General features: G+C 41.4%; 91 protein-coding genes and 3 tRNA genes (1 of these 94 running past the window's edge). 51 read left to right on the plus strand and 43 right to left on the minus strand.

The genetic code is table 11. From position 1 onward, the window contains the following. The 7 genes from HHA41_RS01075 to HHA41_RS01105 form a co-directional block, all read left to right on the plus strand. Positions 1–829, plus strand: partial view of a sulfate ABC transporter substrate-binding protein gene (locus tag HHA41_RS01075; protein WP_168460105.1) — the 3' portion only. 182 nt of this gene lie to the left of the window's left edge; the window shows 829 of its 1,011 coding nt (coding positions 183–1,011); the start codon falls outside the window, past its left edge; the stop codon is at positions 827–829. A gap of 265 nt (positions 830–1,094) precedes the next feature. Further along, complete coding sequence (locus tag HHA41_RS01080; RefSeq protein WP_168460106.1) at positions 1,095–1,700, plus strand: alpha/beta hydrolase; 606 nt, start codon at positions 1,095–1,097, stop codon at positions 1,698–1,700. 84 nt (positions 1,701–1,784) lie between these two features. Continuing rightward, complete coding sequence (gene cysT / locus HHA41_RS01085; protein WP_168460108.1) at positions 1,785–2,618, plus strand: sulfate ABC transporter permease subunit CysT; 834 nt, start codon at positions 1,785–1,787, stop codon at positions 2,616–2,618. Beyond that, entirely contained in the window at positions 2,615–3,508 is an 894-nt protein-coding gene (gene cysW / locus HHA41_RS01090) for a sulfate ABC transporter permease subunit CysW (protein ID WP_168460110.1), read from the plus strand. Before cysT ends, cysW begins: the two co-directional genes overlap by 4 nt. Positions 3,509–3,519: 11 nt before the next feature. Then, positions 3,520–4,581: a sulfate ABC transporter ATP-binding protein gene (locus HHA41_RS01095; RefSeq protein WP_168460112.1), complete on the plus strand. Its 1,062-nt coding sequence runs from the start codon at positions 3,520–3,522 to the stop codon at positions 4,579–4,581. Positions 4,582–4,633: 52 nt separating this feature from the next. Beyond that, positions 4,634–5,557: a CysB family HTH-type transcriptional regulator gene (locus HHA41_RS01100; protein ID WP_168460114.1), complete on the plus strand. Its 924-nt coding sequence runs from the start codon at positions 4,634–4,636 to the stop codon at positions 5,555–5,557. Between the two features lie 201 nt (positions 5,558–5,758). Beyond that, positions 5,759–6,931: an outer membrane protein transport protein gene (locus HHA41_RS01105; protein ID WP_168460116.1), complete on the plus strand. Its 1,173-nt coding sequence runs from the start codon at positions 5,759–5,761 to the stop codon at positions 6,929–6,931. 56 nt (positions 6,932–6,987) lie between these two features. Here the strand turns inward: HHA41_RS01105 and carO are convergent, their stop codons facing one another. Continuing rightward, positions 6,988–7,704 carry an ornithine uptake porin CarO gene (gene carO / locus HHA41_RS01110; RefSeq protein WP_168460118.1) on the minus strand — a complete coding sequence of 239 codons (717 nt, stop codon included), beginning with the start codon at positions 7,702–7,704 and terminating at the stop codon, positions 6,988–6,990. A gap of 303 nt (positions 7,705–8,007) precedes the next feature. Between carO and dapD the strand changes: the two genes are divergently transcribed. The 5 genes from dapD to HHA41_RS01135 all read left to right on the plus strand — a co-directional run bounded on the left by dapD (position 8,008) and on the right by HHA41_RS01135 (position 11,313). Further along, positions 8,008–8,829, plus strand: a complete 822-nt coding sequence (gene dapD, locus HHA41_RS01115; RefSeq protein WP_168460120.1) for a 2,3,4,5-tetrahydropyridine-2,6-dicarboxylate N-succinyltransferase — start codon at positions 8,008–8,010, stop codon at positions 8,827–8,829. A 79-nt stretch (positions 8,830–8,908) separates the two neighbouring features. Continuing rightward, on the plus strand, positions 8,909–9,619 hold the full coding sequence (queE, locus tag HHA41_RS01120) for a 7-carboxy-7-deazaguanine synthase QueE (protein ID WP_168460122.1): 711 nt from the start codon (positions 8,909–8,911) through the stop codon (positions 9,617–9,619). Positions 9,620–9,693: 74 nt separating this feature from the next. After that, positions 9,694–10,365 (plus strand): 7-cyano-7-deazaguanine synthase QueC, encoded by a 672-nt coding sequence (queC, locus tag HHA41_RS01125; RefSeq protein WP_168460124.1) that lies wholly within the window; start codon positions 9,694–9,696, stop codon positions 10,363–10,365. A gap of 13 nt (positions 10,366–10,378) precedes the next feature. Then, a complete protein-coding gene (locus HHA41_RS01130; RefSeq protein ID WP_168460126.1) occupies positions 10,379–10,783 on the plus strand; it encodes a hypothetical protein in 405 nt (134 codons plus the stop codon). 71 nt (positions 10,784–10,854) lie between these two features. Next, complete coding sequence (locus tag HHA41_RS01135) at positions 10,855–11,313, plus strand: peroxiredoxin (protein WP_168460128.1); 459 nt, start codon at positions 10,855–10,857, stop codon at positions 11,311–11,313. Positions 11,314–11,378: 65 nt separating this feature from the next. On the opposite strand, the gene HHA41_RS01140 is transcribed toward HHA41_RS01135, so the two are convergent. Then, complete coding sequence (locus HHA41_RS01140) at positions 11,379–11,954, minus strand: nicotinate-nicotinamide nucleotide adenylyltransferase (protein ID WP_168460129.1); 576 nt, start codon at positions 11,952–11,954, stop codon at positions 11,379–11,381. A gap of 100 nt (positions 11,955–12,054) precedes the next feature. Here HHA41_RS01140 and HHA41_RS01145 point away from each other — a divergent pair, with 100 nt between their 5' ends. Then, complete coding sequence (locus HHA41_RS01145) at positions 12,055–12,855, plus strand: enoyl-CoA hydratase-related protein (protein ID WP_168460130.1); 801 nt, start codon at positions 12,055–12,057, stop codon at positions 12,853–12,855. Between the two features lie 150 nt (positions 12,856–13,005). Next, on the plus strand, positions 13,006–13,782 hold the full coding sequence (locus HHA41_RS01150) for a nitroreductase family protein (RefSeq protein ID WP_168460132.1): 777 nt from the start codon (positions 13,006–13,008) through the stop codon (positions 13,780–13,782). Here HHA41_RS01150 and HHA41_RS01155 read toward each other — a convergent pair. Both HHA41_RS01155 and purL read right to left on the minus strand, forming a co-directional pair. Further along, positions 13,779–14,096, minus strand: coding sequence for an NGG1p interacting factor NIF3 (locus tag HHA41_RS01155; protein WP_168417786.1), 318 nt, complete (start codon positions 14,094–14,096; stop codon positions 13,779–13,781). The genes HHA41_RS01150 and HHA41_RS01155 overlap by 4 nt on opposite strands. A 178-nt stretch (positions 14,097–14,274) precedes the next feature. Next, positions 14,275–18,111 carry a phosphoribosylformylglycinamidine synthase gene (purL, locus tag HHA41_RS01160; RefSeq protein WP_168460133.1) on the minus strand — a complete coding sequence of 1,279 codons (3,837 nt, stop codon included), beginning with the start codon at positions 18,109–18,111 and terminating at the stop codon, positions 14,275–14,277. 308 nt (positions 18,112–18,419) lie between these two features. Here purL and HHA41_RS01165 point away from each other — a divergent pair, with 308 nt between their 5' ends. The 3 genes from HHA41_RS01165 to ruvB all read left to right on the plus strand — a co-directional run bounded on the left by HHA41_RS01165 (position 18,420) and on the right by ruvB (position 21,772). Further along, the gene (locus HHA41_RS01165) at positions 18,420–19,763 is read left to right on the plus strand and encodes a deoxyguanosinetriphosphate triphosphohydrolase (RefSeq protein WP_168460134.1); all 1,344 of its coding nucleotides are present in this window, start codon (positions 18,420–18,422) and stop codon (positions 19,761–19,763) included. A 112-nt stretch (positions 19,764–19,875) separates the two neighbouring features. Next, positions 19,876–20,478: a Holliday junction branch migration protein RuvA gene (gene ruvA, locus HHA41_RS01170; RefSeq protein WP_168460136.1), complete on the plus strand. Its 603-nt coding sequence runs from the start codon at positions 19,876–19,878 to the stop codon at positions 20,476–20,478. A 286-nt stretch (positions 20,479–20,764) separates the two neighbouring features. Beyond that, positions 20,765–21,772, plus strand: coding sequence for a Holliday junction branch migration DNA helicase RuvB (ruvB, locus tag HHA41_RS01175; RefSeq protein WP_168460137.1), 1,008 nt, complete (start codon positions 20,765–20,767; stop codon positions 21,770–21,772). Between the two features lie 66 nt (positions 21,773–21,838). On the opposite strand, the gene HHA41_RS01180 is transcribed toward ruvB, so the two are convergent. Further along, the gene (locus HHA41_RS01180; protein ID WP_168460138.1) at positions 21,839–22,417 is read right to left on the minus strand and encodes a hypothetical protein; all 579 of its coding nucleotides are present in this window, start codon (positions 22,415–22,417) and stop codon (positions 21,839–21,841) included. 227 nt (positions 22,418–22,644) lie between these two features. Between HHA41_RS01180 and ybgC the strand changes: the two genes are divergently transcribed. The 6 genes from ybgC (at position 22,645) to pal (ending at position 27,591) form a co-directional block, all read left to right on the plus strand. Next, complete coding sequence (gene ybgC / locus HHA41_RS01185) at positions 22,645–23,052, plus strand: tol-pal system-associated acyl-CoA thioesterase (RefSeq protein WP_004971791.1); 408 nt, start codon at positions 22,645–22,647, stop codon at positions 23,050–23,052. Between the two features lie 27 nt (positions 23,053–23,079). Then, a complete protein-coding gene (gene tolQ / locus HHA41_RS01190) occupies positions 23,080–23,778 on the plus strand; it encodes a protein TolQ (protein WP_168460140.1) in 699 nt (232 codons plus the stop codon). Continuing rightward, positions 23,778–24,227 (plus strand): protein TolR, encoded by a 450-nt coding sequence (gene tolR / locus HHA41_RS01195; RefSeq protein ID WP_168460141.1) that lies wholly within the window; start codon positions 23,778–23,780, stop codon positions 24,225–24,227. Before tolQ ends, tolR begins: the two co-directional genes overlap by 1 nt. Positions 24,228–24,230: 3 nt before the next feature. Further along, on the plus strand, positions 24,231–25,472 hold the full coding sequence (gene tolA / locus HHA41_RS01200) for a cell envelope integrity protein TolA (RefSeq protein ID WP_168460142.1): 1,242 nt from the start codon (positions 24,231–24,233) through the stop codon (positions 25,470–25,472). Positions 25,473–25,667: 195 nt separating this feature from the next. Continuing rightward, positions 25,668–26,951 carry a Tol-Pal system beta propeller repeat protein TolB gene (gene tolB, locus HHA41_RS01205; RefSeq protein ID WP_168460212.1) on the plus strand — a complete coding sequence of 428 codons (1,284 nt, stop codon included), beginning with the start codon at positions 25,668–25,670 and terminating at the stop codon, positions 26,949–26,951. A 70-nt stretch (positions 26,952–27,021) separates the two neighbouring features. Continuing rightward, positions 27,022–27,591 (plus strand): peptidoglycan-associated lipoprotein Pal, encoded by a 570-nt coding sequence (gene pal / locus HHA41_RS01210; protein ID WP_168460144.1) that lies wholly within the window; start codon positions 27,022–27,024, stop codon positions 27,589–27,591. Between the two features lie 207 nt (positions 27,592–27,798). Here the strand turns inward: pal and HHA41_RS01215 are convergent, their stop codons facing one another. Then, a complete protein-coding gene (locus tag HHA41_RS01215; protein ID WP_168417776.1) occupies positions 27,799–27,984 on the minus strand; it encodes an NF038105 family protein in 186 nt (61 codons plus the stop codon). 177 nt (positions 27,985–28,161) lie between these two features. Here HHA41_RS01215 and HHA41_RS01220 point away from each other — a divergent pair, with 177 nt between their 5' ends. The 5 genes from HHA41_RS01220 (at position 28,162) to HHA41_RS01240 (ending at position 31,443) form a co-directional block, all read left to right on the plus strand. Further along, positions 28,162–29,133, plus strand: a complete 972-nt coding sequence (locus HHA41_RS01220) for a class 1 fructose-bisphosphatase (protein ID WP_168417775.1) — start codon at positions 28,162–28,164, stop codon at positions 29,131–29,133. 54 nt (positions 29,134–29,187) lie between these two features. Continuing rightward, positions 29,188–29,964 (plus strand): RNA methyltransferase, encoded by a 777-nt coding sequence (locus tag HHA41_RS01225; RefSeq protein ID WP_168460145.1) that lies wholly within the window; start codon positions 29,188–29,190, stop codon positions 29,962–29,964. A 156-nt stretch (positions 29,965–30,120) separates the two neighbouring features. Beyond that, positions 30,121–30,735 carry an RNA polymerase sigma factor gene (locus HHA41_RS01230; RefSeq protein WP_168460214.1) on the plus strand — a complete coding sequence of 205 codons (615 nt, stop codon included), beginning with the start codon at positions 30,121–30,123 and terminating at the stop codon, positions 30,733–30,735. Then, positions 30,732–31,052, plus strand: a complete 321-nt coding sequence (locus HHA41_RS01235; RefSeq protein ID WP_168417773.1) for a hypothetical protein — start codon at positions 30,732–30,734, stop codon at positions 31,050–31,052. Before HHA41_RS01230 ends, HHA41_RS01235 begins: the two co-directional genes overlap by 4 nt. Then, positions 31,042–31,443: a DUF3106 domain-containing protein gene (locus tag HHA41_RS01240; protein ID WP_168460147.1), complete on the plus strand. Its 402-nt coding sequence runs from the start codon at positions 31,042–31,044 to the stop codon at positions 31,441–31,443. The genes HHA41_RS01235 and HHA41_RS01240 overlap by 11 nt, the downstream gene beginning before the upstream one ends. A 126-nt stretch (positions 31,444–31,569) precedes the next feature. On the opposite strand, the gene HHA41_RS01245 is transcribed toward HHA41_RS01240, so the two are convergent. From HHA41_RS01245 to cxpE, 4 genes are all read right to left on the minus strand, one after another. After that, positions 31,570–33,984 carry a CSLREA domain-containing protein gene (locus HHA41_RS01245; RefSeq protein WP_252726706.1) on the minus strand — a complete coding sequence of 805 codons (2,415 nt, stop codon included), beginning with the start codon at positions 33,982–33,984 and terminating at the stop codon, positions 31,570–31,572. 57 nt (positions 33,985–34,041) lie between these two features. Continuing rightward, positions 34,042–35,862, minus strand: coding sequence for a rhombotarget A (rbtA, locus tag HHA41_RS01250; RefSeq protein WP_168460151.1), 1,821 nt, complete (start codon positions 35,860–35,862; stop codon positions 34,042–34,044). Between the two features lie 122 nt (positions 35,863–35,984). Then, complete coding sequence (gene hda, locus HHA41_RS01255; protein WP_168460152.1) at positions 35,985–36,689, minus strand: DnaA regulatory inactivator Hda; 705 nt, start codon at positions 36,687–36,689, stop codon at positions 35,985–35,987. 14 nt (positions 36,690–36,703) lie between these two features. After that, a complete protein-coding gene (gene cxpE, locus HHA41_RS01260; RefSeq protein ID WP_168460154.1) occupies positions 36,704–37,924 on the minus strand; it encodes a chloramphenicol efflux transporter CxpE in 1,221 nt (406 codons plus the stop codon). Between the two features lie 135 nt (positions 37,925–38,059). Between cxpE and purM the strand changes: the two genes are divergently transcribed. Then, complete coding sequence (gene purM, locus HHA41_RS01265) at positions 38,060–39,130, plus strand: phosphoribosylformylglycinamidine cyclo-ligase (protein ID WP_168460155.1); 1,071 nt, start codon at positions 38,060–38,062, stop codon at positions 39,128–39,130. Positions 39,131–39,140: 10 nt separating this feature from the next. After that, the gene (gene purN / locus HHA41_RS01270) at positions 39,141–39,770 is read left to right on the plus strand and encodes a phosphoribosylglycinamide formyltransferase (protein ID WP_168460156.1); all 630 of its coding nucleotides are present in this window, start codon (positions 39,141–39,143) and stop codon (positions 39,768–39,770) included. Positions 39,771–39,848: 78 nt separating this feature from the next. Here the strand turns inward: purN and HHA41_RS01275 are convergent, their stop codons facing one another. Both HHA41_RS01275 and sppA read right to left on the minus strand, forming a co-directional pair. Next, entirely contained in the window at positions 39,849–40,667 is an 819-nt protein-coding gene (locus HHA41_RS01275) for an alpha/beta hydrolase (RefSeq protein WP_168460157.1), read from the minus strand. Next, positions 40,664–41,686: a signal peptide peptidase SppA gene (sppA, locus tag HHA41_RS01280; RefSeq protein ID WP_168460159.1), complete on the minus strand. Its 1,023-nt coding sequence runs from the start codon at positions 41,684–41,686 to the stop codon at positions 40,664–40,666. The genes HHA41_RS01275 and sppA overlap by 4 nt, the downstream gene beginning before the upstream one ends. Before the next feature lie 127 nt (positions 41,687–41,813). Here sppA and HHA41_RS01285 point away from each other — a divergent pair, with 127 nt between their 5' ends. Next, on the plus strand, positions 41,814–42,803 hold the full coding sequence (locus HHA41_RS01285; protein WP_168460161.1) for a lysophospholipid acyltransferase family protein: 990 nt from the start codon (positions 41,814–41,816) through the stop codon (positions 42,801–42,803). Here the strand turns inward: HHA41_RS01285 and HHA41_RS01290 are convergent. The 3 genes from HHA41_RS01290 to HHA41_RS01300 form a co-directional block, all read right to left on the minus strand. Further along, entirely contained in the window at positions 42,760–45,192 is a 2,433-nt protein-coding gene (locus tag HHA41_RS01290; protein ID WP_168460162.1) for a DNA internalization-related competence protein ComEC/Rec2, read from the minus strand. The two genes, HHA41_RS01285 and HHA41_RS01290, sit on opposite strands and share 44 nt — an antisense overlap. A gap of 154 nt (positions 45,193–45,346) precedes the next feature. After that, positions 45,347–46,030 carry a lipoprotein-releasing ABC transporter ATP-binding protein LolD gene (gene lolD, locus HHA41_RS01295; protein WP_168460164.1) on the minus strand — a complete coding sequence of 228 codons (684 nt, stop codon included), beginning with the start codon at positions 46,028–46,030 and terminating at the stop codon, positions 45,347–45,349. Then, on the minus strand, positions 46,023–47,258 hold the full coding sequence (locus HHA41_RS01300; RefSeq protein WP_168417760.1) for a lipoprotein-releasing ABC transporter permease subunit: 1,236 nt from the start codon (positions 47,256–47,258) through the stop codon (positions 46,023–46,025). The genes lolD and HHA41_RS01300 overlap by 8 nt, the downstream gene beginning before the upstream one ends. A gap of 25 nt (positions 47,259–47,283) precedes the next feature. Between HHA41_RS01300 and HHA41_RS01305 the strand changes: the two genes are divergently transcribed. Continuing rightward, a complete protein-coding gene (locus HHA41_RS01305; RefSeq protein WP_168460165.1) occupies positions 47,284–47,856 on the plus strand; it encodes a PilZ domain-containing protein in 573 nt (190 codons plus the stop codon). Positions 47,857–47,923: 67 nt separating this feature from the next. Here HHA41_RS01305 and HHA41_RS01310 read toward each other — a convergent pair whose 3' ends face one another. Together HHA41_RS01310 and HHA41_RS01315 are read right to left on the minus strand one after the other, a co-directional pair. Next, positions 47,924–48,841, minus strand: coding sequence for an EamA family transporter (locus HHA41_RS01310; RefSeq protein ID WP_168460166.1), 918 nt, complete (start codon positions 48,839–48,841; stop codon positions 47,924–47,926). 12 nt (positions 48,842–48,853) lie between these two features. Beyond that, complete coding sequence (locus tag HHA41_RS01315; protein ID WP_168417757.1) at positions 48,854–49,333, minus strand: YaiI/YqxD family protein; 480 nt, start codon at positions 49,331–49,333, stop codon at positions 48,854–48,856. 240 nt (positions 49,334–49,573) lie between these two features. Between HHA41_RS01315 and HHA41_RS01320 the strand changes: the two genes are divergently transcribed. Both HHA41_RS01320 and HHA41_RS01325 read left to right on the plus strand, forming a co-directional pair. Beyond that, positions 49,574–50,506, plus strand: coding sequence for a hypothetical protein (locus tag HHA41_RS01320; protein WP_168417756.1), 933 nt, complete (start codon positions 49,574–49,576; stop codon positions 50,504–50,506). A gap of 420 nt (positions 50,507–50,926) precedes the next feature. After that, on the plus strand, positions 50,927–51,067 hold the full coding sequence (locus tag HHA41_RS01325; RefSeq protein ID WP_168417755.1) for a hypothetical protein: 141 nt from the start codon (positions 50,927–50,929) through the stop codon (positions 51,065–51,067). Positions 51,068–51,170: 103 nt separating this feature from the next. Here HHA41_RS01325 and serC read toward each other — a convergent pair whose 3' ends face one another. From serC to HHA41_RS01385, 12 genes are all read right to left on the minus strand, one after another. Continuing rightward, the gene (gene serC / locus HHA41_RS01330) at positions 51,171–52,250 is read right to left on the minus strand and encodes a 3-phosphoserine/phosphohydroxythreonine transaminase (RefSeq protein ID WP_168460168.1); all 1,080 of its coding nucleotides are present in this window, start codon (positions 52,248–52,250) and stop codon (positions 51,171–51,173) included. Positions 52,251–52,424: 174 nt separating this feature from the next. Continuing rightward, entirely contained in the window at positions 52,425–52,868 is a 444-nt protein-coding gene (locus HHA41_RS01335; protein WP_168460169.1) for a DUF3887 domain-containing protein, read from the minus strand. Positions 52,869–52,952: 84 nt separating this feature from the next. After that, positions 52,953–55,934 carry a DNA gyrase subunit A gene (gene gyrA, locus HHA41_RS01340; protein WP_168460171.1) on the minus strand — a complete coding sequence of 994 codons (2,982 nt, stop codon included), beginning with the start codon at positions 55,932–55,934 and terminating at the stop codon, positions 52,953–52,955. Positions 55,935–56,235: 301 nt separating this feature from the next. Then, positions 56,236–56,841 (minus strand): hypothetical protein, encoded by a 606-nt coding sequence (locus HHA41_RS01345; RefSeq protein ID WP_168460173.1) that lies wholly within the window; start codon positions 56,839–56,841, stop codon positions 56,236–56,238. Between the two features lie 261 nt (positions 56,842–57,102). Further along, positions 57,103–58,035, minus strand: a complete 933-nt coding sequence (locus HHA41_RS01350; RefSeq protein ID WP_168460175.1) for an FAD-binding protein — start codon at positions 58,033–58,035, stop codon at positions 57,103–57,105. Positions 58,036–58,053: 18 nt separating this feature from the next. Further along, the gene (locus HHA41_RS01355; RefSeq protein WP_168417750.1) at positions 58,054–58,803 is read right to left on the minus strand and encodes an electron transfer flavoprotein subunit beta/FixA family protein; all 750 of its coding nucleotides are present in this window, start codon (positions 58,801–58,803) and stop codon (positions 58,054–58,056) included. Between the two features lie 546 nt (positions 58,804–59,349). Continuing rightward, entirely contained in the window at positions 59,350–59,721 is a 372-nt protein-coding gene (locus HHA41_RS01360; protein ID WP_168460177.1) for a hypothetical protein, read from the minus strand. Positions 59,722–59,987: 266 nt separating this feature from the next. Next, positions 59,988–60,902, minus strand: coding sequence for a site-specific tyrosine recombinase/integron integrase (gene xerA, locus HHA41_RS01365; protein WP_168460179.1), 915 nt, complete (start codon positions 60,900–60,902; stop codon positions 59,988–59,990). Continuing rightward, the gene (locus HHA41_RS01370) at positions 60,902–61,528 is read right to left on the minus strand and encodes an alpha/beta fold hydrolase (RefSeq protein WP_168460181.1); all 627 of its coding nucleotides are present in this window, start codon (positions 61,526–61,528) and stop codon (positions 60,902–60,904) included. Before HHA41_RS01370 ends, xerA begins: the two co-directional genes overlap by 1 nt. 131 nt (positions 61,529–61,659) lie before the next feature. Continuing rightward, positions 61,660–62,505, minus strand: coding sequence for a diaminopimelate epimerase (gene dapF / locus HHA41_RS01375; protein WP_168460183.1), 846 nt, complete (start codon positions 62,503–62,505; stop codon positions 61,660–61,662). A 12-nt stretch (positions 62,506–62,517) separates the two neighbouring features. Further along, on the minus strand, positions 62,518–63,762 hold the full coding sequence (gene lysA, locus HHA41_RS01380; protein ID WP_168460185.1) for a diaminopimelate decarboxylase: 1,245 nt from the start codon (positions 63,760–63,762) through the stop codon (positions 62,518–62,520). Positions 63,763–63,786: 24 nt separating this feature from the next. Further along, entirely contained in the window at positions 63,787–64,026 is a 240-nt protein-coding gene (locus HHA41_RS01385; protein WP_168417744.1) for a lipoprotein, read from the minus strand. 363 nt (positions 64,027–64,389) lie between these two features. Here HHA41_RS01385 and HHA41_RS01390 point away from each other — a divergent pair, with 363 nt between their 5' ends. The 3 genes from HHA41_RS01390 to HHA41_RS01400 all read left to right on the plus strand — a co-directional run bounded on the left by HHA41_RS01390 (position 64,390) and on the right by HHA41_RS01400 (position 68,398). Beyond that, positions 64,390–65,745, plus strand: a complete 1,356-nt coding sequence (locus HHA41_RS01390; protein WP_154320921.1) for a sodium:alanine symporter family protein — start codon at positions 64,390–64,392, stop codon at positions 65,743–65,745. Between the two features lie 152 nt (positions 65,746–65,897). After that, positions 65,898–67,286: a DNA repair protein RadA gene (radA, locus tag HHA41_RS01395; RefSeq protein WP_070154081.1), complete on the plus strand. Its 1,389-nt coding sequence runs from the start codon at positions 65,898–65,900 to the stop codon at positions 67,284–67,286. Positions 67,287–67,420: 134 nt separating this feature from the next. Next, on the plus strand, positions 67,421–68,398 hold the full coding sequence (locus HHA41_RS01400) for a TIM44-like domain-containing protein (RefSeq protein ID WP_154320922.1): 978 nt from the start codon (positions 67,421–67,423) through the stop codon (positions 68,396–68,398). 389 nt (positions 68,399–68,787) lie between these two features. On the opposite strand, the gene HHA41_RS01405 is transcribed toward HHA41_RS01400, so the two are convergent. After that, on the minus strand, positions 68,788–69,966 hold the full coding sequence (locus tag HHA41_RS01405; protein ID WP_168460187.1) for a trypsin-like peptidase domain-containing protein: 1,179 nt from the start codon (positions 69,964–69,966) through the stop codon (positions 68,788–68,790). A 165-nt stretch (positions 69,967–70,131) separates the two neighbouring features. Here HHA41_RS01405 and HHA41_RS01410 point away from each other — a divergent pair, with 165 nt between their 5' ends. From HHA41_RS01410 to HHA41_RS01440, 7 genes are all read left to right on the plus strand, one after another. Continuing rightward, positions 70,132–70,890, plus strand: coding sequence for a Nif3-like dinuclear metal center hexameric protein (locus HHA41_RS01410; protein ID WP_168460189.1), 759 nt, complete (start codon positions 70,132–70,134; stop codon positions 70,888–70,890). A gap of 180 nt (positions 70,891–71,070) precedes the next feature. Continuing rightward, complete coding sequence (locus HHA41_RS01415) at positions 71,071–71,697, plus strand: superoxide dismutase (RefSeq protein ID WP_154320925.1); 627 nt, start codon at positions 71,071–71,073, stop codon at positions 71,695–71,697. A gap of 146 nt (positions 71,698–71,843) precedes the next feature. Next, positions 71,844–71,919: transfer RNA gene (locus HHA41_RS01420), tRNA-Asn, on the plus strand. Between the two features lie 6 nt (positions 71,920–71,925). Next, positions 71,926–72,001 (plus strand) — tRNA-Asn (locus tag HHA41_RS01425). A 214-nt stretch (positions 72,002–72,215) separates the two neighbouring features. Next, entirely contained in the window at positions 72,216–72,518 is a 303-nt protein-coding gene (locus HHA41_RS01430; protein WP_168460192.1) for a hypothetical protein, read from the plus strand. 116 nt (positions 72,519–72,634) lie between these two features. Beyond that, positions 72,635–72,710 (plus strand) — tRNA-Asn (locus HHA41_RS01435). A gap of 55 nt (positions 72,711–72,765) precedes the next feature. Further along, a complete protein-coding gene (locus tag HHA41_RS01440; RefSeq protein WP_168417741.1) occupies positions 72,766–73,209 on the plus strand; it encodes a DUF2726 domain-containing protein in 444 nt (147 codons plus the stop codon). Positions 73,210–73,222: 13 nt separating this feature from the next. Here the strand turns inward: HHA41_RS01440 and HHA41_RS01445 are convergent, their stop codons facing one another. The 4 genes from HHA41_RS01445 to glnA all read right to left on the minus strand — a co-directional run bounded on the left by HHA41_RS01445 (position 73,223) and on the right by glnA (position 76,701). Further along, positions 73,223–73,480 carry a hypothetical protein gene (locus tag HHA41_RS01445; RefSeq protein ID WP_168460193.1) on the minus strand — a complete coding sequence of 86 codons (258 nt, stop codon included), beginning with the start codon at positions 73,478–73,480 and terminating at the stop codon, positions 73,223–73,225. 215 nt (positions 73,481–73,695) lie between these two features. Continuing rightward, positions 73,696–74,574: a 4-hydroxybenzoate octaprenyltransferase gene (gene ubiA, locus HHA41_RS01450; RefSeq protein ID WP_168417739.1), complete on the minus strand. Its 879-nt coding sequence runs from the start codon at positions 74,572–74,574 to the stop codon at positions 73,696–73,698. A gap of 14 nt (positions 74,575–74,588) precedes the next feature. Then, positions 74,589–75,077 (minus strand): chorismate lyase, encoded by a 489-nt coding sequence (locus tag HHA41_RS01455; protein WP_154320927.1) that lies wholly within the window; start codon positions 75,075–75,077, stop codon positions 74,589–74,591. Positions 75,078–75,285: 208 nt separating this feature from the next. Continuing rightward, positions 75,286–76,701: a type I glutamate--ammonia ligase gene (gene glnA, locus HHA41_RS01460; protein ID WP_171525199.1), complete on the minus strand. Its 1,416-nt coding sequence runs from the start codon at positions 76,699–76,701 to the stop codon at positions 75,286–75,288. Positions 76,702–77,596: 895 nt separating this feature from the next. Between glnA and HHA41_RS01465 the strand changes: the two genes are divergently transcribed. The 5 genes from HHA41_RS01465 (at position 77,597) to folE (ending at position 81,420) form a co-directional block, all read left to right on the plus strand. Continuing rightward, positions 77,597–78,181, plus strand: coding sequence for an aminodeoxychorismate/anthranilate synthase component II (locus tag HHA41_RS01465; RefSeq protein WP_168417738.1), 585 nt, complete (start codon positions 77,597–77,599; stop codon positions 78,179–78,181). Between the two features lie 17 nt (positions 78,182–78,198). Further along, positions 78,199–79,245 (plus strand): anthranilate phosphoribosyltransferase, encoded by a 1,047-nt coding sequence (trpD, locus tag HHA41_RS01470; RefSeq protein ID WP_168417737.1) that lies wholly within the window; start codon positions 78,199–78,201, stop codon positions 79,243–79,245. Positions 79,246–79,266: 21 nt separating this feature from the next. Beyond that, a complete protein-coding gene (trpC, locus tag HHA41_RS01475) occupies positions 79,267–80,073 on the plus strand; it encodes an indole-3-glycerol phosphate synthase TrpC (protein WP_168460197.1) in 807 nt (268 codons plus the stop codon). Between the two features lie 15 nt (positions 80,074–80,088). Then, entirely contained in the window at positions 80,089–80,778 is a 690-nt protein-coding gene (locus HHA41_RS01480) for a Smr/MutS family protein (RefSeq protein ID WP_168417735.1), read from the plus strand. 93 nt (positions 80,779–80,871) lie between these two features. Beyond that, positions 80,872–81,420 carry a GTP cyclohydrolase I FolE gene (folE, locus tag HHA41_RS01485; protein ID WP_171525204.1) on the plus strand — a complete coding sequence of 183 codons (549 nt, stop codon included), beginning with the start codon at positions 80,872–80,874 and terminating at the stop codon, positions 81,418–81,420. 89 nt (positions 81,421–81,509) lie between these two features. Here folE and HHA41_RS01490 read toward each other — a convergent pair whose 3' ends face one another. From HHA41_RS01490 to HHA41_RS01515, 6 genes are all read right to left on the minus strand, one after another. Further along, positions 81,510–82,865 carry a diguanylate cyclase gene (locus HHA41_RS01490; protein WP_168460215.1) on the minus strand — a complete coding sequence of 452 codons (1,356 nt, stop codon included), beginning with the start codon at positions 82,863–82,865 and terminating at the stop codon, positions 81,510–81,512. Between the two features lie 102 nt (positions 82,866–82,967). Then, the gene (locus tag HHA41_RS01495; protein WP_168460201.1) at positions 82,968–84,917 is read right to left on the minus strand and encodes a DUF4105 domain-containing protein; all 1,950 of its coding nucleotides are present in this window, start codon (positions 84,915–84,917) and stop codon (positions 82,968–82,970) included. Positions 84,918–85,012: 95 nt separating this feature from the next. Continuing rightward, positions 85,013–85,483, minus strand: a complete 471-nt coding sequence (locus tag HHA41_RS01500) for a DUF3015 family protein (RefSeq protein ID WP_168417733.1) — start codon at positions 85,481–85,483, stop codon at positions 85,013–85,015. A 155-nt stretch (positions 85,484–85,638) separates the two neighbouring features. Beyond that, positions 85,639–86,472 (minus strand): DUF817 family protein, encoded by an 834-nt coding sequence (locus tag HHA41_RS01505; RefSeq protein ID WP_168460216.1) that lies wholly within the window; start codon positions 86,470–86,472, stop codon positions 85,639–85,641. 76 nt (positions 86,473–86,548) lie between these two features. After that, the gene (hemE, locus tag HHA41_RS01510; protein ID WP_168417732.1) at positions 86,549–87,619 is read right to left on the minus strand and encodes a uroporphyrinogen decarboxylase; all 1,071 of its coding nucleotides are present in this window, start codon (positions 87,617–87,619) and stop codon (positions 86,549–86,551) included. Positions 87,620–87,658: 39 nt separating this feature from the next. Further along, complete coding sequence (locus HHA41_RS01515; protein ID WP_168460203.1) at positions 87,659–87,811, minus strand: hypothetical protein; 153 nt, start codon at positions 87,809–87,811, stop codon at positions 87,659–87,661. Between the two features lie 80 nt (positions 87,812–87,891). Between HHA41_RS01515 and HHA41_RS01520 the strand changes: the two genes are divergently transcribed. Both HHA41_RS01520 and HHA41_RS01525 read left to right on the plus strand, forming a co-directional pair. Further along, positions 87,892–89,139 carry a L,D-transpeptidase family protein gene (locus HHA41_RS01520; protein ID WP_026438156.1) on the plus strand — a complete coding sequence of 416 codons (1,248 nt, stop codon included), beginning with the start codon at positions 87,892–87,894 and terminating at the stop codon, positions 89,137–89,139. Positions 89,140–89,343: 204 nt separating this feature from the next. Then, the gene (locus HHA41_RS01525; RefSeq protein WP_168460205.1) at positions 89,344–90,036 is read left to right on the plus strand and encodes a pirin-like bicupin family protein; all 693 of its coding nucleotides are present in this window, start codon (positions 89,344–89,346) and stop codon (positions 90,034–90,036) included. A 130-nt stretch (positions 90,037–90,166) separates the two neighbouring features. On the opposite strand, the gene HHA41_RS01530 is transcribed toward HHA41_RS01525, so the two are convergent. The 3 genes from HHA41_RS01530 to HHA41_RS01540 all read right to left on the minus strand — a co-directional run. After that, complete coding sequence (locus HHA41_RS01530; RefSeq protein ID WP_168460206.1) at positions 90,167–91,234, minus strand: ArsO family NAD(P)H-dependent flavin-containing monooxygenase; 1,068 nt, start codon at positions 91,232–91,234, stop codon at positions 90,167–90,169. 254 nt (positions 91,235–91,488) lie between these two features. Next, positions 91,489–91,851, minus strand: a complete 363-nt coding sequence (locus HHA41_RS01535; RefSeq protein ID WP_354667266.1) for a transporter — start codon at positions 91,849–91,851, stop codon at positions 91,489–91,491. A 21-nt stretch (positions 91,852–91,872) separates the two neighbouring features. Beyond that, positions 91,873–92,017 (minus strand): integrase core domain-containing protein (locus HHA41_RS01540; protein ID WP_168460208.1); only part of this gene is annotated, 145 nt, incomplete at its 5' end.

Genomic DNA, 92,017 nt, shown 5'->3' on the forward strand with positions numbered 1-92,017 from the left:
GCAATCACACGGTGGCTCAGGTAAACAGGCACGTGCGGTTATTGATGGCTTAAATGCCGATGTTGTGACCCTAGCTTTAGCAGCGGATATAGATGTTATTGCAGAAAAAGCCAAACTATTACCCGCTGACTGGCAAAAAAAGTTACCGAATAACTCAACTCCATACACATCAACCATCGTATTTTTAGTCCGCCAAGGTAACCCTAAAAATATTAAGGACTGGGGCGATTTAGTTAAACCAAATGTTGCAATCATCACACCAAATCCGAAAACCTCAGGGGGCGCACGCTGGAATTACTTAGCAGCCTGGGCATGGGCTAAACATCAACCTGCTGGGAATGATACCAAAGCCCAAGAGTTTGTACGTCAAATCTATAAACAAACCAAAGTTCTTGATTCAGGGGCACGCGGTTCAACCACCACTTTTGCAGAGCGTGGTATTGGAGATGTCTTACTGGCTTGGGAAAATGAAGCTCATTTAGCGATTCGTGAACAGCCGGGTAAATTTGAAATTATTACCCCAAGCCTTTCTGTATTGGCAGAACCACCTGTGGCTATTGTCAATAAAAATGCCGAGAAAAAAGGCAATCAGCATCTTGCTCAAGGCTATTTAAACTTCTTGTACTCTCCTTTAGGGCAGGACTTAGCAGGTAAGCATTTTTACCGCCCACGCAGCGCAACCGCATTGACCAAGTATCAGCACGTATTCAAACCTTTAAAATTGGTCAGCATTGATCAAGAATTCGGTGGCTGGGAAAAAGTGCAGAAAGTCCATTTTGAAAATGGTGGTATTTTCGATCAAATTGTAAAAGCCAACGCTGCAAAATAAGCATGTGAAGGACTTGGGCAAGCACCCTCATTGAAAAATAGGGGTGCTTTTTTACCCTATTTTCTTATATATCTCTTTTATTCATATAAAATTCATTTTTAATTATTTTTTTTGCATAGAAACTCTCGCTATTCTTCGTGCAGGTTTCAAAAATGACTTTTAAACAATGGTCTAGTGATTTGAATTGCAAACCTAACCAGACCTTCCACTCAAAAAGTGGAACAGCAACGTCATTAATGTACATATATTTTTCAGGAGCATCGACATGATTCATACCGTAATTGTTCCAGGCGTGGGTGGCAGCGAACATGCTCACTGGCAGTCTTGGTTACAACGACAACTCATGTCTTGCTCACGTGTGCAACAACAAGACTGGAATTTACCAATTTTAAGTCATTGGGTGGCTGAGTTTGTGAAAACTGTTGCGCCTATTCAGGACGATATCCAAATCGTGGCACATAGCTTTGGCTGTCTGACCACAATTGCAGCCTTGGCACAATATCCTGAACTACAAGAAAAAATTAAAAATGTAGTTTTGGTTGCGCCTGCTAACCCTGCACGTTTTGGTGAATCAGGTTTTGCACAGCAAAGCCAAAACAACTATTTGGCTTATTTTAAGCAGCTCAAATGGTCTGTACCGACTCAATTATTAATTAGCGAAAATGACCCATGGCTAAGCTTTGAAGATGCGCAAGCCTTAGCGCAAACATGGCAATTAAAGCCTATTAATTTAGGTCAAGTTGGACATATTAATGTCGCTTCTGGCTTTGGTGCTTTCCCTGAGATTCATCATTATCTCATCTCACAAAATACGATGTCGCATATCAGCAATACTGATAACAGCAAGTATTTATTTAAATTTGCAATTTAACCCTTGCAAACTATGCTTGTGCCGAATTTACATTTTCTTTGCTCTGTTTGTTTTCAAACACAATTCTCTCTTTGAGGAGTCATCATGTCGCAGCGATCCCGAGTGCTGCCAGGATTTGGTCTTTCTCTAGGCTTTACCCTAGCGTATTTATCCTTAATTGTTCTTATTCCCTTATCGGCAGTATTTATTAAATCGCTTGGTATTGGTTGGGATGGTTTATGGGAAATTTTAAGTTCAGAACGTATTCTAAAATCTTTGCAACTCAGTTTTAGTGCTGCGCTCATCGCTGCCTTTATTAACGTGGTCTTTGGCCTGTTATTGGCATGGTGTCTAGTTCGCTACAGTTTCCCAGGCAAACGTATTATAGATGCGTTGGTCGATTTACCATTTGCTCTACCGACCGCAGTAGCAGGTATTGCGCTGACTTCTTTATATGCACCCACGGGTTGGATTGGTCAATATTTAGAGCCAATTGGCATTAAAGTCGCTTATACCCCAATCGGGATTACTTTGGCCTTGATTTTTATTGGTATTCCATTTGTGGTACGTACCGTACAACCTGTATTAAGTGATTTAGAAACCGAACTGGAAGAAGCTGCATCGGCACTAGGGGCAAACCGTTTTCAAATTGTCAGTAAAGTGATTTTTCCTATTTTACTGCCTGCCTTAATCACCGGCTTTGCTTTGGCATTTGCTCGTGGTGTAGGCGAATATGGTTCTGTTATTTTCATTGCAGGTAATCAGCCTTTTGAAACTGAAATTGCACCGTTAATGATTATTTCTCGCTTGGAAGAATACGACTACGCAGGTGCAACCACCATTGCTGTGGTGATGTTACTGATTTCTTTTGTGATGCTATTCCTTATTAATTTATTACAAGCATGGGCAAGCCGTCGCACAGGGAGAACTGCACGATGAGTTTAAATACCAACAGCAATGCTTTGGCTGAAAAACTACAGTCACGCGATGCCACCCGTGAACCGACTTGGGTGCGTTATACCCTAATTGCGATTGCCTTAATCTTCTTTTTAAGCTGCTTAATTTTGCCGCTGATTCTGGTCTTTGTAGAAGCCTTTAAACAAGGTGTAGGGGTTTATGCACAAGCACTGGTACATCCAGACACGCTATCGGCAGTGAAATTAACCTTACTGACCGCAGCCATTGCAGTCCCTTTAAACGTGGTTTTTGGTGTGGCAGCCGCATGGGCAGTCGCCAAATTCAACTTCCGAGGCAAATCTATCCTCACCACGCTAATTGATATGCCATTTTCAGTTTCTCCAGTCATTGCTGGTTTAATGCTGGTATTGATTTTTGGTACACAAGGCTGGATGGGTGGCTGGCTGATGGAACATGACATCAAAATTTTATATGCCGTTCCTGCAATTGTTATCGCAACCATTTTTATTACTGTACCTTTTGTAGCCCGTGAATTAATTCCATTAATGGAAGCACAAGGCACAGAAGAAGAAGAAGCAGCAATTGTATTGGGTGCTTCTGGCTGGCAAACCTTTTGGAAAGTCACTCTACCCAATATTAAATGGGGTTTAATTTACGGCGTGATTCTGTGTAATGCACGTGCGATGGGTGAGTTTGGTGCAGTATCGGTCGTGTCTGGGCATATTCGTGGTGAAACCAACACCCTGCCACTTCACGTCGAAATTCTCTATAACGAATATACCTTTAGTGCTGCGTTTGCAGTGTCATCACTCTTGGCACTCTTGGCTATTGTGACCCTAATTTTAAAAACCTGGGTAGAAATTCGCCAAGAAAAACAAAACCAACGTAATGAAGATTCAACCGTTTCTTAAGGAATGACCACATGAGTATTCAAGTTAAAAATATTGAAAAAAATTTTGGTGCATTCCATGCACTCAAAGACATCTCTCTCGATTTTCCAGATGGTCAATTGGTGGCACTGCTTGGGCCATCAGGCTGTGGTAAAACCACCCTGCTCCGTATTATTGCAGGTTTAGAATCTGCAGATCGTGGCCAAGTAATTTTAGAAGGTCAAGATGCGACCGAGGTGCATGTCCGTGAACGTCAGGTTGGTTTTGTATTCCAGCACTATGCCTTGTTCCGCCACATGACTGTATTTGACAACGTGGCTTTTGGTTTACGTGTACGTCCTCGCTCAACCCGACCTTCAGAAGCTGAAATTAAAAAACGTGTTACCCGTTTATTAGATTTGGTTCAACTTGGCTTTTTAGCTGACCGCTACCCTGCTCAGCTATCTGGCGGTCAACGTCAGCGTATTGCTTTAGCACGTGCCCTAGCGGTTGAACCACGTGTATTACTACTCGATGAACCTTTTGGCGCACTGGATGCCAAAGTACGTAAAGAATTACGTCGCTGGTTAAGAACCCTGCATGATGAGCTACACATCACGTCTATTTTCGTGACCCATGATCAAGAAGAAGCGCTCGAAGTTGCCGATCAAATTATTGTGATGAACAAAGGTAATGTCGAACAAATTGGTTCACCACGTGAAGTGTATGAAAAACCTGCCACACCGTTTGTATTTGACTTCTTAGGTCAAGCCAACCGTTTTGAAGGCCAACACCACAATGGCTTTGTTCAGATTGGTGAAGATCGGGTACAACTGCTGAACCAACCCAATGCACCGCAGGGTGACGTGATTGCATTTGCACGTCCAGATGAGTTGCATATTCATGCCCAACCACAAGAAAATACCATTCAAGCGACCTTCTTACGTGAAGTTTGGATTGCTGGTAAAGTAGTTGCAGAATTGCAAGATCGCCAAGGGAATTTAATTGAAATTGCACTAACTGCAGATGAAGCTAAGCTGCACCAATTCCGTCCAAATCAAACGGTTTGGTTAAGTGTAACCACTTTACATTTATTTGAAAATCAAGTCGCATAAGGACATTAATATGGAGCCTAACCCGCTCCATCCTTTTTAGGGTTGCACCACTATGAATTTCCAACAACTTAGAATTATTAGAGAAACCGTTCGGCAAAACTTTAATTTAACTGAAGCCTCAGCTGCACTGTACACCTCTCAATCTGGGGTCAGTAAGCACATTAAAGACCTTGAAGATGAATTAGGGGTACAACTCTTTGTGCGTAAAGGCAAACGCTTACTGGGGCTCACCGAACCCGGACAAGCCTTGCTGAGTATTGTAGAGCGCATGTTGGTCGATGCTGACAACATTAAACGCCTTGCCGATGACTTTAATAAAGTTGATGAAGGCACGCTCACCATTGCGACTACACATACCCAAGCGCGTTATGTGCTACCGCCTATTGTGAATTTGTTTAAAAAAGAATTTCCCAAAGTACATTTGATTTTGCAACAGGCCAGCCCTGTCGAAATTTCAGAAATGCTGCTTCAGGGTGAAGCCGATATTGGTATTGCAACAGAGTCTTTAACCACAGAAGACAACTTGGCTAGCGTACCTTACTATAACTGGCAGCACAGCATTATCACCCCGCAAGATCATCCTTTAGCGAGTAAAACTGACATTCAGCTGACCGATTTAGCAGACTACCCAATTATTACGTATCACGGTGGTTTTACGGGTCGCTCTAAAATTGATAAGGCTTTTACCGATGCAGGAATCGATGCCAATATTGTAATGTCAGCACTGGATGCCGATGTCATTAAGACCTATGTGGAATTAGGCATGGGCGTTGGTGTGGTCAACAATGTGGCATACGATGCTGAACGTGATTATCGTCTCAAACAAATTCAGACCGATATTTTTGGCATTAATACCACGTGGATTGCGGTGTGCAAAGGTCATTTACTGCGTGGCTACGGCTATGAGTTTATTTCATTATGTGCGCCAGATGCAGATATTAAAGCCTTGAAACGCATTGCCTATCCTGAAGAATAAGCCAAACTAGATCAACATAAGTACGTAAATTGACGTGCTTATGTTTCATCACTTTGCCATGAAATTGGTTTATCTTTTTGTGCAGCAAATAATTGAAATAATGATTTATATTTTATAAAAACCATGAATAATATAGAATCTAAAATAAAAAATACGATTCGATTTTAAATACGATTTTATAATTTCGACCAAGGGCGTAACATGAAATATCACATTTATACTGCGTTATTCTACGTGCTGCCCGTCGGTCATGTTTGTGCTGCAGGCTTAGAACGCAGCAATCAATCCATTCAAGCTTTCTTTGAAAAAGGCAATTATGCAGAAGTGTCTGTGCTGCAAGTCAACCCGAATGTTTCAGGAAAAGTGCAACCTGTTTCATCTCTAGGGAATCCTGAGTTTTCTACAGGCGATATGGTGAATAAGCAACACTACTTTCAAGCCGCCTTAAAACTACAACCGCATCCACAAATTTCGGTCGCATTATTATTTGACCAACCTTTTTTTACGGATGTGGGTTATCAGTTCAAAACGACTCACCCCTCTTCAGAAATTGCAGACGTTGAATTCGATTCAAACAACATGACTGCACTGGTTGGCTTCCAACCAAATGCAAACTGGAATCTGTTTACGGGTGTGAGCTACCAATCCTTTTCAGGGAATCTCAGAATTGGTACACACGTCGACAATATTTATTTTGATTATGATGTGCACTTCCCTAAAGATCACGCATGGGGCTGGCTGGCAGGTATCAGCTATCAACTTCCTGAATATGCTTTCACTACAGCTATTACCTACCGCTCTAAAATTAAGCACCATACCAATGCTAGCGAAAGTTTTTTGGGGTTTCCTCTAGAGATTGCACCACAGCATGCGACTACTATTCAAACACCAGAATCAATTAATTTCGATTTTCATACAGGTTTACCTGCACAAAATTTTCTCTATGCATCCTTAAGATGGGTGAATTGGCAAGATTTTGAAATTCAGCCCTCACAATATGCTGCAATGCTACAGCAAGTACCTAATATGAATTTAAATCTGATTGATTACCAAAAAAATCAGTGGTCGGCACGTTTGGGTGTAGCGCATCAATGGTCACCAAAATGGATCACTGCTGTTGAAGGATTGTGGGACTCAGGTGCAGGAAATCCTGCTTCCAGCTTCAACCCTGTAGATGGTTATTTAGGTTTAGGTACTGGCCTTATTTATAATTTCACCCCTAAAACTTTTGTGATTAGCGGTATTCATTATCTGTACTTTAATCAACCAAAGAATGCACAAGGGTCTTCTTTGCTTTCACAAAGCTCACACTTTTCACAACTCGAAGAACGGGATGCTTGGATTTATCATCTCAAACTTGCACACCGTTTTTAGTCCATCAAAAAAACGAGCCGAAGCTCGTTTTTTGTTCATTCAAACACTGACTTGAATTACCAATGGTAGCTCACACCCAGTTTCGCCACTGGCATCCATTCATATTTGTCATCGTTACGAACTTCATTCAGGTGATCTACTACTAGCTGGTTATCCTGCCAAGTGCCACCCTCAACTTTTACATTCGTTACTGTAGGGTTACCTGTATAGTAAGCACCAACTTCACCAAATACGCCCCAGTTTTTATTAAGTTTTGGTGCAAAACCTAGACCTAAATATGGTGCAATATCATTACTATAGTCAAGATCATAGCCAAGTTTGCTTAAACCAGTATTTTCACCCTTAACTTTAATAGTTCCACCATCATTACGAGCTTGTAAGCCGTATTGTTGATCGATGTAGCCTACACCCGCTGCAACATAAACACCTTGTGCCCATTTATTTGGACTTGCGCCCCAAGGACGTAATTCAGCATTTAAATAGGTCAAGTTATTATCCATATCAACGTCATAATTGACATCATCAACTTCAACATCATCCGACCAAGAAATATCACCACCGTTATAACCTAAAGCTAAGCCAACGTATGGGTTTGCAGTCCAAAGTAAGGCACCACCATAACCAGTTGTACCGACTTCAGCACGAACACCTGTTGGAATGAGTTGGTTACGGTCAAATGCATAACCATCCTGCACAACAGCTGTATCTGCCATTGCAGAACCTGCAACTGCTGCCAATACCGATGCGGCTAAAATTGTGTGTAAAGATTTCATTATGTTCTCCTCAAATTAAAACTTTTGAATTTTTCATTCGTTTTGTCATGGAAAAACTATAGGGCATGTTGCGCTCATCTTTTATGCAAGATTTGCTAGGTTTATGTTATTTTTTGATACAAATTCTTTTTTCTTGTTGATTATTAAACAATTTAATTTCAAAACAGTAACAATTAAGCTGTATATAATCTGTTTAGCTTTCGACCTTTCATTATAATTTCTTTATTTAAAGCTTAATTTTCAATCTATTCTTGACACAATATAGTGTAAAATCTTGGGAAAATTTTTCAGGTAATTACATCGATGTCGCAGCTTTCAACAATTATTGAACAAGCATTTGAAGACCGTGCTAATTTTACAGCGGCAGATTGCCCTGCTGAAATTCGCCAAGCAGTTGAACAAGTAATTGTGGGTTTAGACAATGGCACATTACGTGTAGCTGAAAAAATTAATGGTGAATGGATTGTTCACCAATGGTTGAAAAAAGCAGTTTTGCTGTCGTTTAAATTGAATGACAACAAGCCAATAGAATCTTGTGACCTTCGTTTTTACGACAAAGTCGATACTAAATTTACAGATTGGACTGACGAGCAATTTAAAGCAGCAGGAGTACGTGTTGTACCGCCTGCCGTAGCACGTAAAGGTTCATTCCAAGCCAAGAATGTCGTATTAATGCCTTCTTATGTAAACATTGGTGCCTATGTAGATGAAGGCACTATGGTAGATACATGGGCAACAGTGGGCTCTTGTGCACAAATTGGTAAAAATGTTCACTTATCAGGTGGTGTCGGCATTGGTGGTGTACTTGAACCTTTGCAAGCTAATCCCACTATTATTGAAGACAACTGCTTCATTGGTGCACGTTCTGAAATTGTAGAAGGCGTGATCGTAGAAGAAGGCTCAGTCATTTCTATGGGCGTGTATATTGGTCAATCTACCAAAATTTATGACCGAGAAACGGGCGAAATCCACTACGGCCGTGTACCTGCTGGCTCTGTTGTCGTATCAGGCAACTTGCCATCTAAGTGTGGCACATACAGCCTATATGCGGCTATCATCGTGAAAAAGGTGGATGCCAAAACACGTGCAAAAACCAGCTTGAACGATTTATTACGCGAAGACTAATTTCCTTTCAGTCTTCAGCATCTCTACGATCAGCAATGATCGTAGGGATTTTTGTTTTTTATATACTGTGATGAATATTATGAGTACGCTCCGATCTTCCGCTATTCCTGTTTCTGATCCGTCTGCGGGGTTACGCATTACGGAGATTTTTTATTCATTACAGGGCGAAGCCAATACGTCTGGTTTACCGACAGTCTTTATTCGTCTTACGGGTTGCCCTTTGCGCTGCCATTATTGTGATACTACATATTCTTTTGAAGGTGGTGAACGCAAGTCTTTAGACGACATTATTCAAACCACGCTCGATTTTAAAACCCCCTACGTATGTGTCACGGGTGGCGAGCCACTAGCTCAACCCAATGCACTGCCACTTATGCAGCGTCTGGCAGATTTAGGCTGTGAAGTGTCTTTAGAAACTAGCGGTGCTCTAGATGTATCTAAAGTGGATCATCGTGTGTCTAAAGTACTAGATTTAAAAACCCCTGCATCGGGTGAAATGTCACGTAATTTATTATCAAATTTAGATTTTTTAACTCCGCATGATCAAATTAAGTTTGTGATTTGCAATCATGACGATTATCTTTGGGCTAAACAGCAGCTTGAACAATATCAACTGCATAAAAAAGTAGATACAGTGTGGTTCTCCCCCGCATTTGCAGTCGAAAAAGGTGCAGTAAGCCTACCTCAGCTTGCACGTGATTTAGCGCAGTGGATTTTAGCCGACCATCTCCCTGTTCGTTTCCAGTTACAATTGCATAAATTGCTTTGGAACGATGAAACAGGTCGCTAATGCTGACTGCCGAAATTGCTCAGTATTTTGCTCAGATCTTAAATCTTAATTTTTAAAGTTTTGGAGATTCAACTATGCGCCCTCGTGCCATTGTATTGTTATCTGGTGGATTAGACTCAACCACGTGTTTGGCATGGGCACAAGCGCGTTATGAATGTATTGCGCTTAGTTTTATGTATGGTCAGCGTTCTACCACAGAATTGGATGCTGCACGCACCTTGACCCAAAAAGCAGGCGTTGAGCACCGTGTGATTAATATTGATTTGGGTAATTTAGGTGGTTCTGCGTTAACCGATCACAGCATTGAAGTACCTGACCATGAGCAAGAAGGTATTCCTGTTACCTATGTGCCTGCTCGTAATACCATCTTCCTGTCTTATGCCTTAGCTGCAGCAGAAGTATTTGATGCAGAAGCGATTGTGATCGGTATCAATGCGGTAGATTATTCAGGTTATCCTGACTGCCGCCCTGAATTTATTGATGCTTTTGCCAATATGGCACGTCTGGCCACCAAAGTGGGTGTAGAAGGCAAACCGCTAAAATTTGAAACACCATTGTTACATTTATCCAAAGCAAATATTATTCGCTTAGGTATTGAACATGGCGTAGACTATAGTCAAACGGTTTCTTGCTACCAAGCAGATGACCAAGGACGTGCTTGTGGTAAATGTGACAGCTGTCGCTTACGCAAACAAGGTTTTGCCGATGCAGGTGTTGCAGACCCAACGCGTTATATACCGTCATAACAAGGTAAAGTGTATGAAAAATTTAAAATCAAACATTATGGTTTCTGCGATTATGTCTGTTGCTGCATTATTCGCAACAACGACACACGCAAATAATGACAAGTTGCAACAAGCATATAAAAGCACCAATGTAAAAGCAGCTTTAATTAATGTTTGTAAAGAAGAAACTGCAAAAGGCAAAAAACTGACTACAGCTGAAGTAAGCAAATATTGTACTTGTGCAGTAGAAGCAGATGGTAAATTAACCAACGCTCAAAAATGGGAAATTCAAAGCGCAATTAACCAGAAAAAGAGCCCTGCGACTTTAGCTTTTGTACAAAAGCAAAATAAAGATTTGCAAGCTTGTTTTGGTCCTCAGCTCACAGGTAAATTAAAAACCTTAACTGAAGAAGCAATGAAAGCTGCTGAGAAAAAATAATTTTTTCTTAACAATTTCAACTAGCCACTTTATGTGGCTAGTTTTTTATGTGCATGATTTTGGAGAAAAATATGAGCACGACAATTCAATTACCAAATCAAGCTTTTCCTGCCACTACAGGTGAAGTAAATTTAACCGAACTTGGTACAGATTGGTTAGTGGTGTATTTTTACCCGAAAGATTCTACCCCTGGCTGCACCACACAAGCTGTCGATTTTACAGCGCTAAAGCCACAATTTGAGGCACTCAATACCACCATCATTGGTATTTCGCGCGACTCGGTCAAAGCCCATCAAAACTTTACCGAAAAGCAATCTTTAGGTATTAATTTAATTAGTGACAAAGAAGAAGTGCTGTGCCAATTGTTTGATGTAATCAAAGAAAAAAATATGTATGGAAAAAAAGTAATGGGCATTGAACGCTCGACTTTTATTTTCCATCAAGGTCAACTGGTAAAAGAATATCGTAAAGTCAAAGCTGCAGGGCATGCAGAACAAGTCTTGGCTGACTTAACTGCTTTACAGGCTTAATTTTTCTGCTTTAAAAAATTATGGATGATTGATGCATTTTCAATCATCCATTTCTCTCTAAAAATTTATTCTTCAAGCAAATTGCTGCTGTCCTGTTGTTGATATTTTTCTTGTAACTGTTGATAAATAGCTGTGCTTTGAAATGCCTTTAAGAAATCAATTGTGCCTTTCGGGAAAAAATTAGGCTGGATTTCCCCACGATAATACGCTTCACGCGCAGGTGTAGCAGACATCGCACCTTGCAAACTGTCTAGCTCGACCATTTCCCATTCAGGAAAAAACTTTAAATAATAAGATGAATCATCTTTAAAATGCCCAATCAATCCAACTCGGTTTTGTGGCTGAATCAGTTCATTCACTAAAGATTTCACCAGTTTTTGCCATTTTTCATCATTATACACATCTACTACGTGCACAAATTTGATCCGCTCTTGCATATCTGGCGTAAAGTTAGACAAAATCATTTGTTCACGTTCTTTGGCTAAAAACGGATTTTTCAAATTACGCTCAGCTTGAGCCGAACCCAAGGCCAAAATCACATAATGACTGCGCTGCAAAGCAATTTGAATAGTTTGCAAGTGTGCTAAATGAAATGGCTGAAAACGGCCAATGAAAACCAAATAATCAAAGGTATATTGCATAATAAATCTAACTTTTTATGAACTCATGAGTTGTGCCAGCGCTGCGAATTTGCGACATAATGAGCCATAAATTCAACCCAATTAAAGCAAGGATAGTACGATGACACTGAGCTGTATTCAACAACCCCATCCACATTTGAATGCGAATTTAGAGCATGGCGTACTGACTTTAGCCATCAATCGCCCAGAAGCAAAAAATGCGCTGTATGGTGAATTATATTTATGGATTGCACAAGCCTTAGATGAGGCAGATCAAGCCAATGAAGTGCGTTGTGTCATTTTACGTGGTGCAGATGCCGACTTTAGTGCAGGCAATGACATGCAAGACTTTATGAAGTCTGCTGCACTTAAAGGGCAATTGCCTGCTGCGGAAGGCCCTCCATTCATCTTGCTAAAATCTGCAGCTAAGTTTTCAAAACCTCTAATTGCTGCAGTTCGTGGGGTAGCAATTGGCATTGGTGTCACAATTCTGTTACATGCAGATTTAGTTTATAGCGATGACACTGCGCTATTCCAGATTCCATTTGTGAGTTTAGGTTTATCGCCAGAAGGGGCTTCGAGCAAGCTTTTAGTGGAGCAAGCAGGCTATCATAAAGCTGCTGAACTTTTACTGACTGCACAAAAATTTAATAGTGAAACTGCCTTGGCTGCAAATTTAGTCAATAGCATTGAAAGTGATGTCTATGCAACTGCACAGCAAAAAGCAGCGCAATTGGCCGCTTTACCATTGGCTTCACTCAAACAATCTAAAGCGTTAATGAAACACAATGTAGATGAAATTGTGGCATGGATTGACCATGAAGCAGAAATATTCATGCAACGTGTCGGCTCACCTGAAATGATGGAAGCTGTGCAGGCCTTTATGCAAAAGCGTAAGCCTGACTTTAGCCAGTTTAATTAAGCTGCTGTTTCGCTAAAAATGCATTCAATACTCCACCTGAATTAAAAAGAACGACAAACCACATTCGGCTTAAGCGAATGTGGTTTTTTCTTTATTCGCCCCCATATTTTGCTAAGTGCCGTATATCATTAAAATTGAGGATTATCTGAAATGTCTACTAAGCTTACTCAAGACACCAAACTAGAGAAAAAAGAACGCTATTTTGAAGCTGCCCCACAAGATATTGATGTCGAAAACTTTAAAAAAGTCATTCAAAGCCGTCGTTCAGTACGTAAATTTACCGACAAAGCCATACCTGCTGAGGTTTTAGATGATTGCTTAGACATGGCCTTACTTGCACCAAACTCATCTAACTTGCAGCCGTGGACATTTGTTGTGGTGCAAAACCCTGCTAAGAAAAAGCAACTGGTCAAAGCCTGTTTAGGACAGCTTGCGGCACGCACTGCCGCAGAGCTCATTGTGTGTATTGCACGCACAGACCGGGTGGATGAAATGGCCAAAAAGAACATCAGTGAATTTCCTTTTCCTGAAGCCCCTGCTGCAGTGAAAAAGTATTACAAATTTATTCCTTATAACTACATGACTGGTTACCTAAACACAGTAGGTAACTTTAAGAAAGTTGCATTTAAAATTGCTCGTAGTTTAGATAAACAATTACCTGTCACTGCCTTCACCCCTGCCGATGCAAAACTTTGGGCCAGTAAAACCACCGCACTCGCTTGTGAAAATATGGTATTAGCACTTCGTGCACATGGCTTTGACAGCTGTATGATGGAAGGTTTTGATGAACCAATGGTACGCAAATTATTAAAGCTGAACGATCAACAGCACCCAGTTATGGTTATTGCTGCGGGTGAACGTGCAGAAGATGGTGTATTTTTCCCGCAATATCGTTTTGACCGTGGGTTATTTATTCAAAAGGTTTAATCCTTTATTTCAATTATTTGTAAAAACTCAAAGGCAGGTTCTTCATAAGGATGACTTGCCTTGAGTGCCTTTGCCACTGCCTTGGCGTATTGCTCAGGCACAATGGTTTCCACTCTCCACTCGGCTACCTGTTCTAAAGTATCCAACTCACCAATAAATGGTTGTGCGCCCTGTACTGGTTTAAATTGACCTGTGCCTAAAACCTGCCATGCACAATGCTCATAATTGCCAATACCGCCCGCACCCGCTGTAAAAATAGCATTCTTGGTTGCTTCAAGATGTGATTCAGGTACATAGTAGATGAGTTTCAGCATATATTTTCCTTAATAAGCATTTAAATAAAATCGTTCGTTAAAATCTATTTAAAATAGTCTAAACAGAATTTATTCGATAAGCCTTGTTGTTCTATACAAAACACTTAATCATTTAAATCAGATAAAACAAATAAGCCACCCGAAGGTGGCTTAGTCTAATTATCAATTTAGCTCAAGCTTAACCAATAAACTTACGTGCATTGCGGAACATACGTAACCATGCACCATCTTCAGTCCATTCTTCAGGCTTCCAAGAATGTTGAAGTGCACGGAAATTACGTTCAGGGTGCGGCATCATAATCGTTGCACGACCATCGGTTGAAGTCACCCCAGAAATAGCATCTGGTGAGCCATTCGGGTTCATTGGATAATGCTGCGTTGCATTTCCATGACTGTCCACATAACGTAAAATCACTTGGTTGCCTGCATTCAATGCAGCCAAATTCGCTTCTGGTGCAACGACACGACCTTCACCATGTGCAACGGCAATTGGTAAAATTGAACCTTGCATATCTTGTAATAAGACAGAGTTCGATTTTTCCACACGTACGTTAACGCTACGTGCCTCAAATACTTCTGAAGTATTGCGATGGAAACGTGGCCACGCTTCTGCACCTGGAATTAATGGCGCTAATTGTGACAGCATTTGACATCCGTTACAGATACCCAATGAGAAAGTTTCTTGACGGTTAAAAAATTTCTCAAACTGATCACGCAGTTTCGGGTTAAACAACACAGATTTAGCCCAACCACCTCCAGCGCCCAATACGTCACCATAAGAGAAGCCACCACACGCCACTAAACCTTCAAAGTCGTCTAAATCGACACGACCTGCAAGTAAGTCACTCATGTGTACATCAACAGTGTTAAAGCCAACTTTGTCAAACGCTGCCGCCATTTCTACATGACCATTCACACCCTGCTCACGTAAAATCACCATATTAGGACGACGTGTGTTGATATACGGTGCTTCTACAGGCTCATTTAAATCAAAGCTTGGTTGTGCAATTAAGCCTTTGTGTGCTTTATCGGTAATTAATGCAAACTCTTGATCAGCAGTTTCTGAGTTATCACGTAAACGTTGGATTTGGTGGGATACTTCAGTCCATGCCACTTGCAAGTCTGCACGTTCAAGTACCAAACCATTTACAGTAAGTTGGTCTGTGTTATTGACGGTACCCACGACTGTAATTGCATCTTTCAAAGTAGATGCAGCAACTTCAGCAGCTAAGTCAGCCCAATCTGCTTTAGAGATTTGTAGTACTGCACCAATTTCTTCAGCAAACAATGCTGCAACAGATTGATCTTCAAGTGCCACACCTAAACGTGAAGCAAACATCATTTCTGCAACAGTCGCCAATAAACCACCATCACCAATGTCGTGATAGGCTTGGATCAGACCACGTGCATTCCAATCTTGCACCAACGCAAAGAAAGCTTTGAACTCATCAAAATTGTCTACATCTGGTGTGATTGAACCAATGGCTTTATACACCTGTGCCAAAATTGAACCGCCTAAACGGAACTGACCTTTAGACAAGTCAATGCGTACTAACACTGAATCGGTATTTTTTAATTCAGGAGTTAATGTTTTGCGTACATCGGTTACAGGTGCAAAGGCTGTGATGACACCTGACATTGGTGAAGTTACAGATTTTTCTTCGCCTTCGTCATTCCAAGTGGTACGCATAGACAATGAGTCTTTACCTACTGGAATTGCAATACCGAGTGCAGGACACATTTCCATACCAATGGCTTTAACACCTTCAAACAAGGCTTGGTCTTCACCTTTTTGCCCTGCTGCCGCCATCCAGTTTGCAGATAATTTAATATCGCTAATCTGATCAATTTTGGCCGACATGATGTTAGAAATTGATTCTGCCACTGCCAAACGTGCAGATGCTGCTGGGTTTAACAATGCTACAGGCGGACGTTCACCCATTGCCATTGCTTCACCTGTGAAGCCTTGCAAGCTAGTTGTGGTCACCGCTGCATCCGCAACAGGGACTTGCCATGGGCCAACCATCTGATCACGTGCAACCATACCGGTAATTGAACGGTCACCAATGGTGATTAGGAATGATTTAGAAGCAACTGTTGGATTTTTCAAGACGCGGTAAATCGCATCTTTCAGATCGGTGACTTGTGCCGCAGCAAAGTCATCCCCTTTACGCTCAATGCTTTCATACGAACGGCTCATGCGAGGTGTACCACCTAACATAACCTGCATTGGCATATCTACAGCTTTGTTTTCAAATAGCGGGTCTTCAACCGTTAAATGACGCGCTTCAGTCGCTTCACCCAATACTGCAAACGGGCAACGCTCACGCGCACAGATCGACTCAAATAATTCTAAAGAACTTGGACGGATAGCCAATACGTAACGTTCTTGCGCTTCGTTTGACCAAATTTCCATAGGCGACATGCCAGGTTCTAAAGATGGAATCTTACGCAAATCAAGTACTGCGCCCAATTCGTGATCATTCACCAATTCAGGCATTGCGTTAGAAATACCACCTGCACCAACGTCATGCACCGATACGATTGGGTTGGCATCTTCCAAACGCCAGCAAGTATCAATCACTTCTTGGCAACGGCGTTCCATTTCTGGGTTTTCACGTTGTACTGAAGCGAAGTCAAGGTTTTCACCCATTGTACCGCTATCTACAGAAGATGCAGCACCACCGCCCAAACCAATTAACATGGCTGGACCGCCTAAAACGATGAGCAAGTCACCTGGCTGAATTGGATCTTTTTCAACATGATCTGGACGAATGTTACCGTAACCACCTGCAATCATGATTGGTTTATGGAAGCCTTTGACTTCACCATTCACGTTTTGCTCAAAAGTACGGAAGTAACCATTTAACGCAGGACGACCAAATTCGTTGTTGAATGCTGCACCACCCAACGGACCTTCAATCATAATTTGTAATGGCGATGCCATACGTGAAGGTTTACCGTAATTTTCTTCCCAAGGCTGTTCAAAACCAGGAATGTTCAAGTTAGATACAGTAAAACCTGTCAAACCAGCTTTTGGTTTACCACCACGGCCTGTTGCACCTTCATCACGGATTTCACCGCCCGAACCTGTTGCAGCACCTGCAAATGGAGCAATTGCCGTTGGGTGGTTGTGAGTTTCCACTTTCATTAGAATGTGGGCAGCTTGGCTCTTGTACTTATAAACGTAGTGACCTGTCGCTGCGTCTTTTTTCGGATAAAAACGCTGAGTATCAAAACCCACAATGACCGAAGCGTTGTCTTTATAGGCAGATAAAACATCTGTAGGTGATTCTTTATAGGTGTTCTTAATCATTTGGAACAATGACAATGGCTGTACTTCGCCATCAATTGTCCATTCAGAACCAAAGATTTTGTGACGGCAATGCTCAGAGTTAGCTTGCGCAAACATCATCAATTCGATGTCATGCGGATTACGACCTAACTTGATAAATGCATCAGTTAAATAATCAATTTCTTCATCAGACAATGCAAAACCAAATTCGCTGTTGGCTTTTACCAGCGCAGACTTACCTTCGCCCAAAATATCAATGCTGTTGAGCGGTTTTGGCTCAGTTTCAGTAAATAACGCTGCCGCATCATCTATATGATTGAACACACTTTCAGTCATGCGGTCATGCAATACTTGTTTAACTTCATTCGATACCGCTGAAATACCTTTCAGGGTGAACAAAACACCACGCTCTAAGCGGTGCACAGGTGTATTACAGTTAGCAAAAATATCTGTTGCTTTTGATGACCACGGTGAAATTGTACCCACACGTGGAGTGACTAAAATTTGAACTTCATCACTTGCAGCTTGGCGTAATTCAAAAGACGCACCATCGTTTAAAAGCTGTAAAGCAGATTGCTGTTGTTGCTCGTCGAGCGCTTGGTCAAATAAATAAACCCATTGGCTATCGAAAGATTGAACAGAACTCATTGACGCTAAACGGTTTAAGAGTTGAGTTTTCTTAAAAGAAGAATGTGCAGGTGCACCGGCAACGATAAACATGCTGATTTTGGCTCCACGGGCTGATCTTTTGGACCATGCCACAATGTGACTTGAAGAGAGCGCATATTCTACTGTGAAATGCCCAAATCAGCTAGATGGCAAAACAGTTTTATTGCTGCGTTTCAGCAGCAAAACTTCTGAATATTGAGATAAAGCATAGATTTCCGATGGTTTTGCATCTTAGATGATTCTGCCATTTTAGAAACACGTTAAAGCTGTATTTTAAAAGACAACTCATGTCGCACTCCCCTAGAGCTTTTGCATTTTTTTTGGCATGATGCAAACAAGCACATAGTGAATAATGATAAATGACTCAAATGCGTTGGTTAGAACTGCTTTCTACAGTTCGGATTGGTAGTAAAAAACAAAGTACAGAACAGGCGCGCAGCCCTTTTCATAAAGATTATGACCGTATTATTTTTTCGCAAAGTTTTAGACAGTTAAACCGTAAAACCCAAGTTCACCCGCTGACACAGCATGACGGTATCCATACTCGTCTAACCCATTCTTTAGAAGTCTCTTGTATTGGACGCTCTTTAGGTATGTTGGCCGCAGAAAAAATTAAAGACCACTTACCCATGTGGATTTCCCCTGCCGATGTCGGTGCCATTATTCAAGCGGCTTGTTTAGCGCATGATATTGGCAACCCACCTTTTGGACATGCTGGTGAATATGCCATTCGCGAATGGTTTGATGATGCCTCACACGGCAACTTTCTTGCCAAACTCAGCGATGAAGAAGAAGCCGATGTACGTCAGTTTGAGGGCAATGCGCAAGGCTTACGTCTACTCACCAAAATTGATTATCACCCCAATGATGGCGGCATGCGCTTAACCTATGCCACCTTAGGTGCATATTTGAAATACCCTTGGCTCTCCAAAACCATTGCAGAACAAGGCAATCGCCCTGCCAACCAACGTGCAAAGTTTGGCTGTTATCAATCAGAAAAAGAGATACTCCAACAAATTGCAGAACAGCTTGGACTGATTCAATTGGGGGATTATCACTATTGTCGTCATCCACTCACCTATTTGTTAGAAGCAGCCGATGATATTTGCTATGCCCTGATTGATCTAGAAGATGGCATTATTCTAAATATGCTCAGCTATGAAGAAGTTGAACCAATTTTTCTAAACCTGATTGGTGAGTATGGCATCCCTGAAGAATTGGCGATGCCGCGTACCACATGGCAACAGAAAATTGCAGCTTTACGTGGTCGAGTGATGAAGCGTTTGGTCGATGAAGTTACCACAGCTTTTGCTAAACATCATTTAGAAATTTTAATGGGCCAACTACAAGGCAGCCTATTACAGTATTGCTCGGCAGATATTGAAGTTGGTATTAATCGCGCCAAAGATTTAGCCCGTGAGAAAATTTTTGAGCATCCACAAAAAGCGGGGCTTGAAATTATTGCACATCAAAGTTTACAAAATATCTTGGATGCGTTTATTCCATTGACCACACCACATAAAACCCTCAGCTTTAAAGAGCAGCGTTTAATGTCTATTTTGCAGCGTGCAGGGGCAGATTTTGCGCATAATCATTATGAAAATATTATGCAGGTCTTAGATATTATTTCTAAGTTTTCTGATCACCAAGCCTATAATTTGTCACAGGAGTTACAGGGCAATAAGGTCGGACTACTTGGATGAATACGTTGCATACAAACAACATCATCACGCAAATACAGATTTTGCCTTTTAGGGCAAGGCACTCTAGTATGCAAACCTTAATTCATTTAAAACCAATGTGTGAAGCATAAATATGATCGGATGTCTTATTGGCGAAGTGTTAGCTTTGGAAGCACCAACCGTGTTGCTGAATGTCAACGGTGTGGGTTATGAAATTGACACCCCACTCACCACATTTTGCCAACTTCAAAAAGGGCAAAAAATCACCTTGTGGACACATTTAGCAGTACGTGAAGATGCACAATTATTGTATGGTTTTTTAGATGCACAGGAAAAAACCATTTTCCGCACCTTATTAAAAGTAAATGGTGTCGGCCCAAAAATGGCTTTAGGGATTTTATCGACCTTAAGTGTGGAGTTGCTGATTCACACTGTAGAGCATGAAGATATTAACACTTTAATCAAAGTGCCGGGCGTGGGTAAAAAAACTGCTGAACGCTTGATGATTGAATTGCGTGACCGCTTTAAAGCCATGTCTAGTGAAGCAACCAGTCACAATTCTACAACCACCCAAATTCAGTTCACAGGTAACTCTGCTGTTGCTGAAGCCGAAGCCGCACTGCAGTCTTTGGGTTACAAACCTGCCGAAGCGCAAAAATTAATTAATGCAGTCAAGGCCGATTTTACCGAAGCCAGCGACATTATTCGGGCGGCATTAAAGTCGATGAATCGCTAAGCACACATTAATATTACCTGATTCACTTAATCTGATACGCGACGAAGTCATTCGCAACTGTTTGAGGCAGGAGGCATTTGCACAAAAATGTTTCTGCGATATTATCGATACGAATCAAAATTCGACGAGTTTTGCGAATGACAATGGTTTTGCTTACTTTTGCCTAAACAAAAGTAAGGCAAACCGCAGGTTATTCCTCATATTAAAGTTCTATTGGAAAGACTCCGTCAAAAATGTTTTGCGAGACTTCTAATTAAAATCAGTTTACATAAAGTTTAGATCGCCTATGCAAGACCGTCTCATCAGTGGTTCTGAAAAACCCGAAGATCAAATTGATCGTGCCATCCGCCCAACTTCCCTCGATGACTACATTGGGCAACCTGTAGTGCGCGAACAAATGGAAATTTTCATTGGTGCAGCACGTGGCCGTGGTGAAGCGCTTGACCATACCCTCATTTTCGGACCACCCGGTTTAGGTAAAACCACACTGGCCAATATTATTGCCCGTGAAATGGGCGGCAATCTTAAATCCACTTCAGGGCCAGTTTTGGAACGTGCAGGCGACTTAGCCGCCATGCTGACCAATCTTGAAGAAGGCGATGTGTTATTTATTGATGAAATCCATCGCCTTTCGCCTGTGATTGAAGAAATTTTGTACCCTGCAATGGAAGACTACCAGCTTGACATCATGATTGGTGAAGGACCGGCAGCACGTTCCATTAAACTTGATTTACCCCCTTTCACACTTGTGGCAGCCACCACCCGAGCAGGTTTGCTGACCTCTCCATTGCGGGATCGTTTTGGCATTGTGCAGCGTTTAGAATTTTACTCGGTTGAAGATTTGACCCATATTGTTAAACGCTCGGCCAACCTGATGGATGTACCAATGACCGATGCAGGCGCCAAAGAAGTTGCTCGTCGCTCACGTGGTACACCGCGTATTGCGAACCGCTTGTTGCGTCGTGTACGTGACTATGCCCAAGTCAAAGGCACGGGTGAAGTCACGCAAGACATGGCACAACGTGCGCTAGATATGCTCAATGTAGATAAAGATGGTTTAGACACCTTAGACCGTCGTTATTTATCAATGCTGTTAGAGCGTTTTGATGGTGGCCCTGCAGGCGTAGAGGCACTGGCAGCCGCTATGGCCGAAGATTCAGGCACACTGGAAGATGTCATTGAGCCATACCTCATTCAGCAAGGTTATGTGATGCGAACCGCACGCGGACGTATTGCCACCAATATGGCTTATTTGCAATTTGGCATGACACCGCCTGAGCCGAAAGAAAAATAACTTCAAGGGAGTTCATCTCCCTTTGAACTCTTAAACATTTAAATCAGTTAGGTCGGTAGCTAGACCCTAATTTTCGATGACACGCACATCTTCAACCAACATCAGTTCACATGCCCCCGCGCCTGTATCTTCACGGCTTAAAGAGCTGCGCCATTGCCAACCATCTGCGGCAGTGACCTCAACCAATTTACCTTTCAAATAAATCAAATCATCTTCATCTATACGCTTTAATTGTGTAGCAACAGCAGAGGTTGCAGGAATTAAGTGGGTATTGGCACTCAATCGTGCAATCTCTTGAACAGGAATAGGCGGTGTTTGTTCATAACGCCAATGATACCAACGGTTGCTTTGACGAATAGACAGCTGCTTATAAACTTCTGGCTTTGCCATTTCACCCCATCCTAAGGCAAAATCGACAGGGCTAAGTTCAGCTTCACGTCCAAAGTTGTAATCTTCACGTGCTAAAACACGAAACTCCCCTGCATAAGTTTCTAAAGTACGAATGTTATAACCTTTAAACTGATGGATTTGCTGCGTGGATTGATAACTTGCAGAATCAGAAATTCCATCATCTGACTGAAATAACACTATCCACAACGCACACAAAATTGCGATAACAACCAAAAATTTAATTAACCGACTCATGCATTTCTCATTTCAATTGATCATCTGCATGAAATACGCAGCCAGATAATTTTAACTTAAAAGCATGTTTGAAATCTTGTGCCATTGGACCAAGCGGTGAGAATGATAAACTGCCACGCGGTACACAGCTTGACTTCTAGACTTATTCACGTCACTTTCATAGACACGGCTTAAGCTATAGACATTGCTGACTCAACAACTTTGCAACATAGAAGCGGAACACGATCATGGCGAATAAATTTGAATTTAAAATTCGTATCTATATGGAAGATACCGATGCAGGCGGTATTGTTTACCACGCTAACCATATTCGCTTTATGGAACGTACCCGTACCGAATGGCTTCGTGCATCGGGTGTTGATCATTACTGGCATCAACAAGACTACAATTTTGTCGTACATAAAATTAATGTGAAATATTCACGTCCAATCTTAATGGATGACCTGATTACTGTTACAGCAAGTGTAGTTTCGTGTAAAGCGTCATCATTTGTATTGCAACAAAATATTTATCGTGGTGAAATCATGCTTGCATCTGGTGAGGTTGAATTGGCCTGTCTGGGCTCAGATATGAAACCGCGTCGCCTGCCAGATGAAATTCGCAGCCTTATTCTGAAAGAATTAGGACAAGATTAAAAAAATGAATTGGCACATGTAGTAACTATGGCAACACAACTCGAATCATCTCTTCAAGTATCAGATCTTATTTTACAAGCAAGTCCTGTTGTTCAGCTGGTAATGCTGTCGCTACTTTTAGCATCATTATACAGCTGGTATCTGATTGCCAAGTTACACATGAGCTATAAAAAAGCACAGGCAGATGATCAACATTTCCAAAAAATCTTTTGGTCTGGTGCAGAGCTGAATACGCTGTATAACAACGCTCAGCTCAATTCAAAACGTGTTGGCTTAGAAGATATTTTCTATCAGGGATTGGGGGAGTTTTTAAAACTTAAAAAACACCATGCCCCTGCCACACAAAGTATTGAAGGCACAGAACGTATTTTACGGGTAGGTTTAAACCGTGACCAAGCTCAGCTAGAACAAGGCTTAGGCGCACTGGCCAGCATTGGTTCTGTCGCACCGTATGTGGGTTTATTTGGTACAGTCTGGGGCATTATGAATGCCTTTATTGGACTGGCAGATGTTGACCAAGTCACACTAGCAACCGTTGCACCAGGTATTGCAGAAGCCCTCATTGCCACAGCTATTGGTTTATTTGCAGCCATTCCTGCGGTACTCGCCTTTAACCATTACACAGCTAAGGGGGAAGGCATTTATTCAGATCGTGCCCTATTTGCTGAAGAAATGGTGGCTTTATTACAACGTCAATCTTTAGGCAACACTAAGGATCACGACTAATGGCCATTCAACGCTCAGGACGCTTCGAGCGCATCAAAAAACCACTGAAAAGTGACATGAATGTTGTACCTTATATTGATGTCATGTTGGTGTTGCTTGTGATTTTTATGGTCACCGCACCTATGATTACCAGTGGTATTCAGGTCGATTTACCGCAAGCTAACGGTAATGCCATTGAATCGAAAAGTGCTATAGCTCAGGTAACTTTAGATAAAGATGGACGTTATTTTTTAGAATATAAAGAACATAAAGCCGAACCTTTGGAATTAGCTAAACTCAAACAAATATTGACCGATGCTCAGGTTCAAGCCAAAGCTGAAAGCAAAGAGTTTCAGGTTGTTATTCGTGGGGATAATACACGCCCTTATGGTGATGTGATTGCGTTAATGTCTAACTTACAAGATGCAGGTTTAACCCAAGTTGGATTGCTGACCGAGCCTTTAAAGTAATTTATGAAAGATTTTAAAAAGCCACCTTTTCAACAAAAAGCTATTGCGATTGGGTTCACCGTTGGTGTCCATATTATCGCTGTGGTTGGCTTGCTTTATTTGGGTATGAGTAAAGCGCCTGAGCCACCTAAACCCATTAAAACCGTACTGATTAAACCCGAAGATTTAAAACCATTATTAGAAACTGAATCTGCCGAAACGACACATGAAAATGTAGCGGAGCAAATTACTCAAACTGCTGAACCTGCGCTTGAACCTGTACCAGTCATTCCAACACCCGCAGTGCCCCCTACTCCGCCTGTGCCTCAACCTGCACCACAGATAGACACACAAAAAGCAGCGCAGGCAGCAGAAGTTCAAGCGCGTGCGGAACGTCAAGCTGCTGAAGCAAAACAAATTGCAGCACAACAAAAAGTCGAAGCTGAACGCTTAAAGGCACAACAGACACGTGCTGAAGAACGTGCGCAACGTGAAGCCGATGCTAAAGCAAAAGCTAAGGCTGATGCTAAAACACGTGCTGAAGCTGAGGCTATACGCCGTAAAGAAGCCGAAGCGCTAAAAAAAGCTGAAGCCGCAGAAAGACGCAAACTTGAAGCCAATGCAGTAGAAAAGCGTAAAGCGGAAGCAGATGCAAAAGCGAAGGCGGATGCCGAGGCAAAACGTAAAGCTGCGGCAGATGCTAAAGCCAAAGCAGACACAGAGGCAAAACGTAAAGCCGCGGCAGATGCTAAAGCCAAAGCAGACGCAGAGGCAAAACGTAAAGCCGCGGCAGACGCCAAAGCGGACGCAGAGGCAAAACGTAAAGCTGCAGCAGACGCTAAAGCCAAAGCGGACGCAGAAGCAAAACGTAAAGCAGATGCCGATGCAAAAGCCAAGGCAGATGCCGAAGCGAAGGCTCGTGCTGATGCAGAAGCCAAAGCATCTGCCGCTAAACAAGCCGCAGAAGAAGCAGCACAGAAAAAAGCTGAGGTACGCCGTATTGCTTCAACAGCTAAACGTGATTTTGAAAATAAAATCAAACGTGCGTGGGATACCCCTGTGGGTTCATCGGGCAAACGTGCAACTGCGCGTGTAACTCTAAGTGACAGTGGTGCAGTGCAATCTGTAGTGGTCAATTCCAGTGACCCAGACATGAAAGCCAGTGTAGAAGCTGCGGTTCGTGCTGCTGCGCCTTATCCAATGCCATCTGACCCAGATGCACGCCGTGAAGCACGTAGCTTCACCTCAACCTTTACGGCACAATAAGCTAAAATGGTCTGAGTAAAATCATTTACTCAGACTCTCCCCTATAAAAATATTCACGACTTTAAATAAATTTCATTTTTCACAGTGTTATAACAGTTTTATTATACATTCATGCTTTCATTCCCAATAAAGCATGCCATTATGTACAACAATTACATCCAAAAAAGTTATGTTGATTTGAGAAAATAGCGAATGATGGAAACAACGCGTAAACACCTACTTTGCCTTGCCGTTTTAACTGCACTCAGCCCAGTTTTAAGCACACAATCTTTTGCCCAACTGCATCTAGAAATTGCCAAAGCACCAGAAGAAGCACCACAAATTGCGATTGTGCCATTTGGAAACGATCAAAGTATTTATCCCATTGTTGAAAATGATTTAAATCGTTCTGGGAAATTTACCAGCTCATCTAAAAACCTTGCTGCAACAGCAGGAATGAACCACCCGAATACGGCTGCATGGCAAGCGGCGGGTGTACCTTATGTCGTTACAGGGAATGTCAAAACCACAGCGGCAGGAGGCTATGAAGTTCATTACCAACTGTACGATGTACAAAAACAGCAATATTTGTTGAATGAGCTATTAAGCGTACCTGCTTCACGGGTGCGTTCTGCCGCACACATGATCAGTGATGCCATTTATGAAGCACTCACGGGTATTAAGGGAGATTTTAGCGGACGTATTGCCTATGTGCTGCGTAATCCTGCAACACCTGAGCAACGCTATACTCTACAAATTGCCGATACTGATGGTGAACAACCCAAAACCATTTTGACTTCGCGTGATCCGATTTTATCGCCTGCTTGGACACCTGATGCTAAAAAAATTGCCTATGTGTCGTTTGAGACTAAACGCCCTGCAATTTATGTGCAGGACTTAGCCACAGGTCAGCGTGAAAAATTAGCCAGTTTCCGTGGTTTAAATGGTGCTCCAAGTTTCTCACCAGATGGTCAAAGCATGTTGTTCACGGCATCTATGCATGGCAATCCAGAAATTTATCAAATGAATTTGAACACCCGTGCACTGCAACGCATGACCAATGACAGTGCGATTGATACCGAAGCACGTTATGCCCCAGATGGTAAATCCTTTATTTATACTTCAGACCGTGGTGGCTCAGCGCAAATTTATCGTTATGACTTTGCTACAGGCAGCAGCAAGCGCTTGACCTTCCGTGGTGCATTTAATGCACGCGGTACACTCAGTGCCGATGGCCGTAAACTGGCTTTGGTGCATCGTCCAAGTGGTAGTAACTATAAAGTTGCGATTCAAGACATCAACACCAGCATCACCAATATTTTAACCCCAACTAGTTTAGATGAGTCGCCAAGCTTCTCGCCAAACGGGCAAATGGTGGTGTATGCAACACGTGAAGGTGCACGCGGTTTATTGTCGATTATGTCTTTAGATGGTCGTTTCCGCATGAACTTACCAAGTGAACAAGGTGAAGTTCGTGAACCTGCATGGGCGCCAAAGTAATTCAATCATGCAAGTAAATACTTTTTCAGTTCTGTTTTAAAACCAAAAATCAAGCTTCATGGAGATGAGGATGAACGCAGTTAAATTATTGGTACTCCCTGTTTTGGCATCGGCTCTAGTCATGACAGGCTGTGCAAACCGTAAACCTGCTACAGACTTACAAGCAGGCCAAAACCCGAGTGGTACAACGACAGTCAATACCCAAGGCTTGAGTGAAGATGCCGCTTTAAGTGCGCAAAACCTTGCAGGTGCATCTGCCAAAGGTGTTACTGAAGCCAACAAAGCTTTCTTAGCAAAACGTGTGGTGCATTTTGACTACGACAGCAGCGAATTATCAAATGACGATTACCAAACCTTGCAAGCACATGCACAATTTTTAATGGCCAATGCCAACTCTAAAGTTGCCCTTACAGGTCATACCGATGAACGCGGTACCCGTGAATACAACATGGCTTTGGGTGAGCGTCGTGCTAAAGCAGTTGAAAGCTTCTTAATCACCAACGGTGTCAATGCAGGTCAACTTGAAGCAGTCAGCTATGGTAAAGAAATGCCAGTCAATCCAGGGCACGATGAAAATGCCTGGAAAGAAAACCGCCGTGTAGAAATTAACTATGAAGCTGTTCCGCCATTATTAAAATAATGGTCGTTATGTTTTGAGAAAGCATTTCTAGATTTTTTAAGAAGTGTTTTCTCAAATCCAATAAAAAAGCGCTCTGAAACAATCTGTTCAAGAGCGCTTTTTATTTAACCCAGCTATATCACGAATGCAATCGCAATTTAAAAACTTAGCAAACTGAATATGTTGAATCCTGAGCGTTTGAAATCTGAAAAAATCGTTTAAAACAATTTATTCCGACTCTGCATCTGATTTAGCCGTTTGCATAGATTCAATCAAATCATGCTTATTGAACTTTTTATATTCAGGTTTAGACTCATAATCTTTCCAAGCTGCTTTCATCTTGTCTTCAGAAATATCGTCTAAACTAATCCCTTCGCTCGGCGTTGGAGTCGCATCAAACTTTAACGTTGTCATATCTGTGCTCCTATCTCAAATTAAATCCTTCACATCAACATAGCACTTTCTACAAGACTTGCAAGGGTAAAATCACAGCAAATAGTCGAGTTTAATTTTTCTTTTAACGCGTTCTCATCTAAACTATTGCAGCATATTGTTATCCTCATTTTTGCAGTTATTCGGAGTTTTCCAGTCATGTCATACCGTACCCTTTCCCAATTTCTAAAACAACAAACTGGAAATTTAACACCCGAACTTGCTCAAGTAATTGAAACCATTGCCAATACCTGTAAGACTATTGATCAAACATTACAAAAAGGTGCTTTGGCAGGTGTATTAGGCAGTGCACAAAATGAAAACGTACAAGGCGAAGAACAAAAGAAATTAGATGTCATTTCAAATGATTATTTAATTGAAGCATTACAAAAACACCCAAATGTTGGTGGTTTGGCTTCTGAAGAATTAGATGAATTCACCCCTGCTCAAGAAAATGGTCAATATTTAGTCTTGTTTGACCCACTAGATGGCTCAAGCAACATCGACATCAATATGTGTGTGGGTACAATTTTCTCCATTTTACCTGCAAAAAATGCGTTGACTCAGGCTGCGGACTTTATGCAAGCAGGCACACAACAAGTGGCAGCAGGTTATGTTCTGTATGGCCCATCCACTATGATGGCGCTCACTGTTGGTGCAGGTGTGGTGTTCTTTACCTTTGATCCGGAAAGCCAAGAATTTTTAGTGACTGCAGATAATATTCAAGTTGCAGCAGACACCAAAGAATACGCCATTAATGCATCTAACCAACGTCACTGGGAAGCGCCTGTAAAACGCTATATCGATGAGCTTTTGGCAGGCAAGACTGGCCCACGTGAAAAAGATTTCAACATGCGCTGGGTAGCATGTATGGTGGGTGATATTCACCGTATTCTTTGCCGTAGCGGTATTTTCATGTATCCATACGACCTAAAAGACCCGAAAAAAGCAGGTCGTTTACGCTTAATGTATGAAGCCAACCCGATGAGCATGCTCATGGAACAAGCTGGTGGTGCTGCAACTACAGGCCGTGTGCGTATTTTAGACATTGAACCAACCGACTTGCATCAACGTGTACCTGTCATTATTGGTTCAAAAAATGAAGTCGATTTAGTCAGCAGCTATCATTAATCATTTTTCAACAACAGCAATTGGTATTGCGCCAATTGCTGTGGATTTTATCGCATGCCTACGATTTTTTTAGAATCAAAAGATAACCCAAAAATTAAACACTTACGTGGTTTAATTGAGCAAAATAGCTATCGTAAAAAACAAGGACAAACCGTGCTTGAAGGCACGCACTTGTGTCTTGCGTGGTTACATGAAAATAAAAAGATCAATTCGATTTTCACTACAGAACATGCACTCAGCCATCCCGACTATGAGCGTATTTTGGCAAAATATACTGGCGCAGTATTTGTCATTAGTGAATCGTTATACAAAGATTTAAGCACTTTAGGTACTTCATTAGCTTGTTTAGCCATTGTCGATTTACCGAGCTCAAGTCAAACGCTGGACTTTAAAGCAGACACGCTGATTTTAGAAAATGTGCAAGACCCAGGCAACGTCGGTACCATATTACGTTCTGCCGCCGCCGCAGGGATTGAACAAATTATTTGCACCAAAGGTTCTGCATCACTCTGGTCACCACGTGTGTTACGTGCAGGCATGGGCGCGCACTTTAGCTTACAGACTTTTGAAAATGTCACACTGGAAGAGGTTTTACCGCAATTTCAGATTCCGGTATATGTAACCAGCTCACACCATGCAGAAAGCTTGTACAGCAAAAACTTGCGTAAAGCCTGCGTCTGGATTTTAGGTAATGAAGGACAAGGTGTGTCAGACTACGCCTTGCAGCATGCACAAGCGGTAAGCATTCCACAACCTGGTGGTCAGGAGTCCTTAAATGTTGCGATTGCAGGTTCGATTTGTTTCTTTGAAATGGTGCGCCAACGTCTGTAAATGGTTAATTTATTTTAAATAGACTAGCCCTGTAGAAAAAATAGATTAGACTTAAAATAATAAATTGTAATGTCAACCAAACCATTGTTTTTAGCGTTATATAAGTATGATGTTAAAAATAATGGTGGGTATCCAATGACAGGATTTTCCATCTCTATGGATTTAAACCCGAAGTCGTCACACTCGGAAAATTTGAGTGCTCTAAAGAGTACGGCTGAACAACGTCTAAAAAATTTTATGCAGGATGTGACTGGGCGTGCCTTAGTCATGATGGAAAGTGCAACCCAAGGACAACATGGCATTGCCATGGATTTAGTTCAAGAAGCCTTTATTTCATTACATAAATCTTATGCAGATAAAGCCACAGATGAATGGTATCCCCTGTTTTACACGATTTTAAATCACAAATTACAAGACTGGCGACGCAAAGAAGCTCGACGCACTCATCCCTTCTCATTATTTAAAAAAGTCAGTTTAGATGATGACGACGTCGAACAACTCGATATCGTGGATGAACAAGCACTCAATCCAGCTGAGTTTTTAGATCAGGCCGTCACTGTAGACGAAATTCAAGCAGCAATTGCAAAGCTTCCTGTACGTCAACAACAAGCTTTTATGTTACGTGCATGGGAAGGCTTTGACACACACACCACAGCACAAATTATGAATTGTACTGAAGGCAGTGTAAAAACACATTATCACCGTGCCATTCAAGCCTTACGCAACAGTTTGGCACATATGAATCCAAATCTGGGAGGGTCATCAGAATGAAACAAGATGATTTCTTAAAACAAGTCACTTCCAAACTAGATGGGCTCGCTCACCATCATCAAGACAAAGCAGCGGTCATGAACCATGTCTTAGATCATATTCAAGACAAGAAAAGCTCGCGTTATGGACTTTGGAAAATGTCAGGCTTTGCCTTGGCAGCTGCGATTGCAGGTTTTGTGGTCTTGCCAAACTCAATGGAAATGACCACAGCACCACAAAATCAAGCTGTGTCTGTTCCTAAACTTTCTCCACAAATGGTGGAAGATTTAGAAATGTTAATGGTGTTAGGTGAGGACAAAGTTCCACATGGCAGCTAAGCGAATTGTATTTGCGTTTTGTGCACTTGGTTTTCTGCAAACCAGTTTTGCAGGTTTTGAGCGTTTTTGGATTTTTTCCAAAGACGCCGACACGCAAATTGCAGAAACTTGGGAAACGCTGTCTGAAGAAGAACAGATGGCGCTGATTAAGCGTTATCAAAATCTGAAAGAAATCCCTGCAGATAAAAGTGTGGCTTTACAACAACGCATGGATTGGTTTACCCAATTGCCTGAAAGTGAAAAGCAAAAAATGCGTGAAACCTGGCAAAAAATGAGTACGCAAGAACGCAGAGAATTAGGTCAACGGCTACAACAAGCTACTCCAGAGCAACGCCCCTTGATTCGTCAAGAATATATTCAAAAATATCAACCGAACATCGTCAATCACTAGAATGGTTAAATAGCACACCTATACTCGTAAAAGGCAAAAATCTTTTGTGCATATTTCTAGAAATAATTAATTGCTCACATAAAAAAGAAGCCCGAAATGGGCTTCTTTTTATAACATCTGTTTAAGTTAAGACTTGAACCGCGTGTGACGGCGATAGCCCACCAAGCCTAGTAAAGTCATTAATCCCCAAATACCCAAACTTCCCCCACCACCACTACTGGCTTCATAGTTGGTGTTCTTGGCTGTATTCTCCAAAGTAATAGTCGCTTCTTCTGATAGTGCCTGCTCATGATCAAACACGGTATATCTCAGTTCATAATCGAATGGGCTAAAACTATTACGCACTTGTACCTGAATATTGCCTCCATAGCAGGTTTCACGTGCATAATCACCTGGACAAGGTGCTTTACGATCTGCCGTTAGCACCACGCTAGAAGGGATATGTGTAAAGCGAATTGCGAGCTCTTGTCCTGTATGGTCTCTATAGAATGCTGGTTTATTGGTATTTTCAGTTAAAGTACTGATTATGCCATCCCCACCATCGCTATCATTCGCCAATGGATTAAAACTAACTTTCAAGTCTGACCCATATTCCATACGTATGTGATCATCTTTTGCAATTGGCTGAATATTATTAAATTTCCCTTCCAGTAAACCTGATGAATGATGATTACTGTCCGATTTAGAGGTAATGGTATATTTACAGTACGCAGAATCAGTTAGCTCTGTCACTTTGTCATTCAAACGATACATTAAGATACGCTGTAATTGAGCATCCCACTCACATTTAAACAATGGGTCTTTAGTCAGTTTATCTACATTGAACGTTGTTCCTGTACCAGAAACAGCCCCTATGCCTAGTGCTTCTGTTTGAATACTAAAATTCTCTGAGTTTAACTGTTTTAACTGAACGAACTGACCATCTGCGGTTGGCTCATCTTGCTTTAACGCCAATGCAAATGGATCAATATAAATTGCACGATATTGTTGTTTGGCTTTGGTATGATTTAGCAAATCTTGTAAAGTTTTCAAATCAGCACGTGCCTGTGTCAGTAAAGCCTGATCACTGGTTTTGTTTTGATCTATACTAGCCTGTGTACGATCAATTTGCTCTTGATACCCATCTAATAATCTCTCATACGAAATATTGCTCAAACTGGTAATATCTGCAGCATTTAAACGCATGACTTCGACAGCACCAATGTCGCAGCTATTTTTTGCATCCGGATTTAAAGTGAGTGTCGCGTTACTAACCCGTGCCAAACCACGTTGGTCCTCTTCGGCACAACCAAAACCTTCGACATCAATCAAGTCTTTACTTGGGTCTACACCACGCTTTGGATAATAAAGTGGCAAGAATAAGTTATAAGCCGAAGGTTCTTGTAAAGGCTGAAGCAACTGATCAAAACTTAAGCCTGTTAAATCAATATTCTTGCTCAATTCATAGCTACTACTAGCCTTTTCAGGTAAATCACACTCACCTTGTTCTGCAGTCGCACTCGCTGGCAATATTGCATTGCGTACAGTAACGATATTGAGTTGCTGCTGATTTAAATCTTGAGCAGATCGGCAAGATTTACCTTGGTTAAAGGCCAACATATTAAAAAAGAGTGCGATACGCGGATGCTGATCATAATACAGTGTACTGAATGCTTGGTTTTCAACAATAGTATTACTTTCTAAAGATACTTGAGACAATGTGCTTAAAGGATGCTGATCAGAATGAACTAGATTAAAAATATGTCCTTGATTAGCATTTGCCTGGTTTTTTGCAATTGTGCTTGTGCTTACTTTAAGATCTGGCTGCCCACAAAGATCAAATGTACTCTGACTATCTGTAGACCCATTCTGGATAATACTGCTACGATTTACGTGAATAACAGAACGTGTATTGACTAGATTAGCCTGGCAATCCATAGCCAGAACACTTCCTACTTTTGCTTGGTTATCATGAATGAATGCATTTTCCAAATTAACCTGACGTTCGGTCTGATGCGCAACTACATATATTGCACCACCCTGTTCGCCCTTTGAGTTTTGGATTTCTATATTATTTGCAGACAATGGCCCTGCTACAAAAACAGCACCGCCTTTGCCTTGATCTTTAGCATTAAGATTACCACCACCATTGGCATTACCATTTTTGAGTACCAGATCATACAAGGCTACACTGGCTTGAGTATCCGAAGTATTCAGAATACGACTGTTACCTTGTGCATTAATACTGGTTTTTAATAGCGCAATAGAAGGATAACGATGTGTCAGCGGATCACGCTGATTATAGTCTAAAGCAGCTGCACCATAAATCCTCACCATAGATTCAGGACGTAACTCAGAGTTTAAAATGTATTCGCCTTCCTTCAACTGAATATAGTCGGTACTACCACGGTTTGTATTACCTGCACTACATCCACCAAAAGCAATATTTTTCTTGGCTGCGACTAAGGCTTCACGCAAGGAACAATTGTTTAGATCTTCACCATTTTGATCCTCAAAAGTCGTCACCTGAATAACACGATCATCCGCGGCCATAAGCGACATCGCTGACAGCACCATTATCCCTAACAGTGTTTTTTTATTATTTTTCATATTTATCCTTTATGCTTTTTTACGGCGTAAACCTAACAAGCCCAATAAAGCCATTAATCCGTAAGCGCTCCACGCACCACCTGAAACATTTAATTTATCGCTTTCCATGCGATTTTCATGTTCTTGTATGACTTGAACTTTCACTTCCATATAAGGAGAAGTACTATTAAAACGCGTTGTGCTCGTGACCAGTTTAATTTTAAAAACATCTGCCCCATGCCAAGCAGAATCTGGTGTGTAAACCAAGTTGCCAGACTCATCAATCGTCAGCTTACCTTTAGAGCGGGTATCTAATTGTTCAATTTGTACACATCCGGCTTGCCAAGGCTGCCCTGTTGGATTCGTCGGATAGACTTGATCACAAAACTCTTTAGGCACAAGGTCACTGTCACCGAGCAAGTCACTCACTGTCATTTTTGCAATTTGACCAGCCAGAATATCTTGACCGATTAAGCCTCTAGATGCAGGCACCATTACCTCAATTGCACCGCGATCGCATAACGTACTATCAAATTCACGTTGCATCCCACGCTGATCGGCTGATGTACACCCCTGCATAGGCAACCCTGCTTTAGCAAGTTGACCTTTATTCACCACTAGAGAATCTTGCAAACTTTGATCAGTCAGCAATACACGCGGACGAATAAAACCTAAGAACGCATTTTCAGGCACATGGTATGGACAAAATAAGGCCGCAGCATCTTCGCTCAGTGTTTTACATGCCCCTTCAAGCATATTGCCTGCGAATATGGTATTACCTGTCCATACGCTGTTTGGATAATTCGCATCACCCGTACTGCAACCTGCACCAACTAGATTATTTTGTAATACGGTGGCATCTGAACCTGCTTGGGTACAATTATAAGCCATGCTATTCACTGGATGTGGGTTCGCCAAAACAATACTGTTCGCTACATAGCCTTTACCCAAAGGGGCATTTAAATAAATACCGCGCGTGTTCCCCAGGATGCTGACATTATTAACACCAATACCATCAAGGACATTCAACACATACCCTTCATTAGCAATAAAGGTACTACTTGTCACCTTATTCACATCATTTGAAAAAACTTGGGTATTTTCATCTGCTGTGCTGCTAGCTGCATATAAATTGGCAGAGTTTGAATTCGTAGTTTTATTGCTCTTAAAAACCGATGAAGTTACTGTAAAATTAGGAATTTTACTATAAATGGCACCGCCATCTTGCGCTTGGTTATTTTCAAACAGGCTATTTTTTACCTGCATTAAGCCTCTAACAACACGATCAAGATCAGTAGTGATTTGCGCCAAGTTATAAATTGCACCACCTTGATTGGCAATACCTTTACTCAGCTTTACGTACTCTAAATTTAAATTTTCATTATTCAGAATTAAACCGCCTTGTTCCTGACGGCAGCGCTCCTCTCCACAGCCTTCTAATGTCAGCTCTTTCAGTGACACATTTACGAAACGATCCTGGCTATCATCAACATGGAAAATCCGACCATTCCCACGCATTTGAATAATGGCATTATTTAATCCTGGCGAGGTTTTGTCATTAAAACTACTGTCATAAGTGGTTTTTATTTCCAGGCTTTCAGTAATTTTAAGTTGCTGATCTAACTGATAAATCGCTTTTTTTTCTAATAAAATCACATTGGAGGCATTTTCACCACCACATCCCAAATGGCCTTGTTCAGGCTTTCCTAAATTAATATATTCAACGGCTTCACGCAAAGAACATTGTTGATCATCTGCTTTTGTGTCTGCAGTGGTGGTGACAATGATATTACTACTATATGCATGACCTGCGATAAACAGCATACCAATGCCGATGCTCTGCTTGAGCATAAGCGTACTCCTTGTAATTTTCTTTGTTTTTTTTCTTCTTTAGTTGCAAATTCCCTGCAACTTCGAATTATTTTCCCAATAATTTCGCACAGCTCGAGCAAATTCTCAAGTAATTTTAATTTTTACCGATATTCGTCAATCAGCGCATAAATCTGACGCAAATTGGCGCCACTTAATTTTGTTTTTTCTCCTTTGAGTAATTGCACCAACTGCTCAAGGTTTTGCAGCAAGATAGAAGTTTGTTGTGGCCCATGCAATAACAAATAATCAATAATTTGTGGATCAATCAGGATGCCACGACGTTCCAGCACCGAACTCACCAGTGCTTGTCGGTCTGCATATAAACTGCCCGAAGGTACTTTAACACTCACCGCTTGCGTCAAACGTGATTGTAAATCGGGTAATTCCAACTTCAATTCAATCGGTGCAAAACGGGAGGAAAATACCAACTGACCACCCACTTCATTACTGTAGTTGATTAAATGAAAAACTGCACGTTGCCAATGTGGCACACCGCTAATCGCTTCAATATCATCTAAAGCCACCAAGTCATAGCGATCTAAAGACGTGATTGCTTCGGTTGGGGCATCGAGCAACTCAAGTAAAGACACTTTAATGGCAGATTTGCCAATTTCTAAATATGAATCACAAATTGCAGACAGCAAATGACTTTTACCTGTACCTGCACCACCATAGACATAAAAACGATTGACCAGTCCTGCATGAAGCTGTCGTACTGCATCAATGACGTGCCCCCAACCCGGACCAGAAAAATCACTGATCCGTGCATCTAATTGAGGCTCGATGTCTAACTGCAGTTGACGCATATAACTGTAATCACCTAGGAGTCTGGCTGATCTGAGGGTTTTATCTTACTTGATTTTTCAGTCTGTTGCAGTGAATTTGCAGCATGAGGGTCAAGTTCGATATCAATATGCACTTGTGAGGTTTCAATACTAATATCACCCGATACTGCATCTTCAGACACCACCACAGGTTGTCCATATAAGTAACTTTTTTCGTAATAATCACGCAAATGACGAAGCAGGACCACAATCACCGCAGCAACTGGCAAGGCAATCAACATCCCCATAAAACCTGCGAGCTGCGCACCTGCCAAAACTGCGAAAACCACCGCAACAGGTGAAAGTCCAATTTTGTCACCCAATAAAAATGGTTGCAGAATGTAGCCTTCCACGGCCTGCCCAATCATGAACACCACCAGCACCAAGACCAATTGCATCCAATCAATCCCAAATTGCAGGAAAGTGGCAATGATTGCAGCAACAATTCCTACGGCAAAACCCAAATATGGAATAATACTGGCCAGACCAGCAATCATGCCAATAATTAAGCCAACCTCTAAACCAATCAGTTGTAGACCTGTGGCATAGACCACACCCAACAAAATCATCACCAAAAACTGACCTTTCACAAATGCGCCTAAAACACTGTGACATTCTTGCACCACAGTCAAAGTGCTTTGCTCATACGGACGTGGAATTAAACGACGTAAACTGTCGAGCATGCGCTGCCAATCCAACAGGAAATAGAAAGCGATAATTGGAATAAGTACGACCGTCCCCCCAATCTGGATAAAATTCAGTCCAGACTGTGCAACACGCAAGGCCATTGCTTGAATGCTATCGGCACTGTAATTGGTCTGCACATAATCCATCACAATTGTGGTCATGTGCGTAGTATCAATTTCCATTTCTTCAATATTGAAGGTGGACGACACCCAAGGCAAAAAGGTCGAATTAATCCAGTTAATACCTACAGGAATACTGTCACGCGCAATAATCAACTGTTTCCAAACCAATGGAATGATGTACCAAACAGCAAGCGTCAGCGCGATACCAATTCCAATAAATACAATACTGATTGACAACCAGCGCGGCAAACCGACTTTGCACAAGTTTTCCACCAATGGACTAAATAAATAGGCCATGAAAAATGCGACCACAAAAGGAATGACAACCGGTTTTAATAAGTACAGCACCCAAAGGAGCAGAACTATCCCAGACAGGATAAAAATGCGACGCAAGGTACGATCGACCATAGAAATTCGCCTTTTTTCAGTTTATTCGTTATAGAAGCTAAAATATTTGAATAAAGATAGCATTTTGGCGCATAAATAACATAAGAGTTTCGTATATTCAGGTATAATCGGCCCCGCGAATGCGGAGACTTCATTATGAGCAACTCAACTTCTAACCCTACCACTGGTTTAAGCTATAAAGATGCTGGTGTCGATATTGAAGCGGGCGACGCGTTAGTCGATCGTATCAAATCTGTTGCTAAGCGTACTACTCGTCCTGAAGTGATGGGTGGATTAGGTGGCTTTGGCGCACTTTGTAAAATTCCGAAAGGTTATGAAGAACCTGTCCTCGTATCTGGCACAGATGGTGTAGGGACTAAATTACGTTTAGCGTTGAACCTAAATCGCCACGACACCATTGGTCAAGACTTAGTCGCAATGTGTGTAAACGATTTGCTGGTATGTGGTGCTGAACCTTTATTCTTCCTCGACTACTATGCAACAGGTCACTTAAATGTAGACGTTGCTGCCAATGTTGTGACAGGTATTGGTAAAGGCTGTGAGCTTGCAGGCTGTGCGCTTGTAGGTGGTGAAACAGCAGAAATGCCAGGCATGTATGAAGGTGAAGATTACGATCTTGCAGGCTTCTGTGTGGGCGTGGTTGAGCAAAGCAAAATTATTGATGGCTCTAAAGTAAAAGCGGGTGACGTTTTAATTGGTGTTGCATCTTCAGGCGCGCACTCGAACGGTTACTCTTTACTTCGTAAAATTTTAGACGTAAAAAATGTTGATTTAACTCAACTGGTTGATGGTCGTCCACTTGCTGACGTTGCCATGGAACCAACACGCATTTATGTTAAATCTATGCTTGAATTATGCAAACAAGTAGATGTGCATGCTATGGCACACATCACTGGTGGCGGCCTACCTGGGAACTTGCCTCGCGTATTGCCAAATGGTGCACAAGCAGTGATTGATGAATCTTCTTGGGAATGGCCTGAACTATTCAAACTATTACAACGCGAAGGTGGTGTAGAACAGTTTGAAATGTATCGTACCTTTAACTGTGGTGTAGGGATGGTTGTTGCAGTAGATGCCAATGATGCAGACAAAACTGTAGCACTTCTCAACAGCTTAGGCGAAAAAGCATGGGTAATGGGTCGCATTCAAGACAATGCCGAATCTGTTGAAGGCGCAGATGAAAAAATTCGCGTAATTTTTGCGTGATTCAACACCCATGATCAAAATAGCTGTTCTTGTTTCAGGCAGCGGAAGTAACCTACAAGCCCTGATAGATGCCAATCTTTCAGGGCAAATTGTTGGGGTTATTTCCAATAAGCCTGATGCCTATGCCCTCACCCGTGCGCAAAATGCAGGTATTCCAACCGCAGTCATTGAACATAAGCAATACCCTGACCGTGAAACCTTTGATGAGGTGATGCATCAGCAATTGCTGGCCTGGAATGTCGATTTAGTTGTTCTTGCGGGCTTTATGCGAATTTTAAGTGCCAAGTTTGTGCAGGCTTGGGAAGGAAAAATGCTCAACATTCATCCTTCACTCTTGCCACATTATAAGGGCATGCATACCCATCAACGTGTCCTCAATACTGGTGATACCTTGCATGGCTGTACAGTCCATTATGTCACAGCCGAACTAGATGCAGGTCCAGCACTCGCACAAGGTGTATTACAGGTAAATCTGCATGACACTCCTGAAAGTTTGGCCAACCGCGTACATGTATTGGAACATTTAATTTACCCACAAGTGGTTGAATGGATTTGCAATGGTAGCCTTGAACACACCGCGCAAGGCGTGATGTATCGTCAGCAGCTGTTACAGCAACCAGTACAGTTTTGCCGTGTTTAAGCAATTGGCTTAATGGATACAAAATAAAAAACGCCTGTTATCAGGCGTTTTTTATACACGATGCAAACAAGTATCTTTTTACACCACGCTTGCTTTTGTTTGCTGGGCTTGAATTAAGTCTTTAATCAGCTGCGCAGTCTCTATAGGCTTTTCTAAGGGGAACATGTGCCCGCCTGCCGTAACCTGATACGGTATCCCAAATTTCTTAGAAGTAATCTGTGGAAAACCAGGCTTTAAAAATGGCCCTTTTTCTGCAATTACCAATTGCATTGGCACTTGCGGCTTAGACTGCGGCAACCACCAAAGCGATGGATTGGTTCTGAAGATATTGACTTCATCCATTTTTGGAATGGTCAACTCTACCCCACCACGCACACTGTCTTCTGTTAACGCAAAATCAATATAGGCCTGAAAACAGTCTGCATCAAAGTCTTTGTAAAAACCTTTAGGACGCAATAATTCTGCAGCCTGCGCACGGCTCTCCCAATGATCACGACGTCGCAAAGACAAAGCTGCGGGTGACATTTGATCAACCGCTTTGAGTTTCAACATTTTAGCAAAATGCAAAAACACTGAAGCCTTACCCATAATTAAAGGTGGATCGAGCATAATCACTTGCTCAAACAACTCAGGACGTTGCAAAGCTGCTTGAAAAGACAAGACCGCACCTAAAGAATGCCCTAACGCAATGACTTTACGGCCTTGTGATTGACGTACAATGCTGTCAATCACTTGCTGGGTTAAGCTATGCCAATGATTATCAATTGGATAACGCTTATCTGGCCCTAACAACGGAACATCAATCACATCGTAATCATCTTTAAGTGAATCAAAGAGTTTTTGATAGACCTTTGATGGCACGCCATTGGCATGTGCAAAATGAATCAGTGGTTTCATTGTAATTTCGCGTTTTGCTCAGTCTGAATCTGTTGAGAAATTGAAGTGGCAAAACCCTCTCCCACTGCGGCCCCCATACGACCTAATACAGAGTCTAAAGGACTATGTTCAATCGTATAATTCACAGCTTTATCAAGGTTTAAATCACGCTTTAGGCTATTTAGACTACCAATTTTATCGGCAATTCCCAGTGTAACTGCTTGCTCACCTGTCCAGAATAAACCAGAGAAAATTGCAGGATCTTGTGATTTCAGTTTCGCACCACGTCCATTTTTCACCGCTTGAATAAAATGACCATGCACATTATCCAATACTGCTTGCACATGCTTTTTCTGTGCAGGATCGACAGGTTGCGTCATCGACAACAAGGCTTTATTTTCACCCGAAGTCATAGTGCGATCTTCCACACCCATTTTTTGCATTAAACCACTCAGGCCGTAATTTGGCATAATTACACCAATTGAACCCACCAAACTAGATGGATTGACAATAATTTCATCGGCAGCAGAGGCAATATAATAGGCACCTGAGGCACCAGTATCGCCAATGACAGCATACAGTTTTTTATCCTGATGCTGTTTTTTCAGATATTGAATTTCTTGCCAGATTTCATCGGACTGTACAGGTGAGCCGCCAGGTGAATTAATGTTCAGCACTACGGCTTTACTATTGCTATTTTCATAGGCTTTTTTCAGCGACTTAATGGTGTCGTTGCTGTTCACACTTTGCTTATCTGATGCAATCGTTCCAACAATATCGACCACTGCAATGTGCGGACTCGCTGCAGATGGATTCGTCGTCGTGGTACTGCAACCTTTGCCCATAATGACCAAGAGCAAAAAAACATAGGCAAAAGTTAAAAACTTAAAGAAAATTCCCCAACGACGTGCACGACGTTGTTCTTCAACTGAGGCTAAAACTGCTTTTTCTAATAGTTTCCACTCATTGCCTGTTGGCTGCTGTGCATGTGGTGGGATTTGCTGTGATTCATTTTGTGGTTTTGGTGGCCAATCGGACATGAAACAATCCAAAAAATAGTAAATTTGCTCCATTATATACACGGAATTGGCAAAAACTGTCTAAAGCCTGTATTTTCTCCTATAATATTTCGCATCTTTATTCTTTTGACCAATTGACGCTGTCGTTATGACCCAACCTGCACCTACAACGTCTTTATCGCGCTTGCTGCATTTTGTCAGTCGTCAACCTTTGTCTGTTGCGCGTGTTTTTGCCAAATCGTTGGCTTTTTTGGTCAATCGTCTACGTTTAAGTAAAACCTCACAAACCATTGAACTGAATTTACAAATTGCACTTCCTGAATTAGACGCTCAGCAACGTAAACTCGTTACCCAACAAGCGATTCGTAACGAACTCACCTCTTATTTTGAGTTTTTTCATATTTGGGGCTCAAGCAATCAAAAGAATATTCAAAGAATTCATCAAGTACACGGTTTAGATTTATTACAAGAAGCACTTGCCCAACAAAAAGGCGTGGTGTTGATTGTGCCGCATTTTGGCACTTGGGAAATTATGAATGCATGGATTGCACAATTTACCCCAATGACCATTATGTATAAGCCAGTGAAAAATCCTGCTGCAGATGACTTTGTTCGTCAGGCACGTAGCCGTGAACAGGCGAATTTAGTTCCAACCGATGAGTCTGGCGTGCGTCAGATTTTTAAAGCCCTGAAACAAGGCGGTACTACGGTGATTCTGCCTGATCATACTCCCAATGTGGGCGGTGAAATGATTCCATTTTTTGGCATCCCTTTGGAATCGAGCAATTTAAGTGCCAAACTAATTCAAAAAACTAAAGCCAGCGCCCTACTTTTATATGCATTGAGAAATGAAAATCAGGGTTTTGATATTCATATCGAAGCGATTGACGAACAAATTTATGAAAGTCATGCCAATGCTGGTACAGCAATTATTCACCGTGAAATTGAAGACCTAATTCGTCGTTATCCTGCGCATTATCATTGGAGTTATAAACGATACAAAGCCCATCCAGATTTACGCGGGGTTTATCACAAGCCTACGCATGAAGCCTTGGCTGATGTTCAAGCTGTGCGCATGCAAGCTCAGAATCAAGTTAACGCTGCAGCCACAACTTCTGTTGCCGATACGGCTGTATAAGCATGCGGTGTGGCGCATCTAAATAAAAACGTAAACTTCCATGCTGAGCCGTATACATGAATGGAATATTCAGATCGACCAAACGTTGCTCAACGATAGGGCTAGGATGCCCATAACGATTGTCAAAACCTGCCGATGCCACAGCCAGTTTAGGCCGAAAATGTGCTAAAAAATCATAAGCAGAGCTGTGTTTACTGCCATGATGCCCCAAAATTAAAACATCCACGTTTAAATCAGGATAATCCTGTAAAATTTGATATTCAGTTGCCCAGCCTGTATCGGCCATCAGCAAAAAGTCCTGATAAGGTTGTGCATTTGGCACATGAATATGTAGCACACAAGCGTATTCATTCTGCTGCTGTGCGGCATACTGTAACTGACTTGGTTTTGGAGAGAGTACCTGTATGCGTACTTGATGTGGTAAATTCCATTGTTGCCCTTGGTAACAAAATTCAAACTGGGTATTTTCAGTCACATTCACCGCTTGATTGGCACTAACCTTATGGATATTGATTTCATTTTTCAAATAAGCAAAAGCACCGCTATGATCTTGGTCTAAATGCGTGAGCATTACATGATCTAGCGTACTGATGCCCTGCACAGATAAAAATGGACGTATAATCTGCTGCCCGACACTAAACTTGCTTTCGTCATAATATCCGCCCACATCAATCATCATACTGTACGAACCAGAACGCAGAAATACGGCTTGCCCTTGCCCGACATCCAACACCACCAACTCAAACTTTTGTCGTTGCGGGTCAATTAAAATGAGGGGTACAAAGCATAAGGCAGCCCAAGTCTTAGGCAAAACTGATTGTGGTAAAAACAGCAACAACAACCCTATACATAAACAAATATAAACTGCAGCCGACATTGCGATGCTAGATAGCTGTGGTGCAAATAAAGCGTCTATACCTCGAAATATCAGTAACAACAAAGCCAGTAAATTATCATTCAGTTGAAACAATACTGCTGACAATGGCTCAAATAGAAAAAAGCTAAGACCTGCCAAAATATCTAAGGGTACAATCACTAACCCAATGAAAGGAATGGCCACGATATTGCTTAAAGGAGCAATCCAAGAGACTTGCTTAAAAAACACAATCACCAGTGGTAACAAGGCAATGAATATTTTCCATTGCGATTCAACTAAAATTTTAAAGCCCTGCCAGAATTGTTGCCAGCGACTGAGATAAATACGTTTGGGTTGATGATGCAGGCTCTGATAAATTCGCAGCAAAATAAAACATGCACCATAAGATAGCCAAAATGCTGCTGACAATACTCTCAAAGGATCTAAATAGAGCAACAAAGCAGCGCTGTAAATCAGTAAGGCAAAACTGCTTATTTTTTGCTTCAGCAGCAACATTATTGTGACGACACTGCACATCAACAAAGTTCTGAGTGCTGGAATTTCAAAACCGACAAATGCCGTGTATAACCCTACACAGCTTAAAAACGGCAACAACAATAGGTATTGTCTAGGCATCCACAAATAGTAATGCGGGCGATAACCCCTAATTAAGCGATCCAAACCCCAACACAGCATTGCCGCAAAAATCAGTACGTGCGGCCCCGAAATTGCCAGTAAATGACTAATCCCAAAGCGTTGAAATTGATCTTCAATTTCACTAGATAACAGACTTTTATCGCCCGTGAGTAACGCTAAAAGCAGACCTTTATGTTGTAGAGACTGCTGTTGAATAAATGCTCGAATTTGATAACGCTGTTGTTCTATCCACAGCCGAAATTTTGCCCAAAGCGTGTGTTGTGCACGCCAATGCTTGCTCAGACCCATGCTATAAATCTGTTCGGCAGAAATAGACTGGACATGAGTTACCCGAAAATTGCCCATGATATTTTGCTGCAAATACCATTGCTCTACATCAAATACTCCTGCAGTCGCATAGCTATGCGCAGGGTAAACCGTACCACTGAGCTTATAATACTGACCTAATTCTAAGTCGGGTAATACTGAATTTTGAGCTAAAGTCGCAAGCCATGTGACTGTTTGTGGATGTCGATTCAGCACCTCAACAGGTTGTGAAACACTGTTGTCTTTTAACTGGTTTAATTGCCCTACATAGACGATAACTTCTGTAGTGTCACGTTGCAATTCACGCCATTGCATACGCCGCTGTAACTGTGAATCTGCGTAAAGCCAGCCTAAAATAAAACACAATAGACTGGCCAAAACCCCATTCAATAATTTCCAGTACACGGAAGGCAAACGCTGCTGCACATAAACTTGCAGCCCAATACACAATATAAAAATGAATACCAGCACGCGTGGTAATGCGTTTAGAGTATCAAAAGGAAAAAATGAAGTACGTATTCCAACACAGGCAATTCCCATTACCCAAGCTAGCCCAATAAATTGCAGCATGAAAATTCAGTTTATTATTTTTATTGGCAAGCATCATAAAGCCCGCCGAAGCGGGCTTCAATAAAAGAGTCTTATTCCACTAATGTAGCTTAGCTCAAGTATCCACAGTGACCTACGTTAAGGTTAATAAGGGCATGGTCAAATTTAAGAATTTTTAACCATCTACCCAAACACCATCTTGCATGTGCAAAATGATATCGGCAGATTTCGCCAACTCTTCATCGTGAGTCACAATCAACATAGCCATGTTCATTTCACTACGCAATTCACGCAGAAGTTCAAACACTTTGACTGCAGTTTTACGGTCTAAATTACCTGTGGGTTCATCGGCAAGCATCAGTGCAGGTTTGGCGACCAAAGCACGTGCTAAGGCAACACGCTGACGTTCCCCACCCGACAATTCGCCAGGTTTATGGGTTAAACGGTGTGATAAACCGACACGTTCTAGCAAGTATTCTGCTTGTGCTTTCACTTCTTTAAATTGCGTACCTGCACGTAACATCAGCGGCATTGCAACATTTTCTAACGCAGTAAACTCAGGCAGCAAATGGTGAAACTGATAGACAAAGCCTAAATACTGATTACGCAGATAACCACGCTCTGCTTCACCTAAATTATCAAAACGCTGCCCATTTAAAAATACCTCACCTGTACTTGGTCGATCTAAACCACCTAACACATGCAGCAAAGTACTTTTCCCTGAACCACTTGCACCCACAATCGACACAAACTGCCCTTGCTGTACCTGTAAATCTAATCCACGAATCACTTCCACAGTAGTTTTGCCATCGGTAAAGTGCTTAGAAACTTGTTTCGCTTCAAGAACAATTTTACTCATAACGCAATGCCTCTGCAGGTTGAATTTTTGCTGCACGTAACGCAGGGTAAATAGTTGCCAAGAAACTTAAAATTAACGACAGACTTACAATCACCACCACATCTTGCCATCTTAAATATGAAGGTAAGTAGTTGATAAAGTAAGCATCAAACAAGTTAAGCCCAAAAAGATTATTCAACCATGCAATAAAGCCACTAATGCTTGAAGCAAAAATAATACCCAAAATTGCCCCCGACACGGTGCCAATCACCCCAATGACAGTCCCTTGCACCATAAAGATTTTAGTAATGGTACTTGGCGATGCCCCCAAGGTTCTTAAAATTGCAATATCTGACTTTTTATCAGTCACGACCATGACCAATGAAGACACAATATTAAAAGCAGCCACCAAAACAATCAGGAATAACAACAGGCTGACCATCGCCTTTTCCATTTGAATGGCACTGAATAAATTACCGTGGGTATAGGTCCAGTCCGAAGCATAGAAGTTCGCTGGCAAATCTTGTACGATGTCTTGAGACACTTGTGGCGCAGCAAAAATATCATCCAGTTTTAAACGCACACCTTGTGCACCATCGGGTAAACGCAACAGAGTAGATGCATCATTCAAGGCAATATAGCCCATCATTGAATCAACTTCTGCACCAATACTAAAAATACCTACCACTTTGAAGCGCTTAAAACGTGGTACTACACCTGCTGGTGAGGGTGTCGCTTCAGGCAAAACCAGTGTGATATTGTCATTTAAACCTAAGCCCAAGGCATCGGTCATCTGTTTGCCTAAGACAATACCAAACTCACCTTTTTTAAGATTATCGATACTGCCTGCAACCATATGGTTTTGAATAATCGAAACTTTCTTTTCGTATTCGGGTTCAATCCCCGTCACCATAATGCCCGAAACCTGACCTTGCGCAGTTAACATGCCTTGTAATTGGGTAAATGGAGCAGCCCCAACTACATGCTTATGCTGCTCAACTTTCGTTGCAAGTTCTGGCCAATTTGTTAAAATTTGTGTTGATGAAACAGTGGCTTGAGGTATCATTCCCAAGACACGATTTTTTAACTCGCGATCAAAACCATTCATCACCGAAAGTACGGTAATGAGGACGGCAACACCCAAAGTTAGACCGATCATTGAAACTAAGGCAATAAAAGAAATAAAGTGGTTACTGCGCCGTGCGCGCGTATATCTCAACCCTATATATAGCGAGATTGGTTTAAACATACCATCTAGTCCGAGGTAATACATTATGGAAAATTTACAGCATCAAAGTGTCCCGTCCGAACGTCGTGTAATGTCACGAATTGATGCTGCCTTAAGAATCAATTATCAGATCATTTCAGACGATGTTGCCTTAAATGACCCTTACGATCCTAATTTTGTTTTACCGCGTTATTTTCTACTACTCGCAGAATTAGATCAATTTGATCATGCCCTAAACTACGAATTAGAACAATTAACTGAAAAAGATCAACAAATTGCTCGAATCTTATCCTTATTCAACCAAAAATTAAACCTTATTACGGGGTCTTTGTACGATGCAATTGTACAAAGCATGTTACCTGTGCCTGAACAGGTCAATTTTTCAGAAAGTGGTTTGAGCTTTTATAGTGACCGTGAATTAAATTCGGGCAGTTATATTCATGTCACGCTCAGCCATCCTGAAAATTTCTTTCATATCGCGGCAACTGCCCAAGTGGTGTATAGCCGTGAGGAAGAAAATGGCCAATATCGCACAGGTGCGTATTTTATTACCTTACACCCTCAAGACCGCGTCAAACTTACCGAAGCTGTCGCAATAAAACAAGGTAAAGATATCTGAGTAAAGCCTAACAAAATACAATTAAAAAGAAAGTGACTTTCAAATTCTATGTAGCTTTAAGCCTTGTTTAAGATGGTGATGATGATTTTATTTTTTGTGCCAAGCTGCGGCTGGTTTTTAAATCACGATAAAAATACAGGAATAAGCCTAACAACAATACCGATGCCCCCACAAAAACCATCATGGACAATGCTTCCTGATTAAACAATGCGCCAATCAATAAAGCCAGCATGGGCGTCATCACCGTTGTTAGCGATAAAGTGGTGGCCTGAATATTTTGCACCAACTTAAAATAACAGAACATGGCGATGAGTGAAGCCATGATCACGGTATAGAGCAAAGCGGCCATAGATTTCAAACTTGGCCAAGCTGTCGGAACATCTTGCCAAATAAAAGGCACAATACATAGGGCTGCAATAGTAGACACTAAAATTGAGCCTGTGGCTTGTGCAACAGGTTCAATCTTTGCATTGACCTTTTTAACCCAGAAAATGGACATCGCATAAGTCAGTACACTCAACAGCATTAAAGCAATCCCGACAGGGTGCACATGCTGCGTTTCTCCACCAAAACAAATAATGCCCAATCCAGTAATAGACACTAGCATACCCAACCACTGCAAACGTGCCAAATGCTGCTGAAATACAAAGCGACCAATCAAGCCTGCCATAATTGGCGCAAGTCCAAACATTAAAGCAATAATGCCCGAGCTTAAATAAGCTGTGGCAATGTAGGTAAAAATTTGCGAGCCAATTAAACTAAACGAGCCAGCTAAATAGCTGTGCCATGCCTGTGCATGACATGGAAAATGTACTTTGAATAGCAACAATAAAGTCACCGCCATGGGCAATGCTAGAAAGAACCGTAGCACCAATGCCCACAGCACGGGTAAATCCGACACACTCCACACAATCGCCAAAGGTGTCGTTGCCCAAATGAAAACCAATCCTGCATAGGTCATCATAATATTGGTTTTAGATGGCATATCGGGCTCGTATTAAGCAGTTTTACGTTTTTGCTTTTGAATGGTTTGGTCTAAGCTACTGGAAAACTCACGTTTATCTCGTTCTGAAATGGGTGCAGGTCCACCTGTTTGTACCCCCGCACCACGTAAGGTATCCATAAAATCACGCAAATGCAGCCGTGCTTTCACATTGGCTACCGTATACACTTCACCGCGTGGATGAATCGCAATTCCACCCTTCTCAATCACCTGAGCTGCAAGTGGAATATCCTGAGTGATCACAATGTCATGCGCTTTCATGCGGTCTACAATTTCCTGATCAGCTGCATCTGCACCATGCATGACCTGAATGGAATTGATGCGTACCGAAGGCGTGATGCCCACAGATTGATTGGCAACAAAGGTAACTTCTAGCTGATAACGATCTGAAGCACGTAGAATCACTTCTCTCAGAATTTTAGGCAATGCATCCGCATCGACCCAAAGTTTAAATGGCAGCACAGTACAACCCATCACAATAATATTGAACTAGTGTATCAAACTCACTGCAATACAGCCTGTTTTAAAATTTCAAATTATGCAGATGAAAGCATCCTGCAGACTATTTTTCATTACGATCTCAAATCGCTTTAGCTGATGTTGAATATATCGATGATCTCCTACATTTCTGTGAAATTTCAGCCAAAGACTTGAAAAATCAAAATAACCCTCGATCTAATAGTAAAGAACAGAACCCAACATCTAAAAGTGCTTATGAACAATCAAAATAGACCAGAAATCATCCGCATTGAAGATCAAAACTTCGGTAGCCATGTAGAACATTGGAATTTACTGACGGATGAACCCTGCACTGAAGTTCCAAAATGGTTAGGGCTGGCTCTAGATGCACCAATTATGCCAATGGGTTTGTGTCGCCAAGAATCAGAAATGGATCCTGCAACTTGGCTCATTCAAGGGCCAAGCAAACAAGCGGTACAGTTGGCGCAAGTAATTGCTGTTGAAAATAATAAACCACAAGCTGTTAAAATAGCTTTTCCGTGTTTTGAAAGTCCATACAAAGTCGAAGCCAAAATTGAACGTATAATTTGCTGTAAATCGAATACCCAAGCGGTGCTTAGACTCAATTTAGGCAATAACAGTATTGTATATGCCTTTGATAGTCTCTATAGCGTAAACCACCAGCAATACCAAAAAGACCAAAGCTATTGGGTACATTTAAATGCATGGGCATACGAACTGGAAACCGTGGCCGAAGGTGAACAATTAGTAGTAGATGATCCTGCTTCAATCAAACACCACCGTGCCTTAAATGATATTTTGGCTGCCAATGATGGCGTTGCACCACCAAATTTGCAGGAACAAATTGATGCATGGCAGCCCAAATCTGAAGATGATCAGGCACCTGTCACCGTCGATTTTTCTAAAATGGTGGCATATTTATATGGTGAAAATATTGGTCAGGAAGATGAAGCATGGTTTCAGGGCAACGTGGTTGGCAAAACCAGTTTTGAATTCATGAATCAAAACTATACTGTTTATGATGTCACCCTGATTCATGATGAAAATCAGCCTGCTATTTTGATTCGTATTGCGACTAAAAACCCTGCCCATCAAAATTTTGAAATTGGACAATACATTCGTGGCAACATCTGGATTCAAGCCTACATTCACAATAAAAAACAGTAAGTTATTTATTTAACCTTTCTAATCGCCCATCGATACAATGTATCTAAAAGATGGGCGATTTTTTATTTTATTTAGGGTTAAATCGTTACCTCTATAAAAGAATTGTGGATAAACTGCCGATTATTTAATCGTTTTAAATTCAAAATAGGCCCATTTATCCACAGTTTTAAATTTATTATAAATTCAAAAATCAACTCAATTTAAAATATAAGTTGTGGATAAATTATTTAAAATAGAATTACATCAAATAATCGCAAAGCCTTAAACAGCAAGGATTTGGAAAATCTACTGTAATTATTTCAATATCGATACTTAAATCTGCTTAAAATAAAATTAGTACTTTATTTAATCAATTTTTTATGCTAAAAATATGGCTTACTACATATTTAACGATAAATAGATCATCGGAAAATAATATCTATGAAAATCGTGCAAGAAGAAAACTTACAGCATGTTGAACATCAGTTAGAGCAACGCTACCAACTCGATGCAATGTCTTGCCTATTTTTTGCATTAGGCATGCTGCTCTCTGCTTATGCTTTACACTATTTTGTTTTCTAATATCTAATGTTCTAAGTTGAATTCTCTAAACTGAAGCCAAATACTCACCTTCATTCCAAAAAAAACCCAGCTTTTCAGCTGGGTTTTTGCTTTCGCTGAGCAATTAACCGTGACGTTTTGCAAAGTCATCCATAAAGTTCACGAGAGCTTGCACACCTTCTAATGGCACAGCATTATAAATACTTGCACGCATACCACCCACAGAACGGTGACCTGCCAAATTCAGTAAACGATTGTCTTCGGCTTCTTGCAAAAATGCTTTTTCAAGTGCTGCATCCGCTAACGTAAATGGCACATTCATGATTGAGCGGTTTGCTGTGTAAATTGGATTTGCATAGAAGTCACTTGAATCGATATAGCCATACAACAATCTAGCTTTTTCCAAATTGGCTTGATGAATTTTATCCACACCACCATTTTGCAATAACCACTCAAACACCAAACCAGATAAATACCATGCATAAGTTGCAGGAGTATTCACCATCGAATCATTTTTTGCTTGCGATGAATATTTCAAAATGCTTGGAATTTCTGGCTTAGCTTGATCAAGCAAGTCTTCACGTACAATGACGATGGTTAGACCCGCAGGGCCAATATTTTTTTGCGCACCCGCATAAATTAAACCAAATTTAGATACATCTAAAGGTGCAGATAAAATGCTCGATGAGAAATCGCATACCAATGGCTTATCTGTTTCAGGAATATTGGCAAACTGCAAACCACCAATGGTTTCGTTATCGGCATAATGCACATAAGCAGCATCGGCAGATAAATTCCATTGGCTTTGTTCGCTAATGGCATGTTTGCCTTCAATTTGAATACCCGCTTCTACGACATTGATATCGCCATAGCGCTGCGCTTCTTTTAATGCTTTTTCAGACCAAATTCCTGTATGGATATAATCTGCTTTGTTATTTTTACCCAACAAATTCAACGGAATTGCAGAAAACTGCAACGATGCACCACCCTGTAAGAACAATACTTTGTAGTTCTCAGGAATATTCATTAAAGTGCGTAAATCTGCTTCAGCCTTTTCTGCAACAGCCACATAGTCTTTGCTACGATGGCTCATTTCCATAATGGAAAGTCCCTTGCCATGCCAATCCAGCATTTCAGCTTGGGCTTTTTCTAAAACGGCTGTAGGTAATGCAGCAGGACCAGCACAGAAATTGTACGCGCGCATGATTTTTCCTTATCTATGTGAAACACAATAAAATGATGGCATTTAACCACATCTTGCCCTGACTTGCATAAAATTATTTCAATATCAAATGCCAGATGCAGTCATAAAATCAATCTTTCACAATATTTATTTGTAGCATTCTCAATTCATCATAAAATTTCAGGATAGATCAGTTTACTCACCAAACACCTGAATATTTAAATTCCGAATTTTAGGTTGCTGCGTTGTAGTTGCTGAATTTGCTACAGCATCAAAACTTACATCGTATTGCACCAAGTTTTTAGGATAAGCAATTTCATAACTGATTTTATATTGCTTGCCCTGATTGGCTTGTTGCTCAATTTTCTTAGTCATCAACGTGCGAGAACGCTCTGCATCTTTAGGAATAGACTTGGAAAACTTTTTCATGACCCGTTGATTGTCCTGAAAATACTGCTGCAACTCAGGCTCAAGATGTGTCAAAAACTGCTCATATTCACCATCACGTAATTGATCATAGGCAGCAAAGGCAACCTGTTGTTGTGCCGCCGTTGGTTCAGGTACCTGATCTTGTGATTGCTTACAGCCAACTAAACTCAGCATCGTTGCAGCAAAGATCAAAGCTACTTTTTTCTTCATCGTTGTTTCCATTTTGGCTCTGTAAGAATAAGGACGCCGAAGCGCCCTTATTTCTATCATTTTCTTTGCTCTTAATTGAATTACTTAGTCAGCACTTTCTTGATCATTGGCTGCATCGGTTGGTGTTGCTTCTGCTGCTGTTTCTGAAGTCTCTGAATTTTCTAAATCATCAGTTTCCTGATCTTCAATAAAATCGTCCTCTTCTTCAACTGTCTCAATCGCTTCTACGCCCACCAATGTTTCATTTTCACCCAAGCGAATTAAACGAACACCCTGTGCATTACGGCCTGTTTGCGCTACTTCAGATGCACGCGTACGCACCAAAGTACCACCATCAGAAATCAGCATCAGCTCTTTGCTTTCATCAATGGCAACCGCACCCACCAATTCACCGTTACGTTCCGAGGTTTTGATTGCAATAACCCCTTTACCACCACGTTTTTTAGTTGGGAAATCATCTACAGGCGTACGCTTACCATAACCATTGGCAGAAGCACACAGCACTTCGCCTGTTTCTGGAACAACAACTAATGACACAATACGACTGATAAATGCTGAATCTGAACTGTCTTCATCATCACCATCTACTTCTGCATCTTCGATGTCTTCAACTTGTGCTGAACCAAAGCTGACACGCATACCACGCACACCTTTGGCTGCACGCCCCATTGAACGAACATCGGTTTCTGCAAAACGAATCGCTTTACCTTCATTGGAGAACAACATAATTTGTTGTTCGCCATCAGTAATTGCAACACCAATTAAGGTATCTTCTTCATTCAGTTCAATGGCACGTAAACCATTCGAGCGAACGTTACTGAATTGTTCCAATTCAACACGCTTCACTGTGCCCGATGCTGTTGCCATAAATACATAGAAGTTTTTACGCAATGCTTCTGCTTGTGTAGCAAATTCAGCAATGATTTCATCATCTAGATCGGTTGCAGAAAGCTCCACACCCAATTGTTTTAACTGAACACGCAGTGCATCAGATAAATCATCACCATCTGCAAGCTCAGCAAAAGCAGCTTCTAGTTCAGCATAGTGAGCAGCAATAATGGCATTAGTCTGTAGATGTATCGCATTGGCTTTCACATAGCTACGGAAGTCTGCCAGACGTTCTGTAAATTTCTTCGGTGCATCAATCACAGGTAAAATCGCGGTGATGGTTTCATTGGCATCTAATGGCAACAAGTTCACCATTGGACGACCTTTTGCACCACGTGATGCTTGCGGCACTTCAAACACTTTCAGACGATAGACTTTACCTACATCGGTAAAGCACAGTACTGTTGCGTGGTTAGAGGTCACAATTAAATGCTGTACGTAATCGTCTTCTTTCATTGACGTTGCAGATTTACCACGACCACCACGACGCTGCGCAGCATAATCAGACAATGGCTGAGTTTTCGCATAACCTGTTTGTGAAACAGTCAGAACCACTTGTTCTTCTGGAATTAAATCTTCACGAGAGAAATCGATGCGTGATTCTACAATTTCAGTACGGCGTGCATCGCCATACTGTTGTAAAACCTGCGCCAATTCTTCACGAATCACACCCATCAACAAATTAAAGTCATTCAAAATTGCGGTCAATTCAGCAATCTGTGCCAAAATTTCAGAATATTCTGCATGTAATTTGTCTTGTTCCAGACCTGTTAAACGATGCAGACGTAATTCTAAAATTGCAGTCACTTGCGTAGGTGACAAACGGTAAATCTGTCCCTCCAAACCGAATGGACGATTTGGGTCTTCGCCTTCAATTTCATCTGGACGTACAGATACTGAACCTGCTTTTTCCAATAACGCCACGACACCGCCTGCAGCCCACTCGCCTGCCTGTAAACGCTCGCGCGCTTCGGCTGGGTTGGCAGAAGATTTAATGGTTTCGATGATGGCATCAATATTGGCTAAAGCAACGGTTAAGCCTTCTAAGATATGCCCTCGTTCACGTGCTTTACGCAATTCAAACATGGTACGGCGAGTCACTACTTCTTGGCGGTGACGAATAAATGCCGCAATAATATCTTTTAAGTTCATCAACTTTGGCTGACCATTGTCTAGGCAAACCATGTTGATGCTGAATGAGTTTTCTAATTGCGTATTCAAGAACAGATTGTTCACAATCACTTCAGCGTTTTCACCACGCTTTAAGTCAATTGCAATACGCATCCCTTCCTTATCGGACTCATCACGTAGTTCAGAAATACCTTCGAGTTTCTTTTCTTTTACCAGTTCAGCAATACGCTCAATGGTTTTCGCTTTATTAACCTGATAAGGGATTTCAGTAAAGACGATGGTGGTACGACCAGTTTTTTGATCTTCCTCAAAATGGTACTTACCACGAATATGCAAACGGCCTTTACCTGTACGGTAAGCATCTACAATGCCTGATTTACCGTAAATAATACCGCCTGTAGGGAAGTCTGGACCTGTAATATGTTCCATCAACCCTTCAATAGAAATATTTGGATTGTCTGCATAAGCCAAACACGCATGTACTACTTCGGTCATGTTGTGTGGCGCCATATTGGTCGCCATACCTACCGCAATACCCGCTGCACCGTTCACCAGTAAGTTTGGAATACGGGTTGGCATGACTTGAGGAATACGCTCAGAGCCGTCGTAGTTATCTTCCCAGTCAACTGTGTCTTTTTCTAAATCGGCCAACAGTTCATGGGTTAATTTACGCATACGCACTTCGGTATAACGCATAGCTGCTGCGCTATCGCCATCAATCGAACCGAAGTTACCCTGACCATCGACCAATTGATAACGCAAACTGAAGTCTTGCGCCATACGAACAATGGTTTCGTAAACAGCGGAGTCACCATGCGGGTGATATTTACCGATGACGTCACCGACTACACGGGCAGACTTTTTGTAAGCTTTGTTGTAGTCATTGCCCAATTCGTGCATTGCGAATAGCACACGACGATGCACAGGTTTTAGACCATCTCGTACATCTGGCAGCGCACGTGACACAATCACGCTCATCGCATAGTCTAAATACGAGTGCTTGAGTTCATCCTCAATGGCAATCGGTCTAATTTCCGATACGCTCATGCATACTCCTTATTCTGCAAACAAATTTTGCTTGCATTTTATATGTCGTAAAACTTGCAAATGATTAGCCTGAAATGCAGGCTAAAAATAAAATACAGCGAAAAATTATAGCATATACACCTGTGTTTTTGTGCTTTAGAGATGATCTTAATCTTGTTAATTTACTTAAATTTAGTGATGTTTTTTTATACTAATTTAAAAATTAAATTTCAATCTGACATAGGTATCATCTTCACCAACAAAATTGGCGAGACTGACTATATTTTAAAGTGGAATACGCTTAGAGCGACACGCAATAAACTTAATTTTCTGCAAGCTTATCTTGCTTCATTAAATGATAGGTAATGAAAAGCAAACCGAGAATTAATGGAAATTCATACAACTCTTCCATCAAATCTTTATATTGAATATCTCGAAGAAATAATGCATCAATGGCACGCTCATGCTCAATTGCATCAGAAATGATTAGTCCAGAAAATGCCAGCATTAGCGCCCAAATAGGCAACGTAAAATACTTCAACTTTTTCGCAATTTCTTTTCTAAGGTAGGGTGAAAACAGCATAAATACTACAGGTGCAATTAACATGACTGAAATTGCACGAAAATACGGCTTCGGGACTTCAGGAAAGTAGTCACGCCCCCAGCTAGTACTGCGCCCGAAAAGCAGCAACCACCAAAGTACAGCCCATAACCAAAACTGTTTGTTCCCACCTTGTAGCTGTAGCGGTCGAATATAAATAAAACTGAATATTGCACCAAAGAGCAACAACAGTGCCTGTAAATTTTCCACATAGCGAACCATTGCACCATCTAGCAATGGCACTTCTAAATCTGCAAAGAATGGAAATAAACAGCACAGCACTACAATAACCACTATGGGCCATGTAAGCCGAGTATCGACCAACAAAAGACTACTCCTACTCAAATTATAAAATTGAGCAAAGCTTAAAAAAGACGGTGGATAATATCATAAATGTTTTATATGGATAATAGCTCTGCAAGTTTTATCGCAGACCACCAAGACACTGCAAATAGGCTATCAGCGTTGTACTTAGATGACTTTGTGAATGCTTATGCTGAAAGCACTATCATTCTTTAATGCAAATTTGTCCATAAAAAAACGCCCCTATGCAATTCACATAGAGGCGTCTTGAACTGTGCTCAGAACTTAGATTTTAGAAACCAATTCTGGAACAACAGTGTTCAAATCACCCACTAACCAGTAGTCTGCTACTGCATTAATTGGTGCTTCTTCGTCTTTGTTGATTGCAACAATCACTTTAGAGTCTTTCATACCTGCCAAGTGCTGAATCGCACCAGAGATACCCACAGCGATGTACAAATCAGGTGCAACAATTTTACCTGTTTGACCAACTTGCATGTCGTTCGGTACGAAGCCTGCATCTACTGCAGCACGTGAAGCACCTTGTGCTGCACCAAGTTTGTCCGCTAATGGATCAAGTACTTTGTGATAGTTCTCACCAGAACCTACACCACGACCACCTGAAACCACAATACGCGCTGCTGTTAACTCTGGACGCTCTGATTTCACAATTTCTTCAGATACGAACTTAGAAATACCCGCATCGCCTTGTGATGCAGCAGCTTCAACTGCAGCTGAACCACCTTCTGCAGCAACAGGGTCAAATGCTGTACCACGTACAGTACCAACCACAATCGCTTCTGAAGATTCTACAGTCGCAATTGCGTTACCTGCATAAATTGGACGCTTGAATGTTTTTGCAGAATCTACAGCTACGATGTCTGTGATCATGCTGACATCAAGAAGTGCAGCCGCACGCGGTAAAATGTTTTTACCTGTTGTTGTAGAAGCAGCAAGGATATGGCTATAACCTTTGCCTAATTCTGCAACAAGTTTTGCAACGTTTTCAGCCAATTGGTTTGCATAAGCAGCATCGTCAGCAAGTAATACTTTGCTTACGCCTGCAACTTTAGCTGCTTGGTCTGCAACTGCTTGTGCACCAGAACCCGCAACCAATACAGTGACATCACCACCGATTTTTTGAGCTGCAGCAACAACGTTTAATGTTGCACCATTTAGTGCTTTATTGTCGTGCTCAGCGATAACTAAAATACTCATGATTTTTATCCTTCTGTATTAGATCACTTTCGCTTCGTTTTTCAATTTTTCTACAAGCTCATCTACAGATTTCACTTGTACGCCCGCTTTACGCTCAGCAGGTGCTTCAACTTTTACAGTTTTAAGCTTAGTACCTGTTGCTACGCCATAATCTGCAGGAGATTTGGTGTCTAGCGGTTTTTTACGTGCTTTCATGATGTTTGGAAGTGCCGCATAACGTGGCTCATTCAAACGTAAGTCAGTTGTAACAATTGCTGGAAGTGCAAGCTCAACAGTTTGCAAACCACCATCAATTTCACGCGTTACTTGAACTTTATCGCCATCCACTTTTACTTCTGAAGCAAAAGTACCCTGACCTGCACCCAGTAAAGCACCTAGCATTTGACCAACTTGGTTAGAGTCGTCATCAATGGCTTGCTTACCCAATAGAATAAGTTGTGGTTGTTCTTGCTCAACAACACCTTTTAAGATTTTAGCCACTTCAAGTGCACCAATCTCATCAGCTGTTTCAACCAAAATACCACGGTCTGCACCAAGCGCCATTGCAGAACGGATTTGTTCTTGCGCTTCTTTAGGACCAATGGATACCACGACGATTTCTGAAACAGTTCCTTTTTCTTTTAAACGAACCGCTTCTTCCACTGCGATTTCACAGAATGGGTTAATTGACATTTTAACGTTAGTTAGGTCAACCCCACTATTATCCGGCTTAACGCGAACTTTAACGTTGGCATCTACCACACGTTTTACAGCAACAAGAGCCTTCATGTAATCCTCGGCTGTTTTAGCAAAAGTAAATATTGAGAAAAGTTAATAATAACTCTTCGCTTTAAATTTTTTAGGTGTCCTATCTTGCTATGTGATCGGCATTTCGGTCAAGTCAGAATTGTCTAAACAAAGCGAAAAATGCCGAAAATAAACTGAACGATGCGTTCATACTTTTTTATTTGCAAAAATCCACAATCAAAGCGCTGATTATATAAACAATTTTAAGCTTTGATTTATATTATGTTTTTTATTGATTTATAACATCAACAAGATTGATTGAAAAATAGTTTAAATACAAAGATGTCTACAAAATATGCAAAATTCCTTACATAAAAACCGTTAACTAAACTGTCATTAAAGATAGAAACTGCCCTTATTTGCTTATTTTTTCCTGATAAAAACACCCTTTTTAAATGTGACTGTTAGTTCACTTCACAACATTGAAGCTTTTATTGGATAAGAAAGAAGCAATCTTTTGTATTTTAATGAGTATCAATGCACTACAACCCCATTACCTTCATGATTTAAGGCATAAAAAAACTCAGCTTAAACTTGCTGAGTTTCTAGGAAATCACGGTGAATATGGCTTAAATCAATCAGCTCATAGGCCTGTAAATTAAAAATTTCCCAAACCGCCAAAAAGTCTTCTTTCAGGTCAATTTTACTGGCACTGTTTGGACGTTCTTGCCACTGTTGATCTGAAATCCATAAATAGCTTTGTTGAGTCTGTGGGTTGATCGCTTGCATTTTACCTTCTGCATTAATGCCCTGAACTTGGCAATGCGCTGGCAATTCTTGCTCAATCATAGGCAAGCTAATCTCTACAAAGTGTTTTACCTGACGTAAGCCATAGCCAGCAAAAATTTCTTTTTGACTCGGACTGAGCTGGTCATATTTTTCTTGAAGATTTGAAATCATGGTTTTGCCTATCATTTGATATCCAAAGTGTTATGCAGTGGAACAAAAAATAATGTCATCCATGTCTATTATTCGTGTGACCCACTCTTTCTGCTTCTTTATACTGCATAACGCAAGTTTTTATTATTCTACAATAGTTGCAATGACATCTTAGTGAAAGCGCTCTTGCATTGCGACTTACATCCCAAATAAACGCATTTGCAAATTGTAAAGCCCTACCTATCACAAGCAAAAATAGTGCCTATTCACCTAAATTGTCGCAAAATTTACTTTTTATGGGCACGTGGATGCGCCTGATCATACACTTGTGCCAAATGGTCAAAATCGACATGGGTATAAATTTGTGTGGTACTTAAATTACTATGCCCTAGCATTTCTTGAACGGCGCGTATATCACCACTATTAGACAGCATATGACTGGCAAAACAATGCCGCAATAAGTGTGGATGTAAATCTACATTTACACCTGCACGCTGTGCCTGAAATTTTACCCGATTTTCAATTTGTCGTGCTTTTAAGGGTTCACCTTTTTGAGTAATGAATAACGCTGCATCTGGTACAAAATCGCCCTGCCAAAATGGGTAAATCTGTAGCCATTGCATCACTGCATCTTTGGCCTTACTGCCAAATGGCACAATTCGTGTTTTATTGCCTTTACCTGTAACGCGCAGCAATTGCCGATTAAAATCTAAATCCCGAATACGTAAACTCTGTACTTCTGCCAAACGTAAGCCACTTGAATAGAGCAATTCTAAAATTGCTTTATCCCGTCGCCACATCTGTTGTTGTACTTCAGTTTCAGGTTCAGGCTGATCTAATATTTGATTGATGGTTTCAATATCAACTAGACCCGGCAAAGGGCGTGGCTGACGCTTTAATTGAAAATCATCGACAGGGTTAAATTGTAGATACTGCCCTTGTCCAGCCCATTTCATAAACTGGCGAATGGCTGACAACATACGTTGCAAGCTACTGCCATTCAGCTGCTGCTGTTCTACTTTTTGCGCCAAATAATGTCTTAAATCAGATGCCTCGACATCCTGCAAGCTGAGCCCTTGCTGCTCGCAAAATGTAAAAAAATCGGTTAAATCACGTGCATAGGCTTTTAAAGTATGCGGTGACTGCTGCTGTATTTCTCGCTCTTTGAGCCACATACTGAGTAATTGCTGCGGATCGTACATTACTTAGGCTCCAATTGAGCGCCTAAATCCAACTGAGATAAATAAGCAGAGATATATTTGGCTGCCTGATCTGCGTGTTCTTCTATAAACAAATGATCACCGCCTTGAACAATTTTTAGCTCAGCTTGTGGGAGTTGTTGCTGCAAAAACTCACCTACCGCGATTGGACTAATGAGGTCTTGATCACCCCACAACAATAAGACTGGAATTTGAATCTTTGACAGTTCAGCCGTGTAATCGACCTTTGCCCCCACAAACCAGTCTGGATAATTCAAATATTGATTTTGATAAGCCTGTCGCCAATCTTCAAGCTGAAAACTACTCAAATCTATGCCACCTGATGTCGCAGCCAATACCAGTCCTTTAATTTTTTTTGGATATTGTAAGGCTGCAGCGACAGCAAAAATACCGCCCATCGACTGTGCAATTAAAACGCTATCAGCTGGAATCTGATCCAGCACATAAGTCTGTAGACTATCAAAATCATGTACAAATGGATGTGCAGGCTGATGTCCAAATTCTGGATAAGCCACAATGCTTGCATTTGACTGAGGCAGTTTTTCAATTAGAGGATGAAAAAATGCGGTATTGCCTGAAGCGCCTGGTAAAAAGATCAATTGCGGCATATAGCGTTGTAAATTTTTAGAATAACTTTTAATACAGCATACCCGAACAGTGCTACAAGATACAAAAAAAGCACTATTATAAAATAGTGCTTTTCAGCAGATTTATGACGCATGCCTATTCGAGTACGTCATCAACCTTGAAAATAACTTAAATCTAATCGACCATGGTAGACGTTTGCGGTTGGGCCTGTCATCCACACCACATCTCCCTCACGCCATTCAATTTGCAACTTGCCACCAGCCAGTTCAATTTCAACTGAATTGGCCAATAAGCCACGACGCATACCTGACACTGCTGCCGCACAGGCGCCTGTACCACAAGCCAAAGTTTCCCCTACGCCACGCTCAAAAACACGCAAACGTGCATGTTTTTCGTCAATAATTTGCATAAAGCCTGCATTAACACGCTGTGGGAAACGCTCGTGTGATTCCACTTGAGGGCCTATCCCTGCAACATCTGCAGTCAGAACATCAGGCACAATGGTCACAGCATGCGGGTTGCCCATATTCACCACATCAATGGTCAAAGCAGCACCCTCTTTTAAAGCGATGTCATATAAATTATCTGGTTTATCGGCAATAAAAGGAATCTCTTGCGGTAAGAATTTAGGATAGCCCATATTCACCCGCACCCAACCATTTTGACCAAGTTCAGGTTCTACAATACCCGCTTTGGTCTGCACCTTGATTTTGGTCTTGGTGGTCAACTGACGTTCATGCACAAAACGTGCAAAACAACGCACACCATTGCCACACTGCTCCACCTCAGAGCCATCGGCATTGAAAATGCGATATTTAAAATCCACATTCGGCAAATCAGGCGGTTCCACAATCAGCAATTGATCAAAACCAATGCCAAAGTGGCGATCTGCAAGGCGCTGAATCGTCAGTGCATCCAAATACGCCCGCTGGCTGATGAGATCAACCACCATGAAATCATTGCCTAAACCATGCATTTTGGTAAATTCTAATAACATCTCGAATTCCCCTTATGGCAATAAACGCTCTCTTTCCCACAAAGATTCAATGCTTTCACGTTCACGAATTAAGTGTGCCTGATCTGCATCGACCATCACTTCGGCCGCACGACCACGAGTGTTGTAGTTAGAGCTCATCACAAAACCGTATGCACCCGCACCCATCACGGCCAAAATGTCATTTTCAGCAATCGCCAATTCACGGTCTTTACCCAAGAAATCGCCTGTTTCACAGATTGCACCCACCACATCCCATGCTTTGCTTTCAACATCGGTACGTGGCGTCACTGACTGAATATCCATCCACGCTTCATACAATGCAGGGCGGATCAAGTCATTCATTGCCGCATCAATAATCGCAAAATTACGATGTGTGGTCGGTTTCAATAAATCAACCTTAGTCAGCAATACTCCCGCATTGGCAGAAATACTACGTCCTGGCTCCATATATACTTTAAGACCTAACTTTTCTAAAGCTGGGCGCAAAGCATTGGCATATTCTTCAACACTTGGTGGTGTTTCATCTTTATAGGTCACACCCAAACCACCGCCAATATCAATGTGTTTCAGTTGAATACCCATTTCTTTTAAGGTATCAATCATCACAATGACACGATCCAAAGCATCCACAAAAGGTTGTGTTTCGGTCAATTGCGAACCGATGTGACAGTCAATGCCAACAATATCCAAGTTTGGCAAAGATGCAGCATATTCATAGGTGCTATACACAGAATCGGATGGAATCCCGAATTTATTTTCTTTTAAACCTGTAGAAATATAAGGATGAGTTTTGGCATCTACATCTGGATTAACGCGTAATGAAATGGGCGCTTTCACATTCATTTGAGCCGCAACTTTTTGAATACGGTCTAATTCAGCATGTGATTCTACGTTAAAGCAGGCAATGCCCACTTCTAGTGCTTTTTGAATATCTGCTTCAGTTTTGCCTAAACCTGAAAATACAATTTTCGATGCATCACCACCTGCTTTGAGCACACGCGCCAACTCACCGCCTGTCACAATATCAAAGCCTGCGCCCAATTTAGCCAATACATTCAATACCGCAATATTCGAGTTCGACTTTACCGCAAAACAAATTTGATGGTCGATAAAGTGAAAAGCACGATCCATATCTAAATAATGTTTTTCAAAAGTTGCCTTTGAATAAACATAAAGTGGCGTGCCAAATTGCTGTGCGAGTTGTTGTAGCGAACATTGCTCGGCATGCAAAACCCCTTGAATACGGGTAAAACTCATGAATGTATCCTTTTCTAGAAAGCGTTAAGGTGTAGTCGATGTAGATGTTGCAGGTGAAGCAAACTGCTGTTGTACAGGTGCTGCCTGCTCAGAAGCTGTTTCAGATGGTTTAACACTTTGTGGTGCATGATCTGGATATAACAAATATTTTGCTCGTTTGTCATAGTTTGGATCATTGGGAAGCTGTAATGCCCCAGATTGACCACAACCGACCAAAAGTACTGTTGTGAATACAACACTCACGCAGCAAATGACTGTACGCATCTGACCACCTATAAAATATTTTCGATGAAGTATAACGTGATCACCGCTGTGACCAAAGTGCTAAAACACAGAGATTATCTTGAGCTTTGTAAAAATACCAGCAATCACAATATTTTTTCTACAGGCATTTATTCACCCTGTACAGTCAGTATTATTGCGACTTATGACACAGATAAAGTGAATTATATTTCAAGGCATCAATTGTCAAAATCCAAAAACTATGCAAAAAATAGGGCGTGCTTTAAACCACGTTCTTTTAACAGGAAGTTTTAAAGACTGGCATATCACTTGCTTAATTTTTACAACTGTTCAATTACAGCCAATTTTAAGCATTTATAACACTGCGTTTATAAGAAGAAATTTATGCAAAATTTACAATCGATCATGGAAACCTTAAGCGGCTGGGTCTGGGGTCCATATATGCTCATTCTCATTGTGGGAACGGGTGTTTTCCTTACCTTCCGTTTATTGTTCTGGCAATTCCGCATGCTGCCTCTGGCTTTTAAACAAGTCTTTTGCAAACATGATAAAGCTGAAAAAGAACCTGGCGATATTTCACATTTCGCCTCACTGATGACCGCACTCTCTGCCACCATTGGTACGGGGAATATTGCGGGTGTCGCAACTGCCTGTGTACTCGGTGGCCCAGGTGCCGTTTTCTGGATGTGGATGACTGCGCTATTTGGGATGGCAACCAAATACGGCGAAGGTGTACTGGCAGTTAAATATCGAATTAAAAATGAAAAAGGGCAAATGTCAGGTGGCCCAATGTACTACATTGAACGCGGACTAAAATGGAAATGGTTGGCGATTATCTTCGCTTTCTTTGGTACTGTTGCCTCATTTGGTATTGGCAGTTCGGTGCAGTCCAACACGGTAGCTTTGGCTGTACAAAATAGTATGGGCGTAGAAACCTGGATGACAGGTATAGTGATTACCGTATTTTCAGCGCTCGTCATTTTAGGTGGAATTACCTCTATTTCTAAAGCGTCTTCGGTGATTGTTCCAATTATGGCTATTCTGTATGTCGCAGGCGGCCTGATTATTATTTTAAACAACCTGCACCTCGTTGTTCCTGCATTTGAACTGATTTTACGTGATGCCTTTACTGGTGAAGCCGTTGCAGGTGGTGCAATTGGTGCCGTGATTCGTTACGGTGTGGCACGTGGTGTGTTCTCGAATGAAGCAGGTATGGGTTCTGCGCCAATTGCCGCTGCGGCAGCCAAGACCGACCACCCTGCCCGTCAAGGCTTAGTGTCTATGACAGGTACATTTATTGACACCATTATTGTTTGTAGCATTACAGGTATTGTTTTAGTCATGGGCTTTATTATGGCCGACAATAGTTTTGGCGGTGCAACAGGTGCAGTACTCACCACACAAGTCTTTGACCAGTTATTACCTGGTTTCGGTGGCTGGGTGGTAACTTTCGGGATCATCTTCTTTGCCTACTCCACTATTTTAGGTTGGAGCTACTATGGCGAAAAATGCTGTACTTATTTATTTGGCGAAAAATACGTGTTGATTTACCGCCTGATTTATATTGCTTCGGTGTTCATTGGTACCATCGCGACACTCGATCTCGTTTGGTTATTTGCCGATACCTTTAACGGTTTAATGGCTGTTCCGAACCTGATTGCCTTATTATTACTGTCTGGTGTGATTGCCAAAGAATCTAAGGACTTTATTGCCAAACGCAAATCTGGCGAGTTGTATTAAGCCTTAGCTACAAATGTAATTTCATCCTTACCCATCATACAATCACCATTGTGGTTGTATGATTTTCCTTGAAAGATCAAGATAACATTCATTTCCCCGCCTTTACTCTGTATGCTGTAGCCAGTTTTCAAATAAATACAACGACTGGACTTATGGCAAAAGTAAAAAGTGTCTATCGCTGTGAACAATGTGGCGCAGATCATCCTAAATGGGCAGGACAATGCTCGGAATGTGGCGAGTGGAACTCGCTGAATGAAGTGAGTATTGCACCTGCAGTCACGCATCGTGCCCAACCCAAAATGGGCGGTGGCTATGCAGGACAAGCTGCAGCAATTACTACATTAAACAAAGTATCTGTTTCGCATGAAACCAGACTAACCACAGGCATTGGTGAGTTTGACCGTGTATTGGGTGGTGGTTTGGTTACAGGTTCGGTGGTGCTCATTGGTGGTGACCCAGGTATCGGTAAATCGACCATTTTGCTGCAAACTGCAACTCACATGGCTGCGGCCAACAACACCGCCTTATATATCACGGGTGAAGAATCGCTTTCACAAGTGGCATTACGTGCTCAACGCTTAGACTTACCCACAGATCAGCTCAAAGTCATGGCAGAGACCTGTGTTGAACGTATTTGCGAAGTGCTTGCGCATGAACGCCCTGCTGTGGCTGTTTTAGACTCAATTCAAACTTTATATACCGAAACGTTGCAATCTGCACCAGGTGGCGTTTCACAAATTCGTGAATCGGCGGCACTTCTAACTCGCTTTGCAAAAAACAGTGGCACAGCACTCTTTATTGTGGGTCACGTGACCAAAGAAGGCGCTTTGGCAGGGCCACGCGTCTTGGAACACATGGTCGATTGTGTCCTATATTTTGAAGGTCAGTCAGACTCTCGTTACCGTATGATTCGGGCCGTCAAAAACCGTTTTGGCGCAGTGAATGAGCTGGGTGTTTTTGGCATGACCGATAAAGGCTTACGTGAAGTCGCCAATCCATCAGCGATATTTTTAAGTCGTTATGATGAAGCAATCCCAGGTTCGATTGTCATGATTAGCCGCGAAGGTACACGTCCCCTTTTGGTTGAAGTACAAGCCTTGGTGGATGATGCACATGGTCAACCTAGACGTGTAGCTTTAGGTTTGGAGCAAAACCGTCTGAATATGTTGTTGGCGGTCATGCATCGACATGGTGGTGTGCAAACCTCAGGGCAAGACGTGTATGTAAATGTGGTTGGTGGTTTAAAAATTACCGAAACAGGCTCTGACCTTGCAGTATTGCTGGCCTGTGCTTCGAGCTTACGAGGCAAAGCCCTACCACAACAATTGGCTGTTTTTGGTGAGGTCGGTTTGTCGGGCGAAATCCGCCCTGTGCCTAATGGTCAAGAACGCTTAAAAGAAGCCATTAAGCATGGCTTTAAATACATTATTGTGCCTCGTGGCAATGCACCACAAAAAGCCATTGCAGGTGTGCAAATTATTGCGGTAGCTCGTTTGCATGAAGCTTTAAGTGAAGCCATGAGTTTAAGTGAAAATCTCTAAAGACTTTTTAGCCGTATTCACTTCACTATGTATTTCTCAACATTTGTAGAAAAAATACCGATTTTATATTGAAATTCGTAGCAAATGCCTGCATAAATACACAGCTTAACTTTATTTTAATATAGGAAAATTTGATGGAAGTTCGACAGCGTGGTTTGATTGCAGCAATGCTTACAGCGACCTTATTGGTAGCACCGTTGGCAGCAGAAGCAAAACGTGCAGGTGGCGGTAAAAGTCATGGTATGAGCCGTTCTGCAGCCCCAACTCAGTCTTACCAACAACCTCGCCAAACAACGCCAGCACAACAACCTGCTCCTGCTCAGCAAAAATCTGGCCCAGGCGTAGGTGGTATGGTTGCAGCAGGTGTTGCTGGTGCAGCGATTGGTGCTGTTGCTGCGAATGCTTTGGCAGATGACCAAGCCAGTGCAGCCGAAGCACAAGAGGAAAAAGGTGGTATTCCAAGCTGGATTTGGATTTTACTCGCTGCTGCTGTCGCCTTCTTCATTTTCCGTAAGATGGGCGCAAAAAAAAAACTAACGCCTAACCCGTATGCGCCAAACAGCGGTGCCAATCAGGCACCGTTTGCGCAAACTCCAGCAAATGCTGCTCCGCGTAACGACAACACCAATATTTTTGGTCAGTCTGTAGGTGGTTCTGCAGCTGCAACACAAGCTCCTTTTAGCCAAGCAGCAAATAACAATGCTCCTTTCGGCACAGCTTATACCAACAGTGGCAATCAATTGCCTGATGGTTCTGAGCCTGCCGCTTTCTTACGTGTTGCACGTCAGCGTTTTAACCATATTCAGTCTATGAATACGGCAAGCAATATTGCAGAAATTCAGCGTTATTTAACACCTGATTTATATCAGTCAATGTATCAAGATATTATGGCGAACCAAGACCAAGATGTAGCAGAGTTTTCTAACTTGAATGCAATGGTGGTCGATTCAGCAACTGAAAATGGTCAATATGTAGTGAGTGTACGCTTTACTGGTACGGTCAGCGAAGACCTGAACAGCCTACCGCAGCCATTTACAGAAATCTGGCACTTTGTAAAACCTGCAGGTTCAAACCAAGACTGGTTAGTGGCAGGTATTCAACAAGAGCAATAATTTCAAAATAATTTAAAACAGCGGTCTAGGCCGCTGTTTTTTATATCTATCTTTTATCAGACAGAGCTTCTATTCAAAAACTTCTTTGCAATTTTGCTCTCTCTTTTATTCTTATCCAGCATAAATTAAAGAAAAACCTAGTAGTTAAGAGAATGCAGCTTTGATACTGAATAAACATATTAAACAGGACTTCAATATCTTCTAGGTTCTGCTCTGGATTGAAGCAGGACAACATCTTGATATTTACAGATAAACCCATAAACTTAAATACAGCATCGCTTCGATTTATACAAAAGTGAATACATTTAGGCGATGTAGCAACTTCTATTGGATTCCTACCACAAAAAAGCCCTGCTACTGGCAGGGCTTTTTTACGGATGATCAATACATTATTCAGGCAATGGAATAAATTGCTTATCTGAATTTTGTACTTTTCGTTCACCTACAGCGACCTGTAAATCTAGTGCCTCTTCACCACGCTCTACCGATACCGTGACTGTGCTGTTTGGTGCTTGTGCTGCCACATAATTAATTAAATGCGAAGTTGATGTAATCGCTTCATTATTTACTTTCAGAATTTTATCACCACGTTTTAAACCAGCTTCTGCAGCTGGGCCACCACGCAGTACATCTGCAACCACTACACCACCTTGTGCAGGCTCTAAAATATTGTCTTGCTCTACAGGCAATAAACTAATACCTAACCACCCACGAACCACACGTCCATCTTTTAAAATAGAGTTTAAAACTTGCTGACACACCTGCGCAGGAATCGCAAAACCAATCCCCAATGATCCACCCGATTGCGAGAAAATTGCAGTATTTACCCCAATTAAATTCCCTGCCACATCAATCAATGCACCACCAGAGTTACCTGGGTTAATTGCCGCATCGGTTTGAATAAAGTCTTCATAGGTATTAATGCCTAAATCAGAACGACCTGTGGCAGAAATAATCCCCTGAGTCACCGTTTGCCCTACCCCAAACGGATTGCCAATCGCAAGAACTACATCGCCAACTTCATTACCACTGAGTTTAAATGGCAAGACTGGCAATTTTTCTAACTCAATTTTAATTACCGCCAAGTCCGTATCTGGGTCAGTACCAACAACTTTTGCCTCAGCACGACGACCATCATGCAATGCCACCACAATTTGTTCTGCCTGCGCAATCACATGGTTATTTGTCAAAATATAACCGTCTGGACGAACAATTACCCCAGAACCCAAACTGTTTTCATTTGGACCTTGCTTAAATTGATCGGGTAACTGGTTACCAAAAAACTCACGAAACGCAGGGTCATTCAGTAATGGATGATCCAACTGTTTGACTTTTTGTGTGGTAAAAATATTCACCACTGCTGGCGCAGCCACTTTTACCGCAGCACTGTACGACACTACCCCACCTGTGCGTGTCGTATCAATCAAAGGCTCTATTTTTTCGGCAGGCATTTTTACACCATCAGTTGCTACAGGTGCTTTCGGTTTTTGTAATTGTTGCCAAGTGACAAAGCCAATAATGACCAGAATGAGTAACACCCAAGGTAACCAGGTAAAGCTCCGGCGCACGTTTTGTACCTCTAAATAAATTTTTTGATGATTAAGTTATTGAATGCACTATTGTAAAACGAAACATACCTAGAAACATAAAAAAGCCGAAGAGTTTTGTCTTGCTTTAGTTACAATACAAAATATGTTTTGATGTAAATGAAAAATCTGCAATTTGAGAGAGTTATGGCGCAATTAAAAGACATTATTCAATGGTGTGATCAAACTTTAAGTACGCATGAATTTAAAGATTATGCACCTAATGGATTACAAATTGAAGGTAAGCCTGAAGTGCATAAAATTTTATGCGCAGTCACTGCGTCGCAAGATGCAATTGATGCCGCAATTGCCCAAAATGCAGACTTACTTTTGGTGCATCATGGCTATTTCTGGAAAGGTGAAGCCTACCCGATTACAGGTATGCGTGGTAAACGCATTAAAAGTTTAATCCAGCATGACATTTCTTTGGTCGGCTATCATTTACCGCTAGATTCACATCCAAGTCTAGGCAATAACGCTGCCATTGCAGAACTTTTACAATTAGAAAATCTGCAAGCATTAGACCCAAGTGAACGTCATCCTATTGGTAATATTGGTTTTCTACAACAAGCCATGAGTGCAACAGAATTTCGCGACTATTTAACAGCACGTTTAGGTTTTAATACGATTCATCTTCCTGCTGAAAAAAACCACATTCAAAAAGTCGGGTTCTGCACAGGTGCAGCACAAGATTTTATTAGCAAAGCGGCAGAACAAGGCTGTGATGCATTTATCTCGGGTGAAGTCAGTGAGCGAACCTTTTACGAAGCTAAAGAATTAGGCGTGCATTATTACGCTTGCGGACACCATGCAACTGAGCGTTATGGCGTGCAACGTCTCGCAAAAGCTATTTCAGAACAGTTTAATATTGAGTATAGTTATTTCGAATTAAATAATCCGATTTAATGCCCTGTTGCACCTTATAGTTTCACATAAACGACATCTGTGTTTGACATGGTCTTTAGATGTATACATTCGGGTCTTATTCTGTATTGTTATTTATACACAATGCGCAATTTGGCTTGAAATCTATTACAATAGAGCCACTTAATGTTAAAACCCAGCAAAATGCAAGGAATTGAAAACATGACAACGATTACTTTACCGGCTTTACCATACGGTTATGAAGATCTTGCTCCGCACATCAGCAAAGAAACTTTAGAATACCACCACGACAAGCACCACAATACTTATGTGGTAAATCTAAACAACCTAATCGCAGGTACAGAACTTGAAGGTAAAACTTTAGACGAAATCATCAAAGCTACTGCGGGTGATGCAGCTAAAGCTGGCGTATTCAACAATGCTGCACAAGTTTGGAACCACACGTTCTACTGGAACTGTATGGCGAAAAATGGTGGTGGTAAAGCGACTGGTGCTTTGGCTGCTAAAATTGACGAAGCTTTCGGTTCTTACGAAAAATTTGCTGAAGAATTTGCTGCTGCTGCAACCACTCAATTTGGTTCAGGTTGGGCTTGGTTAGTTGCAGACGAAGTGAATGGTAAACTTTCTATCCTTAAAACCTCAAACGCTGACACTCCAATGGCGCACGGCAAAGTTGCAGTATTAACAATTGACGTTTGGGAACACGCTTACTACATCGACTTCCGTAACGCACGTCCTGCTTACATCAAAACTTTCTTAGAAAGCCTAGTGAACTGGGACTATGCAAATGCTAAATATGCTGGTCAAGACGCTGGTGTAGAAAAATAATTTTTATTTTTCTATAGAAAAACTGCTCTTTATGGGCAGTTTTTTTATTTTTGGGCATCAAATGCATATTTATAAAGCAAACAATGCATTTATGATGCTGAACGTGTTGACGACTTTAACTTTCATCCCTAAAATGCCCCTCAGATTCTCCAATAGCTCAGTCGGTAGAGCGACGGACTGTTAATCCGCAGGTCCCTGGTTCGAGCCCAGGTTGGAGAGCCAATCTATTCTCCCATAGCTCAGTCGGTAGAGCGACGGACTGTTAATCCGCAGGTCCCTGGTTCGAGCCCAGGTGGGAGAGCCAAGATTCTTAAAAGCCCACGCATCATAACGTGGGCTTTTTTTATGTGCTTTCAATCAGGATCATCGCAACAAAAAAAATGGCCAAGCCAAATCCAAAGATTCATCAGCAAGCATCACTACAATAACATAAGCTGTAAAGAGCTTTAGTCGACACTTGTGAGCAATACTTTTTTTCGCTAACTTAAATCATCTACAACAATAAAATTTGAAAACCCATGCAAGCACCCTGGTTAAAATCACTTATTTTTTGGGCCATTCTTATTGTGGTGATTTTTGCAATTTTCCAATGTACGCAAAAATCTGAAAGCAATAAAACTGCTGCTGCGCTCATGTACGAACGTCTATATCAATGCAGTCGAGATTTACCTACCCATAAGCAAGCCACTTTAAAACAAATACAAAGTCAGATCAAAACCGACATGACGCAACAAGAGATGCTGAAATTAATACAAGCCTGCCGTCAAGCCAATCCGCTACAATCACGTGAAGATTATATAAAAGCGATTCGGTCACTTTAAAGTGCTATAAAACTGGCTAGGCGCTTATTTTTAAAGCAATTAATCTGCTTTTTAACGCTTTTTTTTCAATTCTGACTTGACCCCAACCAGTTAGACACATAGAATGCCTGTCAGATTCTCCCATAGCTCAGTCGGTAGAGCGACGGACTGTTAATCCGCAGGTCCCTGGTTCGAGCCCAGGTGGGAGAGCCAAATTCTAAAAACCCACTCCATTTGAGTGGGTTTTTTTATGGCTGTGGATTTTCACGTGTTTACATCAAGTCAATCGACCTTCTTTGTGATTGGATGCCTTGCCAGTGTCGCACTGCTATTTTTACTGGTACAGCAATTATTTTTTCCCAAGAAAAAATTTTATCCCAAACCGATCATGACTGCCTTTGAGCGCAGAATGTTTATGCGCTTAAAACAGGCTTTTCCTGAGCATCATGTACTGGCACAAGTAGCTTTTAGCGCCTTAATCACCAACACTCATTATAAAATTCGTGCGCTCTTTAACCGCAAAGTGACTGATTTTGTAATTTTAAATGCTGAGCTGCAAGTCATCGCAATTGTAGAGCTAGATGACCCCTCGCATATTGGTAAAGAACAGGAAGATGCTGAACGTGATGCAATGTTCCATGAAGCGGGCTATCGTGTTGTCCGATACACCGAAATTCCGAGTATCAGACAACTACAACAAGATTTAAATTAAAATACCCGTAGTGTTAAGGCGCAACTTCTGAAGCCGCTTCAGTTTGACTCGCCTGCTGCGCTTGTTTTTCTGCAGCTTCACGCGCTTCAATGCGGGCAATCATTTCAGCTTGTTGTTGTTTATATTTTTCCTGATTTTTAGCATCACTATTCACAGCAAGAAATGCCATGCTGACTAAGAAAATAGGAATCAGCAAACCTAGACTGGCCAAGAGAATCATCTTTTTTAAACTTGGCTTTTTTTCAAGTGATTGCTGTTCAGACCGTGACATGGCGTTTTCCTACTTCAAACTCATCAAAATGATGCTCAATATAACAAAATCACTTGCATGCACAAAATTTTTATCTTTCATCCGTATGCACGCTTACCTATTCATCACGATACAAGTTCAATCATTCCAAAACCAACCAGCCTTAGAGTTCGCAATAAAAAGCATCTGAGCAACAATCAACTCAGATGCTTTTTAGATGACTTAAGTGAAAGTATTTACATTAAAGCCAGCACGATACCAACAAAAATAATCAGCCCGACCCAACGGTTATGACGAAATGCCCAAAAACAGCGTTGCGGGTCTTTATCTTTGGTTTTGCTCCATTGATATATAAAGTCTGCCACCACCACCAATAATGCAGCTAAGCCGAATGGAATCAGTAAACTTTCCAGCCACAGTGCTGTACCAATTAATAACACACTGACAGCCTGTAACAATGAAATGATTTGAATGTCATAACGACCAAACAAAATTGCGGTAGATTTCACCCCAATTTTTAAATCGTATTCTCGGTCTGTAATGGCATATTGCGTGTCATACGCTACCGTCCATGCCAAATTACCAAAGTACAGTAACCAACACGTTAAATCAGGTGTAACCCCAACAGCGGTATAAGCCATAGGGATAGACCATGAAAATGCTGCACCCAAAAACACTTGCGGTAAATGGGTATAGCGCTTCATAAACGGATAAATAAACGCTAAGAATAATGCCCCAAACGACCAGTAAAACGTTTCAATCGGTAAAAACAACAACATAGCAGCACTGAGTGCCACTAAACCTAAGAATACATAAATGGCCTCTTTGGCACTAATCACGCCTGTGGCCAAAGGTCGGGTTTTGGTACGCTCCACATGACCATCTACTTTACGGTCGGCGAAGTCATTAATGGCACAGCCTGCAGCACGCATAAAAATTGTGCCCAGAATCATTGGAATAAGTATTCCTATAGAAGGCATCCCCTGATTGGCAATCCACAATGCCCACATAGTTGGCCAAAAGACTAATTCGGTGCCAATAGGTTTATCAAAACGACACAGATAATAATATGCTTCTAAACGCTCACGCCACGTGATCTGTTGTGCCAATGCCATGCCACTCTCGTATCTTAATGTTGTTGAATGAATTGCTCAAAGCGCGGTAAAAAAGTTTCTTGCACAATAAATTTACAGCCATGCCAAGTATAGCAACTCTGCCGTGTCCAGCCCTCTTCCAGTAACACCACACGTCTTTGGCATAAAGGATTCGTGCGCTGAAACAAAAACCAGCCAATCGGTTTATTGCCAATATGCTTAAACAATCGAGCTTTGCCCTGCACACTTAGAATTGGGAAAATACTTTTGGCTTTAACCCAAGGCTCTGCATCACAGCCATATAAATAGCTTTCACGCACCCATGAAGTGTGCCAATGTGGCATTTGCATCCACTGAGCATCTTGTAAATTTAAGCGTTGATAAGATTGTTGCAGCGGCTCGACTTTAAAGTGTCCGCCTGCTAATTGGGTCAGTTGTTGAGTCAGAGAACCTGCTGCATAGAGCCATGTTTTTAATTCAGAAGGCAAATCTGCCTGCTTGGGAAAAATAGGCTGTGTTCGCATGTTCCGCCACCTTAACAAGATAGCCTAGTGTAGCCCAAAATCAGGCAAAGTTTTGTGACCTATCGCTCAATTCAATGCAATTATCTTAAAAAATCAGGTGAATTCTTATATTTTGATAAAGACTATGAAAGCACCACTGCACTAATCAATCAAGTACACATCAAAAAACCCGCCGAAGCGGGTTTTTAAATTCGAGATGTGCGTTGTATTACAAGCTGTAGTACATATCAAATTCAACTGGGTGGGTCGTCGTGTTCAAACGGCGTACCTCTTCAGTTTTCAACTCGATATAAGCATCAAGCATCTCTTTAGTGAATACACCACCTTTTAATAAATAGTCTTGATCTTCTTTTAATGCATCAAGCGCCATTTCTAAGTTGTGTGCCACAGTTGGGATTTTTGCTTCTTCTTCAGGAGGAAGATCATACAAGTTCTTGTCTGCTGCTTCACCTGGGTGAATCTTGTTTTGAATACCGTCAAGACCTGCCATCAACAATGCCGCAAAACCTAAGTATGGGTTCATCATTGGGTCAGGGAAACGTGCTTCAATACGTTTGCCTTTCGGGCTAGACACGTAAGGAATACGGATAGACGCAGAACGGTTACGTGCTGAGTAAGCCAACATAATAGGCGCTTCAAAGTGCGGTACTAAACGCTTGTATGAGTTTGTAGAAGGGTTAGTTAACGCATTCAAAGAGCGAGCATGTTTGATAATACCGCCAATGAAGTACAACGCCATTTCTGACAAACCTGCATATTCATCGCCAGCAAACAAGTTTTTACCGTCTTTAGAAATTGACATGTGTACGTGCATGCCTGAACCGTTATCACCAACCATTGGTTTAGGCATAAAGGTTGCTGTTTTTGCGTACTGATGTGCTACGTTCCAAACTGCATATTTGAACTGTTGCACTTCGTCTGCTTTACGCACCATTGTGTTGAAGCTCACACCAATTTCTAACTGGCAAGAAGCAACTTCGTGGTGATGTACTTCTACACGACCAGGACCCATGATTTCTTCAATTTTTGCACACATATCTGCACGCATGTCTTGAGAAGAGTCTACTGGTGGTACTGGGAAGTAACCGCCTTTCACACGTGGACGGTGACCTGAGTTACCTGCTTCATAGTCTTTACCTGTAGACCATGCTGCTTCTTCTGCGATTAATGTATGGCGCGCGCCAGACATATCGATGTCCCATTTTACTTCGTCAAATACGAAGAATTCTGGTTCAGGACCAAAGAAAGCCGTGTCACCAATACCTGTAGATTTTAAATATTCTTCAGCACGGCGAGCAATAGAGCGTGGATCGCGATCATAGCCTTGACCTGTAGATGGTTCGATGACATCACAAGTCACAACCACTGTTGGCTCAGCAAAGAACGGGTCAATGAAACCAGTTGCAGCATCTGGGCGTAAGATCATGTCTGATGCTTCGATTCCTTTCCAGCCAGCAATTGAAGAACCATCAAACATTTTACCGTCTTCAAAAGTATCTTCATCGATACTGTCTGCAGGATAAGTTACGTGCTGCTCTTTACCCTTAGTATCTGTAAAGCGGAAATCGACCCATTTTGCACCACTTTCTTGGATGAGTTGAAGGACCTTGTTCGCCATGCTCATTTTGCTCCGATGTTTTTTGTTGCACCCGAAAATGCGTGTTAGTAGTTGGTAGTTATTAAGCAATTAGCGTACCAACTTTTAAAAGCAATGCTAAAACCATGAATTCCGTATGAGAACACATCATTTAAATAATTTACTTTGACGCTATTATACTGTTAGAAATACGAATTGCACCATATTCAAACACTGTTCATTTGTTTTGATAAAAAACGCCAAAACAAAGCACTATTTTAGTGCATTTTTTGTAAGCTTCTGCAACTGTGCCACTAAAAACACTAGCCAAACTCGCTCAATTTGCGGCAGTAATTGTTCTGATCTATATAATGATTGCTCTATCTAATAAATTGCGTGCTGCAAATGTTGTTATTTTATTCAGCTAAAATAACAACATACTTTAAAAATTATAAACCCACCTAATTTCAAAGCCACATCCACTTTAAAGCAGCATAGCAAGCAGCAATATTTTCTTTGACGTTTTTAAAGTTTTAGTTGGCTTAGCCTTTCAATATTTACGCATAGAAGATGCAACTTTTTAGCGCAACAACAATCTTATCGGTACAGTCATATAGTTTGTAGCCTGTCTATGACAGCCCGATGAACAATTTTTGATTTCCTAGAAAATTGCTTTCGTTTATTTTCTTAAAAGATTGAATACCCCTCAATTCACCTTGAAAAAAATTCAATGCAGTACTCTGCTGATAATCCTTAACAGCGATTATCATATAAATAGTCCGCAGAAAATGCTTATTTTTTGCTATGATGATAAGCGCTTTCTTATTCCATCTTCTTTTCGACAAGAAAAACAAAGTCCTTTCTCATTTATAGGCGTAGGAATAAAGCACATTATCTCAGACTCTTTAACACTTAGAGTGTTTAATTTTCAATAGGTTAGCTCATGCTTTTGATGATCGACAACTATGACTCTTTTACCTATAACATCGTCCAATATTTTGGCGAGTTAAATCAGGAAGTAAAAGTCGTTCGTAATGATGCCGTGACATTAGAAGACATTGAGCGATGGCAACCCAAGTATTTAGTGATTGGTCCAGGTCCATGTTCTCCCTCTGAAGCAGGTATTTCTATTCCTGCCATTCAGCATTTTGCAGGCAAAATTCCATTACTGGGCGTGTGCTTAGGCCACCAAAGTATTGGACAAGCTTTTGGTGGAAACATTGTGCGCGCTAAAACTGTCATGCATGGTCGTTTGTCGGATATGTATCACAGCAATACAGGTATTTTTAGCAACCTGCCTTCACCATTTTCTGCAACCCGTTACCACTCTTTAGTGATTGATCAGGCGACTTTGCCTGATTGTTTAGAGGTCACTTGCTGGACCAACGAAGCAGATGGCTCGATGGAAGAAATCATGGGTGTGAAACATAAGACTTTGCCTGTAGAAGGCGTGCAATTTCACCCTGAATCGATCCTGAGCCAACACGGACATCAAATCTTTAAAAACTTTTTGGACATTTACGCCTAATGAACGAGTCAAATACCATGAATATTCAACAAGCTTTAAACCACATTACTAAACAAATTCATCTGACTCAGCCACAAATGGAAGATGTGATGCGTGCCATCATGTCGGGCGAAGCAACTGATGCCCAAATTGGTGCGTTAATGATGGGCTTACGCTTAAAAGGCGAAAGTATTGATGAAATTACTGCTGCTGCACGTGTGATGCGCGAATTTGCCATTAAAATTGATGTCAGCGATATTCCGTATTTGGTGGATATTGTTGGTACAGGCGGTGATGGTCAAAACCTATTTAATGTGTCTACAGCATCTTCCTTTGTCATTGCTGCTGCAGGCGCAACTATTGCCAAACACGGTAACCGTGGTGTTTCCACGAAATCAGGTTCATCTGACCTATTAGAACAAGCAGGCATTAATCTTGATTTAAATATGCAACAAACTGAACGCTGTATTCGTGAAATGGGCGTGGGTTTCTTGTTTGCACCAAATCATCACAAAGCCATGAAATATGCGGTGACTCCACGTAAAGAATTGGGGATTCGCAGCATTTTCAACCTGCTTGGCCCACTGACTAACCCTGCAGGTGTGAAGCGTTTCGTGATTGGCGTATTCAGTAATGAATTGTGCCGTCCAATTGCAGAAGTGATGAAGCAGCTCGGTGCTGAACATGTCATGGTCGTGCATTCTAAAGACGGTTTAGACGAAATTAGCCTTGCTTCGAGTACTTATGTTGCAGAACTCAAAGATGGTGAAATTACCGAATGGGAACTCACACCTGAAAGTGTTGGTATTGAATCTCAAACCTTAACGGGGCTGATTGTAGAGAACTCTGCTGAAAGCTTGGCACTGATTAAAGATGCTTTAGGTAAAAACAAGTCTGACAAAGGCGAAAAAGCGGCCAATATGATTGCTCTCAATGCAGGTGCAGGTATTTATGTATCAGGCTTGACCAACAGCTACCAACAAGGTGTGGCTTTGGCACATGACATTATTTATGGTGGACAAGCTTTGGAAAAAATGGGCGTGTTGTCTGAATTTACCAAAACGCTTAAACAGTATGAAGCTTAAGACAGGTTAGGAAGAATCATCATGGTTGATATTACAAATACAATTTTAGGTAAAATTGTAGAACGTAAGCAGGAAGAATTTGCCGAGCGTCTGAAGCAACGTAGTTATGCAGACTTAGAAGAATTGGCACGTGCAGCAACACCTGTACGTGGCTTTGCACAAGCCTTGCACAGCAAACGCCCTGCTGTAATTGCCGAAATTAAAAAAGCGTCTCCATCTAAAGGCATCATTCGTGAAAATTTCAATCCTGCCGAAATTGCACAACAATATGAAGCCGCAGGTGCTGCCTGCTTATCTGTACTCACAGATATAGATTTCTTTCAGGGTGCAGATGAAAATATTCAAATTGCCCGTTCGCACTGCAGCCTACCTGCCCTGCGCAAAGACTTTTTAATTGACCCTTATGGCGTGATTGAAGCGCGTGCTTTGCATGCGGACTGTATTTTGCTCATTGTGTCTTGTTTGTCCGATCAGCAATTGCAAGAAATGTCTGAAACGGCGTTTGAACATCATTTAGATGTGTTGGTAGAAGTGCATGATGAAAGCGAACTCGAACGTGCACTAAAACTGTCTGAACGCTGTATTTTAGGGGTCAATAACCGCGATTTAAAAACCTTTCAGGTCGATTTAAATAACTCATTGCGTTTAAAAAATCTTTTACCTCCTTCTCGCCTTTTGGTTACAGAAAGTGGTATTGCGACTCCTGAAGATGTACGCATGATGCAGGAACACGATATTCACAGTTTCTTGGTAGGCGAAAGCTTTATGAAACAAGAACGTCCAGACCTTGCCTTTCAGGCACTGTTTGGTCAGCCTGAAAATCTTTAATTCATTCAAAGTACCATGAGTAAACATGATTCCTCGCTTTCTAAAGAACAGTACAAGCTACTGAAGTCTTTTAAAAAGCAAATCACTCAGCCACATTCTTCTCCTATTGCCAAATCGTCTGAACCCAAAGTTCAGACGCCTGAGCAACAGCAGGAAGATGATTTGGCGTTGTTTCATCAGCAAATGCAAGGTGTCCAAAAAATGGATGCTGGCAATATTGCTAAACTTGAAACACCTGCCAGAAGAAAACCTGATGCACAAACACTGGCCAAACGTGCTGCAGCGATGGGACCAATGGAAACAGATGAAACTTTGCTGTCCGATACACAAGCCATGCTGAATCCAGTTGGCAGTCAAGCTGCATTGAGTTATCGGATCGCAACCCTGCAACATAAAGTCTTTGAAGATTTAAAAGCAGGTAACTTACGCTGGTTTGAAGCTGTAGATTTACATGGCTGTACCGTAGAAGAAGCACGAGTTGCAGTGCTGCAAATCATTCAAATGGCCAAAGATGAAAACCAGAACGTGATTAAAATTGTACATGGTAAAGGCCCTGAAGCCATTTTAAAAACCTATGTGAATGGTTGGCTGCGTCAGCATCGAGATGTTTTGGCTTTTGTCAGTGCGCCTGAAAAACAAGGTGGTACAGGTGCTGTTTTAGTGTTGCTTAAACGCAGTGAAAAGAACCCAAAGTTTAAACAGTAATCGGATTCATCTTTTAAACAGGGCATTGCAATAGTTTTCTGTTACAATGCCGTCCTTGTTCAATATCAGTGTAAGTGAACACGTCTTATGTCTATGCAGCAATCCTACGCAAACATCCTAACCGCCGTTGGTGAAGATCTTAATCGTCCAGGTCTCAAAGATACGCCGATGCGTGCTGCTAAAGCTTTTTCGTATTTAACTTCGGGTTATAGCCAAACTTTAGCCGAAGTCACCAATAATGCAGTGTTTCCATCCGACAATCGTGAAATGGTATTGGTTAAAAATATTGAGTTCTACTCACTATGTGAACACCATTTATTGCCATTTTATGGTCGTGTGCATATTGCCTATTTGCCAGAAGGCAATGTATTGGGATTGTCTAAATTTGCCCGCATTACCGAAATGTTTGCTCGTCGTTTGCAAATTCAGGAAAACCTGACTCAGCAAATTGCTGAAGCTATAGCTGAAGTAACCAAAGCTCGAGGAGTTGCTGTAGTCATTGATTCAGCCCACATGTGCATGATGATGCGCGGTGTAGGCAAACAGGAATCAACCACACGTACCGTGTCTTTTGTGGGAGATTTTAAAACCGACAAAGAAGCACGTCGTGAGTTTTTAAGTGCAGTACCTGAAAGTTTTTAAATTGTGTTTGCTCTAAATAGATCAAGCCTACATAAAAAAATCCCGAAATTGATTTCGGGATTTTTGCATTTTAGTGTCTAGCTATATGTTTAGCCCATATAAACATTATTACGTCCATTATTTTTGGCGACATACAATGCTTTATCTACTGCATCTAGGAACCGTTGATAGTCTGGGTGACCATCATATTCATGTACCCCAATACTTACCGTGAAATTAAAACTCGCCCCAGTAGAAGTATTGACCGTTCTGTCCGCAACTCGTTTACGAATATTTTCAGCAACTTTTAAAGCTCGCTCTACATTGGTATCGACCTGTAAAAGTAAAAACTCTTCACCGCCAATACGGAATGCATAATCACTGCCCTTGGTATATTGCAAAATAGAATCTGCCAAAAATTGTAAGGCTTCATCTCCAGCTGCATGTCCATAATGATCATTAATATATTTAAAATGGTCAGCATCTATGGAAAGTACGGTCAGCGGTGTATTATTTTTACGCGCAAAGTTAATTTCACGCGCCACAATGGTACTTAAGTAACGTCTATTCAGTAACTGAGTTAAAGCATCATTCCCCGAGTTGATATATTCTGAGACCTGAAAAATTTGATCAATCAAATGTAAAATTTCACGGTTTTTAGCGCGGATCAACTGAATCATTTCGACTGCATGTGATTGGCTTTCAGAACTCTTGATTTGTTCAATTAATTCATCAACTTGATAGATACGATCGGTAATTGTACCGACCTGCTCAGTATTGGAAAATGCATAAGCAGCTTTATGAATAAACCATAAACCAAATTCAGTTTTAGATAAAATTGGCTGTGTCAGCTTGCTGTGGTCTGATACAACCTGAAACATGAGCTCATTTTCCCAATCCAATAATGTACCGCGCTGACGATCTTTTTGCACGGTAACATCCTGCATTGCAGAAAATAAGCGGTAGGTATGTTTCATATCATTATGAACTTCTACTTTAAGTTCATAAGAACGACACATAATTTCGGTGGCAAAACACAGAATTTGGCACAAATAATTAATTTGGTTTAAATTGGTATAAGGCTCATTGGCCAAAAAAGTTAAGGCCTTTTTGATAATGATGCGCACACCACGAAGAATCATCCAAGATGGAATATGCACACGCGCATGCACATCACCCACTTTAAATTGCTTTTCAACAATTTCTAAATAATTTTGTTTGAATGGTACTTCAAAACTAGATACTAACCATTGATGTAATGAGTTTTTTAAACGGTTTTGTACCATTTCGACGGAAAGAAACTCTAAAGCTTGTTCTTCCAATAACATTTGTTGATAAAATTCAAGTACAAAAGCATCAGCATGGGTTTGAACGAACTGAAATGTAGCTTCTAAATCAGCTTGACTATATTGCTCACAAACGATTTTCCACTGATCTGCCAGTTCACGCTTACACTCTTGATACATCCCAACCATCCAACTGCCATCTAAACGCTCAAATTCTAACGAATTTGAAGGATAACTCAATTAAATTTTATCTAAACGCGAACAATGTCACATTAAGCCAATTTAGAAAAAATGCACATAACCCAAACTAGTCTTATCCCAGTTCTTTTTGTCTTGTTGCTGATATTCCCACCCCAAACGTAAAACATGTTGTGGATGAAACATATATTGAAACTGACTATTCAATTTAAATTGCCATTGATGTGAATCTTCCCAATACGGCAATTCCACTTGAACAAGGCTATTAATACGTTTTGACCAGATATTTTGACAACCCAGTGTCGGGCCAATGCCCACGCGCCAGCCTTTATCTAAAGCCTTTCCAGCTTGAATATGATTCTGCACTTGTGCATAACATAAATGCTCACGCGTCTGACTAGCCAAACTATAGCCAAACTGGGTCTTGATGCTCATCACGCCATGCTGCTCAGTTTCACTAAAAGTTCCGTGTGAATTCAATGCTTCTTGCTGCCAACCAAAATTAAAGCCCCAACTGAGCGGTGTTTTAAATGGCGTGACTGGGTTATAAGAGTTCACCGAAAGTACATCTAACTGATTCAGTTTTAAACGCTCTTCACGGTATTGTAAGGATAGGTCTAAGAAATTCAGCTGCGTCCCTGTACGAAAACCGCCTTGTGGGTCGAGTAAATCATGGTACGCCTGACGATGGTTCAATTCGATAAAGTGCTCCCCTTGCACCTCGCCTGTGTGTACCGCAACAGTTCGTGCATCGTGCCCCTGTACAGGATCAACCTGAGGGCGCGGAGCATCCTGACGTTGTTTTTCTAAATTGATGTGACTTCTTAAACTTAGAATTTGTCTAAGCCGTGGCTGTGCCTGTTTAGCTTCAATTTTGCGTCCAATCAGTTTTAGGTATAAATCGTCATAGGCCATTTCTAAAATTTTAGCCCGATCGCTTTGGCTGTAATTTTTCAAAATTGAAGCAACATTCTGAGGTTCTGCTTCAGCCACTTGATGCGCTGTTTTTGCCAAAGCCGTACCATGCTGTCGAGCTTGTGCCAATAACTGGGTTTCCAAAGCAGGACGATAAACTACATCGGCAACTAAGTTTTCCTGTTCTATAGCTTTCAACGTTTCAATTGGGATAGATGCCACTTTAAATTGTTGTTGTAAATTCAGTTCAGGGCGTACCAGATCAATTAACCCTAGTAAACGATAGGCGCAATTATCACTAATAAAATAATAAGGGAATTGCACATGCTTCATTTCCCAAATGTGCTGCACTAAAAATGTGGTTTCTTGTTCATTCAGTGCCAGTTCATATTCCCATAAATCACGGCTTTCTAAATCGCCATATTCTTTTACTTTACGGTAATACGGCATTAATGAATATTCACCTGGATACTGCCCTGTAAGCCCTTTCCACGCATAAGACCAACCTTCACTGCCAGTGACGGTTGCTGCATAATTCACGGCATAGGATATAAGATTTAATTGTTTTTGATCTTTCGGGTCCAAGCGCAATAAGGTATGCCCAAACATAGAACTTGGATTGCCCATAAAGTCTGTGGCATAAATCAGCACTGCTTTATAGGGCTTAATTTGCCCAATCCATTCATCCAATTCAGGGCATTGCACCTGTGCTAAGTCCTGTTGAGGAATATTTAATTGTTCAATCAGCCAACGACTGCGTGCAGGAAATTTACACTGCACCGATTGATTGGCAGGCGCTATTTCAAATAATGCCTGCACATTGCGAAGTAACTCTTGGTCTAAATTGCTTCCACCTTGTTCTGACACAAAATAGCCCGCATATTGCACTTCACTTTTGCCTTGCTGCGCATACATTAAGCGCTGCCAAGTCACCTGTTCTGCTAAGTGCAAATCTTTGGCTTTTTGCACATAATTGCTTGCAGATGTGGCTAAAGTTTCAGCCCTTTGTGCCACAGAACTTGGAGAAAGTTGTTGAGTCAGGCTGGTTGATATTTCAGAAGATAAAGCAAAAACCGTAGGAGATAAAAAAGCAGCAGTACACAAGACAAAAAATTTCATGGACATCTTATATGTTTTTTATAGGCAAATTTGAATTTCAACATTGTATTTGGGTATAAAAAAGCCCTGCAATTACACAGGGCTTTCATTCAAACTTAAACGTATGCTTTTAATACGTCATCATTTGCCATTACGTTTTGTAAAGAAGCCAGAACTTCTAAAGACGTTTGGTTTTCTGCAGAGTAGATAGAAGCAAAGTTTTGCTTAGAAACTGTAAAGAAGTGTGCTTTATCTTCAGCTTTAATGCTTAGCAATTCAGCCAATACATTTAAGCTTTCACCTTCACCAACTGCCATATCACGTGCCAATGATTCAGCATTTTCATTGGTAAAAGTCACGACTTGTGCAGTTACTGTACCTGTACCGCTACAACCTAAAGTACCAAATGTAATACCAAATAATTGGTTAGCAAAAATACCGTTGGTGGTTGCTGCTAAAATTTTAGCCACTTTACCAGACTGACCTGCCCAAACTTGTGAACCGATACCACAACCTGCATCACGGTCTGCAAATGCTGCTGTAGAACCCACTGCCAACACTGCAGCCAATGCTAATTTTTTCATCATAGTCGTACTCCAGAAATTTATTATCCGAAAAGTTATGCTTCGAATCATTATTATTGCTTTGTGTAACTTTTATTACACCGCTTTAAGATAGCGAGATGCGACTAAGAACGCAAAATATTTATACCAAAGTCATGCATTATTTTTGTAGCGTAAGATCATCTCTGAATTGAGTCTGTTTTCGGAGCCTCATCTTTAAGTGTCCATCGTCCTTGAGCATCACGAATACCAAGTATTTGCATGACTAAAACCAGACTCAATAGCAGCAACAAGTACCAAGACCCCAACTTGCCCCAACCCACCATGTGCCACGTATCGACCTGACTTGGATATAGCCAAATTTGATAAAAGGTACTGATATTCTCTGCCACCCAAATAATAAATGCCAATAGCAACAATATAGGTAACATTGGCAGCTGCAATTGATGCTGTTGCAATTGAAAACGGATTTTGGTTTTCCAGAAAATCAGCACACTCCACGCAAATAAGCCGTAGCGAATATCTGGAATAAAAAATTTGCTCATGAAATTAATATAAGACAAAACCGCTAAAGCTAGCATATTCGGGAAAGTTGGCAAATTCAGTAACGATACCCGATACAAACGCAAGGAACGTGCAAAAAAACTACCAACTGCTGAATACATAAAGCCTGCAAACAGCGGCACAGTCATAATTTTAAACACAGCAGGTTGCGGATATTGCCATGAAGCAATCTGTGGATGGGTCAGAAAAATTTCCATGATCATTGCCAAAATATGAAATAAAGCAATCACCTTGGCTTCAGCCCAAGATTCTAGTTTTAAATATAAAAGACAAACCTGAATGATTAAGGCATAAAACAGCAAATAGTCATAACGAAAAAAGCCAAAATATTCCTGACTGGCTATAGGTGCTGTAAATGCAAATGCAATCAGCAATAAAATTCCAAATAAGGCAGCCGAAGCTGCCTTAGTCGAAAATTCAAATCCTGACTTCAGCCATGTTCGCCACATCATGATTTGACGACCCGACTGAAGCTTACGTTACCCATTTCCATCTACAACTAACTGATCTATATGATTGCTTTTATTATAGATATTTAGCGCTGTATTCATGTACGGTATCGATAAACACTTTAGGACGTTCAGGGTCAACCCATTGGGTAATACCATGACCCAAGTTGGCCACATAACCAGTTTTTTCACCATTGGCGTAAGCATCATCCAGCATTGCACGAGTAGCTTTGGCAATCGCTTCAGGTGAACCATATAAAGTGGCAGGGTCTAAGTTTCCTTGTAAAGCCGCACGACCATTTACAGTTTGACGTGCCACATTCAGTGGTGTTGTCCAGTCCAAACCAAAGGCATCTGCACCTGTTGCAATCATTGGCTCAAGCCATTGGCCACCGCCTTTGGTGAATAAAATAACAGGAATTTTACGGCCATCTTTTTCACGCTGCAGACCTGACACAATCTTTTGCATATAATTCAATGAAAATTCAATATATTCACGATGTGCTAATGCACCGCCCCAACTGTCAAAAATTTGAACAGCCTGTGCGCCTGCATCAATTTGTGCATTTAAATATTCAGTCACTGCATCCGCCAAACGACCTAACAGCGCATGCAATACTTCAGGCTGTGCATACATCATGTTTTTGGTATAGCGGAAATCTTTACTTGAACCGCCTTCTACCATATAGGTTGCTAATGTCCACGGACTGCCTGAAAAGCCAATTAAAGGTACTTGTCCGCCTAAAGCAGAACGAATGGTCGATACTGCATTCATGACATAGTCTAAATCTGACTTGGCATTGAATTTAGGTAAATTGGCAACATCTTGCTCAGTACGTACGGTTTTATGAAACTTTGGCCCTTCGCCTGCCTCAAAATACAGTCCTAAACCTAAAGCATCTGGAACGGTTAAAATATCTGAAAACAAAATCGCAGCGTCTAATTCATAACGGCGCAGTGGTTGCAAGGTCACTTCACATGCAAATTCTGTATTTTTACATAGAGAAAGGAAGTCTCCTGCCTGCGAACGTGTGGCACGATATTCTGGTAAATAACGTCCTGCCTGACGCATCATCCATACGGGCGTGCAATCTACTGGCTCACGTAATAAGGCACGAAGAAAACGATCATTTTTTAAGGTCGTCATTTACTTTCCCAACTCATTTTCAATCTTGCAGCCATCATATCAAAAAGGTTGAAGTTTTAATAACTTCATTTCTGGTTGGTCTTTTTTATCCTGAACTTTACGTGCAATTTCAATTTTTATTTGTGTGAAATACATCACATAAACAAAAGCATCGGTAAAAGCATCATCCTCTTGCACATTTACACAAAACAACTACTGCATCTCCTTAGTTTTTCTGCAATACTTGGCTAGTTTTTATCTATGTAAATGAATAATTCTCAAGGTTGAATTACATGTTCGTTCGCACAATACTCGCAATGAGTTTAAGTTGCATTTTTGCAGGAACTACTTTTGCTGCATCTACTGCTGAACAACCGTTAAATCCACAAGTGATCAGCAATACTGCGGTTGAAGATCCAATTGATCCTTTAGCAACAGAAGCTTCTGCAGCACAAAGCACGCTCAATGCAACCGATACTGCTATTACGCAACAAGAACAAAATGATTTAAATAAGGCATCACAAACCTTAGATGATCTACACAAAACTGAAGATACCACTGCCGATGTAGGTGCAGCACCGACCACAACCACGCCAAGCCAGCCTGTTGAAACCACAACCACTGCAGCGCCAAAAGCTTCGTGGACTTTAGACGGTCTTAATAATGCCACTTGGTATGAAAATATTGGCAAAGGTCAATTTCCAGTGTATGCGCGTGCGCATGTCATGTTGAATAATGCCCATGCTTCTCCGGGTGCAATTGATGGTACCAGTGGTAAAAATACCCTGAAAGCCATTGCATCTTTCCAGCAAATGAACGGCATTAAACCTACAGGTATTTTAACCCAAGAAACTTGGGATGCTTTGGTGGCACGTCAAGGTTCACGTCCTGCATTTGTAGAATACACAATTACTGAAGCTGACCTAAAAGGTCCGTATGCCAAGTCCATTCCACATGACTATGCAGAACAAGCCAAAATGAAAGGCTTGTACTACACCCGTGTCAGTGAAATGCTAGGTGAAAAATTCCACATGGATGAAAATTTCTTAAAGAAATTAAATCCAAATGCGACATTTAACAAAGCGGGTGAAAAGTTATTGGTGACCAATGTCCGCAATGACTTACCAGAAGACATTCACCTGATTGTGGCGCACAAAGGTGCAAAACAATTGTATTTGTTCAATAAGCAAAATCAAATGGTGGGTTCATTCCCTGCAACCATTGGTAGTGCAGATACACCATCACCAACAGGTACCTATAAAATTACGGGTGTTGCACCAAACCCTTGGTATAGCTATTCACCTAGTAACTTTATTCAGGGTAAAAACTTAAAACCACTGTCTTTACCACCTGGCCCGAATGGCCCTGTAGGTAATATCTGGATTGGTTTGAGCAAAAAATCCTTTGGTATTCATGGTACGCCAAACCCATCGACTATTTCAAAAACAGCATCACACGGTTGTATTCGTTTAACCAACTGGGATGCCAATGACTTAGGTCGTAAAGTACGTTCTGGTGTGACTGTGAAATTCCTTGAATAATCGCACACCGTATAATCCCCCTGCTTAGGCAGCGAATGACCCACGTTTTACGTGGGTTTTTTGATGTTTGAAAAAAGTATGCTTTTACAGATCACCACCCTAAATGTTGCAATTTTAGAACGGCATGTTGCAGAACGGCTGTAGGTTGGCAACATAAAAAAGCATAAGATGGCTTTAAATTAAAAAAATGATAGGAGCATGATCATGAATGCTTATTTACACCGTAGCGAAGAACGTGGTCACGTCAAAATGGGTTGGTTAGACACCAAACACAGTTTCTCTTTTGGTAGCTGGTATAACCCGAAATATATGGGTGTGAGTGCTTTACGTGTCATTAACGATGACCGTATTGCAGCGCACAATGGTTTTGGTACACACCCACACGACAATATGGAAATTTTGACCTGTGTTTTAAATGGTACGATTTCCCACCGTGACAGCATGGGCAATGAGCGTCATATCAGTGCAGGTGAATGGCAGTTGATGAGTGCGGGTACAGGCGTTCAGCATAGCGAAATTAACAATGGCGATGAAGAAGTGCACATGTTGCAAATTTGGATTCAACCCAATGTACGCAATGCGGAACCGACTTACCAACAAATTCAGCGTGACCCAAATGCTGAACCGAACCAGTGGCATTTAATTGTCGGCCCGAATGACAATGCCCCAATGCATATACGCCAACAAGCCGAAGTGAAAGCTGCAGTATTGCAAGCAGGAAAGCAGCTAGATGTTGCTGCAACACAAGCGGTCAACTATGTGCATGTGATTCGTGGTGAAATCAGCATTGGTGAGCAGACCGTGAAAGCAGGCGATGCCTTGTTATTTGCTGATGATGCCGTGATTGAAGCAAAGCAAGACAGCCAATTTATTTGGTTTGATTTACCAAAACAGTAACTGCTTATTTTGAGTAGCGCCTGTAAATACTTTTAAGTTACCCTCTTGCCCTCTACTACAGAGGGCTTTTTTTATGGCTATAGTTGCTGTTTTCAGTTTTTAATCATAACTTTTAGTCACAATGATGACCTTACACTGTTGTCTGTAAATACGCTGCGATTTGCGCTGCCACATCTCGTGCTGTTCGGGAAACGCCAATTAAAGTTGCCGATGCTGCACCAGTCCAATCACCATAACCGACCAACCACAAATTTTGCTGTTGTAGCGCTCGATTTTCTGACACATCGACTGTACCGTGTGCATTGACCACACCCAAACTTTGCAAATGTGACACTGCTGCCTTAAAACCTGTACACCAAATAATGGCATCAATGTCCTGTTCACTTCCATCTGCCCAAACTGCAGTATGTTCAGTTAAATAGTCAAATGGCGGCAGGCCATGCAATACATTGCGTTGCCGTGCATCTTTGACACTTGGAATCATCACAATATCACCCAAACTGCCAATCGGTTGTTCAATGCTGCGACCTTCTTGCTGGGCTTTTAAGCGTTCCGTGGCACGTAAAAATAAAACCCGTCCATCTACATCATCGGCTAAAAAACTTGGGGGTTGCTGTGTAACCCAAAAGGTTTCAGCCACTTTAGACACTTCTGCCAAAATTTGTGCGCCAGAGTTACCACCACCAACAATCATCACTTTTTTTCCCTGAAAAGCTTCAGCATTGCGGTAATGGGCCGAATGAATTTGTGTACCTAAAAATCGTTCACGCCCTGCATAGGCTGGAATAAAAGGCTGACTCCATGTGCCTGTTGCACTCACGACCGCTTTGGCGCGCCAGCTTCGCTGTGCCGAACAAACGATTAAATCATTGCCTTCAGCTATGATGTTTTCGACCTGCACAGGACGCAGCACTGGGAATTGATAGCGCGCTTCATAAGCCCTTAAATAGTCAATCACTTCTAATCGCTTTGGATATTCCTGTTCAGTTTTAGGCATCAACCAACCCGACAAAGAACTCCATGTATTTGGAGAAAATAACTGCAAAGAATCCCACGCATGTTGCCACGCACCGCCCGCTTGCGTTTGATTATCCAAAATCAGAAAATTGATTTTTTGCCGTTTTAAAAAGTAAGCCGTGGCTAATGCAGCTTGTCCACCACCAATAATAATCACATCGGTATCAATTGTTTGACTCAAAATGACTCTCCTGCATACAAGACGCACATGCTATGTTTGATTCTAACCCTGTGTGAACAGTTTACTCTATGATCTTTGCTCTAGCTTTTAGATCATTTTTGGGCAGAGTACACACATAAAGCACAGCATTGATTTAGCACTCAGTCCACAGAACAAGCTTTTTAGAAAAGAATGTCCAAAAAAGCAAAGCCAAGTCCTAGAACTTGGCTTTGTACTGCAAGGCTGCAAGAGCAAATGCTAGATAAAGTTAGACCTTAAAACGCCCACACCATTTTCAAGGTGGTGGAATGTCCTTCAGGACGATGCTCCACTTCGGTTTCTTTCAGGAACTTCGCCTCTAATGACCAGTTATCCTTCTTATATTGAATTGCAGGGCCAAATGCCAACGCCTGTCCTTTATTGCCAATACTGGCACCGTTCACTTCATCATCTGTGGTTTGTTTAAACACATAGCCTTCTAGCGCAAGTTTGAGTTGATCATTCAATTGATAACCGATTGCATAATCCCCAGCAAAATAATCACCCGATTGATAGTTAGTATCGTCATTTTCAGTATTGAAGCTATAAGACAGTTTGGTCGAAAACTCCCAACCTTGTGGGGTAATCCTCCCATAAATAACCGAAGTTAAAAGTAGAGGTTAAGCAGCCATTAGAGGTGGCTTTCCTTTGTTAGCTTGATGTGGTCTTTCATGGTTGTAATGCCACAACCAGTTTGTTGCATAATCTTGTACTTCATCCAAAGTATCAAATAAATGCTTGCTCAGCCAACTATAACGTATGGTC

The sequence above is a fragment of the Acinetobacter sp. A1 genome, from assembly GCF_012371315.1.
GTDB lineage: Bacteria > Pseudomonadota > Gammaproteobacteria > Pseudomonadales > Moraxellaceae > Acinetobacter.

What these genes read in the sequence shown, in the direction of transcription:
- HHA41_RS01180 (WP_168460138.1), bottom strand. Translation starts at nt 22,417, where the DNA reads ATGAGTCGGTTAATTAAATTTTTGGTTGTTATCGCAATTTTGTGTGCG.
- HHA41_RS01465 (WP_168417738.1), top strand. Translation starts at nt 77,597, where the DNA reads ATGCTTTTGATGATCGACAACTATGACTCTTTTACCTATAACATCGTC.
- HHA41_RS01495 (WP_168460201.1), bottom strand. Translation starts at nt 84,917, where the DNA reads ATGAAATTTTTTGTCTTGTGTACTGCTGCTTTTTTATCTCCTACGGTT.
- HHA41_RS01370 (WP_168460181.1), bottom strand. Translation starts at nt 61,528, where the DNA reads ATGCCGCAATTGATCTTTTTACCAGGCGCTTCAGGCAATACCGCATTT.
- HHA41_RS01315 (WP_168417757.1), bottom strand. Translation starts at nt 49,333, where the DNA reads ATGGGTTGTACTGTGCTGCCATTTAAACTTTGGGTCGATGCGGATGCA.
- HHA41_RS01360 (WP_168460177.1), bottom strand. Translation starts at nt 59,721, where the DNA reads ATGATTTCAAATCTTCAAGAAAAATATGACCAGCTCAGTCCGAGTCAA.
- HHA41_RS01335 (WP_168460169.1), bottom strand. Translation starts at nt 52,868, where the DNA reads ATGAAGAAAAAAGTAGCTTTGATCTTTGCTGCAACGATGCTGAGTTTA.
- HHA41_RS01385 (WP_168417744.1), bottom strand. Translation starts at nt 64,026, where the DNA reads ATGCGTACAGTCATTTGCTGCGTGAGTGTTGTATTCACAACAGTACTT.
- xerA (WP_168460179.1), bottom strand. Translation starts at nt 60,902, where the DNA reads ATGTACGATCCGCAGCAATTACTCAGTATGTGGCTCAAAGAGCGAGAA.
- HHA41_RS01305 (WP_168460165.1), top strand. Translation starts at nt 47,284, where the DNA reads ATGGAAAATTTACAGCATCAAAGTGTCCCGTCCGAACGTCGTGTAATG.
- hda (WP_168460152.1), bottom strand. Translation starts at nt 36,689, where the DNA reads ATGCGTCAACTGCAGTTAGACATCGAGCCTCAATTAGATGCACGGATC.
- HHA41_RS01165 (WP_168460134.1), top strand. Translation starts at nt 18,420, where the DNA reads ATGACTCAAATGCGTTGGTTAGAACTGCTTTCTACAGTTCGGATTGGT.
- ruvA (WP_168460136.1), top strand. Translation starts at nt 19,876, where the DNA reads ATGATCGGATGTCTTATTGGCGAAGTGTTAGCTTTGGAAGCACCAACC.
- radA (WP_070154081.1), top strand. Translation starts at nt 65,898, where the DNA reads ATGGCAAAAGTAAAAAGTGTCTATCGCTGTGAACAATGTGGCGCAGAT.
- dapF (WP_168460183.1), bottom strand. Translation starts at nt 62,505, where the DNA reads ATGTTATTAGAATTTACCAAAATGCATGGTTTAGGCAATGATTTCATG.
- HHA41_RS01300 (WP_168417760.1), bottom strand. Translation starts at nt 47,258, where the DNA reads ATGTTTAAACCAATCTCGCTATATATAGGGTTGAGATATACGCGCGCA.
- HHA41_RS01220 (WP_168417775.1), top strand. Translation starts at nt 28,162, where the DNA reads ATGTCATACCGTACCCTTTCCCAATTTCTAAAACAACAAACTGGAAAT.
- HHA41_RS01285 (WP_168460161.1), top strand. Translation starts at nt 41,814, where the DNA reads ATGACCCAACCTGCACCTACAACGTCTTTATCGCGCTTGCTGCATTTT.
- HHA41_RS01275 (WP_168460157.1), bottom strand. Translation starts at nt 40,667, where the DNA reads ATGAAACCACTGATTCATTTTGCACATGCCAATGGCGTGCCATCAAAG.
- HHA41_RS01240 (WP_168460147.1), top strand. Translation starts at nt 31,042, where the DNA reads ATGGCAGCTAAGCGAATTGTATTTGCGTTTTGTGCACTTGGTTTTCTG.
- ybgC (WP_004971791.1), top strand. Translation starts at nt 22,645, where the DNA reads ATGGCGAATAAATTTGAATTTAAAATTCGTATCTATATGGAAGATACC.
- ruvB (WP_168460137.1), top strand. Translation starts at nt 20,765, where the DNA reads ATGCAAGACCGTCTCATCAGTGGTTCTGAAAAACCCGAAGATCAAATT.
- HHA41_RS01290 (WP_168460162.1), bottom strand. Translation starts at nt 45,192, where the DNA reads ATGCTGCAATTTATTGGGCTAGCTTGGGTAATGGGAATTGCCTGTGTT.
- gyrA (WP_168460171.1), bottom strand. Translation starts at nt 55,934, where the DNA reads ATGAGCGTATCGGAAATTAGACCGATTGCCATTGAGGATGAACTCAAG.
- HHA41_RS01390 (WP_154320921.1), top strand. Translation starts at nt 64,390, where the DNA reads ATGCAAAATTTACAATCGATCATGGAAACCTTAAGCGGCTGGGTCTGG.
- HHA41_RS01455 (WP_154320927.1), bottom strand. Translation starts at nt 75,077, where the DNA reads ATGCGAACACAGCCTATTTTTCCCAAGCAGGCAGATTTGCCTTCTGAA.
- queE (WP_168460122.1), top strand. Translation starts at nt 8,909, where the DNA reads ATGAGTACGCTCCGATCTTCCGCTATTCCTGTTTCTGATCCGTCTGCG.
- HHA41_RS01500 (WP_168417733.1), bottom strand. Translation starts at nt 85,483, where the DNA reads ATGATGAAAAAATTAGCATTGGCTGCAGTGTTGGCAGTGGGTTCTACA.
- purL (WP_168460133.1), bottom strand. Translation starts at nt 18,111, where the DNA reads ATGTTTATCGTTGCCGGTGCACCTGCACATTCTTCTTTTAAGAAAACT.
- serC (WP_168460168.1), bottom strand. Translation starts at nt 52,250, where the DNA reads ATGCGCGCGTACAATTTCTGTGCTGGTCCTGCTGCATTACCTACAGCC.
- HHA41_RS01520 (WP_026438156.1), top strand. Translation starts at nt 87,892, where the DNA reads ATGTTCGTTCGCACAATACTCGCAATGAGTTTAAGTTGCATTTTTGCA.
- HHA41_RS01095 (WP_168460112.1), top strand. Translation starts at nt 3,520, where the DNA reads ATGAGTATTCAAGTTAAAAATATTGAAAAAAATTTTGGTGCATTCCAT.
- HHA41_RS01155 (WP_168417786.1), bottom strand. Translation starts at nt 14,096, where the DNA reads ATGCTGAAACTCATCTACTATGTACCTGAATCACATCTTGAAGCAACC.
- queC (WP_168460124.1), top strand. Translation starts at nt 9,694, where the DNA reads ATGCGCCCTCGTGCCATTGTATTGTTATCTGGTGGATTAGACTCAACC.
- HHA41_RS01490 (WP_168460215.1), bottom strand. Translation starts at nt 82,865, where the DNA reads ATGTATCAAGAGTGTAAGCGTGAACTGGCAGATCAGTGGAAAATCGTT.
- HHA41_RS01445 (WP_168460193.1), bottom strand. Translation starts at nt 73,480, where the DNA reads ATGTCACGGTCTGAACAGCAATCACTTGAAAAAAAGCCAAGTTTAAAA.
- tolR (WP_168460141.1), top strand. Translation starts at nt 23,778, where the DNA reads ATGGCCATTCAACGCTCAGGACGCTTCGAGCGCATCAAAAAACCACTG.
- HHA41_RS01320 (WP_168417756.1), top strand. Translation starts at nt 49,574, where the DNA reads ATGAACAATCAAAATAGACCAGAAATCATCCGCATTGAAGATCAAAAC.
- tolQ (WP_168460140.1), top strand. Translation starts at nt 23,080, where the DNA reads ATGGCAACACAACTCGAATCATCTCTTCAAGTATCAGATCTTATTTTA.
- HHA41_RS01430 (WP_168460192.1), top strand. Translation starts at nt 72,216, where the DNA reads ATGCAAGCACCCTGGTTAAAATCACTTATTTTTTGGGCCATTCTTATT.
- purM (WP_168460155.1), top strand. Translation starts at nt 38,060, where the DNA reads ATGAGCAACTCAACTTCTAACCCTACCACTGGTTTAAGCTATAAAGAT.
- ubiA (WP_168417739.1), bottom strand. Translation starts at nt 74,574, where the DNA reads ATGGCATTGGCACAACAGATCACGTGGCGTGAGCGTTTAGAAGCATAT.
- trpC (WP_168460197.1), top strand. Translation starts at nt 79,267, where the DNA reads ATGGTTGATATTACAAATACAATTTTAGGTAAAATTGTAGAACGTAAG.
- carO (WP_168460118.1), bottom strand. Translation starts at nt 7,704, where the DNA reads ATGAAATCTTTACACACAATTTTAGCCGCATCGGTATTGGCAGCAGTT.
- rbtA (WP_168460151.1), bottom strand. Translation starts at nt 35,862, where the DNA reads ATGCTCAAGCAGAGCATCGGCATTGGTATGCTGTTTATCGCAGGTCAT.
- HHA41_RS01245 (WP_252726706.1), bottom strand. Translation starts at nt 33,984, where the DNA reads ATGTCGCTTATGGCCGCGGATGATCGTGTTATTCAGGTGACGACTTTT.
- HHA41_RS01225 (WP_168460145.1), top strand. Translation starts at nt 29,188, where the DNA reads ATGCCTACGATTTTTTTAGAATCAAAAGATAACCCAAAAATTAAACAC.
- hemE (WP_168417732.1), bottom strand. Translation starts at nt 87,619, where the DNA reads ATGACGACCTTAAAAAATGATCGTTTTCTTCGTGCCTTATTACGTGAG.
- HHA41_RS01140 (WP_168460129.1), bottom strand. Translation starts at nt 11,954, where the DNA reads ATGCAATATACCTTTGATTATTTGGTTTTCATTGGCCGTTTTCAGCCA.
- HHA41_RS01355 (WP_168417750.1), bottom strand. Translation starts at nt 58,803, where the DNA reads ATGAAGGCTCTTGTTGCTGTAAAACGTGTGGTAGATGCCAACGTTAAA.
- tolB (WP_168460212.1), top strand. Translation starts at nt 25,668, where the DNA reads ATGGAAACAACGCGTAAACACCTACTTTGCCTTGCCGTTTTAACTGCA.
- HHA41_RS01235 (WP_168417773.1), top strand. Translation starts at nt 30,732, where the DNA reads ATGAAACAAGATGATTTCTTAAAACAAGTCACTTCCAAACTAGATGGG.
- HHA41_RS01150 (WP_168460132.1), top strand. Translation starts at nt 13,006, where the DNA reads ATGTCTACTAAGCTTACTCAAGACACCAAACTAGAGAAAAAAGAACGC.
- cysW (WP_168460110.1), top strand. Translation starts at nt 2,615, where the DNA reads ATGAGTTTAAATACCAACAGCAATGCTTTGGCTGAAAAACTACAGTCA.
- folE (WP_171525204.1), top strand. Translation starts at nt 80,872, where the DNA reads ATGCAGCAATCCTACGCAAACATCCTAACCGCCGTTGGTGAAGATCTT.
- cysT (WP_168460108.1), top strand. Translation starts at nt 1,785, where the DNA reads ATGTCGCAGCGATCCCGAGTGCTGCCAGGATTTGGTCTTTCTCTAGGC.
- HHA41_RS01480 (WP_168417735.1), top strand. Translation starts at nt 80,089, where the DNA reads ATGAGTAAACATGATTCCTCGCTTTCTAAAGAACAGTACAAGCTACTG.
- HHA41_RS01410 (WP_168460189.1), top strand. Translation starts at nt 70,132, where the DNA reads ATGGCGCAATTAAAAGACATTATTCAATGGTGTGATCAAACTTTAAGT.
- cxpE (WP_168460154.1), bottom strand. Translation starts at nt 37,924, where the DNA reads ATGGTCGATCGTACCTTGCGTCGCATTTTTATCCTGTCTGGGATAGTT.
- HHA41_RS01145 (WP_168460130.1), top strand. Translation starts at nt 12,055, where the DNA reads ATGACACTGAGCTGTATTCAACAACCCCATCCACATTTGAATGCGAAT.
- HHA41_RS01130 (WP_168460126.1), top strand. Translation starts at nt 10,379, where the DNA reads ATGAAAAATTTAAAATCAAACATTATGGTTTCTGCGATTATGTCTGTT.
- lolD (WP_168460164.1), bottom strand. Translation starts at nt 46,030, where the DNA reads ATGAGTAAAATTGTTCTTGAAGCGAAACAAGTTTCTAAGCACTTTACC.
- HHA41_RS01350 (WP_168460175.1), bottom strand. Translation starts at nt 58,035, where the DNA reads ATGAGTATTTTAGTTATCGCTGAGCACGACAATAAAGCACTAAATGGT.
- HHA41_RS01080 (WP_168460106.1), top strand. Translation starts at nt 1,095, where the DNA reads ATGATTCATACCGTAATTGTTCCAGGCGTGGGTGGCAGCGAACATGCT.
- HHA41_RS01105 (WP_168460116.1), top strand. Translation starts at nt 5,759, where the DNA reads ATGAAATATCACATTTATACTGCGTTATTCTACGTGCTGCCCGTCGGT.
- HHA41_RS01415 (WP_154320925.1), top strand. Translation starts at nt 71,071, where the DNA reads ATGACAACGATTACTTTACCGGCTTTACCATACGGTTATGAAGATCTT.
- HHA41_RS01230 (WP_168460214.1), top strand. Translation starts at nt 30,121, where the DNA reads ATGGATTTAAACCCGAAGTCGTCACACTCGGAAAATTTGAGTGCTCTA.
- pal (WP_168460144.1), top strand. Translation starts at nt 27,022, where the DNA reads ATGAACGCAGTTAAATTATTGGTACTCCCTGTTTTGGCATCGGCTCTA.
- HHA41_RS01525 (WP_168460205.1), top strand. Translation starts at nt 89,344, where the DNA reads ATGAATGCTTATTTACACCGTAGCGAAGAACGTGGTCACGTCAAAATG.
- HHA41_RS01100 (WP_168460114.1), top strand. Translation starts at nt 4,634, where the DNA reads ATGAATTTCCAACAACTTAGAATTATTAGAGAAACCGTTCGGCAAAAC.
- HHA41_RS01135 (WP_168460128.1), top strand. Translation starts at nt 10,855, where the DNA reads ATGAGCACGACAATTCAATTACCAAATCAAGCTTTTCCTGCCACTACA.
- HHA41_RS01325 (WP_168417755.1), top strand. Translation starts at nt 50,927, where the DNA reads ATGAAAATCGTGCAAGAAGAAAACTTACAGCATGTTGAACATCAGTTA.
- dapD (WP_168460120.1), top strand. Translation starts at nt 8,008, where the DNA reads ATGTCGCAGCTTTCAACAATTATTGAACAAGCATTTGAAGACCGTGCT.
- HHA41_RS01505 (WP_168460216.1), bottom strand. Translation starts at nt 86,472, where the DNA reads ATGTGGCGAACATGGCTGAAGTCAGGATTTGAATTTTCGACTAAGGCA.
- HHA41_RS01215 (WP_168417776.1), bottom strand. Translation starts at nt 27,984, where the DNA reads ATGACAACGTTAAAGTTTGATGCGACTCCAACGCCGAGCGAAGGGATT.
- glnA (WP_171525199.1), bottom strand. Translation starts at nt 76,701, where the DNA reads ATGAGCATGGCGAACAAGGTCCTTCAACTCATCCAAGAAAGTGGTGCA.
- HHA41_RS01400 (WP_154320922.1), top strand. Translation starts at nt 67,421, where the DNA reads ATGGAAGTTCGACAGCGTGGTTTGATTGCAGCAATGCTTACAGCGACC.
- tolA (WP_168460142.1), top strand. Translation starts at nt 24,231, where the DNA reads ATGAAAGATTTTAAAAAGCCACCTTTTCAACAAAAAGCTATTGCGATT.
- trpD (WP_168417737.1), top strand. Translation starts at nt 78,199, where the DNA reads ATGAATATTCAACAAGCTTTAAACCACATTACTAAACAAATTCATCTG.
- HHA41_RS01310 (WP_168460166.1), bottom strand. Translation starts at nt 48,841, where the DNA reads ATGCCATCTAAAACCAATATTATGATGACCTATGCAGGATTGGTTTTC.
- sppA (WP_168460159.1), bottom strand. Translation starts at nt 41,686, where the DNA reads ATGTCCGATTGGCCACCAAAACCACAAAATGAATCACAGCAAATCCCA.
- purN (WP_168460156.1), top strand. Translation starts at nt 39,141, where the DNA reads ATGATCAAAATAGCTGTTCTTGTTTCAGGCAGCGGAAGTAACCTACAA.
- lysA (WP_168460185.1), bottom strand. Translation starts at nt 63,762, where the DNA reads ATGAGTTTTACCCGTATTCAAGGGGTTTTGCATGCCGAGCAATGTTCG.